The sequence below is a fragment of the Pseudomonas sp. NPDC087336 genome (assembly GCF_044744285.1).
In the GTDB taxonomy this organism is placed as follows: Bacteria; Pseudomonadota; Gammaproteobacteria; order Pseudomonadales; family Pseudomonadaceae; genus Aquipseudomonas.
Window position 1 is genome coordinate 57672 of record NZ_JBIUYA010000002.1, and the last position, 115343, is coordinate 173014.

98 protein-coding genes and 8 pseudogenes (1 of these 106 only partly in view) are annotated in these 115343 nt (G+C 54.7%); 55 read left to right on the top strand and 51 right to left on the bottom strand.

The window, feature by feature from the left end; all coding sequences use genetic code 11:
- Together ACIO0C_RS02755 and ACIO0C_RS02760 are read left to right on the top strand one after the other, a co-directional pair.
- A protein-coding gene (locus tag ACIO0C_RS02755) for a TorF family putative porin (RefSeq protein WP_401307477.1) crosses the window boundary here: on the top strand, positions 1–593 show its 3' portion. Its footprint begins 139 nt before the window's first position; 593 of the gene's 732 nt are visible here — the last part of the coding sequence; the start codon falls outside the window, past its left edge; its stop codon occupies positions 591–593.
- 47 nt (positions 594–640) lie between these two features.
- On the top strand, positions 641–1615 hold the full coding sequence (locus ACIO0C_RS02760) for a methyl-accepting chemotaxis protein (protein WP_401307480.1): 975 nt from the start codon (positions 641–643) through the stop codon (positions 1613–1615).
- Positions 1616–1773: 158 nt separating this feature from the next.
- Here ACIO0C_RS02760 and ACIO0C_RS02765 read toward each other — a convergent pair whose 3' ends face one another.
- The 7 genes from ACIO0C_RS02765 to ACIO0C_RS02795 form a co-directional block, all read right to left on the bottom strand.
- Positions 1774–3138 carry an OprD family porin gene (locus ACIO0C_RS02765; protein WP_401307483.1) on the bottom strand — a complete coding sequence of 455 codons (1365 nt, stop codon included), beginning with the start codon at positions 3136–3138 and terminating at the stop codon, positions 1774–1776.
- A gap of 321 nt (positions 3139–3459) precedes the next feature.
- Positions 3460–4614: an acyl-CoA dehydrogenase family protein gene (locus tag ACIO0C_RS02770; RefSeq protein ID WP_401307486.1), complete on the bottom strand. Its 1155-nt coding sequence runs from the start codon at positions 4612–4614 to the stop codon at positions 3460–3462.
- 82 nt (positions 4615–4696) lie between these two features.
- The gene (locus tag ACIO0C_RS02775) at positions 4697–6046 is read right to left on the bottom strand and encodes an MFS transporter (RefSeq protein ID WP_401307489.1); all 1350 of its coding nucleotides are present in this window, start codon (positions 6044–6046) and stop codon (positions 4697–4699) included.
- Positions 6047–6117: 71 nt separating this feature from the next.
- Positions 6118–6963, bottom strand: coding sequence for a fumarylacetoacetate hydrolase family protein (locus tag ACIO0C_RS02780; protein ID WP_401307492.1), 846 nt, complete (start codon positions 6961–6963; stop codon positions 6118–6120).
- Between the two features lie 16 nt (positions 6964–6979).
- Entirely contained in the window at positions 6980–7192 is a 213-nt protein-coding gene (locus tag ACIO0C_RS02785; protein WP_122854836.1) for an acetyl-CoA carboxylase biotin carboxyl carrier protein subunit, read from the bottom strand.
- Between the two features lie 27 nt (positions 7193–7219).
- Positions 7220–8752, bottom strand: coding sequence for an acyl-CoA carboxylase subunit beta (locus ACIO0C_RS02790; protein ID WP_401307494.1), 1533 nt, complete (start codon positions 8750–8752; stop codon positions 7220–7222).
- Positions 8749–9525 (bottom strand): enoyl-CoA hydratase/isomerase family protein, encoded by a 777-nt coding sequence (locus ACIO0C_RS02795; protein WP_401307497.1) that lies wholly within the window; start codon positions 9523–9525, stop codon positions 8749–8751. Before ACIO0C_RS02795 ends, ACIO0C_RS02790 begins: the two co-directional genes overlap by 4 nt.
- A gap of 185 nt (positions 9526–9710) precedes the next feature.
- Between ACIO0C_RS02795 and ACIO0C_RS02800 the strand changes: the two genes are divergently transcribed.
- From ACIO0C_RS02800 to ACIO0C_RS02810, 3 genes are read left to right on the top strand one after another with little or no spacing between them, the layout of a single operon-like run.
- A complete protein-coding gene (locus ACIO0C_RS02800) occupies positions 9711–11093 on the top strand; it encodes an acetyl/propionyl/methylcrotonyl-CoA carboxylase subunit alpha (RefSeq protein WP_401307499.1) in 1383 nt (460 codons plus the stop codon).
- 13 nt (positions 11094–11106) lie between these two features.
- Complete coding sequence (locus ACIO0C_RS02805) at positions 11107–11508, top strand: cupin domain-containing protein (protein WP_401307502.1); 402 nt, start codon at positions 11107–11109, stop codon at positions 11506–11508.
- Between the two features lie 4 nt (positions 11509–11512).
- Positions 11513–12460: a hydroxymethylglutaryl-CoA lyase gene (locus tag ACIO0C_RS02810; RefSeq protein ID WP_401307505.1), complete on the top strand. Its 948-nt coding sequence runs from the start codon at positions 11513–11515 to the stop codon at positions 12458–12460.
- 50 nt (positions 12461–12510) lie between these two features.
- Here the strand turns inward: ACIO0C_RS02810 and ACIO0C_RS02815 are convergent, their stop codons facing one another.
- Entirely contained in the window at positions 12511–13107 is a 597-nt protein-coding gene (locus tag ACIO0C_RS02815; protein WP_401307508.1) for a TetR/AcrR family transcriptional regulator, read from the bottom strand.
- A 34-nt stretch (positions 13108–13141) separates the two neighbouring features.
- Complete coding sequence (locus ACIO0C_RS02820) at positions 13142–13909, bottom strand: SDR family NAD(P)-dependent oxidoreductase (protein ID WP_401307511.1); 768 nt, start codon at positions 13907–13909, stop codon at positions 13142–13144.
- A gap of 273 nt (positions 13910–14182) precedes the next feature.
- Here ACIO0C_RS02820 and ACIO0C_RS02825 point away from each other — a divergent pair, with 273 nt between their 5' ends.
- The 3 genes from ACIO0C_RS02825 (at position 14183) to ACIO0C_RS02835 (ending at position 17518) form a co-directional block, all read left to right on the top strand.
- On the top strand, positions 14183–15703 hold the full coding sequence (locus ACIO0C_RS02825) for a class I adenylate-forming enzyme family protein (RefSeq protein ID WP_401307514.1): 1521 nt from the start codon (positions 14183–14185) through the stop codon (positions 15701–15703).
- Between the two features lie 8 nt (positions 15704–15711).
- Positions 15712–16488: an enoyl-CoA hydratase/isomerase family protein gene (locus ACIO0C_RS02830; RefSeq protein ID WP_401307516.1), complete on the top strand. Its 777-nt coding sequence runs from the start codon at positions 15712–15714 to the stop codon at positions 16486–16488.
- A gap of 172 nt (positions 16489–16660) precedes the next feature.
- Positions 16661–17518 (top strand): acyl-CoA thioesterase, encoded by an 858-nt coding sequence (locus tag ACIO0C_RS02835; protein ID WP_401307519.1) that lies wholly within the window; start codon positions 16661–16663, stop codon positions 17516–17518.
- Positions 17519–17577: 59 nt separating this feature from the next.
- On the opposite strand, the gene ACIO0C_RS02840 is transcribed toward ACIO0C_RS02835, so the two are convergent.
- A complete protein-coding gene (locus ACIO0C_RS02840; protein WP_401307521.1) occupies positions 17578–18537 on the bottom strand; it encodes a LysR substrate-binding domain-containing protein in 960 nt (319 codons plus the stop codon).
- Positions 18538–18734: 197 nt separating this feature from the next.
- Between ACIO0C_RS02840 and ACIO0C_RS02845 the strand changes: the two genes are divergently transcribed.
- From ACIO0C_RS02845 to ACIO0C_RS02880, 8 genes are all read left to right on the top strand, one after another.
- Positions 18735–19241, top strand: a complete 507-nt coding sequence (locus ACIO0C_RS02845; protein ID WP_401307523.1) for a nuclear transport factor 2 family protein — start codon at positions 18735–18737, stop codon at positions 19239–19241.
- A 44-nt stretch (positions 19242–19285) separates the two neighbouring features.
- A complete protein-coding gene (locus ACIO0C_RS02850) occupies positions 19286–20377 on the top strand; it encodes an alkene reductase (RefSeq protein ID WP_401307526.1) in 1092 nt (363 codons plus the stop codon).
- A 264-nt stretch (positions 20378–20641) separates the two neighbouring features.
- Positions 20642–22156 carry an aldehyde dehydrogenase family protein gene (locus tag ACIO0C_RS02855; protein ID WP_401307528.1) on the top strand — a complete coding sequence of 505 codons (1515 nt, stop codon included), beginning with the start codon at positions 20642–20644 and terminating at the stop codon, positions 22154–22156.
- 149 nt (positions 22157–22305) lie between these two features.
- Positions 22306–24693: a membrane-bound PQQ-dependent dehydrogenase, glucose/quinate/shikimate family gene (locus ACIO0C_RS02860; RefSeq protein WP_401307531.1), complete on the top strand. Its 2388-nt coding sequence runs from the start codon at positions 22306–22308 to the stop codon at positions 24691–24693.
- 859 nt (positions 24694–25552) lie between these two features.
- Complete coding sequence (locus tag ACIO0C_RS02865; RefSeq protein WP_401307534.1) at positions 25553–26677, top strand: efflux RND transporter periplasmic adaptor subunit; 1125 nt, start codon at positions 25553–25555, stop codon at positions 26675–26677.
- 10 nt (positions 26678–26687) lie between these two features.
- Positions 26688–29843: an efflux RND transporter permease subunit gene (locus tag ACIO0C_RS02870; RefSeq protein WP_401307537.1), complete on the top strand. Its 3156-nt coding sequence runs from the start codon at positions 26688–26690 to the stop codon at positions 29841–29843.
- Entirely contained in the window at positions 29833–31236 is a 1404-nt protein-coding gene (locus ACIO0C_RS02875) for an efflux transporter outer membrane subunit (protein WP_401307538.1), read from the top strand. The genes ACIO0C_RS02870 and ACIO0C_RS02875 overlap by 11 nt, the downstream gene beginning before the upstream one ends.
- Positions 31237–31426: 190 nt before the next feature.
- Positions 31427–32530 carry an alkene reductase gene (locus tag ACIO0C_RS02880; RefSeq protein ID WP_401307541.1) on the top strand — a complete coding sequence of 368 codons (1104 nt, stop codon included), beginning with the start codon at positions 31427–31429 and terminating at the stop codon, positions 32528–32530.
- 62 nt (positions 32531–32592) lie between these two features.
- Here the strand turns inward: ACIO0C_RS02880 and ACIO0C_RS02885 are convergent, their stop codons facing one another.
- Positions 32593–33513 carry a LysR family transcriptional regulator gene (locus ACIO0C_RS02885; RefSeq protein ID WP_401307544.1) on the bottom strand — a complete coding sequence of 307 codons (921 nt, stop codon included), beginning with the start codon at positions 33511–33513 and terminating at the stop codon, positions 32593–32595.
- A gap of 98 nt (positions 33514–33611) precedes the next feature.
- Here ACIO0C_RS02885 and ACIO0C_RS02890 point away from each other — a divergent pair, with 98 nt between their 5' ends.
- The 6 genes from ACIO0C_RS02890 to ACIO0C_RS02915 all read left to right on the top strand — a co-directional run bounded on the left by ACIO0C_RS02890 (position 33612) and on the right by ACIO0C_RS02915 (position 38725).
- Entirely contained in the window at positions 33612–34613 is a 1002-nt protein-coding gene (locus ACIO0C_RS02890) for an LLM class oxidoreductase (protein ID WP_401307546.1), read from the top strand.
- Positions 34614–34797: 184 nt separating this feature from the next.
- Complete coding sequence (locus ACIO0C_RS02895) at positions 34798–35097, top strand: LysR family transcriptional regulator (RefSeq protein ID WP_401307549.1); 300 nt, start codon at positions 34798–34800, stop codon at positions 35095–35097.
- 561 nt (positions 35098–35658) lie between these two features.
- A complete protein-coding gene (locus ACIO0C_RS02900; RefSeq protein ID WP_401307552.1) occupies positions 35659–36636 on the top strand; it encodes a nuclear transport factor 2 family protein in 978 nt (325 codons plus the stop codon).
- A 116-nt stretch (positions 36637–36752) separates the two neighbouring features.
- Positions 36753–37232: a nuclear transport factor 2 family protein gene (locus tag ACIO0C_RS02905; protein ID WP_401307555.1), complete on the top strand. Its 480-nt coding sequence runs from the start codon at positions 36753–36755 to the stop codon at positions 37230–37232.
- Between the two features lie 3 nt (positions 37233–37235).
- A complete protein-coding gene (locus ACIO0C_RS02910; RefSeq protein WP_401307558.1) occupies positions 37236–38300 on the top strand; it encodes an LLM class flavin-dependent oxidoreductase in 1065 nt (354 codons plus the stop codon).
- Entirely contained in the window at positions 38297–38725 is a 429-nt protein-coding gene (locus tag ACIO0C_RS02915) for a hypothetical protein (RefSeq protein WP_401307561.1), read from the top strand. Before ACIO0C_RS02910 ends, ACIO0C_RS02915 begins: the two co-directional genes overlap by 4 nt.
- A 429-nt stretch (positions 38726–39154) precedes the next feature.
- Here the strand turns inward: ACIO0C_RS02915 and ACIO0C_RS02920 are convergent, their stop codons facing one another.
- Positions 39155–39361: an HAD family hydrolase gene (locus ACIO0C_RS02920; RefSeq protein ID WP_401307564.1), complete on the bottom strand. Its 207-nt coding sequence runs from the start codon at positions 39359–39361 to the stop codon at positions 39155–39157.
- On the opposite strand from ACIO0C_RS02920, the gene ACIO0C_RS02925 reads away from it, so the two are divergent.
- On the top strand, positions 39344–39964 hold the full coding sequence (locus tag ACIO0C_RS02925; RefSeq protein ID WP_401307567.1) for a CerR family C-terminal domain-containing protein: 621 nt from the start codon (positions 39344–39346) through the stop codon (positions 39962–39964). The genes ACIO0C_RS02920 and ACIO0C_RS02925 overlap by 18 nt on opposite strands.
- 9 nt (positions 39965–39973) lie before the next feature.
- Here the strand turns inward: ACIO0C_RS02925 and ACIO0C_RS02930 are convergent, their stop codons facing one another.
- Genes ACIO0C_RS02930 through tauA form a run of 3 tightly spaced genes read right to left on the bottom strand, consistent with a single transcriptional unit; the run spans position 39974 to position 42742 of the window.
- On the bottom strand, positions 39974–40843 hold the full coding sequence (locus tag ACIO0C_RS02930; RefSeq protein WP_401307570.1) for an ABC transporter permease subunit: 870 nt from the start codon (positions 40841–40843) through the stop codon (positions 39974–39976).
- Positions 40840–41679, bottom strand: a complete 840-nt coding sequence (locus tag ACIO0C_RS02935; RefSeq protein ID WP_401307573.1) for a taurine ABC transporter ATP-binding protein — start codon at positions 41677–41679, stop codon at positions 40840–40842. The genes ACIO0C_RS02930 and ACIO0C_RS02935 overlap by 4 nt, the downstream gene beginning before the upstream one ends.
- Before the next feature lie 46 nt (positions 41680–41725).
- Complete coding sequence (gene tauA, locus ACIO0C_RS02940; protein ID WP_401307576.1) at positions 41726–42742, bottom strand: taurine ABC transporter substrate-binding protein; 1017 nt, start codon at positions 42740–42742, stop codon at positions 41726–41728.
- 183 nt (positions 42743–42925) lie between these two features.
- On the opposite strand from tauA, the gene ACIO0C_RS02945 reads away from it, so the two are divergent.
- Positions 42926–44419, top strand: coding sequence for a PLP-dependent aminotransferase family protein (locus ACIO0C_RS02945; RefSeq protein ID WP_401307579.1), 1494 nt, complete (start codon positions 42926–42928; stop codon positions 44417–44419).
- Here ACIO0C_RS02945 and ACIO0C_RS02950 read toward each other — a convergent pair.
- Positions 44416–45726 (bottom strand): aminotransferase class III-fold pyridoxal phosphate-dependent enzyme, encoded by a 1311-nt coding sequence (locus ACIO0C_RS02950; protein WP_401307582.1) that lies wholly within the window; start codon positions 45724–45726, stop codon positions 44416–44418. The two genes, ACIO0C_RS02945 and ACIO0C_RS02950, sit on opposite strands and share 4 nt — an antisense overlap.
- Positions 45727–45922: 196 nt before the next feature.
- Here ACIO0C_RS02950 and ACIO0C_RS02955 point away from each other — a divergent pair, with 196 nt between their 5' ends.
- The gene (locus ACIO0C_RS02955; protein ID WP_401307585.1) at positions 45923–46660 is read left to right on the top strand and encodes a sulfite exporter TauE/SafE family protein; all 738 of its coding nucleotides are present in this window, start codon (positions 45923–45925) and stop codon (positions 46658–46660) included.
- Between the two features lie 16 nt (positions 46661–46676).
- Positions 46677–47444 carry an SDR family oxidoreductase gene (locus ACIO0C_RS02960; protein ID WP_401307588.1) on the top strand — a complete coding sequence of 256 codons (768 nt, stop codon included), beginning with the start codon at positions 46677–46679 and terminating at the stop codon, positions 47442–47444.
- 77 nt (positions 47445–47521) lie between these two features.
- Here the strand turns inward: ACIO0C_RS02960 and ACIO0C_RS02965 are convergent, their stop codons facing one another.
- Positions 47522–48415: a polysaccharide deacetylase family protein gene (locus ACIO0C_RS02965; protein ID WP_401307591.1), complete on the bottom strand. Its 894-nt coding sequence runs from the start codon at positions 48413–48415 to the stop codon at positions 47522–47524.
- Complete coding sequence (locus ACIO0C_RS02970) at positions 48415–49287, bottom strand: GNAT family N-acetyltransferase (protein WP_401307594.1); 873 nt, start codon at positions 49285–49287, stop codon at positions 48415–48417. Before ACIO0C_RS02970 ends, ACIO0C_RS02965 begins: the two co-directional genes overlap by 1 nt.
- Positions 49288–50506: 1219 nt before the next feature.
- Here ACIO0C_RS02970 and ACIO0C_RS02975 point away from each other — a divergent pair.
- Complete coding sequence (locus tag ACIO0C_RS02975; protein WP_401307597.1) at positions 50507–51553, top strand: hypothetical protein; 1047 nt, start codon at positions 50507–50509, stop codon at positions 51551–51553.
- A 155-nt stretch (positions 51554–51708) separates the two neighbouring features.
- Here ACIO0C_RS02975 and ACIO0C_RS02980 read toward each other — a convergent pair whose 3' ends face one another.
- Together ACIO0C_RS02980 and ACIO0C_RS02985 are read right to left on the bottom strand one after the other, a co-directional pair.
- Positions 51709–52776 (bottom strand): UvrD-helicase domain-containing protein, encoded by a 1068-nt coding sequence (locus tag ACIO0C_RS02980; RefSeq protein WP_401307600.1) that lies wholly within the window; start codon positions 52774–52776, stop codon positions 51709–51711.
- On the bottom strand, positions 52769–54373 hold the full coding sequence (locus ACIO0C_RS02985; protein WP_401307602.1) for an ATP-dependent nuclease: 1605 nt from the start codon (positions 54371–54373) through the stop codon (positions 52769–52771). Before ACIO0C_RS02985 ends, ACIO0C_RS02980 begins: the two co-directional genes overlap by 8 nt.
- A 190-nt stretch (positions 54374–54563) precedes the next feature.
- On the opposite strand from ACIO0C_RS02985, the gene ACIO0C_RS02990 reads away from it, so the two are divergent.
- Positions 54564–55334, top strand: coding sequence for an HNH endonuclease (locus ACIO0C_RS02990; protein ID WP_401307605.1), 771 nt, complete (start codon positions 54564–54566; stop codon positions 55332–55334).
- A 135-nt stretch (positions 55335–55469) separates the two neighbouring features.
- A complete protein-coding gene (locus ACIO0C_RS02995; RefSeq protein ID WP_401307608.1) occupies positions 55470–56501 on the top strand; it encodes a hypothetical protein in 1032 nt (343 codons plus the stop codon).
- Between the two features lie 655 nt (positions 56502–57156).
- On the opposite strand, the gene ACIO0C_RS03000 is transcribed toward ACIO0C_RS02995, so the two are convergent.
- Entirely contained in the window at positions 57157–58191 is a 1035-nt protein-coding gene (locus tag ACIO0C_RS03000; protein ID WP_401307611.1) for a DNA-binding protein, read from the bottom strand.
- A 179-nt stretch (positions 58192–58370) separates the two neighbouring features.
- On the opposite strand from ACIO0C_RS03000, the gene ACIO0C_RS03005 reads away from it, so the two are divergent.
- From ACIO0C_RS03005 to ACIO0C_RS03015, 3 genes are all read left to right on the top strand, one after another.
- A complete protein-coding gene (locus ACIO0C_RS03005; RefSeq protein ID WP_401307614.1) occupies positions 58371–59318 on the top strand; it encodes a site-specific integrase in 948 nt (315 codons plus the stop codon).
- A 58-nt stretch (positions 59319–59376) separates the two neighbouring features.
- The gene (locus ACIO0C_RS03010; protein ID WP_401307617.1) at positions 59377–59559 is read left to right on the top strand and encodes a hypothetical protein; all 183 of its coding nucleotides are present in this window, start codon (positions 59377–59379) and stop codon (positions 59557–59559) included.
- Between the two features lie 147 nt (positions 59560–59706).
- Positions 59707–60003 carry a hypothetical protein gene (locus ACIO0C_RS03015; protein WP_401308045.1) on the top strand — a complete coding sequence of 99 codons (297 nt, stop codon included), beginning with the start codon at positions 59707–59709 and terminating at the stop codon, positions 60001–60003.
- 92 nt (positions 60004–60095) lie between these two features.
- Here the strand turns inward: ACIO0C_RS03015 and ACIO0C_RS03020 are convergent, their stop codons facing one another.
- Entirely contained in the window at positions 60096–60683 is a 588-nt protein-coding gene (locus ACIO0C_RS03020; protein ID WP_401307619.1) for a hypothetical protein, read from the bottom strand.
- A gap of 591 nt (positions 60684–61274) precedes the next feature.
- On the opposite strand from ACIO0C_RS03020, the gene ACIO0C_RS03025 reads away from it, so the two are divergent.
- Together ACIO0C_RS03025 and ACIO0C_RS03030 are read left to right on the top strand one after the other, a co-directional pair.
- Positions 61275–62087: a hypothetical protein gene (locus ACIO0C_RS03025; protein WP_401307622.1), complete on the top strand. Its 813-nt coding sequence runs from the start codon at positions 61275–61277 to the stop codon at positions 62085–62087.
- Positions 62088–62640: 553 nt separating this feature from the next.
- On the top strand, positions 62641–63243 hold the full coding sequence (locus ACIO0C_RS03030; RefSeq protein WP_401307625.1) for a DUF262 domain-containing protein: 603 nt from the start codon (positions 62641–62643) through the stop codon (positions 63241–63243).
- Between the two features lie 195 nt (positions 63244–63438).
- Here ACIO0C_RS03030 and ACIO0C_RS03035 read toward each other — a convergent pair whose 3' ends face one another.
- The 7 genes from ACIO0C_RS03035 to ACIO0C_RS03065 form a co-directional block, all read right to left on the bottom strand.
- Positions 63439–63819 carry a hypothetical protein gene (locus ACIO0C_RS03035; RefSeq protein ID WP_401307628.1) on the bottom strand — a complete coding sequence of 127 codons (381 nt, stop codon included), beginning with the start codon at positions 63817–63819 and terminating at the stop codon, positions 63439–63441.
- Between the two features lie 7 nt (positions 63820–63826).
- A complete protein-coding gene (locus ACIO0C_RS03040) occupies positions 63827–66244 on the bottom strand; it encodes a helicase-related protein (protein WP_401308047.1) in 2418 nt (805 codons plus the stop codon).
- A gap of 406 nt (positions 66245–66650) precedes the next feature.
- Positions 66651–68876 (bottom strand): hypothetical protein, encoded by a 2226-nt coding sequence (locus ACIO0C_RS03045; RefSeq protein ID WP_401307631.1) that lies wholly within the window; start codon positions 68874–68876, stop codon positions 66651–66653.
- Between the two features lie 416 nt (positions 68877–69292).
- Entirely contained in the window at positions 69293–69721 is a 429-nt protein-coding gene (locus tag ACIO0C_RS03050; protein WP_401307634.1) for a hypothetical protein, read from the bottom strand.
- Between the two features lie 177 nt (positions 69722–69898).
- Positions 69899–70342: a DUF4238 domain-containing protein gene (locus ACIO0C_RS03055; RefSeq protein ID WP_401307637.1), complete on the bottom strand. Its 444-nt coding sequence runs from the start codon at positions 70340–70342 to the stop codon at positions 69899–69901.
- 126 nt (positions 70343–70468) lie between these two features.
- A complete protein-coding gene (locus tag ACIO0C_RS03060) occupies positions 70469–71635 on the bottom strand; it encodes a restriction endonuclease (protein ID WP_401307640.1) in 1167 nt (388 codons plus the stop codon).
- 258 nt (positions 71636–71893) lie between these two features.
- On the bottom strand, positions 71894–72058 hold the full coding sequence (locus ACIO0C_RS03065) for a hypothetical protein (RefSeq protein ID WP_401308058.1): 165 nt from the start codon (positions 72056–72058) through the stop codon (positions 71894–71896).
- Positions 72059–72346: 288 nt separating this feature from the next.
- On the opposite strand from ACIO0C_RS03065, the gene ACIO0C_RS03070 reads away from it, so the two are divergent.
- The 5 genes from ACIO0C_RS03070 to ACIO0C_RS03090 all read left to right on the top strand — a co-directional run bounded on the left by ACIO0C_RS03070 (position 72347) and on the right by ACIO0C_RS03090 (position 74881).
- Positions 72347–72724, top strand: a complete 378-nt coding sequence (locus ACIO0C_RS03070; protein ID WP_401307643.1) for a DUF1413 domain-containing protein — start codon at positions 72347–72349, stop codon at positions 72722–72724.
- A 3-nt stretch (positions 72725–72727) separates the two neighbouring features.
- Complete coding sequence (locus tag ACIO0C_RS03075) at positions 72728–73006, top strand: hypothetical protein (RefSeq protein WP_401307646.1); 279 nt, start codon at positions 72728–72730, stop codon at positions 73004–73006.
- Between the two features lie 132 nt (positions 73007–73138).
- On the top strand, positions 73139–73582 hold the full coding sequence (locus tag ACIO0C_RS03080; protein WP_401307649.1) for a hypothetical protein: 444 nt from the start codon (positions 73139–73141) through the stop codon (positions 73580–73582).
- 433 nt (positions 73583–74015) lie between these two features.
- Positions 74016–74315 (top strand): hypothetical protein, encoded by a 300-nt coding sequence (locus tag ACIO0C_RS03085; RefSeq protein ID WP_401307652.1) that lies wholly within the window; start codon positions 74016–74018, stop codon positions 74313–74315.
- Positions 74316–74530: 215 nt separating this feature from the next.
- A complete protein-coding gene (locus ACIO0C_RS03090; RefSeq protein WP_401307655.1) occupies positions 74531–74881 on the top strand; it encodes a trimeric intracellular cation channel family protein in 351 nt (116 codons plus the stop codon).
- 97 nt (positions 74882–74978) lie between these two features.
- On the opposite strand, the gene ACIO0C_RS03095 is transcribed toward ACIO0C_RS03090, so the two are convergent.
- Positions 74979–76679: a hypothetical protein gene (locus ACIO0C_RS03095; protein WP_401307657.1), complete on the bottom strand. Its 1701-nt coding sequence runs from the start codon at positions 76677–76679 to the stop codon at positions 74979–74981.
- Between the two features lie 240 nt (positions 76680–76919).
- On the opposite strand from ACIO0C_RS03095, the pseudogene ACIO0C_RS03100 reads away from it, so the two are divergent.
- The 3 genes and pseudogenes from ACIO0C_RS03100 to ACIO0C_RS03110 form a co-directional block, all read left to right on the top strand.
- Positions 76920–77095, top strand: a pseudogene (locus ACIO0C_RS03100) (transposase); the annotation flags it as partial.
- 1179 nt (positions 77096–78274) lie between these two features.
- Positions 78275–78502: an AbrB/MazE/SpoVT family DNA-binding domain-containing protein gene (locus ACIO0C_RS03105; protein ID WP_401307659.1), complete on the top strand. Its 228-nt coding sequence runs from the start codon at positions 78275–78277 to the stop codon at positions 78500–78502.
- A 33-nt stretch (positions 78503–78535) separates the two neighbouring features.
- Entirely contained in the window at positions 78536–79198 is a 663-nt protein-coding gene (locus ACIO0C_RS03110; RefSeq protein WP_401307662.1) for a histidine phosphatase family protein, read from the top strand.
- A gap of 183 nt (positions 79199–79381) precedes the next feature.
- Here the strand turns inward: ACIO0C_RS03110 and ACIO0C_RS03115 are convergent, their stop codons facing one another.
- The 6 genes and pseudogenes from ACIO0C_RS03115 to ACIO0C_RS03140 form a co-directional block, all read right to left on the bottom strand.
- On the bottom strand, positions 79382–79822 hold the full coding sequence (locus ACIO0C_RS03115; RefSeq protein ID WP_401307665.1) for a CopD family copper resistance protein: 441 nt from the start codon (positions 79820–79822) through the stop codon (positions 79382–79384).
- Between the two features lie 725 nt (positions 79823–80547).
- Positions 80548–80775: pseudogene (locus ACIO0C_RS03120) on the bottom strand (hypothetical protein); the annotation flags it as partial.
- A gap of 313 nt (positions 80776–81088) precedes the next feature.
- Complete coding sequence (locus ACIO0C_RS03125) at positions 81089–82363, bottom strand: methyl-accepting chemotaxis protein (RefSeq protein ID WP_401308050.1); 1275 nt, start codon at positions 82361–82363, stop codon at positions 81089–81091.
- Positions 82337–82666, bottom strand: a pseudogene (locus ACIO0C_RS03130) (PAS domain-containing protein); the annotation flags it as partial. The pseudogene ACIO0C_RS03130 and the gene ACIO0C_RS03125, both read right to left, overlap by 27 nt.
- A 46-nt stretch (positions 82667–82712) precedes the next feature.
- The gene (locus ACIO0C_RS03135; RefSeq protein ID WP_401307668.1) at positions 82713–84932 is read right to left on the bottom strand and encodes an EAL domain-containing protein; all 2220 of its coding nucleotides are present in this window, start codon (positions 84930–84932) and stop codon (positions 82713–82715) included.
- Between the two features lie 170 nt (positions 84933–85102).
- Positions 85103–85414, bottom strand: a complete 312-nt coding sequence (locus tag ACIO0C_RS03140) for a hypothetical protein (RefSeq protein WP_401307671.1) — start codon at positions 85412–85414, stop codon at positions 85103–85105.
- Positions 85415–85536: 122 nt separating this feature from the next.
- On the opposite strand from ACIO0C_RS03140, the pseudogene ACIO0C_RS03145 reads away from it, so the two are divergent.
- From ACIO0C_RS03145 to ACIO0C_RS03165, 5 genes and pseudogenes are all read left to right on the top strand, one after another.
- Positions 85537–85964 (top strand): annotated as a pseudogene (locus tag ACIO0C_RS03145) (transposase); the annotation flags it as partial.
- 536 nt (positions 85965–86500) lie between these two features.
- Positions 86501–87460, top strand: coding sequence for a methyl-accepting chemotaxis protein (locus ACIO0C_RS03150; RefSeq protein ID WP_401308052.1), 960 nt, complete (start codon positions 86501–86503; stop codon positions 87458–87460).
- 5 nt (positions 87461–87465) lie between these two features.
- Positions 87466–88320 (top strand): nitrate- and nitrite sensing domain-containing protein, encoded by an 855-nt coding sequence (locus tag ACIO0C_RS03155; RefSeq protein WP_401307673.1) that lies wholly within the window; start codon positions 87466–87468, stop codon positions 88318–88320.
- A 114-nt stretch (positions 88321–88434) separates the two neighbouring features.
- A complete protein-coding gene (locus ACIO0C_RS03160; protein WP_401307676.1) occupies positions 88435–88773 on the top strand; it encodes a hypothetical protein in 339 nt (112 codons plus the stop codon).
- Positions 88774–88886: 113 nt separating this feature from the next.
- The gene (locus tag ACIO0C_RS03165) at positions 88887–89684 is read left to right on the top strand and encodes a substrate-binding periplasmic protein (RefSeq protein WP_401307679.1); all 798 of its coding nucleotides are present in this window, start codon (positions 88887–88889) and stop codon (positions 89682–89684) included.
- Between the two features lie 68 nt (positions 89685–89752).
- On the opposite strand, the gene ACIO0C_RS03170 is transcribed toward ACIO0C_RS03165, so the two are convergent.
- The 5 genes from ACIO0C_RS03170 to ACIO0C_RS03190 all read right to left on the bottom strand — a co-directional run bounded on the left by ACIO0C_RS03170 (position 89753) and on the right by ACIO0C_RS03190 (position 95593).
- Positions 89753–90355 carry a diguanylate cyclase domain-containing protein gene (locus tag ACIO0C_RS03170; RefSeq protein WP_401307682.1) on the bottom strand — a complete coding sequence of 201 codons (603 nt, stop codon included), beginning with the start codon at positions 90353–90355 and terminating at the stop codon, positions 89753–89755.
- 231 nt (positions 90356–90586) lie between these two features.
- Positions 90587–91189: a GGDEF domain-containing protein gene (locus ACIO0C_RS03175; RefSeq protein ID WP_401307685.1), complete on the bottom strand. Its 603-nt coding sequence runs from the start codon at positions 91187–91189 to the stop codon at positions 90587–90589.
- Between the two features lie 33 nt (positions 91190–91222).
- Entirely contained in the window at positions 91223–92155 is a 933-nt protein-coding gene (locus ACIO0C_RS03180; protein ID WP_401307687.1) for a hypothetical protein, read from the bottom strand.
- A gap of 353 nt (positions 92156–92508) precedes the next feature.
- Positions 92509–94761: a putative bifunctional diguanylate cyclase/phosphodiesterase gene (locus ACIO0C_RS03185; RefSeq protein ID WP_401307690.1), complete on the bottom strand. Its 2253-nt coding sequence runs from the start codon at positions 94759–94761 to the stop codon at positions 92509–92511.
- A 682-nt stretch (positions 94762–95443) separates the two neighbouring features.
- Positions 95444–95593, bottom strand: a complete 150-nt coding sequence (locus tag ACIO0C_RS03190; protein ID WP_401307693.1) for a hypothetical protein — start codon at positions 95591–95593, stop codon at positions 95444–95446.
- Between the two features lie 509 nt (positions 95594–96102).
- Here ACIO0C_RS03190 and ACIO0C_RS03195 point away from each other — a divergent pair.
- Both ACIO0C_RS03195 and ACIO0C_RS03200 read left to right on the top strand, forming a co-directional pair.
- Positions 96103–97668, top strand: coding sequence for a methyl-accepting chemotaxis protein (locus ACIO0C_RS03195; protein ID WP_401307696.1), 1566 nt, complete (start codon positions 96103–96105; stop codon positions 97666–97668).
- A gap of 24 nt (positions 97669–97692) precedes the next feature.
- Positions 97693–100425, top strand: coding sequence for an EAL domain-containing protein (locus tag ACIO0C_RS03200; RefSeq protein WP_401307699.1), 2733 nt, complete (start codon positions 97693–97695; stop codon positions 100423–100425).
- Between the two features lie 252 nt (positions 100426–100677).
- On the opposite strand, the pseudogene ACIO0C_RS03205 reads toward ACIO0C_RS03200, so the two are convergent.
- Positions 100678–100917, bottom strand: a pseudogene (locus ACIO0C_RS03205) (hypothetical protein); the annotation flags it as partial.
- A gap of 567 nt (positions 100918–101484) precedes the next feature.
- Positions 101485–102714, bottom strand: a complete 1230-nt coding sequence (gene alr / locus ACIO0C_RS03210) for an alanine racemase (RefSeq protein WP_401307702.1) — start codon at positions 102712–102714, stop codon at positions 101485–101487.
- A 216-nt stretch (positions 102715–102930) separates the two neighbouring features.
- Here alr and ACIO0C_RS03215 point away from each other — a divergent pair.
- Positions 102931–103054: pseudogene (locus ACIO0C_RS03215) on the top strand (AbrB/MazE/SpoVT family DNA-binding domain-containing protein); the annotation flags it as partial.
- A gap of 64 nt (positions 103055–103118) precedes the next feature.
- Here ACIO0C_RS03215 and ACIO0C_RS03220 read toward each other — a convergent pair.
- A pseudogene (locus ACIO0C_RS03220) lies at positions 103119–103352 on the bottom strand (hypothetical protein); the annotation flags it as partial.
- Between the two features lie 446 nt (positions 103353–103798).
- On the opposite strand from ACIO0C_RS03220, the gene ACIO0C_RS03225 reads away from it, so the two are divergent.
- The gene (locus tag ACIO0C_RS03225; protein ID WP_401307704.1) at positions 103799–104179 is read left to right on the top strand and encodes a hypothetical protein; all 381 of its coding nucleotides are present in this window, start codon (positions 103799–103801) and stop codon (positions 104177–104179) included.
- A gap of 604 nt (positions 104180–104783) precedes the next feature.
- Here the strand turns inward: ACIO0C_RS03225 and argE are convergent.
- The 7 genes and pseudogenes from argE to ACIO0C_RS03260 all read right to left on the bottom strand — a co-directional run.
- Positions 104784–105935 carry an acetylornithine deacetylase gene (argE, locus tag ACIO0C_RS03230; protein ID WP_401307707.1) on the bottom strand — a complete coding sequence of 384 codons (1152 nt, stop codon included), beginning with the start codon at positions 105933–105935 and terminating at the stop codon, positions 104784–104786.
- Complete coding sequence (locus tag ACIO0C_RS03235; RefSeq protein WP_401307710.1) at positions 105932–106609, bottom strand: DUF1028 domain-containing protein; 678 nt, start codon at positions 106607–106609, stop codon at positions 105932–105934. The genes argE and ACIO0C_RS03235 overlap by 4 nt, the downstream gene beginning before the upstream one ends.
- A gap of 22 nt (positions 106610–106631) precedes the next feature.
- A complete protein-coding gene (locus ACIO0C_RS03240; protein WP_401307713.1) occupies positions 106632–107363 on the bottom strand; it encodes a class II aldolase and adducin N-terminal domain-containing protein in 732 nt (243 codons plus the stop codon).
- A gap of 52 nt (positions 107364–107415) precedes the next feature.
- Positions 107416–108246, bottom strand: a complete 831-nt coding sequence (locus ACIO0C_RS03245; RefSeq protein ID WP_401307715.1) for an ABC transporter substrate-binding protein — start codon at positions 108244–108246, stop codon at positions 107416–107418.
- A 28-nt stretch (positions 108247–108274) separates the two neighbouring features.
- Complete coding sequence (locus ACIO0C_RS03250; RefSeq protein ID WP_401307718.1) at positions 108275–109147, bottom strand: phytanoyl-CoA dioxygenase family protein; 873 nt, start codon at positions 109145–109147, stop codon at positions 108275–108277.
- 35 nt (positions 109148–109182) lie between these two features.
- Positions 109183–110706: an amino acid ABC transporter permease/ATP-binding protein gene (locus ACIO0C_RS03255; protein WP_401307721.1), complete on the bottom strand. Its 1524-nt coding sequence runs from the start codon at positions 110704–110706 to the stop codon at positions 109183–109185.
- 392 nt (positions 110707–111098) lie between these two features.
- A pseudogene (locus ACIO0C_RS03260) lies at positions 111099–112052 on the bottom strand (LysR family transcriptional regulator); the annotation flags it as partial.
- A gap of 194 nt (positions 112053–112246) precedes the next feature.
- On the opposite strand from ACIO0C_RS03260, the gene ACIO0C_RS03265 reads away from it, so the two are divergent.
- From ACIO0C_RS03265 to ACIO0C_RS03280, 4 genes are all read left to right on the top strand, one after another.
- Complete coding sequence (locus tag ACIO0C_RS03265; RefSeq protein ID WP_401307724.1) at positions 112247–112675, top strand: RidA family protein; 429 nt, start codon at positions 112247–112249, stop codon at positions 112673–112675.
- Positions 112676–112771: 96 nt separating this feature from the next.
- Complete coding sequence (locus tag ACIO0C_RS03270; RefSeq protein ID WP_401307727.1) at positions 112772–113107, top strand: zinc-binding dehydrogenase; 336 nt, start codon at positions 112772–112774, stop codon at positions 113105–113107.
- 13 nt (positions 113108–113120) lie between these two features.
- Positions 113121–113567, top strand: a complete 447-nt coding sequence (locus tag ACIO0C_RS03275; protein WP_401307730.1) for a type II 3-dehydroquinate dehydratase — start codon at positions 113121–113123, stop codon at positions 113565–113567.
- A 20-nt stretch (positions 113568–113587) separates the two neighbouring features.
- Positions 113588–114850, top strand: coding sequence for a flavin-containing monooxygenase (locus tag ACIO0C_RS03280; RefSeq protein ID WP_401307733.1), 1263 nt, complete (start codon positions 113588–113590; stop codon positions 114848–114850).
- Positions 114851–115343: the final 493 nt, after the last annotated feature.

A 115343-nucleotide genomic window follows, 5' to 3' on the forward strand; every position in this document is an offset into this window, starting at 1 on the left:
CGCAGACCCAGGGCGACCCGGCCGTCCAAGGCTCTGCCACTCTCTCGCACTCCAGTGGGTTGTATGTTGGCGCGTGGAGTTCCAACGTCGATTTCGGCAACGGCAGCAAGACCCATCAGGAGCTGGACTATTACGCCGGATACTTCTGGCAGGTCACTGATAACATCGCCCTGGACGTGGGGTACTTCGACTACAACTACCCGAAGCAGAGCGGCCTCAACTACAGCGAGTACTTCGCCAAACTAAACCTCTATGACCTCCGCCTGGGCGCCTACTACTCCGACGATATCGCGGGCGACCAGAGCATGCTCTACAGCTACCTCGGTTACGCCAAAGTGTTGCCCTACGAGATAGGCCTAGACCTACGCTATGGTCTGGCCGACTACAAGGATCCGGTGTGGGTTTCCAGCAACGGCAGCGCCCGCGACAGCTATCGAGAGTGGGAGGCCAAGCTGAGCAAGAAGGCCTTCGCCCTGAACTGGTCGCTGAGCTATATCGACACCGACTTGTCCAAGGCCGAATGCGCCAGTTACATGGGCTTCGATGATGTCTGCTCGGCCACCCTGGTGGCAGCTGTCAGCAAATCTTTCTAAGTACATTGGTGCGCTGCCGTTGGGCAGCGCGCTCGGGAGCGAGTGCCATGTGGTTTTCCAATGCAGACACGAAACTGGCGACTGAACTGTCGGCGTTGATTGGCGCGCTGCTGGGAGGGCAGCCCGTGGATCTGGGCGCCATCACCGTCCTGTCCAAGCAGCCGCAATTGCGCCAGGCTTTCGAACAACTGAGGCAGTATTTAACGCGATGCAAGTCAACGCAGGCCGCCCAAATCGAACGCGGTAGCGCCGAGCAAGTGACTGTCTTAGGCTTTCAGTTGGAGCAAAGCAACGGTGAGCAGTTTCGCCTGCAGCAATTACTGACGGATGCTGAGCAGCGGTTGGCAAGCCAACAGGCACGTTTGGTTGAGTGGGAGCAGGAGCATCAAGTCTGGGAGCTGACCCGACAGAACCTCACCGAAGGTTGCTGGGAGCTGCTGGTCATCAACGGCGACCCGGAGCATCCGCAAAGTCAGATGCGCTGGACTGACCAGTTCCTCGCTCTTCTAGGCTACAGCCGCCAGGAGCTTCCGGATGGTTGGGACAGCTACAACCGCATTGCCCATCCCGATGATATCAAGCATGTCATGCGTAATTTTGATGAGCTGATGCGTAGCCGCGACAGCCACTTGGCGTACGTGGTCGAGTACCGTATGCGCCACAAGATTCGTGGCGACATTTGGTTTCGCGAACGCGGCCGTTGCCTGCGTAACGAGCAGGGAGTGCTCCAAAGGGTAATCGGAGCAGTGCGTGATATCAGTGATGAAAAGCAGGCAGAAGCGGCGCGTGATCGGGAGCTAGCAGCCATTCAAGCCACCTACGAGCAGATCGCTCAAGTGGTTGGCGTAATCAAGGCAATCGCTGAGCAAACAAACCTGCTGGCCCTCAATGCGGCAATCGAAGCGGCCCGGGCCGGCGACGTGGGTCGGGGCTTCTCAGTGGTTGCTGACGAGGTGAAGAACCTGGCTCGGCGTACCCGCGATGCCACTCATGAGATCCAGGAGATGCTCAAGAGGCATTGATGGGCGGATACTATTGCGCCCAAGGAGCCTGCGTTCGACATTGTGATTCCGACGCTATTGAGTCTTGGCTGACCAAGTGATTTTGGTTTGAGTGCAAGAAAGGGCCCGGTAGGGCCCTTTCTTGCACGTGTTAATGGGGCGCAATGCGCCTCACACAATTAGAAAATATCAATAGGAAGCTCAGTAATCAGCCGTATCTCGTCAATATCGACGTACCTGTAACCAGTCGTTGCACGATGGGTCGCCTGCCTAAGTCGGAAAGATAATCCGTTAGCGGGGCCAGACTGGATTACGTACCGTATGTCAAAATCCCTTTCCCAGTGCTTGTTGTCTTTGTCAGGGTCGTACACATAGCGCGCGGTGTAAAAAGGGTTATTACTGTGAGAGTTATCCATATTGTCGCCCCTTACATACCGAGCCATCATTGTTAGGCCAGGAATACCGAAGGCGGCGAAATTCAAATCGTAACGTAGTTGCCAGGATCGCTCGTTAGCTTCACTGAACGTAGCATACTGCACCGCGTTTCCGATCGTGACCGTTCCACCCATAGTGCCGAAGCCGATCCAATCCAAGGGCTCGTCGCCGTTGATCTGCTGATGAATTAGGGAAACGGTATGAGCACCGGAAGTGTAGGCGCTGGAGAGTGACCAAGATGTATTGTTTATGGGGCCGGCTAGACTCTTACCATAATTCAGAGTTCTGTACACGTTAATGTCGAAGTTCAGTCTCCTTCCTTGGTCGATAGGATAGGTATATTTAGCGCTTCCGTAATATTGATGCCAGGCATCTTCAAGTTGCCCCGCGTATAGGCTTAAAGATATGCCGTTGTTTTGATATCTTCCACCTATGAAGCTTGCAGAGTCGTATGTAATAGCTTTTCCGTTTCGTTTTAGTGCGTAGTCGGTAGTGAACCGATCATTTTCATTGCTGGAATCAACTCCAGTTTGCCGAGTGAAATGGCCAGATTCTAACGAAAAATTATCAAATTCGTTGACGTTGAGTTGAAGGCCTGTCGCTAAGCTAGGAAATAGTCGAACGGTGTTTACGGCTAGCACTGGCGTCATAGGCATCTGCTGGCCGTATTTCAACGTGCTTTTGGATAATCGTGCCTTTAAAGCTCCACCAGTTCGAGAGTAGGAGTCATCAGGTTTTCCGTCGCTACCATATGGCAGTAGACGCAAACCTGTTGTTCCACCTCCGCTATTCAGCTTAAGACCTAGAGCGCCTTGCGCATCTATGCCGAACCCCAGTAAGCCGGGTGTGAAACCGGACTGATAGTCCAACATGAAACCTTGGGCCCATTCTTCGGCATACCCGTTCCTGTCAGCAGGCGGTTTCGTTGCATTTGTGCCCGCTGAGTTCGAATTGCCGTGGCGGAAATCCCTATAAAAGAAGAAGTTTTTATTTGTGAGTGTGAGCTTTCCGCTATCAATGAGGTGGTTGCTGAGCTGTTGATCCGCCTCAGAAGTTTCTGCAGCGGTCAGGCAAAATGCACCCGTCAAGAATAGAGCGTGACGATACATATTGTGTACCTTCCTTAATTGTTTTTGTGTGGAAAGGTAATGCTGAGATGGTGTTTTTTATTGAGTGCCGTGGATTGTTATAGTTTTGTCCTGTGCTACCTCAAGATGTATTTTCTTCGTGATAGCTCTGATGGAGCAGATCTAAAGTGAGTTGAGCTGGTGTTCAAATTAACTCCTGCATACTAGGTGTGCAGTTAATATATTTAATGAGGGCAGGGTGGCCAAGCGAGTGGTTTTTACACGCAGCCATCGATTAATTTATATTAAAATCATCCTTGTCCTTGGCAGGGCTACCACCAAGGACAGTAAGTAAGGAGCTGATTAAAATGATCGAGGTAGGCCGAGCCAACGCTCTCCGAGCAAGTTCGCGAGCATATCGTCGGTCAACGGGGCGAACGAATACAGGCGAATGTCGCGATAGTAACGTTGCATTGGATACTCGAGGTCGAACCCAGCTCCTCCCATGGTTTCCATTCCTGTTCGCACAGCCTCATTTGCCGCCTTACTCGCAGCGAGCTTGGCGATAGCGCTCGACACTTCAATATTGGCCTGGCCCTGTTCCTCTGCGATCGCCGCCATCTGGGTGGTGAGCCAAGCTTGTTCCAGCGCCACTCCAGCATGCACCAAGCGATGTTGAACGGATTGGAACTGACCGATGGGACGGCCAAACGCCTGTCGGTCTCGAGCATACTCAACTGCGAGCTGTTGAGCGCCGCGGCCGATGCCCGTTGCTACCGCTGCGGCGTTCAGACGCTCTGAATTAAGGGTGCTCAAGACTTGAATGAAGCCTTGGTCGACCTCTCCCAGCACCGCGTCATCGGAGAGAGCCACGTCGTCGAATGCAACGGAACAGGTGTCATAACTATTAATCGCGAAGGTGTTGATTTCAGAGGCCGATACACCAGGAGTAGGCTTGTCGACGAGGAACATCGTCACTCCCCGCGAACGATGCTCACTGGTGCGAGCGAGCACTATCAATAGATCGGCGTGCATTGCACCGCTGATCCAGTATTTGCTGCCGGTCAATCGCCAGCCATTATCGGCACGACGAGCTTTGGTGCGCATCGCTTGAAGAATGTCTGTGCCACCACTTTCCTCTGTCAGGCAAAACGAGGCCTTGATGGCACCTGCGCACAGTTTTGAAAGGTATTTGTCCTGTTGGGCGGGAGTGCCGTACTGACGAAGTAGCCTTGTCGCCATGAACTGAACGACACCAAAAACGGCCATCGATGTGGCCATCCGGCCCAAGGCCTCGAGTGTTAGTACCTGGAGTTTTGGGGTTCCACCAGCGCCCCCAAACTCCTCCTCAATCCCGACTCCCCATACCCCCAGTTCTGCCAAGGCCTTATGTAAACCGAAATCAAACTGCTTCTGGTTATCCATTTTTTGTACATGGTCTACCGGAGAAACACGTTTAACGGTTCCTTCGACAGCTTCGCAATAAAGTCGCTCTTCATCGGACATGGGTAACAGCATTATTCATCTCCTGACTTTTCTTTTTGTAGGTTTTGTAGCCCCAAGTGGCGATGACACCTGGGATGGCAGGTAAGGTGGTGGCTTATTCGGGCTTGCCGACGGTCAGCGCATGTTTCGGCATCATCGTTAGCATGGCGACAGCTGCAACAACCATGATCAAACTGATCGCGTACATACCTGCGTGATCTTTGCCGGTTACCTCGCGAGCCAAGCCGATGATTGATGGCGCAGCAAATCCGCAAAGAGAGCCTAAGGAGCTCACCAATGCGATCCCTGCTGGTGCGCTTTTTCCTTTTAGGTAGGTGGCCGGGATTGCCCAACAAACAATTATCGCCCCGCTGAAGCCAAATGCTGCCCCGCTGAGTAGCGCTATTGACAAGCCCAGAGAGTCGGAGAGTGTCGACAGTGAAAGCATGGCAGCGCCAAAGAGGACACTGATGCAGTAATGAAGGCGTCTTTCCCGACGTAGGTCAGAGCTACGTCCAACGAGAATCATGCCAAGTGCAGCACAACTGAACGGAATCATGGCGTAGAGGGAGATGTGCGTGATGCTGGCTACACCGAGTTTTTGGATCATCGACGGTAGCCAAAAATTGAACGCATAGGTACCGAGGGCGGAGCTGAAATAGAGAAATGCGAGCACGTAGACACGGGGATCTACGAGGGCACTGAAGATTGCTTCACCACTGTGCGCATTGCCAGCTTCGGGATTTTGGGTAGCCTTATCACGAGTCATGAGGTCATGATGCAGTGCTTTTTCCTCTTCACTCAGCCAGGCTGCTTGCTCGGGCCGATCACACAAGAGTACGAAGCAGGCCACACCGATGAAAATGATCGGTAGTGCTTCCAGAAGAAATAGCCAGCGCCAACCAGCCATGCCAGCGACACCGTTCATTCCTTCCATGATCAGGCCTGAAATCGGGCCGCCCAGGATAGGCGCAACGAGAGTCGCAAGAAGCAGGGTGCCGGTTACCCGACCGCGTAGATAGCTGGGAAACCAAAAACTGAGATAGAGGATGACTCCAGGGAAGAAGCCAGCCTCGAAGATCCCAAGAAGCAGTCGTATCAGGTAGAGCTGTTGGGCCGTTGAAACCAACATCGTGGCAGCAGAAGCAAGACCCCAAAGAACCATGATTCGGGTCATGGTCTTGCGAGCGCCAATCTTGTCCAGCAGCAAATTACTGGGGATCTCAAACAGGGCATAACCAATAAAAAACACACCGGCGGCAAGCCCGTATTGGCTTTCCGTGATACCAAGATCCGGTAGCATTTGAAGCTTCGCATAACCGATGTTGACCCGATCGAGGAAGGCGAATACATACGCCACAAATATCAAGGGTAGAACGCGCAATGCTATTTTCTTGAACAGGATTCTGTTAGTGCTGGATGCGTCTGCGAGGCTCCAGTTGGAAGCATCTATCGTCGATTTCATGGTGAGTCCAGTTTTGTTATTGTGCGGACTTCGAATGAAAGGCGCGCGTGGACGCCTTTCACCATTTAGGGTTACTCAGCTTTAATGGAGTTTCTCAGTATTCCAATTCCCTCGACTTCTACTTCAATGACATCTCCAGATTGCATCCACAATGGAGGGGTTCTGAATGCGCCTACGCCGCCCGGTGTTCCAGTAGCAATTACGTCTCCTGGGAGCAGTTCTGTGAATGTAGAGATGTACTCAATCAGATCCGGGATTTTGAAGAGCAGGTCGTCAATCCCTTCACGTTGAACGACCTCCCCGTTCAGTCGCGTTTCGAGCACGAGAGCATCGACGTTGGCGATTTCATCCTGTGTGACTATCCACGGCCCAAAACTACCGCTGCCTACAAAATTCTTGCCGGCAGTGAATTGCAGAGTGTGGCGTTGCCAGTCACGAATCGACCCGTCGTTGAATAGGCTGTAGCCTGCAACATGGGACATGGCATTGTGTTTTGAGATATGCCTTCCAGGTTTGCCTATCACCACAGCCAACTCGCCTTCGAAGTCGAAGTTAGTAGACGTTCTCGGCAAGATCATTGGTCGTTCATGACCGACCTGAGCACTTGCGAAACGGGTGAACAGCGTTGGATGCTTCGGCGTTTCCCGACCTGTCTCAATAATGTGCTTCAGGTAGTTGAGACCCACGCACAGCACTTTGTCTGGATTGGGTATCACCGGCAGCCATTCGACTTCTTGAGTGCTCAGCCGCGGCGCGATGGTGAGCTTGGCGAGATCTGCCAAGCCGTCATCGGACGCTAGAACGGAGCGTAAATCGACATATTTGTGATCCAACACGGCGCCGGCGTCCAATACAGTATCGCCATCAACGACACCATATGACCGGCGTCCATCGTGGATGAAGGATGCAATCTTCATGTGTAGTCTCTCTGGCTCACTCGAGGATGATCAGGACATGGCCATCGTCGACATTGTCGTTCTCGGCCACTTTGATTTCTTTGACTATGCCAGCGTCGTCCGCTTCAACTGGAATCTCCATTTTCATGGACTCCATGATGATTACCTCGTCACCGAAATTGATCTCCTGGCCGACCTGGACGTTGATCTTCCAAATGTTGCCGGCCATAGGCGCTTTGATTTCGCTCATCAGTCTCTCCTTTCTTGTTTTATGGCGTTAAACCGGGTAGATCCCGTTGCGGCGATCGATGCGGGGAATCACGCGACGGCTGTAAAGCGTGAAGCGTTGAATCAGCTCCTCGCGAAGTTCGTCGGGGTCTACCACAGCCTCGAAGGAGAACTGGTCTGCTGGGTCGAAAGCGTTGATGTCCTTGGAGTACTCTTTTTGTTTCTCGTCGATAAAGGCGGCACGGGCCTCACCCTCGAGGGTTTGGATTTCATTGAAGTGGATAGCGTTGATCGCGGCGTCTGGGCCCATCAGGGCGGGCATTGCACCTGGAAGGGCAAGTTGCGCATCTGGCTGTGTTGGAGCACCCGACATACCCAGGTAACCGCCGCCATAGCCTTTGCGTACCATCACGGAGATACGTGGAACCTTCGCTTCGCAGACTGCATGCAGGAGCTTGGCGCCATGACGAATAATCCCTGCTTTCTCTACAGCGCTGCCGATCATGTAGCCGCTGATATCCTGAAGGAACAGCAATGGAATATTGAAGGCGTTGCAGGCCCAGATAAAGCGGGTTGCCTTGTCGGCACTGTCGTTGAACAGCACACCGCCTTTGTTCTTTGAGTTGTTTGCTACGATCCCGACTGGACGGCCACCGAGATAGGCGAAAGCGGTGTAAGCCTCTTTGGCGAAAAGTGCCTTCACTTCAAAGATAGAACCCTCATCGACAAGAGCTTCGACGAGCTCTTTTACATCGAACGGACGGTTTTGGTCGGCCGGAACAATCTCAGTGAGGGAGCGCTTGGAGCCGGGCATCTTCGACTCCCGAAGAGGAGGCAACTGACTGTTGTGGCTCGGGAAGAATCGTAGGTAGTCGGCGGCAGCTTTCAGCGCTTCCTCTTCAGTTTGTGCCAAGTAGTCGCCCAGACCGCTCACGGCGCAATGCATGCGGGCACCGCCCATTTGCTCTTCCGTGACTTTCTCACCGATCGCCATTTCGGCGAGTCTAGGTGAGCCGAGATAGGCAGTCGCTTTCTTGTCTACCATGATGACCAAGTCACACAGGGCAGGGACATAGGCTGAGCCTGCAGGAGACGGGCCGAACATGACGCAGACCTGCGGGACAACTCCAGAAATCTGCACTTGGGTATAGAAGATATTCCCCCAGGCGATGCGTCCCAAATAGCAGTCGAACTGGCTATCGATTCGAGCACCCGCACTGTCGACCAGATAGATGATCGGCATCTTGGCTTCGACGGCAATCTCTTGCATTCGCACTATTTTGCGGAAAGTGTGGTAACCCCAGGTGCCTGCTTTGATAGTCATGTCGTTGGCGATGACGGCGACTTCCTGGCCGTTGATCTTGCCTATTGCGGTGACCACTGCGTCACCTGGCATCCCGCGGGATGCGCCTACCAGAAGTCCGTCTTCGAGATACTTGCCGTCGTCAAAGAGGATAGCGAGGCGATCACGTACCAGGAGTTTGCCTTGAGCCTGGTGCTTTTCTTTTGCTTTCTCTGAGCCACCAGCACGTGCAATTTCTGCACGACGTTGCAGTTCTTTCACGTTCTCGTAACCGCTCATGCTTTCACCTCTTTCTTAGCAAAAAATTTCTCGATACCGCGACGAAGTTCATCCGAGCACATGAAGGCAGGGCGTAAGCCTCGCGCTAGCTCCAGTCCTTCGGTGACTCCCACGGATGAGATTTTGTGGAATGCGTGTTTACCGCGACGGACGGTGGCTGGTTCCAACGCTGTGAAACTCTTAACCATCTGCTCTACGAAGCCGTCTATCTCGTCGATCGAAGTGACCCTGTTTACCAGGCCCATGCGCGAGGCCTCCTGGGCGTCGATGGTGCGACCCGTCAAGGCCAGGTCTAGGGCGTGGCGCTCGCCCAAGCGATTCACTAGGGCGGGCAGGATGAAGAGTGGGAAAAGGCCGATTTTTATCTCGGGGGATCCGAATGTGGCGTCATCGCTGCAATAGGCGAAATCGCAAGCTGCAACAAGGCCACAAGCGCCGGCCATTGCAGGCCCAACCACTCGTGCAATCACAGGTTTGCTCAGTGTGGGAATTACGCTGAAGAGGCGCTGCCACGATTCGCCGGTTTCCCACAATTGAGTACCACCGGCATCTACCGTGGAAAGGAACTCATCAAGGTCGCCTCCAGAAGAGAAGCAGTTCCCGTCGCCGGTAATCACGATCGCGCGAATTTCTTCTTCACGATCCAGCATCAGCAGGGTTTCGACGAGTTCGCCAGCAGTCACGGTGGCAATGGCGTTGCGCTTGGCAGAGTTGCTGATAGTGATCGTTGCGCAAGGGCCTCGGCGCTGGACAAGAAGCTGCGTGGTACTCAAGGGGATCTCCTTTTTTGTTTTACTAACCGTTGTTAGTTTACGAGAATATAGCTAGGCTTTGTTTGCAGCACAAGCCTGGTCGATATTTTTCGTTGTTCGCTAGGGTGGCCCCACAACAATTGGGTTGCAGCCGGCGAATGGTGGCGGGACTTATGACTTACAACTGTTAGTTTTAGGAGAAGATCGTGACAGAACAAAAACTACTAATCGCGAATCGCGGCGAGATCGCGTGCCGGGTTATTCGCTCGGCCAAGGCGCTCGGCATTCCCACCGTTGCTGTCTATTCCGAGGCGGATGCCGAGGCACAACATGTCAAAGCCGCTGATGAGGCATTCTTGATTGGCCCGGCCAAGGCGGCTGAAAGCTATCTGGATGCCGAGAAAGTGCTGAATGTGGCCAAGGAGAATGGCGTAACACTGGTGCATCCAGGCTATGGATTCCTTTCGGAAAATACCGATTTTTCCGATGCATGTGCGGCTGCCGGTATTACCTTTATTGGCCCTACAGCCGAAGTAATCAAGGCGATGGGTGACAAGCAGCGCTCGCGCCACTTGGCTATCAAAGCAGGTGTTCCGGTTCAGCCTGCCGCTGAAAACGTATCCGCCGAAGATCCTGAGGCGCTACTGAAGGCTGCCGAGGCTGTCGGCTATCCGTTGCTGGTGAAGGCTTCTGCGGGAGGGGGAGGGATCGGTCTGAAACCTGTTCATTCGCCAGGCGAGTTGGTAGAAGCAGTGGCTGGTACTCAGCGTATGGCTGAGCGTGCATTCGGCGATGGCACTGTGTTTCTGGAGAAGCTGATCGAAAGCGCTCGGCACATCGAAGTGCAGGTTTTTGGCTTTGGCAATGGCGAGGCCGTGCATCTATTTGAGCGTGACTGCTCCATTCAGCGTCGCTACCAAAAGGTTCTGGAGGAGTCGCCCGCTCCCAATGTTCCTCAGGAAGTATTGGCTCATATGGCTAGCGCGGCGGTTAACCTTGCCAGGCTCTGCCGTTATGACGGCGCTGGCACCGTCGAATTCTTGTATGACGAAAAGTCCCAGTCTTATTTTTTCCTCGAGATGAACACTCGCATTCAGGTCGAACACCCTGTGACAGAGGCCATAACGGGCGTCGACCTGGTCAAAGCGCAAATTCGTCATGCCCTTGGTGAGAACGTCGAGGGCGAGCTAACTCAACAGTCAATTCAGCGTAATGGGCACGCTATCGAAGCGCGTCTTTATGCCGAATCACCTGAAAAGAAATTCATGCCTGCTCCCGGCCTGATCGAAGAGCTCGAGCTGCCGCGGGTCAAGGGCGTTCGGATCGACACTGGTTTCATCGCTGGCGATCGAATCACACCGTTCTATGACCCGATGATCATGAAAATCATCGCTCACGGTAAGGATCGTGCCGAAGCAGTCGTTCGCCTTGAAAAAGCCCTGACCGAATTGAAAATCTCCGGTCTCAAGACGAATCGACAGTTTTTGCTTCGCGTCTTGGCAGAGCCTGCTTATTTGGATGCCAGCGTAAATACGCGCTTCATCGACCAGCACAGCGAAAGTCTTTTTGCTCTCGCTCAGCCTGTTTAAGGGAGACTGAACCATGGCTGTCACTACTCCGAACGTACCGGGAATCGACGCTCTTGCAGAGCTTGCTTCGCGCTATATCAGTGTTGAGTCTCTTCCGTGGAAGGCCACTCCAACCCCCGGTATCGACATGAAGATACTCATGCAAGACAAGGAGAGTGGGTTGCTAACGGCGCTGTTTCGCTGGGCGCCGGGTACCCGTTTGCCGCTGCATGAGCATGTAGAAGTCGAGCAGACCTATGTGCTCGAAGGCAGCATCGTGGATGACGAAGGTGAAGTGGCGGCGGGGGATTTTGTGTGGCGCCCCCGTGGCAACCAGCACCTGGCTCGATCCCCTAATGGCGCACTGGTGCTTTCTTTCTTCCTTCGCCCGAACAAGTTCCTGGAAGGCGAACACGCAGGCCAGAATCTGGAGTAATGAAATGAGTGATCTTCCAAAGCAAATCTGGATCAACGAAGAGGGGCCGCGAGAGGGCTTCCAGATCGAGCCGACCCCTATTGCTCTTTCGCGCAAGACTCAATTGATCGAGGCCTTGGCTGAGACAGGCCTGAAGCAAATCGACTGCGTGTCTTTCGTAAATCCCAAACGTGTTCCAGGTATGGCGGATGCTGACGAGTTGGCCGCCGCGATCAAGAAGAAGGATGGTGTGCGTTACACCGGCTTGTGGCTGAATCAACAAGGGCTTGAGCGAGCCTACAAGTCGCAGTTGGACATCATTGGGGCTATTCGCGTGACGGCTTCAGAAGCCTTCTCGGTCAACAACACCAACAAGGATATCGAGCAGACGCTCGATGAACAAAGGGCTTGGCTCAAGTCGTATGCGGAGCACAACATACCCGTTGAATGGGGTTATGTGATGACGGCATTCGGGTGCAACTACGAGGGATACATGCCTATTCCTCAAGTGGTCAGAATGGTCGGGGAGGTTCTGAAGCTCGCGGCTGAGGCCGATGTTCAGTTGAAAGGCGTCTACCTCGCGGATACGGTTGGTTGGGCCAATCCGCTCATGATGGAGAGAACAATTGGGGCTGTGCGCGAGCGTTGGCCTGACCTGCCGCTCGGTTTGCATTTGCACGACACACGGGGTACGGGCTTGGCGAATGTCTATGCGGCACTCAAGCTTGGCGTGGCTAAATTTGATAGCTCGTGCGCTGGTCTGGGAGGCTGCCCATTCGCGGGGCATCGCGGTGCGGCCGGCAACATCTGTACCGAGGATCTCGTCTTCATGAGTCATGAGATGGGGATTGAGACCGGAGTAGACCTCGATAAGCTTATTGAGGTCGCCTATCTGGCGGAGGATGTCTTCGGGCGCCAATTGCCGGGTAAAGTGATGCATGGCGGAAGCCTCGCCAGATACAAGAAGTCGTAATGCACGAACTGTAACGAAAAACCCCACCTGATCAGGTGGGGTTTTTGTTTTCAGGTGTGCTGGAATCCCACCATACGTAACGAAAGCTCTATGTGCTGCTTTTCCAGCTCCTCAAGCCCCAGTCTGCCCATGGGCTGATACCAAGTACAGATACCGGTCAACATCGAGATCAAGGCCTTTGTTGTGAGATTACAGTCAGACACATTGAAAATACCCTCCTTCACCCCGTCTTCGACTATCTGGCGAACCCGTCGCTCATATTCTGAACGGAGCCGGGCCACCATGCGGTAGTTTTCCTCGTCGAGACTGCGAAGCTCCATGTTGCCGATAAAAACCTCCTTGCGGCGCTCGGTGTGGAAATGCAGATGAACACCGATCATGGCTTCAAAGCGCCGATAGGTGGTGGGCTGGAAATCCACCTTTTCAGTGAATTCCATCAGCAGGTCGCGCATAACGGTCTTGAGAACGGTCGCCAGGAACTCCTGCTTGTTGCTGAAGTAGTTGTAGAGAGAGGCAGCTTTAATGCCCACTTTCTCTGCAAGATCTCTCAGTGTCATCGCTTCATAGCCATATTTGGCAATGAGCTCCACCCCGGCGGTATGAATGGCTTGTTCGGTGACTTCTCGTTTCGCGCCTACGGGTCGCATCAGTTAAGTGTCTCAATATGGAGGAGGGGATGGCTCAACGGGTCAGGTAGCCGCCATCCACAGGAATCATCGCGCCAGTAATATAGCTTGCTAGCGGTGAGGTCAGGAATACTGCTGGCCCGATCAGTTCGTGCGGCTCACCTGTGCGGCCCATTGGAACGTGGCTTAGAAAAGCTTCAAGCTTGCTGGAGTCCTGGCGAGTAGCCTCCGACATTGCCGTGGGGAACGATCCAGGTGCGAGCCCGTTTACTCGAATGCCATCTACGGCCAGCTCAGAAGCTAATGCTTTGGTAAACTGCAATACGGCACCTTTTGAGGTGACGTAGCTCGACAGCGATGCCAGGCCCGAGGTGAAGCTGTGAATCGATCCAATATTGAGAATCGAGCCTTTCGTTTCTTTCAAATGAGGTAAAAAGGCGTGCGTGGTGTTGAACATACCGGTCACGTTCACCGCAAGGGTGCGACGCCATTGCTCCGGGCTTTTCTCGCTGGAAAATGGCTCACGGAACAACAAGCCGGCATTGTTGACCAGAGCTGTGATATTCCCTACTTCGTTTCTGACGACATCCGCGAGTGTGCGGCATGCCTCTTCGTCACAAATGTCCAGAGAGTAGGCAAGCGCTTTTCCGCCTCCGGCAATGATGCTTTCTGCGGTTGCGCAGGCCGTTTGCTGGTCAATGTCAGTGACAACCACTGTCGCGCCGGCAGCCGCAAAACCCTGTGCAAGGGAGGCACCGTTTCCTCGTCCACCGCCGGTAATCAGCACGATTGCATTGTCGAGGCGCAGAGATAGGTTAATCATGAAGGATCCTCTTATTTTTACTATTGGAAACTAACGTCTGTTATTTTTAGCTTCTTTAGCGATTATTACAAGCGAGGTCGTGCATTTATAGGCGATCTGCTGGGTTTGATCGTGAACTTTCGATCTATTTTTGGATCGGTTAGGCGTAAAAAATCATCAATCAACCCTCTTGCAAACTAACGAATGTTAGTTATTCTGATCAGCCAGAGAGCTCGAATGGTTCGTGGAGAGCTGCGTGCCTGGGGCTTCAAAATAATTACAAGAGGAGTTTTCATGTCTAGCCGAATGCTGCTGGGTGGTCATATCACCCACAACGCCAAACGCTTTCCTGACAAGGTGGCCTTGATCGATAACGCTGGTCGCACGACCTACGCCGAATTCGAAGCTGGAGCGAATCAGATAGGCCATGCACTTATTGCTGCAGGTGTCGGGCACGGCGACAAGGTGGCTTTTCTGGCCTGTTCGAGTCGCCAGTGGGTGGAGGCGTTCTATGGTGTCGTGAAAATCGGTGCCATCGCCGTTCCACTCAACTACCGGGAGACCCCCGAACAGATCGCGATGATGCTCGAGGACTGCGGAGCGAAGGTGCTGTTTGTGTCGAGCCATCATGTAGAGGCTTTTGGCGCTCTCTTCGATGGCTTGAGCTTCCCTGTGGTAATGCTCGAATCCTTGCATTCGTTCAAAGACGCCAGTAGCGCACTGGTGCACTGCGACGCTGCACTGAGTGAGCACGATCCTGCAGTCATCCTTTACACCGGCGGTACCACGGGGCGTTCTAAGGGGGTGTTACTGACACACTCGAATCTGTTCTGGAATAGCCTGAACGAAATCATCGATACCGACATGTGCGAGGGCGATAACACGCTCATTGCCACGCCCTTGCATCACTCCGCTGCACTGAACTGCTGGTTGCTTCCACACCTGTATCTCGGTGCAACAGCAACTCTGCTTGAAAAGTACGCGACTGAAGATGTGCTCCGAGTGATCGCGAAGGAGAGGGTGACCAACACCTTTATGCCGCCGTCGCTCGCGCGCGAATTCGTGCTTCATCCGCTGGCAAATGAGCTCGATGTCAGCTCCATGACTCGATGGTATGTAGGCAGCGGGATTCTGACTGCAAACGATCGAAGCGCGATGAAAGCCTGCATTCCTGGCGTGAAGATTTTCTACCAGTACGGGCTAACCGAAGCCGGCCCGATTGCTACGGTTCTCAAGGAAGAAGATTACGAGCGCGCCCGTGATTCGATTGGTCGTGCATTCCAGAACATCGAAGTGGCCATTATGGATGATCAAGGCAACATGGCGCCTGCGGGTGAGATAGGTGAAATCGTCCTGCGTGGGCCGACCATCATGCTCGGTTACCACAATCGTCCAGATGCGACCAGTGATGCCATTGACGAAAAAGGTTGGCTGCACACTGGAGACCTGGCTCACATGGACTCGAACGGTTTTGTGTATTTCTACGACCGTCTCAAAGACATGATCAAGACTGGTGGGTTAAACGTCTACTCCCAAGAAGTGGAAGCCGTACTTTCCAAGCACAAGCATGTGCGCGAGGTCGCGGTCATTGGATTGAGCAATGAGCGTTGGGGGGAGGAGGTTACTGCCATCGTCGTTTTGCATGATGGCGTCGAAAGCAGCAGTGAAGTCCTTGTAGGACATGCGCGTGAGCATCTGGCCAGCTATCAACTGCCTAAACGGGTGGAATTCATCGCTTATGAAGAAATGCCGTTCAACCACAACGGGAAGATTCTTAAGCGCGAACTTCGTAAACGTTTCGAGCCCCAGAACTGAGGATCATCATGTCTGTTGAATTTGAGAAGCAAGGCCGAGTTGCGGTTGTCACCATCAACCGCCCGCAATCCATGAACGCTATCGATCTGAATACGCATCTCGCTTTCCAGGAAATCTGGCCGCGGATCAATCAAGATGACGAGATTCATGTCGTCGTCCTCACCGGCGCCGGCAGCAAGGCATTTTGCTCGGGTGCCGATATTGGTACTTTCCTCCCCTATCTTCGTGAGCGTGCTCTGAAAGAAGTGGATGATGGCGACTTCTGCGGTATCAACCGTGGGTCACCCACCACTAAGCCCATAATCGCGGCAATCAACGGTCTGGCTTATGCCGGCGGGCTGGAGATTGCACTTGCCTGCGACCTGCGTATCTCTGTCGACTACGCAAAATTTGCACTCCCTGAACCCCGCTGGGGAGTGATAGCAGGGGCGGGAGGGGTGACCAGATTGTCTCGCGTGATCCCGACCGCCCTGGCGACGCAGATGGTGCTGACTGGCGAGCCTATCTCCGCCCAGAGAGCGCTTGCCGAAGGCCTGGTAAGCGAATTAACCACCTCCGAAAATCTCTTGCCCAGGGCAATGGAGATCGCAGACAGCATTACGAAAAACGGCCCTTTGGCGGTTCGGGCATCACTACAGGTGATCCGCCGCGGTGCCGACTGTGGGCTGGATGCGGCACTGGAGCTTGAGCGCACAGCTTTCCGTCGAATACTTCTGAGCGAAGATTTCAAGGAAGGTATTGCGGCTTTCACGGAAAAGAGAGAACCCGCCTATAAAGGGCAGTAAGGCCTCTCGTAACAATATCCGCGCTGCAGGGACTTGCTTTCGTGAGGTTGGCTAAAAGGTCGACCTCGTGAGGGTACTCACATCAGATTGCACTGTTCGGCGAAGACTGCCGTCGAGTGCGACTTTATTTACCTCTGATGCATGTTCTTGCAGGCGCTTGCGAGGCAGCTTAATGAGCACCCCAGCAGAACAATTAGTCTCCATTTTTGCGTTGGAGGAGGTCGAGGCCAATGTGTTCATAGGCCAGAGCCAGGATTTGAGGCTGCCACAACTCTTCGGAGGCCAGGTTCTCGGCCAGGCAGCGATGGCCATGACACGCACCGTTTCGACAGAGAAGAGGCTTCATTCCCTTCACGGATACTTCGTTCGGCCAGGACGCGCGAACGCTCCTGTGATGTACGAAGTGGATCAGGTTCAGGATGGCCGAGGGTTCAGCCGGCGCCGTCTTACCGCCTGGCAGGACTCGAAAGTTATATTTATCGGGGATGCTTCGTTTCAGATAGCGGAAATTGGGCTGCATCATCAACTTCCGTCCCCGGTCGTTCCTTTTCCTGAAACATTGCCGACAGAACTGGAGCTTCTTCAAGGTGATGAAAGTTTAGTGGCGGCAATCCGATCGCGCTACGAAGTGGCAGAGGCTATTGAGATTCGCCCCGTTGATCTCATAGATCCCAGCAATCCACTCAAACGCAAACCCTACAAGCGTTTCTGGTTCAGGGTGGGGGATTTGCCTACGAGGGATACCGACGTCCATCGCAGCATGCTCGCCTACGCGAGCGATATTGCCTTGCTGATCACTTCGCTACTGCCACATGGCGTGTCCGACATGCAGCCAGATATGAGAGTCGCGAGCCTGGATCATGCGTTGTGGTTTCACGCAGACTGCTTTGTTGACGAGTGGCTGCTGTACTCCATGGACAGTCCTTGGAGCGGGGCAGGTAGAGGGCTTTCCCGAGGATCCATCCATGACCGCAGCGGTAAGCTGATCGCATCGGTAATGCAGGAAGGCCTGATTCGGAAAACAACATGATATTTGGGTAGCGGCCGTAGCGAAAACGGCCGCTTTTTTATTTGCCGGGCAAAACAAGTTTAATCATTCGTAGCCAAGGAACCTCGCAGATGGTTCAGAAACTGCTGCAACTCTTTGCTCCGCGGCTCTCCTTTGCGCAGGATAATGCCATAGGAAGGAAGCCCTTCGATTGTATGGTCATCCAGCACCGTAATCAGACCTGTCTTTACATGGTCATTGATGACCACTTCGCTCAGTGCCATGACGGCATCTGTACGTTGAATCAACTGAAGCATTGCCCATATCGACGAGCACTCGATTGTTTTGCTCGGTGGTAAAAGATCTCTATCGGCCCACCATCGTTCCAAAGCCTTTCGACCTGGGCTTGCAAGGGGCTGCAGTAACCATGGCCACTGATGAACCATCTCCTCCACGGCAACCGATCCCTGCGTTGTTAGCGGATGTCCGGTACGCACTGCGAAAGCCAGGCGGTCATTGCCCAGAGGCTCGAATTCAAATCTTGAGCGGTCGCTGGGTGTGCCCAAGCGGGCGATGGCCACATCAAGACGCTCCTGCTCGAGCATATCGATCAGTACATCGCTTGTTTCGCTCATCATTCGAATACCCAGGTGCGGTGATGAGTTTTTCAGGGTGGCGATTGTTGAGACAACTTGGTCAAGAGCGCCTCCCATGACGACCCCAACCGCTAAGTGCCCATAGCCTCCTTCCGCCCGCGCTGTTAAATCCTCGACGCAGCGATCAAGGCTGTTTAATGCGGAATGAGCGAACTTCAGTAATTCCTCGCCCACTGGTGTTGGCGCCATGCCGCGCGGCTGGCGATCGAAGAGGCTACAGCCGAAAGCGCTTTCTACATCCTGCAACATCCTGGTCAATGTGGGTTGAGACATATTCAGCGCCTCGGCTGCACGGTGGACATTCTGGTAGCTGCCCAGAATCACCAGCATATGCAGGTGGCGGTAACGTAAGCGCTGGAAAATGGCTTGGGTTTTGGGACTGAAGCAGGCAGGAATAATGGTCATAGGCGGTTTGGGATTTCTTATAGTGATTCGTTTTCCGTATCAATAATGGAAGAATCTCCATTAGTCAAACATCGTTTGGCTGTCTAGGGTTGGTCGGGTGGATTGTCGATTTCTGGCGCTTGATCGGCCTAGCTCCGATGGGAGGCCAAGGCATTCACACAGTTGGACGTTCAATAAAAATAAAAGGAAAACCGTCTATGTCACAGAACAACCCAAGCCAAGATCAACGTTTGGAAAGATTGGAGGATGTTGAAAAAATCAAGGAAATAAAATATCGATATGCCCGACATCTTGATGATGGTTTTGATGCGGAGTCGATAGCAAATCTGTTTACCGAGGAGGGCGAGTGGATCATCAAAGGCGTTGGGGGCGAGGTGCGCGGTCGTGCCGCGATCAAGCTTCATTGCGAGAATTTGAAGAGCAATATTTCCTGGAGTCAGCACAACATTTTTGCACCACGCATTGAGCTCAACGTCGAAGGTGATAAGGCCGTGGCGCGGTTCAATTTGGTGTGTCTACTGACAATGAATAACGAGGCCGATGGTTCATCCGGCGAGGCTTATATTCTTGCCGGTCACTACGAAGATCATCTGGTCAAGATTAGGGGGGAATGGTTTTTCAAGGCTATGACCGGGGACATCGAACAGTCCTCGCCATGGACTCAAGGGTGGGTCAATTCGCCGTTCAGGAAAGAGTCTTGGTGAGGCAATTCTTCTCCTGAAATTCTTGGAAAATCAGAGGTGCAAAAATGAAATTACTGGCTCCCTACAACTTGGCAGGACTCTCGCTGAATTCCCGCGTCGTGATGGCGCCAATGACCCGTTCGCGTGCGAAAGACACTGTTCCCGACCGCAGCACTGCCCAATATTATCGTCAGCGGGCTGGTGCAGGGCTGATCATTACTGAGGGATCCCAGATATCGCAGGAAGCCCAAGGCTATCTCTTTACGCCAGGGATCTTCTCGCCGGAACAAATTGAAGGTTGGAAGCAGGTTACCGAAGAAGTTCACAAGGACAACGGTAAGATTTTTATCCAGCTTTGGCATGTCGGTCGGATTTCTCATCACTCAATTCAACCAGAAGGCAAGGCTCCGGTGTCGTCGGTGGATACTCTGGCGGAAAACACCACCTGCTATGGGTTTGCGCCCGACGGTCAACCGGGGCAAGTGCAGGTCACTCGCCCACGCGCCGTATCACCGGCGGAAGTATCGCGACTCTCCCAAGACTTTGTTTCAGCTGCAAGGAACGCAATCTCGGCGGGGTTTGACGGTGTCGAAATCCATGGTGCAAATGGTTACATTTTTGAGCAGTTCATCAACGGTGGGTTGAATACTCGTACCGACCACTACGGTGGCAGTATTGAAAACCGCTTGAGATTTCTCCTGGAAACAGTCGACCTGATGGCAGAGGCCATTGGTAGCCAGCGAATTGGTTTGCGGATTGCCCCCTTTGGGCGGTTGTCGGCCATGCCACCCTTCGCGGATGAGAAAGAAACCTGGCTGGCCGTGGCGAGGGCACTCAGCTCGCGAAAGCTGGCCTACGTTCATTTGAGTGATCAAGACTCATTGTGCGGCAACCTGCTGAACCGAGAGTTCTTGAGGGAGTTCAGAGACGCGTACCAGGGCACTTTGATTTTCGCGGGTTCGCTGACGAAGGAGGTTGCCGAAGTCATGCTATCGGAAGGCCTGATCGATTTGGCTGCCTTCGGACGGCCGTTTATATCAAACCCAGATCTGGTCGAGCGATTCGCGCAGGGGCTCCCATTGGCCGCGTTTGATCGTGCCACCTTCTACGGAGGCGATGATCGCGGTTACATCGATTATCCGCACTATCACGCTTAACGTCAGAAGCAATGTTTGACCCTTCGGCTGGCCGATTTGGCCAGCCAGTCTAGGCCGCGGCTCACATCGAGTTGCGGTCTTTTAATTGCCCATGATTAACGTTCCATTGGCATTAAACAGGCTGAGTGCGTTGTGATGCGTATTCTGAATCGATTTCTACAAATATTCCATTAGTCATGCATCGCAGGATTGATTACGGTCGAGGGAGGCTCATCAAATACAACATGAGGTCTTGTTGGTACCTCTAGCCGGAGCAAGAACGCTATGCCTGCGCAAAAAATTATCGATCTCTCTCATTCATCGATCACTGCCGAAACCCAAGAGTTTCTGAATAACCCTCATCAACTTTATATCGGTGGCAAATGGGTGGATTCGCAGAGTGGCGAAAGAAGACAAGTTTTCGATCCAGCCACTGGTTTGGTGATTTCCGAGGTCGCTGACGCAAGCCAGGCAGATGTCGAGAAAGCAGTTATCGCCGCTCGAAAGTCTTTCGACTCTGGAGCCTGGCGCAAGCTCTCCGGATCGGAGAAAAGTAAAGTGTTGTGGCGTGTAGGAGAGCTGATCGACAAGTACTCTCACGAGCTCGCAGAGCTTGAAGTGCTTGACGAGGGCTCACCCTATGGCGTTGTCAAAAATGCGTATGTCCGCAATTCCGCAGAGCATTTTCGCTACTATGCCGGATGGTGTACGAAGCTAAATGGGCTTTCAGTGCCAGTCGGATTACCGGGTGAATGGCACGCCTACACGACCCATGAGCCAGTCGGTGTTGTTGGTCAGATTATCCCATGGAATGTACCGCTGCTAATGGCCGCCTGGAAGCTGGCTCCAGCTTTGGCTGCGGGGTGCTCCATTGTGCTCAAGCCTGCAGAGGATACCCCCCTCACCGCGCTGCGCCTTGCCGCAATCTGCGAAGAAGCAGGTTTACCACTTGGAACGTTGAATGTCATTACGGGTGACGGGCGCTGTGGCGCAGCGCTTGTTCAAAGCCCATTAGTGGACAAGATCTCGTTCACTGGCAGTACTGCCACTGGCAAGGCGATCGCCGCTGCGGCGGCCTCTAGCCTCAAGCGGGTCACGCTTGAACTTGGTGGTAAGAGTCCGGTAATTGTATTTCCTGATGCCGATCTAGAGACTGCGATCCCTGGCGTTGCCCAGGCCGTCATGTTGAATAGTGGCCAAGCGTGCACCGCAGGTTCTCGGCTCTATATCCATGAAGATGTCTATGAGGATGTCATTCATGGGGTCGCCGAATTCATCTCAACGTTGAAGCTTGGTCACGGGCTCAACAGCGCTACCGACTTGGGCCCACTGATCTCGCAGCGGCAGCTCACACGAGTCGGTGATCTGGTTCGTGCAGGGGTAAGTGAAGGCGCCAAAGTCGTATGCGGAGCAACAAAGGCAGGAGGGGAAGGTTTCTTTTACCGTCCAACTCTCTTATCGGACGTCAAGCCAGGTATGACCATCTACCGTGAGGAAATTTTCGGGCCGGTGATCTCGGCAATGAAAATTTCCAATCAGAGCCTGGATGATCTGGCACGGGAGGCAAACAACACCGAGTACGGCCTGGCCGCGAGTATTTGGACTCAAAACGTCAGCCGTGCGCACGCACTTGCTGCGCGCATCCGCGCCGGCATTATTTGGGTGAACAGCCATAACCAGATTGATCCATCTTTGCCCTTCGGCGGGTTCAAGCAATCCGGTATCGGTCGTGAGATGGGATTGTGCGGGCTGGAGCACTACACAGAAACTAAGTCCATCGCGGTGTTGCTGAAGAGCTGAGTTGATAAATCCTTGGTCGACACCGTCGGCCGAGGGTTTTTTACTGCCATTACTAAGTTGTCGGCTTGTAGCATTGATTTGAATGTTGCGTTGTTGGGCCTGTAACTATGTACAAATAAACAGCGCGTAAAAAAATAAAAGGTGCGCAAATGCAATTTCAACACGACGTCAATGATGAAGTGCAATCCTTAACATCGTCTAATCTTCCACGCTGGTTCGGCGGGCTGCTTATATTGTTAGCGGCGCCATTGCTGGTTGGCGGTTTTTACCTGACATGGCTGGATGGATCTAGTTTTTATTTGATCACCGGTTTACTGTTGGTGGTATCGGCATACGGTTTTTTTCAACGAAAAAAACTAGGGGTCTGGACTTATCTTGTTCTTACTGGCATGACTGTTCTCTGGTCGATCCAAGAAGTTGGCTTTCAATTTTGGCCGCTGGTTCCAAGATTGACCGGCGTCATTGCGCTACTTATTCCTGTTTGCCTGTTGGCTCAAAAGGTTGGTTTCGCTAAAGGCAGGAGAGTGTGGCAAGGGATTCTGAGTATTTGCGCGGTAACGCTGGTAGCGGGCTTTGCCGCGATGTTCGTTCCCCACGGTGTTATCAAAGGTGTGTCCCGCCCTACTGCATCTGGTGGAGTTCCTGATAAGGCTGTGAACGGAAACTGGCAGCACTACGGGCGCACGCCGACGGGTACCCGCTTTGCGCCATTGGAACAGATAACCCCGAGCAATGTTTCTGAATTGGAAGTCGCGTGGACGTTCAGAACAGGTGAAATTGCCGATGTCGGCTCCGAAAACCAGAATACGCCGGTGCAGGTCGGAGATACCTTGTACGTCTGTACGCCGCTGAACAAAGTTTTCGCGGTGAATGCTAACACCGGTGAGGAAATCTGGCGGTTTGATGCCAAGGTGGAAAATCACAAGGTATGGAACCGCTGCCGTGGTGTCAGTTACTTTGATGCCACGCAAGAGTCTGACTCAGTCAAGAAAACGTCGGCGCTAATCAAGGACTGCCCTCAGCGAGTGATTTTGTCGACGCTCGACTCTCGGCTGATTGCCCTTGATGCAAAAACCGGCAAGCAATGTCGCAGCTTTGGTGAAAATGGTCAGGTGAATCTTCAACAAGGGATGGGGGAGGTTAAACCCACCTATTACATGGGGACATCGCCCGTCACGGTGGCAGGCAATCTGCTGATAGTAGGCGGTTGGGTATATGACAATCTTGAAACCAATGAGCCATCCGGTGTGATTCGTGCATTTAACGCCACTTCTGGAGAACTCGTTTGGGCTTGGGATCTTGGCAATCCTGCCATTACGCGATCCCCCCCGGAAGGCCAGACTTACACGCGTGGAACCCCCAACATGTGGTCGACTGCTGCTTACGATAAGGAGCGCGGTCTGATCTATATCCCGTTGGGTAACGCCACGCCGGATTATTGGGGAGGTCATCGCACAGCAGCGGCTAATCACTACGCTTCATCCATCGTCGCGCTGGACTATAAAACCGGGCGCGAACGCTGGGCCTATCAGACCGTCCATCACGATGTTTGGGACTATGACATCCCCGCCCAACCAGCGCTGTATGACGTTCCGGATGGTAAAGGGGGGACGTTGCCTGCCCTGATCCAGGTTACCAAAACCGGAAACATCTTCATGCTAAACCGGGAAACCGGCGAGCCGATCGCCGATGTAGTAGAACGGCCGGTTCCGCAGCAAGAGCTTGCAGGTGACAAAACAGCACCTACCCAGCCATTTTCTGTTGGCATGCCCTACATCGGGCAAGAAAAACTGACTGAAGCCGACATGTGGGGCGCAACCATTTACGATCAGATGCTATGCCGCATCCAGTTCAAATCATTGCGCTATGACGGGCCTTTTACTCCACCAGGGGTTACAGCAAGCCTGCAGCATCCGGGAAATTTCGGTGGGATGAATTGGGGTAGCGTTTCGATCAATGAAGACACAGGGATGATGATCGTTAATGACATTCGGATTCCGTTGAAAATACAGCTGATCCCAAGTGAGCACCTCCAGATCAAGGGCGATGGTAAACCGCACTCTGAGTTTGCACCTCAGCGTGGCACGCCGTTCGCCGTGAAGAATTCGTCGTTTATCTCTGCTGTCGACGTCCCATGTCAGGCACCGCCTTATGGCACCATTACCGGAATTGATCTGAATTCCCGCAAGGTCGCTTGGCAAGTACCAGCGGGTACTTTGAGAGATACAGCAGTGGGCGGGATGAGGGTAGGGGCACCATTCCCAATCGGCATGCCTACGCTCGGTGGCCCATTGACCACGCGATCAGGGCTTGTATTTTTTGCCGGCACACAGGATTTCTACCTCCGGGCATTCGATCAAAACACCGGCGAGGAAATTTGGAAGGGGCGACTCCCTGTGGGGGCTCAAGCAACGCCTATGACGTTCATCTCACCATCGTCCAAGCGCCAGTTTGTGGTGGTAAGTGCGGGGGGAGCGCGAAGCTCGTCTGAGCGGGGAGACTACCTGATTGCCTATGCGTTACCGCAAAAGAAGTAGCGAGTCGTAGAAGGATTTTCGCAGTTTAGGCAATCCTGGCAGTGCCAGGGTTGCCAAAAACACGGGTCATCTCCCTTAATGGTGACCCGCTTATGCTCCATCCTGGATGTGTAGTGCAATCCCTCATTGTCCCTCCAACCTGTCATGTCCGCTCGCCTACTAGGGTGACTTCAATATAATCTTTAGGTCATACCGCATATTCGATTCTACTTCGAGATGCGTGGATCTAACGACTCATCACAGCAGTAAGAAATGCTTACACCGTGCAAATCGATGACACGGCTGTCCTCAAGATATCAATGTGGACTCCACGAGCTCGCCACTATGAAATCGATTCCGTGATTAGGGCTGGCCCCCAAGTCAGGGGGAGTTGCGTTAGAAAAGGACATCTGATTGTGGAATCTAAGGATGAAATGATTGGAATATTTGCCGCTTAATTATCGCTAGATCACCTAATATAATGCGCCTCAGCGAGCTCAATTCCATTCTGACTCTTGCGCTCTCAGAGCGGTGGTTAGTTAGGGGGAGCGGCGAATTCGATGGGTTTACTTAACTCTAGAAAGGCAATGAATCGGGTTCTAATCGGATCGAGTATAATATTACATATCGCTTAGTTTATATAGCGTCGGTTGGAAATTTTGAATTTCGAAACTGTGTTGAGATGTTCATGTTGTTGAACCCATGCTTGATTCATCGTGATTTCTAGACAATACAATCCCATCCTCAATTTGAGATAAGCGTTATAGCTGCTGGATGAAACGCGTTCGCGTGCCCGAGTCAGAGCAATAAAAGCCTTAGTCTTGTCATGATCTTAGCGCCTGGTGTTGTTGCTTAATGCCGGAGTGTTTTTGGAGTTCATATGCTTAAACCATCACGCCTTATTGTTGGATTGCTTCCGTTGTCGGCGTTGTTTCTAGCAGCGTGTAAACCGACCGAGCAAGTGGCAGACCCAGTTGCAGCAGTGAAGGTTGGTTATTACTTAGTTAGTGAAGCACCTCTTTCACTCACTACCGATCTGCCAGGACGCACTTCAGCATATCGCGTCGCTGAGGTGCGGCCACAGGTTGCCGGTATTTTAGAACGTCGTCTATTCACCGAAGGCAGTGAGGTTAAACAGGGGCAACCGTTATACCAGATTGACGCGCGTACCTATATCGCCCAGCAGTCCCGGGCTGAGGCCAATGTTCGCAGTGCACACAATCTTGCCGACCGGTATGAGCGACTGCTGAAGAGCCGCGCTGTTAGCCAGCAGCAATACGACGATGCGGTTGCCGCTTGGAAGCAGGCGGCAGCCGACAAACAGGTTGCTGACATCAACGTTCAGTACACGAAGGTACTGTCGCCTATTTCGGGACGCATTGGTCGCTCGGCGATCACTGAGGGGGCGCTGGTTACCGATGGTCAGAGCGCGGCGATGGCCACTGTTAACCAGCTCGATCCGATCTATGTCGATGTCACGCAGCCCATCACCCGCATTTTGGAACTGAAACGTGCTTTGAAGTCGGGAGACTTGAAAAACACCGGATCTGATCAAGCGGAGGTAAGCCTGACTCTCGATGACGGTAGCGCTTACCCCCTGACCGGCACCTTGAAGTTTTCTGAGGTCAGCGTCGACCAAGGTACCGGATCAGTGACCTTGAGAGCGGTCTTCCCGAATCCCGACCGGGCGTTGCTACCAGGCATGTTCGTTCACGCTCAAGTGAAAGAAGGGGTAAGGGAGCGGGCCTTGTTGGTGCCCCAGCAAGCAATTGTTCGTGATAGCCGCGGGGTTGCCACCGTATGGGTAGTGACTGACGACAATCACGTAGAACAACGTGACTTGGAAACGGTGCGCACCGTTGGCAATTCCTGGCTAGTTGATAGTGGCGTTAGTCCGGGCGAGAGGATCATCACGGAAGGTCTGCAGCACGTGCAGGCTGACTCCTTGGTGGACGCTCAGCCAGCAACCAATGTTGAGCTAAAAACAGCTTTCACTGCGAATTGAGAGGTTGGTTATGTCACGCTTTTTTATTGATAGACCTATCTTCGCGTGGGTGATTGCACTGGCAATCATGCTAGCAGGAGCGTTAGCCATTCGTAGTTTGCCGGTTAATCAGTATCCGAATATCGCAGCACCTGCGGTTATGATAACAGTCACCTACCCAGGGGCGTCAGCCCAGACTGTCCAAGACACAGTCCTGCAAGTCATCGAGCAGCAGCTCAATGGTTTGGACGGGTTGCGTTACATCAGCTCCGCTGCCAATAGCGATGGCAGTGTCGAAATTATCGTTACCTTTGACCAAGGCACGAACCCGGATATTGCCCAGGTTCAAGTTCAGAACAAGCTCCAGTTGGCGACACCGAACCTTCCGCAGGAAGTACAGCGCCAAGGTATTCGGGTCGTTAAGTACCAGGCCAATTTCATGCTCTTGGTCGGCCTTGTTTCGACTGACGGGAAACTGAACTATGGCGACTTGGGGAATATCGTTGTCTCAAACTTTCAGGATCCGTTGTCTCGTACCCAAGGTGTGGGTGACTACTTTGTGTTCGGCTTCCAGAACGCCATGCGTATCTGGTTGGATCCGGCCAAGCTGCATAGCTACCAGTTGATGCCCAAGGACGTTGTCGCGGCAATTTCTGCGCAAAACGTCCAGGTTTCGTCAGGTTCCGTAGGCGGATTGCCGACGCGCAAAGGGGTTGAACTCAGCGCAACGGTGATCGGCAAGACGCGCTTGAATTCGGCTGATGAGTTCAAGGAAATCCTGGTCAAGGTTCAACCTGACGGATCTCAAATCCGCTTGAAGGATGTGGGCGATGTCATTCTGGGCAACGAAACCTACTCGTACGATGTGAATTACAACGGCAAACCTGCTGCAGGTATCGCTTTGCGACTAGCCACGGGAGCCAATATGCTCGAAGCCGTCGAGCGCGTGAAGGATACCGTCGATAGCCTCAAGCCGTTCCTGCCGCCAGGCGTTGAGGTCGTCTACCCGTATGACACCAGCCCCTCGGTAAAAGCCTCGATCGATTCGGTTGTTCACACCCTGTTCGAAGCGATCGTCCTCGTATTTCTGGTGATGCTGCTGTTCTTGCAGAACATACGCGCCACCCTTATTCCAACGCTCGCGGTTCCGGTCGTGCTACTGGGCACCTTCGGTGTGCTGTATGCCTGTGGTTTCACCATCAACGTCATGACGATGTTCGCCATGGTGCTGGCGATCGGATTACTGGTGGATGACGCCATCGTTGTTGTCGAAAACGTCGAACGCTTGATGGCGGAGGAACATCTGACACCACGCGAAGCGACTTACAAGTCGATGAAGCAGATCTCCGGAGCTCTGGTGGGTATCGGTCTGGTGATCTGCGCTGTGTTCATGCCAATGGCCTTCTTTGGCGGTTCGGCGGGCATCATCTACCGTCAGTTCTCGATCACAATCATCACCGCGATGGGCCTCTCGGTACTGGTGGCTTTGATCTTCACCCCGGCACTGTGTGCGACGATGCTCAAAGCTCATGTTGGGCATGGTGAGAAAAGGAGGAAAGGTTTCTTTACCTGGTTCAACCGAGTTTTTGACAACGGTACGGTTCGTTACGAGAACTCCGTCTCCAAGATTATTCGCAATCCCAAACGAACCTTTGTTGTCTACGTCCTCCTGTTGATCGGTGTGGCAATGATGTTCCGTAATCTGCCGACGGCTTTCCTGCCTGACGAAGATCAGGGGCTGCTGATTGTGCAGATTCAGACGCCGCCCAACAGCAGTGCCGAGCGCACGGAAGCTGTGCTTAACCAAGTCCGAAGCTATTTGCGTGACAACGAAAATGACGGGGTCGTTTCTGCGTTCTCAATCAGTGGTTATAACTTTGCCGGACGGGGCCAAAACTCCGCTGTAGTGTGGGTGCGGCTGAAGCCTTTTGAAGAGCGTAAAACCGCCGAAAACAGTGCCTTCTCGATCGCCAAAAGGATCACCGGTTTTGCAGCAACCATCAAGGACGCCAACGTCGTTTCGATCGTTCCGCCAGCAATCATGGAGATGGGTAACGCGACGGGCTTTGATCTGTTTTTGCAGGACAACGGCGCGCACGGGCATACCGCGTTAATGGAAGCTCGGGATCAACTGATGGAGCTCGCCGCGAAAGAGCCTGCGCTGGCCATCATCAGGGCGAATGGTCTGGATGATGAAGCTCAGTATCAAGTCACGATCGATGACGAAAAAGCACGGGCGCTGCAGGTTTCCATTGAGTCTGTCGACGACACGATGTCGGTGGCCTGGGGATCGACCTATGTCAACGACTTCATCGATAAAGGGCGCGTGAAAAAGGTCTACGTGCAGGGCGAGATGGATGCTCGTATTTCGCCAGAAGACTTTGACAAATGGTACGTGCGCAACGATGCGGGGCAAATGGTGCCGTTCTCTGCCTTTGCTACCGGTAAGTGGGTCTACGGTTCTCCGAAGCTGGAGCGTTACGGCGGCATCCCCTCTGTTGAACTGCTGGGCCAGCCTGCAGAGGGTTACAGCACCGGTGATGCCATGGCTGCCATTGAGCGTATTGCCGCGCAGTTGCCGAACGGCTTTGGTGTTTCCTGGACAGGTTTGTCCTATGAGGAGCGTGCCGCGGGTTCGCAGGCAACACTGCTCTACGTGCTGTCGCTGGTCATCGTGTTCCTGTGTTTGGCGGCACTCTACGAGAGTTGGTCGGTGCCGGTTTCCGTGATGCTGGTCGTTCCACTCGGCGTTCTCGGCGCCGTCGCTGCGACGCTTGGCCGAGGCTTATCCAATGACGTGTTCTTTCAGGTCGGCATGCTAACCACTATGGGGCTGGCGGCGAAGAACGCTATCCTGATTGTCGAGTTCGCGAAAGATCTGAATGAAAACCATGGTCGCAGTCTCGTGCAGGCGGCAACCGAGGCGGCGCGCCTTCGTTTACGCCCTATCATCATGACGTCGATCGCTTTTGTAATGGGGACGCTGCCACTGGCTCGTGCTTATGGCCCGGGTAGCGGTAGTCAGCATTCCATCGGTACAGCGGTAGTCGGCGGTACTTTGGCAGCGACGTTCTTGGCGATCTTCTTTGTGCCGCTCTTCTACGTGGCAGTCATGAAATTTTTCAAATCCAGGAAGCGCGAAGTGACTGTGCAAAGCACTCGCGAAGGAGTCACCCATGAGGCATAAGCCGTTACTGCTCGTGCTGGCCATGACATTGTCCGGCTGCAACCTGATTCCGGAATATCAGCAACCGGACGCTCCGATACCGCAAGCATTCCCACGAGGTGCAGCATACGAGGCTCCGATGGCCGGCAATGCTGCGCAAATTGATTGGCAGGCATTCTTCAAAGATCCAGCACTACACCGACTGGTGGATCTGGCACTTGAGAATAACCGCGACCTCCGCAAAGCGGCATTGAATGTTGCCGCCTACCGCGCTCAATACCGTATTCAAGGCTCTGCTTTGGTGCCACAGTTAGCTGTTGATGGCAGCGGGGGGCGCTCGCGCACTCCGGCCGATCTGTCTTCGACGGGCCAGCAAGTCACCAGCGCAGACAACAGCTTGCAGGTTGGGTTGACCAGTTATGAGTTGGACGTCTGGGGTCGAATCCGCAGCCTTGATCGTAATGCTCTGGAAACTTACCTGGCGAGCGAGGAGGCTCAACGTAGTATGCGAATCGGTTTGGTGGCAGATGTCGCCGTCGCTTACCTCACTTGGCAAACCGATAGGCAACTGTTGGCAGTAACCCGTTCCACGCTGGAGAACTACCGGCACAACCTGGAACTGATTCAAGCCAGCAGTGAGGCCGGTACTGCCTCAGATTTGGACGTTCGCCAAGCCCGCACTTTGGTTGATAGCGCTCGCGGGCAGGTTCAGGCCTATACCCGTCAGGAGGCTCAGGACGTCAATGCCTTACGCTTGCTTCTGGGGACGACTATTCCGAGTGATTTACCGGAATCAAATCTGGAAGGCCAGTTGATGACGGAGATTCCTGCTGGACTTCCGGCAAACCTGTTGCAGCAGCGTCCAGACATCCGCGCTGCGGAGCACCAACTACTCGCTGCCAACGCAAACATCGGCGCTGCTCGCGCAGCTTTCTTCCCCAGCATTACGCTGACTGCCAGTGCTGGTACGGCTAGTAGCCAACTCAGTGGGCTGTTTAGTGGCGGGTCAGAAACCTGGAGCTTCATTCCGCAGATCCATTTGCCGATCTTCACCGGAGGCAGGCTCAAGGCCAGTTTGGACTACGCCAAAATCCAGAAGGACATTGGCGTTGCTAACTACGAACAGACCATTCAAGTCTCGTTCCGTGAAGTGTCCGACGGCCTGGCAGCAATGGGAACCTGGGGTGAGCAGCTCAAAAGTCAGCAAGACCTTGTGCGTGCCACCGATGAATACACAGAGATGGCTCTGCAACGCTACGAAGAAGGGGTCGACAACTATATGACGCTGCTTGACGCGCAGCGTCAGTTGCTCTCGGCCCGTCAGCAACTGCTTAGTGGCCATCTCGCTAAGCTCACCGCTCAAATCCAGCTGTACAAGGCTCTGGGCGGCGGCTGGACAATAACAAAAACCTGAGTGGATCAGGCCTCTCGACTTGATGGTTCTATTTAACGTGCGCCTCCATGTGAGGCGCACGCATGCTCTATGTCCATATTATGGATCTAAATTCCATAATGTTTGGAATTCAATGGCGATTATCTAACAGGAAAGACTGAGTATATTGGCCCTTTTCGGCGCTACGAAGCGCTCCACTTCAGAGGCCTCTATGAGTAATCTTTTTTCTCCCTATACGCTTTCCGGTCTTTCGTTGAGAAATCGTGTCGTCATGGCCCCAATGACACGCGCTCGAGCTTTAAATGACATCCCCGACGACTTGACGGTGCTTTACTACCACCAGCGGGCTAGCGCTGGTCTTATCGTCAGTGAAGGTGTTCCTGTTTCTATTCAGGGTCGTGGCTACCTCTTCAATCCCGGGCTCTACAACCAAGAACAGGTTGAGGGATGGAAGCGCGTAACACAGGCCGTCCACGAAGAGGGCGGGAAAATTTTCGCCCAGCTCTGGCATGTGGGGCGTGTATCTCACACGACGTTGCAGCCTGATGGCGGGGCGCCTGTTTCATCGAGTAGTAAACCCGCGGCCAACTCCATGGCATATGCCTACAACGAAAAACATGAGCCCAGTCCGATTCAGGCTAGTCCCCCGCGGGCGCTTTCTACAGAGGAAATCGGAGGCGTAAAGAATGACTTTATCCAAGCGGCTCGCAGAGCTATCGAAGCAGGCTTTGATGGCGTCGAAATTCATGGCGCAAACGGATACTTGTTCGAACAGTTCATAAATCCAACGGTTAACTACCGCACAGACCAATACGGTGGTTCGATTCAGAACAGAATTCGTTTGCTGCTGGAAACAATCGATGCCGTTGCCGAGGAGATTGGCCGCGCCAAGGTTGGCGTTCGCATTTCACCATTTGGCCGTCTCTTCGACATGGCTCCCTTCGACGACGAGGCCGAAACCTGGGTTGAAGTAGCGCGCGAGATTCAAAAGCGGGATATCGCCTATGTTCACTTGAGCGATCAATTGACCATTGGTGCTGAGGGCATGCCCGAAGGATTTGCAACGAGTTTCCGTGAAACTTACCGAGGCACGTTGATTGCAGCTGGTGGCTTTGATCGAGAATCAGCAGAGGGTGCGCTTTTATCTGGGGAGCTGGATCTAATCGCTTTTGGTCGACCTTTCATTGCGAATCCCGACCTGGTTGAGCGAATGAAGAATGGTTGGCCTCTTGCGATCCCCGACCGAGCCACCTTTTACGGGAACAGCGGTCAAAAAGGCTATGTCGATTATCCCGTCTATGCTCCCGCCGAATAGTTCCTGCCCAACCTAATCGAAGGGGCCAGGATGTGAAGCTGGCCACCTTTCATTAGGTACCTTTACTCAGGCCTGAAAATTTTCGAATCGCGCTGGGCGAGTGCTAACAGCTCGTCCACTATCATTCTGATCTTGGGTTGAATGTATCTCGTTCGGGGCCAGATGACGTGAATGGGCATCTCGGCCCCGGCGTAGCATTCAAGTACGGGAACCAACTCGCCCTGTTCGATATAGTCCTGAACCAGCCAGGTGGGCAATTGTGCGAGTCCTCCCCCCGCGAGCGTCATTTTCAGCAACATCTCACCATCCCCCATCTCGTGTTTGACGCGCACCTCTTGTTCAAAGGTTTGGCCGTTCTCATCAATCAGCATCCAGGTTTTCCGGGTGCCATTGCGCCAGCCTACGATGCAGTCATGGTGTAAGAGGTCGTCTCGAGTTTGGGGTGGGGTGTGTCTAGCCAAGTAGTCTGGTGTTGCACAGATCAACAAGCTCTGGCTGCCCAGCTTTCGGGCCACTATGTCCGCATCATCTTTCAAAGTTCCGATCCTGACGACGAGATCGATACCATCGTTGACTATATCTACCAGACGCTCACTGAAGCTGACTGACAGATCGAGCTTTTGGTATCGGACAGACATATCGATCAGGGTAGGCAGGATGTGACGGCGGCCAAAAGTAGCTGGCAGATCAACTCGGAGTCGGCCGATTGGTTCTTGCTGTCCCGTTGTAAGGAGTCCTTGCGTTTCGGCCAACTCGTCTAACACCCGCAAACAGCTCGCCAAGTAAGTTTCCCCTTCTTGAGTGAGGATCAAGCGGCGGGTTGTACGATGTAGAAGCTTGACGCCTAATCGCGCTTCCAGACGGGTCACACTTTTCCCCACGGCGGAGCTGGTCAGCCCAAGCTCAAGCCCTGCGGCTGTAAAACTGAGTGACTGTGCGGCGGCAACGAATTCCCGAATGCCGTCAAAGGTGTTTTCAGTCATTTTAGAATCCAGGGCTGCAATGTATGGAATTTAATCGGCTTAATCACAAAATCATACAGGAATAGAATGTCTTCGTTCCCTAAAGTAGGAGTGGACGAATGAGTTCTGCACTATTGCCTGATGAGATCCAGAAGCCCATCTACCGTCTGAATCAACACCCCGGTTACCGTCGGTTGTTCGCGCCCCAGGAGTTGACCATCGGTCTGATCATGCCTTTGGAAACCCATCCAGACAGGCCGGCGCCGACCATGGCAGATCATACGTCAATGGCAATTAGAGCTGACAAACTCGGCTTTGCAGCGCTCTGGTTACGAGATGTTCCTTTCTACGACCCCACGTACGGTGATGTCGCTCAAGTCTTCGATCCAATCGCTTACATTGGTTACCTTGCGGCCGTAACGCATAACATCACTCTCGGTACAGCGGGCATTGTATTGCCGTTGCGGGAGCCACTGATACTTGCCAAACAAATTGCTTCGCTCGACCATCTTTCGGCCGGACGAATGATGCTGGGAGTTTCATCGGGTGATCGACCTGCTGAATATCCATTATTCGGTGTGGATTATGACACCCGCGGAGATCGATTTCGTGAGGCCTACACAGTATTCCGAACAGTTACGGAAGAACGCTTTCCGGTTTACGACTCGCCTCGCTTCGGTCGCTTGAATGGGCAGTTCGAGCTTATCCCCAAACCTGTTGTCGACCGCGCTCCCACAATCGCCATCGGTCAAGCACAACAAAGTCTTGAGTGGATTGCGGAGAACCTCGACGGACTCCTTCGTGCGGCGCCTGATCCAGACTACTTATCGACGGTCGCGGAGCAGTGGCGAATCGCCGTTGAGCGAAGCCTAGGTAAAGGTCATTGCAAACCGCTAGGTGTCGGGGCATTCCTGGACTTGGCCGAGGATGCCGATGCGCCTTTACGTCGTATGCCTGGAGGCTTCCGTGCTGGTCGGCGTTCGTTGATTGGATTTCTTGAAGCGGTTAAGTCGGAGGGTATCAATCACGTTGCCCTCAACCCAAAAGTCAGCCGACGCCCCTATATCGAAGTGATGGATGAGTTAGCTGCCGATGTCCTGCCACTCTTCCCGACACATTGAAACATTAAGAAATTGTGCAAAGTCAGTCGATGCCGCTTCTAGCAGGGCAAAGGTGGGGTGGCATTGTTCGAAAATTGAACTGCAAGCTATTGCTGCCTAAATAGGATTGTTGGGACAAATAGTAACTTTTTTCATTGCAAATGATTCGGTCAATATCGAAAGCCGAAGTATGGTTGGAGTATTTATGCTGCTTGATTTGGCAGGGCTTCGGGCAATTGATGTAAACAAACTTATTATATTCATGACAGTTTATCGTGCGGCTAGCGTCAGCACTGCCGCTAGCATCTTGGGAGTAACGCAGCCAGCAATTAGCAATGCGTTGAGTGAAATGCGGATCTGTTTTTGCGATCAGCTGTTTGTTCGTCGTGATGGGGGCATGCGACCCACTACGAAGGCAGACTCAATTGCTGAGAGCCTGTTACCGATTCTGACTTCGTTGAGTGCCCTTGCGGGGCAATTTACGCCAGGTAAGTATCGGCGTTGAATGGCGCAATAAACCCGATGCTCAACCCACCGACTACGTGATACCGACATTGCAGGGCTGTGCGTTGAACCCGACCGTTTCGCAGACCTAGCGCAGCCACCGGTCGTGGTGCCGGGCAAAGTTTCGGCGGACAACGTGCTTGAAGCCTAGAAGGCCGAGAACGACGGCAAGGTGTTCCTCGACGAGTTGTACTTGCTGGCCGCGAACCTCCTGCTTTCGAGTTTTAAACGCGCCATACAGAAATGCATCTGAACTTGGCCCGTAGACGCTTTTTATAGAGCTCCATTGGTTGGCCGCAACCAGCCAATTTTTTACCCCGCACCGCATTCCGGTTGCGGGTTTTTTTTGAGAGTGAGCAAAGGTTTGACTGCTGACGACCTTAACTCAGCTACAGGCGGCGAGGGGGGAGATCCTTCACCACCGACGGTATCGGTCGACACATCCACACTTGAGCACGGCAGCGATATTTCATCCCGTGAAGCTAAAATGTTTGGAATTTATCCTAGATTATCTTTTGTTTGAACATCATTAAAGTGACGGCTCTACTGATTTGGAGCTGTCATGTCCTTTCCCCTCATTGAAGCTGAAGCACGTTCGGCGTTGACCTCTGTGATGGATGATTTTTTCGCTGCTTGGTCGGATGGAGAGTGGCAGATGCTAACCCCATCGCTGGCGAAGACCGCCAAGCTCAAAAGTAGTCAGCATGGAGAAGGGCGGGGCGTCGCCGAATGGCGCAGTTTACTGGCCGCCGACGCCTCTGCCCTCTTATGGATGCGTACCAGCAATCACGCGATTGTGGTTGGTAGGAATGGGCAGGCAGTTACCAGCGCCTATGTCTACGGCTTATTCGGCCGTGGTGAACAACGTTTGTTGTTTGGGGCCAGTGTGGTCCTTCGGTTCCAGTTCGATGGGACTGACGGCCTCTGGATGATGGCCGACGCCCGCATCAATGTGAACTGGTGCAAAGGTGACCTGCCATTAGCCGCACATTGGCGCATGCTGCCGGGCGACGCGGGCTGGGAGTTAGGCGATGCCCCGCCGGTGATCGTAAGTGAGCTGGATTCACCTTGGGCATTGATCGGCAATGCTCTGCCGCAAGCCGATGTGGAAGTCGCCGTGCGCGAGCTCTATAGCAAATATTCCTGGGCTATCGACCAAGGCGACATTGCGCTGCTAAGTGATTGCTATACCGACGACGCCGCAGGTGGCTTCGCGCCCATCGGGCCTTTGCAGGGGCGACATGCCATCGTCGGTCAGCTGAAAAGTTTCCGACGGCATTGGCCATGGATGCAGCACTTCGCCGATGTTGTGCGACTGGAACTTGAGCCCGATGGCCAACATGCGCAAATGATCGTCGCACGGATCATCCCAGAACGACCGGCCGATTCGCAGGGGCGTTCGCTCTATGGCGCCCACTACCAGATCCGCGCACGACGCGAAGACGATGGCCGGTGGCGTATCTGCTGGAGTGATTACCGGCCAGGTTGGTTTACCACCGCAGAGGCCCCGGCATTCGAAATTGGCGTCACCCATGCCTAATGCCCCGCAACTTCATGAGCGTCCGTCATCGGGTGGCGGCTCACCACAAGCGCTAAAGCAAAGGGGAGTATCTGATTTCCCCGCTAACCATTAATTAAATACAGAGGTTACTTACCATGGACATCAATCTCAAAGGGCTGCTTGATCGTGAAGAAATTCGCAACCTCAGAACGATCTACGCGCACCACCTGGACAGCAACAACATCGCCGCACTCGACCAGGTCTTCTCCGCGGATGCGGTAGTGGAGGTCACCGTAGGCAAGATGGAAGGCATCGACGCCATACGGGCCGGTTTGAATGATGCGTTCAAGCTGTACGATCGGGATCATCGGGGAAGCTATCCCTTCATGCATGCGATCACTAACCACTGGGTCAAGCTCACCGGGCCGGATACCGCACTAGGCCGCTGCTATTTGATCGATTTCGAAACCGCCTCAAAGCCTGACCCTAATCCGTTGCTGCTGCTTGGCATATACGCCGATGAGTACCAACGTATTGACGGCGAATGGCGCATCACCCACACCCGTCTGGAAGTCGTCTGGCCAGCATGCAACACCAGTGATGAGCAGGCAGTTGAACAGGCTAAAGGGGCGTGATCAGTGTCGAAATCGATGAAGCTTAGCATTCTGGATTATTCCCCCGTCGATGAAGGTCTTCTTCCAGTCGACGCACTTGCGGCCAGCGTACGCCTGGCACACTGTGTGGAAGCGAAAGGATTCAAACGGTTTTGGGTATCGGAGCACCATGGTGCTCCGGCCACCGCCAGCAATTCGCCGGAAATACTTATGTCGCGCATCGCTTCGGCGACGAAGGCGATCCGGGTGGGCTCCGGTGGCGTGCTACTGCCCAACTACAGCAGCCTGAAGATTGCCGAGAACTATCAGCTCCTCGAGGCGCTGTTCCCGGGCCGGATCGATCTCGGCTTCGGCCGTGCTCCGGGCGCTGACCGTCGTACGAGCATGGCGCTCAACGATGAGAAGAGCGAGTCGATTCCATATTCCCGCAAGGTTTCAGATCTGCTGGGGTTTGTCACTGGGCGTCACATGCCAGGTTCGCCGTATGCGGGTATGCGTGCACATCCCGAGACCCGCGATAGACCTCAACCTTTTGTGCTTGGCGCGTCTGGTGCGACTGCGGAGATCGCTGCGCAGGCAGGTCTCGGCTTCACCTTCGCTCACTTCATCAACCCGCGCGGCGACGGCCCTCTAGCGGCCAAAGCGTACCGTGCTGCGTTCCAACCAAGCGACTTTTCCCCGGATCCATCGGTTATCGCGGCGGTCTTTGTGGCGGTCGGTGATAGCGAGGCTCAGGCCAGGGAATTCGCCGACGCGTTCCACCTCTGGCTTACCTATGCGGAGAGCGCGAGCCCGTTCGAGCGCATACCTTCGCTCGCCACCACTCGTGACCATCGCTGGACGTCTGATGAGCTGGCTGTTCGCGAGCGAAACAAGGGCAGGCTCATTTCCGGAACGGCCTCCCAGGTCGTTACCCAGCTTCGTGCTCTAGTGGACGCCTACGGCACCGACGAGGTAATGATCAACCTGATGATGCCAGGTGAGTCGGCGCGGCTGAACGCCATCAATGCCATTAGCGACGCGATGGAGGAGATCGGATCGGATCCGGCCGCGGCCGCCGAAGAGGAGCAAGCAGGAGCGCGCCCATGACTGGAGCACACGTAGTCACTCTGCCGTCGATGACAGGCCGGCATCATGTTGCACTTCATCTTGCCCATCGATGGTTCGCTTTTCTGGAAGCGCCAGGAGGGGAGCTCGACGCACATCTGACAATGTTTCACCCGCAGGTGCGGCTAACCGGCCACCGATGGAGTCACCTTTTCGCGCGCGACCATAAGAGCCTCGTGACCTGGTTCGCCGCCGTGCCTGATATGATCAGTTCTCATCACATCGTTCACTCCAATTATTCGACCGCCGAAAACGGAGACGGCTTGCTGAGCATGGTTGTGGCGTATCAGGCGCCCGGCGAACTGGATATGCATGGACCAATCATCAGCTACGAGACGCGAATTGAATTTGCAATGGATGCCCCACGTTTCAGTGCGCCCGACAAGACCCCCGAGCCTTCCCAATAGGAGACTTGAGTAAGAGAGCGCTCTTGGTCGACGAACCGCGTGCTGGCATGGGGGCATGCCGAGCTTGGTGGCATCACCGATTCAGACGGCCAGTTACGGGTCGCACTGGGGAGTGATGTGCGGCAGGTACGAACTGCTCGCATGCTGTTTGATGGAGTATTTGTTTCGATTAATGTGTGGCGTGCCCCAGAGCCATCTCGGCGATAAAACGCAGCGAAAATGAAAGACCTGGTGCCGATGAGCAGCGTCTTGGGCAGCTAATGTCGGTATCAAGTGGCTAATGTTGTCGATGGTGCTGCCGCAATAGCGGCTTAAAGCTCCAAAAGCAAACTACAAAATATGGGCGACATCGACTACCGGCATTCCAGCTCTTCTTGCCGCCTGGACACCTTGTGGACTGTCTTCGAACACCAGGCAGTCCCCTGGTTCCTACGACAGTCGGCGTGCAGCCTCAATGAAGATGTCGGGCTGAGGCTTGGCGACGCCAACGTCATCGAATGTGACTACCGCGTCAAAAAGCCCTTTGAGATCTAACGCCTCAAGGGACTTGGTGACGATCTCCCGCGACCCTCCAGAGGCGACGGCAATCGGAATCTTCCCTTTGAATCGCTTTGCGATTTGGGAGATGGCACGCAACTCGGCGAAAAGGGCTTCGAAGGCGCGTCCACCCGCGACATCGCCGAGCGCGCGGGGGTCAACGCACCGGCGCTCAATTACTATTTCAAGAACAAGGAAGGGGTGTACCTGGCGTGTACCGAGCATATGGTGGCCTGCATCTGGGCACACCTGGCCGAAACGGTGGAAGGCGCCCAGGCGGTGCTCGATGGCGAGCCCGATGCGCCAGCGCTGATGGAAGCGTTCTGGTCGATCCAGCTGCGCACCGCCGAGTACATGCTGATGTCCACCGAGGCCCACCCGTGGCGCCAGCTGTATGCCCGCGAGCAGGCGGGGCTTGGGCCCACTTCCGGCATGGAGCAGGTCAAGGAACGCATCGACAAACCGATCATGGCTGTCAACAGCGCGATCATCGCCCGTCTGCTGGGCCGGGCTGTCGTCGACGACGAATGCGCGATCCGCGCCATCACCCTGCATGGCCAAGTGCTGCCGTTCCATCAAACCCGCAGCAGCACGATGGACGCGCAGGGCTGGAAGAGCCTCGATCGCGAACGCTTCGACCGCCTGATGAACATCGTGCGTGAGCAGACGTTCAATCAGCTCAAGGCGTTGCGTACCGTCTGATTACGCGTCTCAGGCCTTACCTTTCCACGGCACCAGGCGTCGCTCCAGCCAGCGCATGCCCAGGTCGAACAGCAGGGCCATGGCGCCGATCACCAGGATGCCCATGATCACCACGTCCGTGGCCATGAATTTGGAAGCGGTCAGCACCATGAAGCCCAGGCCTGCGGTGGCGGCGACCATTTCAGCGGCCACCAGGGTGGTCCAGCCGAAACCGATGGCGATGCGCATGCCGGTCAGTACCTCGGGCAATGCCGCCGGCATGATCACGTGTCGCAGCACCTGGGCGCGACTGGCGCCCATGGAGTAGGCGGCATGGATCTGCTCGATGGCCACCGACTTGACCCCGGCGCGGGCACTCAATGCCAACGGCGCGAACATCGCCAGGTAAATCAGCAGCACCTTGGAACCCTCGCCGATGCCCATCCAGATCACCACCAGCGGCAAATACGCCAGCGGCGGCAGTGGCCGGTAGAACTCCACCAATGGGTCGAATATCCCCCGGGCCACACGATTGACGCCCATCATGATGCCCACCGGGATCGCCGTGAGCACCGCCAGGACGAACGCACCGAAGACACGCAAGGCACTCCAGCCGATGTGGTTGAGCAGGGTCGCGTCGGCGAAACCGTCACGGGCCACCTCCAGCAATTGCGCCCAGACCGCCTGGGGCGAGGGCAGGAACAGCGGCTTGACCCAGCCGGTGTTGGTCGCGATGTACCAGGCGGTAAACGCCAGCACCACAGTGACCAGACTCAAGACCAGGCTCGAACCATTGCCCGGCGCCCCGTACTGCTCGCCCGGGCGGGCCGGGGCGGCACGGCGCAGTTCATTGAGGGCGCGCAGCACGGCGTTGCGTTGTTTCTCGTCGAACAGGCTCATGCGGCCTCCTCATCACCATGGATAATGCTCAGCACCTGCTCGCGCAAGGCAATGAAATCGGCACTGGATTTGACCGTGCGCGCGTCCTGGCCGGCCAGAAAGCGCCGGCCGAAATCGATCGGGAATTCGTGGGTGATGCGGCCAGGGCGCGGTGACATGATGATCAGCCGCGTGGCCATGAACAGGGCTTCCTCGACGTCGTGGGTGATGAAAAACATCATCTTTGCGGTACGCATCCAGATCTGCAGGATCAGTTCCTGCAAACGTTCGCGGGTCAGCGCATCCAGTGCGCCCAGCGGTTCATCGAGCAACAGCATTTGCGGATCATTGGTCAGTGCCCGCGCGATCCCCACCCGTTGCTGCATGCCGCCGGAAAGCTGGTACACCGCGTGGCCGGCAAAATCCGTCAGCCCCGTGAGCTCGAGGAAGTGCCTTGCGCGCTCCTCGCGCTCAGACCTGGCCACGCCACGCAATTTCAGGCCGAAGGCGACGTTGTCGAGCACATTCAACCAGGGCAGCAACGCATGTTTCTGGAACACCACGCCGCGTTCGGAGCCGGGCCCGGTGACCTGGTCGCGCAGTTGCGCCACCGCCGAGGTCTGTTGTGGCACCTGGCCGTGGAAATCGCCCAGGGTGATCAAGCCGCTGCTGGGCTGGATGAAGCCGGCCATCAGGTTGAGCAGGGTGGTCTTGCCGCAACCCGATGCCCCCAGGGCGACAACGAAATCGCCGCTGGCGATGTCCAGGTTGACCCCGGCCAGCGCCGTGACCTGCTGGCCTTTTTGCTGAGCAGGGTAGTGCACCGACACGTCATGGATTTTCAGGCTCAGGCCCATGGCTATTTCCTCGTGGTGGGGCGGCCTGCACCGCCCGTGGCTGGGGTTACTGGGCGGCCTGGACGAAGCCCGGGTTGATGGCGACGCTGTAGTCGGGCAGCAACGCCGGGATCTTTTTTTGTTCTTTCAAGAAGGCAGCGGTGGCCGCCAATGCCTTGGCCGCGCCACCGTCCTTGCCGGCGCCCAGCCAGTTGGCACCGGCCTGTTCGGTGGCCAGCGGGAACTGGTACAGGGCCAGCACGGGCGGCACTTCGTCAGGCTTGGCCCCGGACTGGCGCGCCACGTTGATCACTTGCGGCGAGTCGGCGGTCCAGCGTCCGGGTGCTTTCACGTAGTCGGCGGTGCTGGCCTGCAACACCTTGGTCAGGGCGAGCATGCCGGCGCTGTGCTCGGCGGCGAACTTGCGATCGACCACGATGCCGTCGAAGGTTGCCTTGCCCCATTGGGTCAATTGCCCGGAGGTCAGCAGCACCTGGCCGCTTTGCTTGAGGCGACCCAATGCCGGGTCCCAGATGAAGGCCGCGTCGATGTCGCCACGTTCCCAGGCGGCCGGAATGTCCGACGGCTGCAGGTTGATGACCTTGACCTTGCCGCTCAGGCCAAATTGCTCCAGGGCAAACAGGGCATGAAAGTGTGTGGTGGAGACGAAAGGCACGGCCAGGGTTTTACCCGCCAGGTCCTGGGGCGCGACGATGCCGCTGCCATTGCGCACCACCAACGCTTCGGCGTCATTGATGTTGTCGAGAATCCAGAACAACTGCGCGTCTACGCCACGGCTCACGGCAGCGGCAATCGGGCTGCTGCCCGCCACGCCGATTTGCACGTCGCCGGATGCCATCGCCAGCATCACATCGCCGCCGCTGTCGAAGTTGCGCCACTGGATGTCCCAGCCAGTGGCCTTCTCGAACTGCTTCTCGGCGATGGCGTTCTTCCACGGTGCGAACATGCTTTGCACGCCGATGGTCACCGTTTGCGCCTGGGCCGCGGTGGCAAGGCCCAGGGTCAGCGCGGCGGCGGGTAACAGCAGGGAGCGTCGAATCCATTGGTGCAGGGGCTTGAACATGGTGTGGCTCCTAAGGTGGAAGGCATTGTTTTTGGCTCCCCTCGATCTTAGGGCCGGCCCGTTGCTTGCTTTAGATCCAGTTGCGCCGGGCTTTGGTACCAGCCATCGCGCCAGGCCTTTGCGGCTAAGGCGTGCAGCGCATCGGGTGCGCCATCGGGGTGCGTCATCGAGGGAGTGGGAACCATGTTGGAGCGTTATTTTCGCCCGTTCGAAGCAGGGCGCGGTTTGCAGGAGCAACTGCGCGAGAACCTGCTCAACGCCATCCTCGATGGCGCGCTGGCGCCCAGCGATGCCATGCCGTCGTCGCGCAAGCTGTGCCGATTGCTCAAGGTGTCGCGCAATACCGTGGTGCTGGTCTACGAGCAACTGGTGCAGGACGGCTACCTCACGCCCTCGGACCGACGCGGTTATTTCATCAATGAAAAATTCCTGCGCCAACAGCTCAACGTCAGCCTGCGCCCCAAATCCCCGGCCCTGTTCGAGCGGCCCGATCATGCGCCCGACTGGGAGCGGCGGCTGCAAACCGAATCGGCGCACATGCGTGCCATCGTCAAGCCGCGCAACTGGCGCGAGTACCGCTACCCGTTTATCTATGGTCAGATCGAGGAAGACGAGCAGACCGCCGCGCGCTGGCGCGATTGCGCCCGGATTGCCGCCAGTGGGGCGCACATGCGCAGTTGGGTCGATGACCAGGTGATGCTCGATGATCCCCTGTTGGTAGAACAGATCATCCAGCGGGTGTTGCCCAAACGCGGTATCCAGGCTCGGCCCGAGCAATTGCTGGTGACCATCGGCACGCAGAATTCGCTGTACATGCTCGCGCGCCTGCTGGGCCGACCTGGCCTTGTAATGGGCCTTGAAGAGCCCGGTTATGTCGATGCCCGGAACATTTTCAGCCTCACCGGTTGCGCCCTGCGACCGCTGCGCATCGACCGCCAGGGCCTGGTGGTGGACGCGCAATTGCAGGGGTGCGAAATGCTCTTCTGCACGCCCAGCCACCAATCGCCGACCGGCGTGACGATGCCGCTGTACCGGCGTCTGGAGTTGTTGGCCAGCGCCCGCGAGCATGACTTTCTGATCATCGAGGACGACTACGAAAGCGAGCAGAACTTCCTGGGCAGCAACCATCCTGCGCTCAAAAGCTATGACGACAGTGGCCGGGTGATTTACCTGGGCAGCCTGACCAAGAGCCTGTTGCCAGGTGTACGGTTGGGGTTCATTGCTGCCGATGCCGAGCTGATTCACGAGCTACGCGCGCTGCGCCGCTATATGTATCGCCACCCACCGTCGAACAACCAGCGCATCCTGGCGCTGTTCCTGGCCATGGGGCATTACGACGCCCATGCCCGTCGCCTGCGTGACCGCCTGGCGCGTAAGTGGCGAGTGATCAGCCGCGCCCTGGCCGAGCATTTGCCCGAGTGCAACGCCAGTGGCATGGCCGGTGGTTCATCGATCTGGGTCAGCGGCCCGCCGGCGATAGACGCCTGGGCCTTGCAGCGCAGGGTTGCACGGCATGGCGTGTTGATCGAACCGGGGGATATTCATTTTCTGGGGGAGGGACGTACGGGCTGTTACTTCCGCCTGGGCTTCGGCGCGATTGCCGAAGCGTTGATCGAGCCGGGCATCGAGACGTTGGGCAAGGCCTGGCGCGAGCTGCACCAGGCCGAACCGGCTTAGAAGCTTTCCTGGGCGAACGTGTGCTTGAGGACTTCGAACATCTCGTCCACGTCCTTGCGACTGGCCACCAGCGCCGGGGCGAAGATGATCGCATCGCCCGTGGTCTTCACGTGCAGGCCGGCGTCGTACAGCGCCCGCTGCACCTGCGCGCCCTTGGCGCCGGGCGCGGTTCCCGGGGTCAGCTGGATGCCGCTGAGCAGGCCGTAGCCGCGCAAGTCACTGACCTGGGGCAGTCCGCGCAGGCCGCTCAGTGACTCCATGAAGTAGGGCGCCAATTGCCGACCGCGACCGAACAGATCCTCATCACGGTAGATGTCCAGTGAAGCCAGGGCCGCGGCGCACGCGGCCGGGTGCCCCGAGTAGGTATAGCCGTGGAACAGCTCCGGCCCCTGGCCCTGGCTGGCCCCGATCACGGCGTCGTAGATCGACTCGTCGACGGCCACCGCACCCATGGGGATCGCGCCGTTGGTCAAGGCCTTGGCCATGGTGATGATGTCCGGCTTTACCGAAAAACTCTGTGCGGCAAAGGCCTCGCCGGTGCGACCGAAGCCGGTGATCACTTCGTCGAACACCAGCAGGATGCCGTGGCGGTCGCAAATGTCGCGCAGGCGCTTGAGGTAGCCCGCCGGCGGTACATAGACGCCAATGGAGCCGGCGATGGGCTCGACAAAACACGCCGCGATGCTGTCCGCACCGTGGGTGCTGATGATGCGCTCAAGGTCACTGGCCAGGTCCGCGCCCTGGGTCGGTTCGCCCAATTGATAACGCTGGTCTTCCTGCCAGGTGTGGCGCATGTGACTGACGTGGGGCAGGCCGCCGGTGGCGAAGGCCTGACGGTTACGCATCATGCCGCAAAGGGCCACGCCGCCGAAATTGACCCCATGGTAGGCCCATTCACGGGACACGAAACGGGTGCGCTGGGCCTGGCCACGGGCGCGGTGATAAGCCAGGGCGATCTTCATGGCGCTGTCGACCGACTCGGAGCCCGAGTTGGTGAAGAACAGCTTGTTCAACCCCGTCGGCAACAGCTCGCTCAGGCGTTCGGCCAATTCGAAGGACAAGGGCGAGGCGCGCTGAAAGTGCGGGGTGAAATCCAGGGTCAGCAGTTGCTTGCACACCGCCTCCGCGATCTCGGTACGGCCATGCCCGGCGGCGCAGCAGAACAGCCCAGAGCTGCCATCGAGCAGCTCGCGGCCTTCGTTGGTCCAGTAGCGCACACCCTCGGCGCGAACGAACAGTTGCGGGGCACGCTGGAACTCACGGTTGTCGGTGAAGGGCATCCATTGGTGGTTGAGGTTCGTTGCCATGGGGTTACTCCTGAGGGCAGGCACGGATCGGCCGGTTGCCCCGCAGACTAGCCATGCAGTTGCGGCGCGCTTAGATCCAGTTGGCCTTTTCGATGGAGCCAGGGCATCCGGCACTGGCCCTATTGAAATGCCCATCTGGCTCTAAAGCGTGGATCGATGCCTGACTAGAGTGGCGCCACTGTCAAAGGAGCGCGCCGTGAGCCCGGAATTGAATTGGACCTTGAGTGCCTTGTGTGTGCTGGTCGCCGCCGTTGTGCGTGGCCTCACCGGGTTCGGCTTCGCGGCCATCGCGGTCGTCGGCCTGGCAATGCTCGGTTCCTTGCGTGATGCCGTGCCCCTGGTGTTGTGCCTGGAGGTGGCATCCAGCCTGATGCTGCTGCGCGACGCCTGGGCCCATGCCGATTACCCGTTACTGCGGCGCATCCTGATCGCGGCAGCGATTGGCGTGCCCTGCGGCATCTGGCTGCTGACCGGGCTAGACAGCGACTGGCTGAGCCTGGGGGTGTACGTGCTGGTCGCCACGCTGGCATTGCTGGGACTGGCGCGAGTGGCGTTGCCCATGGGGCGCGGGCCTTGGGCGGCCTGGCTGGTGGGCGGCAGCAGCGGGGCGTTGATCGCCGCGTTTTCCATCGGCGGGCCACTGGTGGTTGCCTGGCTCAGCCACTGCGGGCTGCGCGCCCGCACGCTGCGAGCCACCTTGATCATGTTCTTTTTTGCCGTGGACCTGGCGGCCCTGGCCGGGCTGGCATTGGCCCAGGCCATCGGCCCCCAGATCCCGCGCCAGGCCCTGACCCTGCTGTTGCCCCTGATGCCTGGGCTTTGGATGGGACAGCGGTTGTTCGTGCACATTCGCGCCGAACACGCGGCGCGACTCACCCAATGGCTATTGCTGGCGTTGGCGGGCTTCGGCCTGCTGGGCCGGTCGTGGTCCTGACCCCTGGAGCTTGATCATGCAACCTACTGTATTTATCACCGGCGCCACCTCCGGATTCGGCGAAGCCTGCGCCCGGCGTTTCGCCCAGGCCGGCTGGTCGGTGGTGCTCACCGGCCGGCGCGAAGAACGCTTGCTGAGCCTGGCCAACGAACTGGGCGATCGGTGCGATGTGTTGCCCCTGGTCCTGGACGTGCGCGACCGCGAGGCCATGCAAACAGCGATCGGCCAGTTGCCTGAGCGCTTTTCGACATTGCGCGGCTTGATCAACAACGCCGGCCTCGCACTGGGCACCGAAGCTGCCCAGGCCTGCTCGCTGGATGACTGGGAGACCATGGTGGACACCAACATCAAGGGCCTGCTCTACAGCACCCGACTGTTGCTGCCTCGATTGATCGCTCACGGCGCCGGGGCAAGCATCGTCAACCTCGGCTCCATCGCCGGCAACTGGCCGTACCCCGGCAGCCACGTATACGGCGCGACCAAGGCCTTCGTGCGCCAGTTTTCGTTGAACCTGCGCTGCGACCTGCAAGGCACGGGCGTGCGGGTCACCAACCTTGAACCGGGCTTGTGCGAAAGCGAATTTTCGCTGGTGCGCTTTGCCGGCGACACCCAGAAGTACAACGCGGTGTACGCTAACGCCCAGCCGCTGCAACCTGCGGACATCGCCGAGACGATCTTCTGGCTGATGAACCAGCCGGCGCATATCAACGTCAACAGCCTGGAGGTGATGCCGGTGACCCAGGCCTGGAACAACTTTGCGATTGAGCGTGGGGCGGCGGGCTGAACCACCGCCCCCTGTAGGAGCGATGCTTGCTCGCGATGGTCGTCGACGATGACGCTGGGCACCTGACACCGAACCCCTCAAGCGGGAAATTGAGCCATCCAGTGCCTGGCAATCTCTTCACGCCGGCAGATCCACACCGCGTCGTGGCCTTGCACGTAATCGAGAAAGCGCGCCAGCGCCAGCGCACGACCAGGATGGCCACTGATCCGTCCATGCAGGCCGACGCTCATCATCTTCGGATGTTGAGCGCCTTCCTGCCACAGCTGGTCGAAAGCGTCCTTGAGCAACTGGAAAAAGTCTGCACCGCAGGCGAAACCGTTCGGCAGCAGATAGCGGGCGTCGTTGTTGACCAGTGTGTAAGGGATCACCAAGTGAGCGGGCGAGCCTGGGAGCCAATAGGGCAGGTCATCGTTGTAGGCGTCGGAGCTGTAGAGAAACCCGCCTTCCTCGCGCAACAGGCGGCGGGTGTTCTGGCTGACCCTTCCTGTGTACCAACCCACGGGGCGTTTACCGCAGATTTGCTCAATCACGTCGAGCGTGAGGCGGATATGGAGCCGCTCCTGGTCTTCAGACATGTCGCGGTAGTCCAGCCAACGGTAGCCATGCCCGGCAATCTCATGCCCGGCAGCGCAGAGCGCATGGCCAATCGCCGGTGTGAGTTCCAGGGCCCGGCCGACGGCGAAGGCGGTCAGCGGCAGGCCTCGGGCGCTGAACAGCTCGAGAATGCGCCACACACCGGCGCGCGATCCGTATTCGTACATGCCCTCGACGCTCAAGTCCGCTTCCCCCACACGCGGCGGGCGGCCCGGTAGCTCGTGCAGCCAGGCCTCCGACTGCGCATCACCGTTGAGGATGCATGACTCCGCGCCTTCTTCGATGTTGAGGACGAACTGGACCGCGACGCGCGCCTCACCGGGCCATCGCGGGTGAGGCGGGCAGCCACCATAACCGATGAGGTCGCGGGCGGACATCAGCCCAGCTCGAAGGTCGTGACGCCGAACACACGTTCGTGCGCGATCGCCGGAGGAGGGCCGAGGTACATGCGTGCACAGCCGAAAACCTCGACCATGCCCTGTTGGCGCACGAGCGCCATCGCGGCGGGGTTATTCTCCGGGGCATCGAGAAAGAACGGGGCACCCTGCGCAAATTCCGCCAGGCGCGCATAGAGGGCATTGGCTGCCAGGGCATCATCGGCAAACAAGGGGCCGATCTTGTAGCCTTCAAGGCAGCGCCTTGCTACGCCGTAGCCGCTTAGCCTGCCGTCGCGCCGACAACCCACGGCAAGTGCATCGGCCTGGGCAATCCACCCCCTCAAAAAGGTGGCGCGCCTGACCGGGAAGCAGGTGCGGTCGTAATCGACAACCTGATCGAACGGGAAGGTGGCCAACGGGACGATGTCCTGGTTGTCAACCGGCGAGATTGCCGGGCGCTTGGCGGTATCGGCACGAAAACGCATGTTGCGATGGGAGAAGACGAAACCACCCTTGGCGTAGTAGTCCTGCATCGCGAAGACGCCGTCCATGCCGATGCTCGCGCCCGGTAGCAGCCGGGCGAGAAGTCGCTCGCGGCGTGCGTGCCAAAGGGTATTGCCCAAGCCTTGGCCGCGATACTCAGGCCGGACGATGAAAAAACCCATGAAACCGAATTCGCCGTTGTAGGAAGTGATGGCACCGCCGCCGATCAATTCGCCGTCCAGGGACGCGGCGATGAAGGCGGCAGGGTCCGCAGCCCAGAAAAGCTCGGCATCGTGAACGCCGGGATTCCATCCCTCATGGGCAGCCCAATTGACGAGCTCGTCCAGCTCGGGGCGGGTCATGTTGTGTATGACCAGCGGGTTCGACACTGCGAAGTTCTCCTCAGAAGTTAATCGAGCGAGTGGTGCAGCTCCACTTTGAACCCTTTCGGTATAGCTTCAACCCGGGTATTGATCCAGGCCGTTACCTCAGCTGCAGAACATGTTCGTCGTCTGAGGCTGGCGTGGTGCAGTTGACCTAAGGAGGATCCTGAACGCAGAGAAGAGGGTGCCCAGGAATGAGCGTACGCGCCGGCACCTGCGTGCGAAGAACCTGATGGGATTTAACTATGCTAAATAGCCGTTTAGTTGAGTTAGCTAATGATCTGCCCCTAGATGTGCTGAAGGGGCGATTATTGTAATGGGCTGGCGGTGCGAAGATCTCAAGAGCACGTAGATCTCATCAACTGACAATGTCTGCCGAAACCGTTGATTACGTTCACCACTGACGGGGCCACAGAGTGATATTAAATGTAAACACTACCATCGGTAAATCCCGCAGTTCGAACACCGATACCGAGCCTTGAAACCCTGGGCGGGCCCATAAAAATGTGGTTAACAACGGTACCGAAGTGGCATTTAACTAAACGTTCATCCCGTCAAATCTGGTGAGCCAAGCCAAGCCTCATGTGCATGCGAATCCGCCGGCGCTTGTCGGTTTCAGGCCAACAGCCCTTGAAATCTACGCACCAACTCCAAGCTCAACGCTACGGATTTTACACAGCGACGTGTTTGCAGATAGACCAGAGACGCTAGTAATGCCGTGAAGGAACAAGCCGTTTCCAAATCAAACGAATAAGCGGACTCGCATGCGGTTCGAATTCTCTGTGCATGGAACAAAATCAGGCGCTACGGCGATACCAGGAAGCGGCAGCGATCTGTAGCGCTAAAAGGTTTACCAAACAAGTGATCTGTGAGCAAACCGATGAACCTGAGGTGAAAGGCCAGATATACACGATGACTCCTGAGAGCCATGCGGCCAAGCTTTGAAATGTGCCTCAGAGGCACCCTGTGTGGAATATCTATGAGTGCGCATAATGTATATTATGTTAAATGAGATGCTATGTTAATAATGTTCATGTTGTTGTTCATTTTCATCAACCTGTGAGCTTTTTTCCACGAACCTGTGTCGTCAGAAAATCATAGACTTACGCAGCTCTCCTAGCTCCTAGCCTATATTTGTCTTTCGCCAACCTGTGTTACGTGGTGCACACCCCATAAACGTCTACAATTTCTGGTAACAACCTAATTTTACGATGCTGGTGTCCGCATGGCGTCGCCGTTTGTCCCTTTTCCAATGTTCTGCCCGTACGCTCAGTGGCGTCCGTCAGGCCTCGGTCAATTTCCAGAAAATGTCGATGTGCTTACCAGGCTCGAAGCTGTGGATGCGGTTTGCCGTCCATTTATCAGCATCTGGTACTGCCACCGATACCTTGCCTGGTTGGCGCACAGCTGGAGGCCTGAACAAGCTAATGAGGCTTATTACTTCGAAACCATTCACCTCGAACGACTGTTGAACTGGAGCTTTTCTCAAGGCTTGTCTTTGTTGGATTTGGCGTCCATTCATCTCCATCGATACGCTGTTTTTTTTTGCAATCCTCAGATTGACTGGTGCGCACCTGCAGCATGCTCAAAATTCAATGCAAATCCATTGCAACCCTACGAGAACTGGCAAATCAATGCTGAATGGCGTCCATTTTTGTCATCACCACGAGATGCGTCATGCCAGCTTGGATTCGCACAGGTAGTTATCAATAAGTTCTTTGACTTCTACTATCGAGACGTGTCCATAACGCAGGCAGATTCAGTTCTTAAAGGATTCTGGGCTCAACCATCTCAGAGTTTTGATAAATTGACTGCATATGAAATGGACTGGTATCTCAGTCATCTTGAGAAACTTCCATATGGTGAGAAACACAAGCTGATCACGCTAGTATATTTTTCCCTTGCTAGGAGCTCACGGCAGTCGCGACGACGATTAATTGGTAGCTCAAGTAGCCCAGCATTGCTCAACCAATACTCCAAAAATTCAGACGGCGAATGGGTGGAGATGCTATCGAGCGGTGAATCTAGAGTTTTAGGCGGACAATTCGCCCATTTTTTTGGACGTTATCTTAAGCATATTGACCTTGATCCTGAGAAGCCGCTTCCACCACATATGCTCTTCACAACGTCTCCAGAAGGTAAATTTGCCAGAAAATGCAGGAGCGAATTGGTAAAAATTGCCCATGATTCCGAGGATCCTGAGATAAGAGAAGCCGTCAGTAAATTTCAAATCCTAACATTTTCGACACTCCGCAAATCCTCATTTCCCTAACATAGTCCGTGCATAATATGCGTAAGATTTAGCCAAAATGTGTACATGCTTCCTACTCTCCAACCGGAGGCTTCATGGTTTCTGACCGGAAATTTCGTGTTAGCTATTCACAAATGCCCTGCTCTATTGCAGCCAAGCAAATAAGGCCATCTGGGTCACGGCACCCACACCGGTAGTTTTGAGTTCCCAGGCTTGTCGATGATGATCGCCAGGCTTTGCTTGGCCCGCGTAGCTGCAACATAAAAGGCGGCCGCTGGCGTGGATTCGAGATAAGTCTGCTTCTGGATGAAAGCCTCGATCGGCGCGGTAGGCATGATCAGCACCCGCTCAAATGTCGCACCTTTCGACACCTTGAAATTCATGAAGTCCAACTCGAACTCCTTGCCAGAAGCTATGGTGCTGCGCAAACACTGAGGTCGGTACCGCTCGACGTATTGGTCGACATGCTTCGAATGCACCAGGTAAACGCCATCATGTTCAGACACCACGTGGTTCTCAGATGTGGTTCCTGGGAAACCCCATGACTCATCAAAAATGGTGTCAGAGAACGTCGCAATCTCGGTTCGGCAGCGGTAAGTCGTGGTCGCATAGTCAATGCTAAGCAGCCCTCCCTTTTCGCGTACAAGGAACCATTCAAGTGCACCTGCATACCCATACTGTTTATTTTTCTGTCCCCGTGGGTTTGTTGAGAGCACCGCTTGGCGCACGTCACCAACCATGCGGACGTCGATCCGCGACTCAAGCAATTCATGGACGATTTCCCAATCGTAGCCACTGAGATCTTGTATCTCGTCGATCAGAATTTCGTCGTAGAGACACTCAAGTCTGCGTATCAACACTGGAGTGGCCGCCATAAGCTCCCGCGCGAGGCGTCCGAGCTCGCATGCGTAGATCTGGTTGTTGCCATCCATAAATCTCTGCTTGCCGTTCGCGTACATGCTGGGGCGACCTTCGAAGTTGAAGCCCCCTACCCGCTCACCCGGGAATTTGAATGGCAGGAACGGCTTTGCAAAATGGCGAAGCAAGAATGTGTACCAACCCAGAACCTCGAGGTTAAAGCGATCACCCGCTTGGGCGCCGAGACGATGGATCAGCTCCTGCTGATTGGTCTGGGTGAACGTGACAATCAGCACACGCCGATCGGTTGGTAGTACTCTGCAGTGATCAACCAGCCCTTGAGTTTTTCTACCGCCAGCGACAGCCAAGGTAAGAAAGTTAGGCATTGTGGATGAACTCCGCCGCGGCCTTCATGTAGGCTGGTGGGCTGAGCACCTCATCCGACTCAGCCAGTCGAATTGCCCCTTCTGTTTTCTCACGCGCCATCCAGGTCAATAGAGTTGCTGCCGCAGTGATGCCGAGCATCTTGCGCAACCGAGGCTCGCCGTTCGCTGTAATAAGCTGGGGTTCGAGTGTGGTGCCGTCAGCCACGGTGCCGATGAACAGCTCTCTGCGCGTCACGTCCAGCCACTTTAGAACCGGTGCACGTAGATCTATTGGTTCAATGCCATCGTTGTCACGCATCACGGCTACGGGCTTGTTGATGGCCGCGCAAAGCTCAAGGCATCGCGCTATTGCCAGACCACGCATACTGATTACATCTATCCCGTGGGCCATCGGGCGTGAGCCGAAGCAATCTTTGTAGACGCGTTCGAAGATTATTTCGTCGGATGGCCCCTCGACCAAAACGACTTTTTTCGCTAGCACCAAGCGGAGGGTGTCGTAGCCAGGCAGCTTCTGAAAGTAGCTCACTGTATCTGGATCGAGTTCTGTGATCTTGGAGGCGCTGTTGCGATGAAGGAGCAGCAATGCGTCGAGGCCGAGCCGGTTCAACACGTAGGTGCTGTGAGTCGAAATGAATAGCTGCTGTTTTTCCGTCGCCAGTTCTTCGATGCGATTGAGTAGGGTCGTCAGGCTGGTGTGAGATAGATGGTTTTCAGGCTCCTCGATCATCACGATATTCGCCTTCGTAGAATGACGCTTCATCGCGAGAGAGATCTTGATGGCGGCCTGTTGGCCCTGGCCTGCCATCGCAAACGGGAGCCCGTCAACATGTGGTGTAACCACGCTTTCCCAAGACGTACGAGACGTCTGATCCATTGCTAGCGCCATTGGTTCTGATTGCAGCGCAGCGCCCAGTCCGGAAAGTCGCTTGTTCACCGGCGCTAGTGCTCCATCAGTCATGGATGCTTTGATACCGCGGTAGTCCAGCGAGATCTGTGCTTTCTCGGATGTTTCCAAGTGGTCGCTCAGGATCTGGCGGAGATGGTAGTCAACTCCGGCGGCGGATTTGACCGTACGAGAATCAATGGTGGCCACCGAGAGTGCCCGTGGCCGTCGTGTGAGTTCACTATCAGCGAAAGAGCGCCATTCGTAGGTGTAATACTCGACGGGGAGCAGTGCAGATGGGGCTTTCAGCCATTCATCCAGTTCGTCCTGGTACTCCTCACTGGGGGCAATAGACAGAACGATTCCAGGGCAAGCGTTCGTGGGGACGTCCGCGTTAACGGCGCCGAGCAACACCTGGAGTTCCAGTGTGTCCTGCAAATAGAGCTCAATCAGGATTTCCGGCAGTTTAGGCTTCTTCCCCGCATTCCTGAGGGCAAGAAATTCAGCCACCATCTCGGTGTTGAACCAGTGAGGGTTGAGCTCCTCCAAGATCCCCCGCCCACCGATCCGTCCGTTGAGCGCGAGCGAGATGGCCTCCATTAAGGTGGATTTCCCGGCGTCGTTGTCTCCGACCAGGATGTTCACGCTAGGGTTTGGCTTCAGTAAGAAATCCTTGTAAATGCGGTAACCACGGATTCGAATTTTGGTGATCACTGTCGGCATTCCTTTGACGAATTGTTGTTAGATGGCGCTTTGATGGCGCTGTGAGCTGATGCTATAAGCGAAGTGGTTAATTTGTCGACTGCTTCACGATTCTCTCTGTTGGGGGACATAGCCTTAACCGGGAAGTCGATTCAAGATTTTTTATCACCTCCTTCCTTCCGTTACCGCACAGGATTTGCACATGACTACAACGCCCTTCTCCACCAGAAAAGCTTTTATTGAGTCATTGGGGGCGACGTGTAGAAACTGGACGTGGAGCTGGTCTTTTATTAACGAGCAAGAGCGTAAAATCATCTTCGGCGCTTGGGACATCAATACCAACGCTGGTCGAGCGCTTATCCTCAGCGATGATTGGGAAATCGAGAACGGGCGGCGAAACAGCGGCTATTGCCAGAGCGTGGAGCACCTTAGGTTGGTCGCCGAAGAGGGATATGAACTCCACACTTTCAAGATCATGCATTCGGACGAACTCCAGGATGAGGATGGGCGCGGCCCCGCGAAGATCAAGCGTTTCGAGCGCTCTATCGAACGGAAATGGCTATCTTATGAAGATGGAGATTGGTATGCGTGCGATGAGCCGCCGGTAGCAATGATTCCCGAAGAAGTGATCGAGGCTGAGCTCTTTTCGGAAGGTGCCGTAAGGGAAATTAAGGTCAATGCTTACGAGCGCAACCCTCAAGCCCGTGAGGCATGTATTCGTCATCATGGTGTTGTATGTGCTGCCTGCAGTTTCGATTTTGGCGCTGTCTACGGCGAGGTTGCACAGGGGCTGATCCATGTGCACCACATTATCCCGCTGAGTCAGATTGGCACGGAATACCAACTGAACCCGTTGACCGATTTGATCCCGCTTTGCCCGAACTGTCACGCAGTAGTTCACCGGAGATCTGAGGTCATGAGTATCGAGCAGCTTAAAAAGTGCTTGGCTTCGACTGGTACTACCCGTGACTGACCTGCATCAGTGACGAGGCCATAAGTCTGAGCCTTCAACGATCCACATGTTACGCATCAGCATCGCTATCAAGAATCGCAGCGAGTAGATAGCTTGACGTGTCATTTAAAGTGACGAATCAAAAGGAAGGGATAGATGTCGCTGCAGTACCGTAAGCGGGTCAAAGTTGTGAATGGGCTGTGGCTGCATGTATCCAGCGACAGTCTCTGTCCGACGTTCGAGATTGCCGGGGCGGGGGTCAGAAAACTCAATAGACGAGGCATGGAGGCGGATGAAATCAGCATCAAGGATTTACAGGACATCTTCAGTCACATTGACAAGATGCGGGTAGCGCTGTCGAGTGAGCTCACCCAGCGTCAGGAAACCCTGAATTCACAACGCAAGCGCTCCAAGTGGCTACAACCGATCCTGAGCTTGTTTTTCCAGCGTAAGGCAACGACGCGACTCGATCAGATGGAGTCTCAGGAGGTACTTCAGTTTGAGGAGGTGCAGGCAAAACTTGACGCTCTTGGGCTGCGTTTTGAATGGATTATGAGTAGCGACATCGCGCAGAAATATGACACGGTGCTTCATACCTTTTCGGATGTCAGGCTCAGCGAAGTGATCTGGAATATCACGGGCTCCAGCCCCGTCGATCAGTTTACTGAGCGCTCCAATGCCCGCCGCGCTGTAGATCGCTGCCCTGTGCGTTTTTACAAAGGCAAGCCGCGTTGCCTATTAATCTCTGATGGGGATCCCTATGCAAGTGTGCCTCAACTTCCCAACGGGAATGGAGAGGTGCTGTACGTTTTCCCTGGTGTCGTGGTGCTCGAAGGCCCTACAAGCCTGAAGGTTCTGTCGATTAAAGATCTCACCATTACGGCGGGTACCACCCGATTCATTGAAACGGATGCGTTACCCAGTGACGCAAGCATTGCTGGATATAGCTGGCTGCGTGAAAACAAGGATGGCTCTCCGGATCGTCGCTTTATCGATAACTACCAGATACCGAAAGCTCGTTATGGAGAGGTGCGATTCAAAGGATGGGGGCTCGATGAGGAATACCAATTTTCGAGCAAAGGCTATGGCCTCTCGTTTGGACGCTCACTTGAAGCCTTGAAGCGCTCGATAGTGTGGGCAGATCAGAATCCCTCCCAGAGCATTTCGGAGAGTGATTACCAACACTGACCTTTTACATTGAACGTCTATGCCATCGCCGAGCTTCCCCCTTGCGGCTACGCAGAGACTGGGCTATGTTGTGTTGTAGATCGCTACAAACCACAACATGATGTGTTTCTCGTGGTGATCGATGAGTGCACTAACTTTTGTGAAATGACCACATGACGTAGGAGATTTTGCGATGACTGATCGACGCCCTATCAACAAAAACGTGAACGTTCCGAAGCCTGGTGGCGGTGAGCAGCCGCGTTCGCGAAACCAGGATGGCCAGATTCGTGACAAGCGCAGTGATGCAGGTAAGACACGTAGTAAGTAGTAACTAAGCTGCGCCGCTTGGCGACCCCTCTCCTGATGCCAAGCGGTGCGCTTTCAACTGCACAATCTATCCGGCGGGCCCACGCACAGTTTCTGCCTATAGACCCGTCTCGAATGTGCATCAAACACTCTCCACCAGATTCACCGCCTCGGTACACCCCCACTCATCACGCACGATGATTGATTGTCGGGTTATCTCGCGCACAGGTTCGTCACAGCCCTACCCTTTGAATAATTCAATCCAGGGCGCCGCTCCACCTGTAGTTGGAGATGTCCAGCAACCGCATGCTCCCGTAGTCGCTGGAGGGCCTCCCGAAATCCGGATGCGCGTGGTTCATCTAGATGTGCATCACTCTTGGCGCTGATCATCTGCTCGCTCACTCTGTGATGGATTCTTTTCATTTGGAAGTTGGTTCAGCTTTTGCCGCAGTTGGTCGACCTCATGCTGAGTCGTTTCCAGTAGCAGCTGCGCATTCTTAGCTCGCGTCTCGGCCTGGGTGACGGATTCGCGCAGGGAGGCTGACTCTTCGCGGGAATGAGTAAGCTGATCGATAAGCTGCTCCTTAGCGCCCTCCTCTCTAGCTGACGCGATGGCCAATGCGTTGAGATCACCAGTGAGTCGCGTGATGGTCTCGCCTTGGGTGGTCACAAGCTTGGTTTGCTGGCGGGAGTCGCTAAGGAGGCGCTCGTTGTCTCGATTCAAGCGGCTAAGCTCGTCCTGTTTCACCGAAAGTGTCTGTTGCAACTGACGGTGCTCAACCTGGATTTGTTGGAGCTGGCCTTCATGACGGCGCTGTTCTTGCTCGCGCTGATCTTTCACGGCCGTGCGGTAGTGCTCGAGTGCGTCACGAGCATGCAGGTGCTTTTCTTCCAGCGAGCGAATCTGCTCATCTTTCTCGTGTACCCGCACTTCCAGGTCAGCACAACTTTGACTTAGGCGAGCGTTACGCGTGAGCTCGGATTGCAAGCTGCTTTGGCACGTACTCAATTCGCCAGCCTGGACGTCGAGCGCTGCTTGAAGGCTATCGTGCTGGCGCTGCATGTCCGCTAAAGCAACTTGAGTTTGCGCAAGCTGTTCATCTACTGAAGCTCGGTGCTTATCGAGCTCAGCTCGAGCCTCGGCTACTTCTTCGGCGCCTTCCTCGAGCAAGCGATCCAACAACCGGCCAACCAGCCCGCTGAGCTCATCACTCAAGCGCTCTCGACGCTCCTTCGGCAGTGGCTCCCCTTTTCCGAGTTCGCCCAGATACCGGGCGATGGTCGTCATCGAGCCTGTATTTCCAAGCTCGACCCGCACTGCGTTGATGCTGGGATTTACACCCCGTGCAATCAGCGCATCTCGCGCTATTTGGACGACTGCCCTGTTTATACCGCCGCGTGCCATACCCTCTCCTACGATTTCGTAGTGTAAAACGTATTACGTAAATACATCTTACATTAGGCAAAAAATACAGTCACAAAAATCGCATTTCTATGATCAAATAATGGAGGCTTATCGCATCATAAAGCCGATTTTTGTATTTTCATCGCTGGAAAACTTACGTTTCGCGTAGAAGGGTCGAGATGAACAAGGCTGATAGGTACCTGCAGGCCGGTACCCGGGAAAACACCCGGCGCAGTTACCGCGCCGCGGTAGAGCACTTCGAAGTGACCTGGGGAGGGTTTCTGCCGGCGACTGGCGACGGCATCGTCCGCTACCTGGCCGAATACGCGGACAAGCACACCATCAGCACACTAAAGCAGCGCTTAGCTGCCCTGGCCCAGTGGCACATCACTCAGGGATTTCCTGATCCAACGAAATCGCCGAACGTACGGCAGGTGCTTAAGGGCATCCGGACATTGCATCCGGCCCAGGCGAAACAAGCGGCCCCTCTCCTCCTGAACCACCTGGAGATGGCAGTGAGTTGGCTTGAGCGCGAGGCGAATCTAGCCGCTGAGCGGAATGACTACCGAAGCGTGATGAAATGTCGACGTGACATTGCATTGGTGTTGATTGGGTTTTGGCGAGGGTTTCGCGGGGACGAATTGGCGCGACTACAAGTCGAGCATACTCAAGCGGAGGCCGGTGTCGGCATCACGTTCTATTTGCCTTACACCAAAGGCGATCGACAGCACCAGGGGACGACGTTCCATACCCCTGCCCTCAAGAAACTATGTCCTGTGCAGGCTTACATGAACTGGATCACCGTGGCCGGCATTGCTCACGGCCCCGTGTTCAGGAAGATCGATCGCTGGGGCAATCTAGCTGACGATGGTATCAACCCCCATAGCTTGATTCCGATGCTCCGTCGGTGCTTCAGGCGAGCCGGAGTGCCTTCCGACATTTACAGCAGCCACTCAATGCGGCGAGGCTTTGCAACCTGGGCCTCAGCAAATGGCTGGGATATCAAGTCGCTGATGAGCTATGTAGGTTGGAAGGATGTGAAATCGGCGTTGCGGTATGTCGACGCCGGCGGCTCATTCGGTGGGCTGGCTTTACGAGCCCCGGTGACGCAGCTGGATTCACCTTGAGCTTCATAGCAACTTGCTGGGAAATTTGAGCGCTGGTCTGAAAGGAAGGAGTAACGCTATGGGATGGTTTACCGATAACCGCTCAGAGCTTGAGAAAAATAGAGAGAAGGCGTTCGTCAACGCCATCAACAACCTCAAGACCCTTGCTGTCACCAGCGATGGCGGGATGTCTATTGACCCTATCGAAATTCAAGGCAAGATCATCAAGGCTCGCCTTGAGCTGAAGCGTTTCGTGAAGTGAGCGGTTCTCTCCACCCGAGCTACAAGGCTCGGTTTTCTTTGTTTCTTTACATCCATTACTGAAAAGCGCCAGTAACGGCCCAAGGTTGCTGCTCATCGCACAGTGTCAGCTTCACACATCAGAGAGAATGCCGTGTCCGATACAAAAATGCTGACAGCCCGAGAGGTTTACCAAGTGCTGCGTGACTCGGCTATGGCCTCACGAACAATGCGCCGAGTCACCGAGGCTAGCTGGAACGACATCTACTGTGGGTTAATGACCGTGGAAGTGGATGGCTGGGTTATTACATTCTTCAATGATGCTGGCGACCTCGACTACTGTGATAGCTGTTACTCCCCGGACGGTAGAAAGTATGACTTCAGTTCAAACGACGCTCTTGATCCAGTCGAGCTGCTCACCACTGACGAGCACCGGCAGCTCGAGGATCTACTGCGTAACATCTGATCCTCTTACAGACCTTGAGTGATCACAGTTCACGCTTGGTATCGGGCGACCTAAACGCAAGGTCGCCCAGCAAGAGATTCTGATTCTAAAATTCAGATCATGAGAAATCCGCCGCCAGGACTGCTGTTCATAACGGTAGTCTCCAATACGTCCAAGGGTTTACATTCCAGCGCTTCCATCAAAGTGTTCGCGAGCCACACAGCGTCGTGCATGCTGAAGGAATAGCACATAAACTCGAACACAATCTCCACACCACCATCTTCCATCGAATAAATGCGAACCTTCTCATGTGCATCATCCGTACCGGCTGGCATGTCAACAAAGTAAACCTCCTTATCGGATACTTTGCAGGTGAATTCCCCCTCAGCGATGTATCTCCATCGGCCTGATATTCCTCCTCGGTAGTTGCGCTCAAAAATACTTTCCCTAGCGTTCGGCGTTAATACATATCCAGCTAGATTTCCTACGAGAATGAACACCGCATCATAAAGGCAGCGAGCAAGCTCCTCGGCTACAGCACTGGCGAAACTGGTTTCGATAATATCCAGCTGAAGTTTGATCCTGCCTTCACCATCCTTGGAGACATTGCATCGATAGCGATCGTCATATTCCCGATCTCGCCAGCATGTGAGCTTGCGCTCCGCAAAAAATGGAGTTCGTTTCACTTCAACTTTGGACATCATTTTCTCCGTTATTAGGCTCTTTGAAGTAACAACGGATGCTTGCCTCGCAAACTTTAGCGAGATGAGAAAATTTAATTCTTGATCATGTAAACCCGGAGTGGCTTCACTCGGCCAGTCAAACAGGCGCGCGACAATGATTGGCGCGTGCCCCTGCCAGGGCCGGCTGTCGTGAACCAAGCCTGGCGCAAGTACCAGTCTTGGCCCTGCGGGCTCCATCCTCACGCCTCCCGGCCATTGGCCTGCGCGCTCCGCTTACCGTTGGCTTAACCCGTAATCTGCATACCGACCACAGCGCTGCTAGCACTCACAATCGATGCCTCGCTTTGCAGGAATCATCAGACAGGTCAGGTGCAGCGCAATACGGACATTCGTTAATGACCCCAAAAAGGGTCATTAGGTGAAAAAAGCGAGGTTAGTGACCCATTTAGGGGTCATTAAAGTGACCTTGCAGCCGCGGCGTAGCTTAAGGGTATGCTCGTAGGTTACTGATAACGCTAAAGAAACATTTTTTTAGTTTGCAGGTTTCGCCTTGACTCCCCGTCGGCAGTGGTCTTACCTTCAATCATCAACGACGGTAGGAGAAGAGAAATGCGCCACCTTTCCTCGCTCAAGCTAGCTCGTGCCATACCTGACCCTGACAACGATCCCGGTGTCTTCATCGTCTACAGGATCTTCGGCTGTATTCAATCAAAAGATGTGAACCTTAAGGATTTGCCCCACCCTGCTATGCAGCGCTTCGCAGTGATCAATCCGCAGCGTGTGGATGATGAAGTGTTTGAGATTCTGGAGGCTGCACGTGATATTGGTGCTTTAGCGCCAGTCAAGCTTATGGACGTGGGCGTTAAATCTCTCTATCTCCTCCTTGATACAAAAGTAGACAGCACCATCTTTACTGCTATTGAGTCGCTGTGGATGGCCGTAACGGTGGCGAACTCCCATCGTAATATTACCGTGCATTTCGCGTGTGAAAGCGAAGTCTTCTCTGGTCACTCCGATTACCCCTACTGGTGTGGAGCCAAGGAAATTCTTGAGACGGAGGAGCTTGGGCTAACACGAGATGTTCTACCGGTGATATCCGCCCCAGTACATGAAATTGACCGGTCAGAGAAGTTTCGTTTGCGTACAGGGCATGACGCCTACTTGTTGTATTCCAAGATGCTTATGTCCGATATCCAGCCTCTGCCAGGAGGCCGGGACAAAAACAAGAAAAAGCCGGGCCCTATGTCTCTGACGGGCAAAGAGCTTGAAAGGTATTTTGCCTTGATTAATGAGCGCATGCTTAGCGAATCGCCTCGTTCACGTACAAAGGACTACTGTGTAAAACGCGCGCTTTCGGGTAATTCGACCTGGGAGATGTTGGAACCGAAAAAAAGAGGCGCGCGAAAGAATCGCCCACAGTAAGGCCTGGCGCCGAGGAAAGGGTTGCAGCTCACGCAAAAAACGAGCTGCGTTACTTAGTTGAAAGCGGTTGCCGGTTCGGGCACTCACTGCTGGCGATGTCGGTGATGTGCCCCCACCCTGCCCCGATCTGTATCGCGATCTAAGCAGCGCGACGTCCATCCCGCCAATGCAAAAAAATCTTCGATCGCGCTCAAGGTTTTTCAAAACCATCCGTTTTTCATCTGTATGAGCGTGACAAGAAACCAGCTTGATAGCATTCACGTTCGTCCAGCGCTTGAGCGCCGCTTTGTTGTTCACCAACGAAACCAGGTAAACCCAAGCGCAGAGACTGTGAACGTTCGAGCGGCTACACGGGGTCATTCTTCCCTAGCTGGGTTTGTCTGCGACGGAGCTAGGGCGGCATGTAAGCTGTTGCACTATAGACAGCTAGCAGATCGAACCCATATCCGCAGAGCGTGACTTACTAATGTCGCGACAGCGGATGGGGCAACTGCATCGCTTTCACGTAAACACTATGACCAGCCTGTAGCAGTACCCTTCTCTAAGGACATCCATGACCACCGTATTCCAGCGCAACGCCGCCGACGAAATTTCAGACCCAAGTATCCAGATGCCCCACCGAATACTGGAGACATCGACACATCAGTTTCCGATCGATGTTCTCGCCCAGCGCCTTGAGCAGTATCTGGCTGACCCATCGTCTGTCCAAGAAAAATACCCATGGGCAGCGCGGATTGTTATGGGTTTTCCTGTTTCATCCTGGCAGCGGCATCTGGTGTGGCACGTGGGACAAAAAGCTCGATTCATCAGTGCTGTTTGGTCAGGGGCGGGTCTTGGCAGCTACCTCACTAACGAGTGGCTCGGATCTTCTGCTGGGAGCAAAGCACTGGCCGAAAACAGTGAGATCCTGATTGATGGTCAGCAACGGCTGCACAGTCTTGAAGAATATTTTATGGATCGATTGGCGGTTCCGGATGCTCAAGGTCAGCCGAGGACTTGGTCTGAGGTGGGGAATAGCGAGCGCAAGCGGTTCTTGTCGACGATCTTTGCACATTCAACCGTCTGCTCAGACGACGAACTGGCGTTGCGCAAAACGTATGATCTTTACGCTCAGGGTTTAGTGCCTCGCGCGCACGATCAGCGTGCAGTTCAATAGCTTTTAGATAATCTTTTTGCGGCATGCCCCAAGGGGCCGGCTGTCGTGAACCAAGCCCGCGGGTCTTGGCCCGTTGGGCTTCCAACCTCATGCCCTTCGACCATTCTGGCCTGCGCGCTACGCTTGTACGATTGTCTGAGATAGTCGGCGGATGAGCCTACTGGATCTGATATTGACATGCTGACGTTCCCCTCATCACGTGTAGAAGGCCAACTGATCCAAGGTCAAGATCACCTGGAGCGCCTTGATCATCGTGTAGCTCTCACTGTTTGCGGCGCCATGCCCTACCGCGTGCCGAGAACCCGCATCGCCCGCGTGATTGTCTGGGTCGTAATTGGCGAAGGTGTAGTTCAGAAGGTAGCGGTTGAATTCGGTAGTGAGGAACAAAGTTCGAGGGCCACCAGTGCGCTTTTCCGCGCTCGTGATGGCGAAATCCAATAGCACCTTGGTCTTGGCTGCCTTACCGTTAGGCGTCCTGTAAGCAGCGTTTAAAATTCCTTCAATTTCGGTGACCAAGATCTTGATGGCCGTGATGGGTCTGCCCAGATGGAAAGCCTCGACGCCTTCTCGTAGCAAAGCCTCCTCAGGAAAGCTGCGTCCAGCCTGCTGCAGCCCAATCCAAATTCTCAGGTATTAGGTAGCGATTACTGGCATCTGCAAGTCTCTGGTTAGCCATTTCCGCTGCGACCCCGAACAGTAATTTAGAGGAATCTTCACCTGCACTCTGGGTACTGTGTTCAGCTGGTGTCAGCAGCCATTGAGTCGCTTTTGTAGGGTTCATCGTGGCTTTACCATCGTTTACCTGAATGGCTACAAACTCCTGTCGCATGCGCTTGCCCTGCGGGCCTTGCCACAGCAACATTGCGCCGATTAGCGCGCCCTCGCCGAGCTCAGGAGCTTTAAGCATCGCGGCCAAACCACCAAAGTCATACTCGCAGGCTTTACCCAGCAGGTACTGCATCAACTTGGAGTTGAGGTCGAGCATGTGGGTGCCGGGACGGTTGGCGGCCAGCATGCGATCTAAGGTGACGTCCATGCGTTGTGGAGCTTTGCGCGAAAGCCCCATCTCCCGCATCACCTGGTCAGAAAGGCGTATACGCAGTAGCCGCTCTTTATGGCTCCGCTCTGCGATTTCGATGCCGAGCTGATCGAACATTCCCAAGACAAAGCTATAGAGGTGATCAGTGGTGATTTCTAGCTCGTCACGCAGTTCACTTGGGTCGCTGGTAGCGGCGTGGACGAACAACTCTCGCTGTTTGGCGGCAGCGGTACGTGCCTGATTCAAGGCTTCGTCGATACGCTCTCGGGTTCGGTCGATGCCGAGCTTTGTGGCTTCTTGGAGGATGCTTTCAACATCAATAAGCTCCGCGAGCTGACCAAGTATCTCGTCTTTCAGACCATCATTGAACTCATGCTTTTGAACCCCGGCTAAGTCGGTCACCACACTGTCGATACGCTCGTACATCAAGTCGACGATGCTCTGATCCAAGCTATCGGATTGCTGAATGTTGAACACAACAACCTTCTTTTTTTGCCCATATCGGTACAAGCGACCGATGCGTTGTACCAAGCGCATGGGGTTCCAAGGTAGATCATAATTGACCATGACGTGGCACTTGCTTTGAAGGTTGATGCCTTCCCCACCTGCTTCAGTCGAGATCAGGAAACGCCCTTGCTCCTCAAAACGCTTGATGGCTTCGCGCCTGTCAGCATGCTGCATAGAGCCGTTGATAAGATCGACCCGATCACTACCATAGAGGTCGGCCAATGCGTCCCTGAGATAGCTTTGAGTCGTGCGGTATTCGGTAAATATCAGTACCTTCTCGTCAGAATTGGCAGCGTTGATTTTGCCGATAATATCTTCGATGAACAGCTTCAGTTTTAGGTCGTTTGCCTTCAGCGCTGCGGCCTCAGCGATAAGATCCTTAAGCAGTTGCACCTCGCCGGCAAAGAACTCACGAGCATCACTTGTGAATTGCTCCTCCCACTCACCTAGATAGCGCTCATCGCTTGCCTCATCTTCAGCAATAACGTTTTCTTGATCGTCTAGGAGACGCTGAAGCCGATTACATAGGGCCCGGTGAATGGCTGCCGCGCTGGACGCCGCCAGTTTGCGATATACCGTCATTACGAACCCGATGGCGTTGCCCGTACGCCCGAGCGACTCGCCAGCGTCATATCCTTTGCGCAAATAAGCCTGAAGCGTTTTATCGAAGTCTATCGATTCACGGCTGCTTGGCACTTGCAACGCGCTAGTGATCTTGCCTTGGAAAATAAAGTTTCCTTCCGCATCGGTCACATCCGCCTTGTGGTTGCGAAACACCATGTCGTGGAGGATTTCAGGCTTCAGATTGAGCGCTAGGAGCTCGGTACGCCGCTCCGGTCGCAGGAGCTCAAGCAGCGCCACAAATTTGTCCTGCATACCCTGGTGTGGGGTGGCGCTCAGCAACAACATGTGTTTGGTATGGTTGCGCAGGTTTTTCGCCAAATCATACCGTTCAGAGCTATCCAGCTTTAGCCCATATTGGCGGCGACTAAGTCGATGACCTTCGTCAAATATCACCAAATCCCAAGGTTCGGCCTGAAGCAGGCTTTCCAAGTGATCTGCTTGCTTGAGCCGATCCATCGACCCGATGACGCAATCGTGCATCTTCCATTGGCGGGACTCATTGATGAAAAAGTCCTCGCCATAGATCTCGAAGTCTTCGATCTTGAACTTGTGATACAACTCTTCTTGCCACTGCTTGGTCAGGCCAGCGGGTGTGATCAGAAGGATGCGTTTAGCAAGATCTCGTTGCCGCAGTGCATGCAGTAGCATCCCGGTCTCGATAGTTTTCCCCAACCCCACATCGTCGGCTATCAACCAGTTGAAGTTGCCGGAAGCTAGAATGTGATGCACCAAGTGAATCTGGTGGGGCAGCGGCTCAATCTCAAGGTGGGAAAGGGCCCCAGTATTTTCATTCCATACCTTGATGGCGTAGGCCAACATCCGCAGACGCATGCGTTCTGCATCGCGCACTTCGCCTTTCTGGGCGGTGCAAAAGCGATGCTTAACGCCTTTCACTTGCCTCAAATATTGATAGGGCAGCCAATGGCGTTCACCACGCTCAGGGAAATCAACCAACACCTGCTCGCTGCCTGCGAGGATGCGTTGTTGCATGACAACGCCCTGCCCCAGTGAGCGAACTCCGCTGGATGGGTTTTGATCGACCACGTCCATGCCGTTCCTAAAACCCGAGCGCACAGCTGATGCATCTACATAGGCCAGCTTCCTCTCGGGGCTAAACCAGTGAACCTGAAGCTGGTCACCAGACTCCTTAGCAATGGCCATTTTGACGATGCCCCGGCGTTCGCTCTCGCCACCGGGTAAGGTTTGGCTGACCCAGCAGCCTGGAACGTGGGTAAGTCTAAGGGGCTTCATGCGCGGATCCTTCTCCTAACAGCTCAATGCCTAGCGTAGATTGGTCGATAGTCAGTGCGTAAACAGTCGCTAGTGAAGCGCTTATGGATTTACCTGCAGTGCAATCGTCATCTTCGTCCGTGATCTGATCATCCGACTCAACGTCTTCGAGGCATTCAGTTTCTTCAATCTTCTTTTTGCTCTTCTTAGCATTGATCGGTGGCGGCTCTTCCGCGGGGGGCGGCTTGTCACTGAAATAGCAACTCGGCTCTTGCGGGTGCTTGGTAACGAACACGCCGTAGCTGCGCAGAATGTCGGTCTTCTCGATTTCGAGTAGATCGCACATCCCCAAGTCGCTGTACTCTTCAGCAGGCAGACTTCGAGGGTCGCAGAAGTCAAAATGCTGGTTGGCGGGTAAACAACCGTGCAAATTTGCGAACCTGAACCACAGGTATCGCGCGAAGGCCCTAAATGCCCGGCGTAAGGTGTTGTTCTCATACCAGGCAGCGAAAAGGCTTTCCAAGAAAACCTCAAGCTCTTCCACCTGTGGCAATAATTCGAATGAGCGTACGATCAGCAAGGCCATAGGCCAGGAAAGCACTTGGTGAGATAGACGGCTACTGCCCGTTTTGTCAAAAGCGATCCAGTAGATATCGTTCTCGGCCCAAATAACCTTGATATGTGATGCGAGGATCAACTCCTGGGGAGAGAGCCCTTTGTCGATCTCTCTCTCCAGTGCAAGTCGAGTTGCGCCCCAGCCGCTCATAACAAATATCTGCTGAACCAATGGAAGAGTGCTGAGCGGCCAATTGGCGTTCCCGATCAACTCGGCAGCTTTTTGGAGCGCCCGGTCTTCGCGTGAGAGCCGGTCAGCGAAACCGTCTTTTTCTTCGTAAGCTTCGTCGTCTTCGCCGTCAAAAACTTCATCCGGGTCAAATGCATAAGCTGCATAGTCATCGTCAACGTCGCGGAAATCATCAACGACGCTAAGCGCTTCTGGTTCGTACTCTGTCTCAAGCTCGATGATCGACAGGCCGTGCAAACCATGATCAACGTCATAGTCATCTTCCGGCTCCCCTAGCTCGAAGCTCTCCGGGGCGGTCGAAGTGGTCAGATCTAGGCCAGACGATTCATGGCAATCGTCTTCGTCATCCTCAAGGTCGTCTGGAATCTGAAATGTCGAAGGGCTAACGCGGGGCGCTATCGTACGAATCGATTCTAATGAGGATGCGTCAGCTGGTTCAGAGGATGTCGATTCCGGTGACTGGATGACGCGCACTAAATGCGTAGATCTGCTAACCATCTTGACGGTCGTGAGTCCGCTACTCGGCTTCGCAGTGTTCCTAGGGTGGGCGAGTTTGAGGACGTTTTTGGGAGTGGCAGGCGTAGTTAACTCGTTCTTTTCAGCAACAACTCCGGGCATCCCTTCGACAATATCTGTGGTGGTGTTCGGCCCAACGTCGAAAATACTGTTATCGACGCACTCACCATGCTCGGGTGATGTTGATTGAGACGGTTTTTCCCAAGAGAGTTGGTCTGGCTGTGGCAAATACTGAGAGGACGCCTTTTCAATAAAATTGAACGAATCTTTGACTGCCCCCGTCAACGTGTTTCCGGTAGAAGCTGCAGACCCGTCTAATGCGGCCAGAAGACTGGCTGAATCATCGAGAAACGCCAAGTCACTCAGGGTAGGAAGGTCGTCGTATATCGACTCCGCAGAGATTGTTTCAACGAACGCCTGCTTTTGGCGCTTCAGCATCAGGCCACGCTGTTCGGCCTTGGCGCTTTCCGTGGCGCGCCCTTGGAGCTTGTAAACGCGGCCGAGTAGAACTAGATCTTCAGGCTCCTCAAACCTATCTATTGACTCCTGAAGAAGTGACTCGGCCGCGTCCAACTGGCCAGAAGCAACTAGGCTGTTGACGTCTTTAAGCAAGGCCTCATTACCACCCTGCTTACTCTTGGTCGACAGCCCGCCTGTTGTCTGACGCGTTCGGAGACTCAGGATCTGCCCAAGCTTACGCTGGATATCATCTGCAGCCTGATGGTTTCGCAAAAATTCGCTGAGGAGTCGCCTGGCCGCTTCATTCTGACCTTGAGTGACCAATAGGGAGATCGCTTCGAGTAGCCCCTCCGAAGAGTGGCCCTCAAGGCAGGAGCGGATCTCCGTACCCAGAACATGTGGATCGGGCGAGGCATACGCCCAAAGGTGGTCTAGAAGCAGATCCCAATCCATTTTCATTGAACTCCATGATGATACTGGCTCAGCCTCGTAAAATCTGAAGCACAGAAGCGAGAACTGCCTCATAGCTCATATCGTCTTTATAGCATTTACAGTATCCAGATCGAGCCGTTGAGTAAAGGCAAAAAGCCATCAGAGCGTCGGCTTTTTTGTTCGAAGGTCAGTCTCGAGCGTGCACCGCCGGGCACGGCTGTCGTGAACCGAGCCTCGTCTTTGTCGTGACTTGACCCTTAGGACACTTCCATACTTTCGTCTGTGCGCTCTGCTTACCTCTGAACGCAGTTCACGGTGCCATGGACGTCGTGGTCTTTCTGGTCTCCCCAGTGATTGAGTCGCGGTGTTTGGAAGGTGATGAAGCGAATCTCGTTAGCTTCATCACCCCCGCGCAGAACGGCCTTTGCAAACTTCGATCAAGCTAGCTTCTTGCTCATAAACTCTGAAAGCACTTCATTAAGTATCGAGTTCATTTCTCGTGCCGAAAGCCAGCTGGCATTACTTCCTATCTGTGCCTGAAGATCGGCAGCACGATCATTCTGGTGCGCGCATATGAAATACCTTATAGAGCACCTGGCGATTTCAAGCGGCAAATTCTGGGGAGGCGAGGTCTGAGAGACATCTATCGCACCAAGGAGGTATTTGTCTGACGCCAGCGGCAGAATCACGTGAACAAGCTCATCATCCTTATCCATAAACGGCTTGAAGGCTCGCTCGCCTCTCACATGGAACAGTACAACGGAATCTCCCAGAGGCAGGTCGCCAGGCTCAAATTTTTGAACGGAGTAATGGAGCGCGGTGAAGCGTTGAGCACGGGCAGCTGGCGACACGGATTCGTTGAGCACGCCAACGTGACTGCGTCTGACCAAATCCGGTATTGAAGACTTGAAACGATCCAACTGGGCAGGCATCTGAGCGGCAAATATCGCAACGAGGGGCTTAAAGATCTGGTCGAGGATTGACTCGTCCAGGGCGAGCAGAGCTTGAACCTGCTGATGACTGAGGCCTTGCTCGGCTAGGGCCTAGTTAAACACCGGAGAGCCTGGCCTGAAATGATCTTTAGCCAACGCACTGAGGTTCGCAGGGTCTGATAGATGCTCAAGAATGCCACTGGCACATTTATCGACCATTGAATGCATATTCTGGCGCACGTGCCGGCTTTTGATTTCCAGGTGACCTAACAACCCGGGGATCTTCTCGACCACCGCCTCACTAAGATTGCCGGCACGTAGGTTGTCTACCAACGGTGCGTAAACGTCCTGCTCTTCTTCGGTAATTTTATCGTCCAAATCCGGCTCACTGTCGATGGCATAGAAATGCCTTTCGAGTCCTACGTCTTGGATATTTGCGGATCTGGGAGATTTGCTCTGTTCGTACACCCAGCAACGGACGGTTTTTCCGTTACCTGGAATTTTGAACCCTTTTTGCAAAAACCTTGGAATGAAGTGCTGTCGTACCCCTGACATATCGCCCCCTCCTTTTAGTCTCTATGCAATGTTCTCAGACTTAAGCGCCGTGTCATGCCGCCCCGGCGCTTTCAATACGACCAAGGCGTCCACTACGCAACATCATGACCACCAAACGGCAAAAGATTAGGCACTTTCTTCCTCGGCCTGGAAAACCTCGATGAGCTTCTGGTTGTAGTCATCCAGATAGCTCTGAAGCCCGTCCCGGTCGATCAGCCGCACGCCTGCTGTGCCGGCCAACTCTTTTGCAGACTTTGTATAGTAGGAGTTCGTGACTACCATAGCCTCGTCGCACCCGTAAAAAGCTTTAGCCGAAATGGCTTGCTGCACAGCCGCGTTGCCTACAGAGCCAGAGTAGTTCTTAGCCTGGATGACCATGTTTTTGCCGAACCGGGTAACGAAAAGATCTGCGCCTTGGTCAGCCGTCTTCTTGGTCTCTTTGACGTCATAGCCAATGGTCTGGAAGATCTCAACAAGGAAGGCTTCGAATTGGAATCCGTCCATGGCATCCACCAGGTACATGGTGATGAACTGGTTCGGATTGAAATGCTCGAGCTGTGATCCCAGCCGCTCGACGAGAATGTCGAAATAAATCTCCTCGCATAGACTCAAGCCATTCCGAAAAGCCTGCAGCGGAAGGAGTGGTACGCCGGATGTGGTGGCTGATTGGGGATTGAATTGAACATTGGGAAATGGAACGTCATTTTCCCAAAGGTAGTAGTAAAACAAGGCCAAGTCAGACCTGAATGTCGTCCCGGCCTCTTCAATCCAGGAACGTAAGGTGTCGGCAAGATCAGCTCGGATGTGGCGGGTCAACTCTCTCGAGAAGCCTAGGTAGGCAGAGTTGAATGCTGTGGTTTGCAGCAGCTTGTCCAAAAGAGATGGAAGCCCTTCAAGCTCGTCAAAGCCTTTGCGAATCAAGACCTCCCTGAACAGCTCTCTCTCGCTGTACACACCATCCAAACGTGGGCCGGGCACGCCTGCGTCATCGCTGCTACCTGCGCTTTCGCGAGTCGTGTGAATGAAGTTCGTAAAGTATGGCTGCTTCAGCTCCGCGTATTTTCTCAATACGTTGTTCAGAAGATCGTTCAGTTGGGCTTGCTCCTTCTTCTTACCGAAGAAGTCTTGAATCAAACCTTTGGATCTGTATTGAAAGTCGGGATAAAACGAAGGATCCAGTGGAGTGAGGTGCCGCAACGTGAGCTCTGATGATGGTGAAACCTGAGAGCCCATGCACCATGGGCACGCAGTCTCAAAAGTAGTCCTGTTGCATCCATTGCATTGGTAAATCATCGTGCCTGCCCCTTCACGAAGTCATCACGCGGCTTCGCGCGTATCGTGCCAGCGACCATAGCGCAGTGCCATCAACACGTCCATGAACCTATTTTTTTGGTACTAAGCATTAACACTGCGTTTTCCACTACGCGGCTTTACCTCCTGTATGTACTGGGCCGCTCGCTCTCATTAGTAAAGTTCGACTGGGCTCCATGCGAGCGGGAGGCACTCATCCGAGCAGAGGGCCCAATCAGTCTGCACGGCCTCCTCTCCAACCTACCGTCGTGCGCGCAAGACTGTGTTGTGGTTCATCGCCATACCGCTGTCGGGCATGGTCGGTGGCCCGTTCTCCGGCTGGATCATGAACCACTTCACCGGTATCTGGTGCAGCGACAGCTTGTCGCGAAAGTACATCCTCCGGATTTTCCCCAACATTTTCATGCCGATCACCCTGTATTCTCTTGCTCGGAAAGTGAGCAGAAGTAGTTGAACACTTGGATCAGTTTTCGGTCAGCGGCAACACTCCGTCAATCTAGGCATCACAGCCTGATAACTGACCTAGGTCTGCACGGCTAGTCCATGACTGTTGAAAGGGTACAAATGTACTCTTTGGTAGTTCGCCCCCCCCCACACACACAAAACCTTTTATCTCCTTAGCAAAGGTTTTACTTCTCCCAATCCATATGCCATGCTGACCACAAGCAAAATGCATTGAAAAGGAGATTACTCATGAAGGTGACCGTGGAAATCCGAGATGATCTGTTGGCGGCCCTGCTAGATCGCAGCAGCAGCACGAACAGCACCGCTGATGAGGTATTGAATGGCCTGCTCGCAACCGCTTTGGATCAACCAGAAGCCGAATCTGTCGATCTGGTTCAAGCTATCCAGCTCACACTCCAGGCAGTGGAAAAGGTACCGCATGGGGAGACCTTCTTGGTTGAAGAAGTGATACCGACGGAGACCTGGCAATTGATGACGACGGGTGACCGCAAATCCTTTGGTAAGACGTTCCGCAAACAAGTGGTTCAAGCTGGCCTTGCCGAATGGGTTACTCGCAATAGTGGCAACAAAGCTATCTACCGCCGTTCAACCATTTCAGGAGAGTAAGAGATGACTACATTGACCGACCGTTCGCTTGGTGATCGTTTCCTTGATGCTTCAATTGACGGCCTGCTTGGCAAAGGACTTGTCGTGACTCGCCAAGAATTCATCGATTATTTTTCAGAGGAGCCTAAAACCACCACCGGTTGCTTTCTGTCCAATTCTGAGATCAACAGCGGTACTCATAGCCCGACTTATCGGAAGATGACACTCCGGCTTAGCGATGGCGTTTATCGAATTCATCCTGACGTACTGCTTGAGCGGATGAAGCAGCGGGGCATAATCTAAGGCTTCGGTGAAGGGTTCACCGACAGAATCTTCTTCACCGCTTACTACGGAAACAAGGGCCCGATTGGGCCCTTGTTGATCACCTAGATATTAGGGCAGCCACGACACACTGATTTCACGGAGCGAATGTTCATGCCAAGAAAAAGTAGACCACTTGCATTTGAGTCAGAAGATTTCAAGAACATACCCATAGAGGTTCGCAGTTTTGCGAAGGCTTTTCACGATTTTTCGGCTGCAACACAACAGGTGCGGCGTTGGCTAGGAACCTCACCACTAACTCAAGATATCCACAGCTTTATGGACAAAGTTGAACACACGGTAGCAGGTGCAAAGCAACAGCTCCAACGCGCAATTGATCGGGAAGCCTTCGAAGGCATCGATGAAAGAATGCAAATTGAAGGGATTTCACTTGAGAACTTCCTGCAGTCAGGCCCTACATTCTCGACTCCGGCGTATGAGAGCGAAGAGCACGAACAATTCTTCAGCGCGGTCGATGAGCTCCACGAACACCTGATTGGACTCGCCAAGGAGCCCGCACTCAGTCTCGCAAGCTACCTCCTCAAGGCCAAGTTTTGAGGCGAGCCCTAGCCCAACCATACCAGCCACGGCGTGAGGCCTTTCCTGTATGGCGCTGTGGGTAAAAATCATATTGCATAGTAAGCCTAACAAGTCAGCCAGCCAGACTGTTGAAATGCTACGATTTTTTCCCTCTGGTTACGCCCAACGCTAGGTTCTAATTCCAAATCGCAAACTTAGCTCAACCCAAAACCAAGGATACTATCTAAAAAGACCTGAACGGCTATATACATCTCATCCAGGAACGACCTGAAAAGATTTTTTTCTGAAAATTACAAACCAGTAACTATGCAGCGTACAGTACATGTAATATTATGAAAGTGGGGCTTTTTTAGAGCCTCTCTAGAGGCAGCATTATTACTAGCTCTCGCCATCCACTGGCACTAGCTGAGAGAAAGCATTATTTTTAGACTTTCCATAAAAGGAGATGTAAATGGAATTCGATAAGCTGGTAGAAATTATAAAGCAGGTCGCTACTGAGCAAGGCTATGAAATAACTGACGGAGAACGGAAGTTTCAAGTTTATATTGACAACTATAACGCTGTTGCATTTGAGATCTTGGCAAATTCCTCCTCTGGATACATTCAGGTTCACCAGTGGGAAAGCGGCGAAATAGAAGGTGACGGAAAATACGGGCGCGGCGTATATTCTCTACGTAACTACAGCGACGTCGTTCACTTTTGTAATATTATGATGGCTAGCGCAGTAATTCGCGCCCGTCGTCGCACTTAATATTCGGTCAAGTCGCTCGCCGGGCCCGCCTCTTAACCTGAGCGTGGGCAAATGGCTGCTTGGGGTCGACTGCGGCCCATCGCCACCGGCGGCACTTGCCCCATACCGGCCCGTCATAACCGCTGATATTGATCCAGTGGACAGCTAAAGGAATTATGTTCCGTAGATTCAATCTCGCAGCCGGCGCTGTCCAGCTACGAAGGCGAGTCAGGGTATTGCTGTATCTCGATGGTTTTGCGGCCGCACTGTTCGGATTAGTCACTACCGAGAAAGTGATGGCATTACAACTTGGTGCGCATTCGGCAGTGATGATGGGCGTGCTGACATGTTTCGGGGGTGGCATAGCGCGTGATGTGCTAGCCGGCAGGGCCTCGTTATTGATGTCACGTGAGATCTACGCCACGCCAATCCTGCAGGGTTGCATCCTGTATGTCTTGCTGCGCGATATATTCCCGTCAATCCGGATCGCCGGTTGGATCGCATTGATATTCACCTCTGGATTCAGGTTTCTCGCCATTTATAAGGAACTCCAAATGCCAGCTATTTTCTCTACCAAGCAGGGGTAAGCTACAACGCTGATTTTAGTTAGCTCTCTTCCAAAGGGGCCAAATGATTGATGAACTGCCGGTAAGACTGCTCATCAATCCTACTGCCATCATCAACCTACACAGGAACGCCGTCGTCATCGTTCATTGTCGGCTTTCTTGTTTTGAAAGGTACAGCCATGAACGCCAGCTTGTTTTTGTTTTGTTCGAAGGTATAAATCGCAGTCAAAGGAACAGCTGTCACAACCACTCCGGTGAGTACGCCAGTAATCTCCGAATTGAATTTGTTGAGAAGTGGCACACTGCTTATGGCGGTCGACACAGCACGACCGACGTAGAGGCCGGCGATTGCCGAGGCAGCTCCCGCCAACAAAACTGTCATGCTGTCGAGCTTGTTAGGGTCATCGCTCAGCATGACACGAACACAGCGAACCACACTCAGAGTGCACTCCCGAATGAGTCCCAGGACGAAAGAGGGAACCTTGAGTATCAGCGCAATCAATATCTGGGGAATAATGCTTAACGCACCAGCTACGCCCGCCTCCAAGCCTGTTTTTTTCGCTCTAGTCCAGATATCACGCTCCTCGAAACGCTCGGCCAAACGCCTCTGAATTCGATCCGCTGCGTCCTTGGAGTTCTTAATCCAGCCGTCTTCGTTAATCACCCGACCCTTCGTTGCCAACAACTTGATTTCGTCCACGAATACATCGATCGTTTCCAGAACGATTAACCCTACGATCTGCTGCGCCGCCATTGCTGCGCCCGTCAATGCTATCGTCTGCCCGACCTCCTGCAACGCGGCCATACGATGCTCATTACGCTTATCACCCGCGCGCGTGTAGGCCTCGACCATTTCCGCCTCATTGACTTCTACGGTTTTTATAGTGCCGTCCTGCTGTTTGATATCGATTGCCAGCACACCAGGCTTATCCTCGACCGGCCGCCCCCTCTGTTCGAGATATTTGAGGACGTCCTGCGACCCCATTGACCGATTCAACGAATGATCCGCAAAAACCAGGTTTTCTTGCGAGTTGATCAGATCGAAATATTGATCATTCGTGGTGCCTATTCGAATGAGCGGATCTACATACAACTCCTTTTTGGATATGACATGCTCGATGTCTGTACCTGCAGGGTCGAGCGGAGTTGAAGAGTTGTAGCCGTTCTGAAGGAATTGCGCCGCAACACTGGCATCATTTCGCTCATTCACCATGTTTGCAAAGGGCTTAGACGCCTTTATTTGATAGGCATTCTCCTTAGCAAAGGTCGAGTATCGATCAGACAGGTTTTCATATTTAGCGGCGCTGTGGTTGTCGATATCTTGCAGAACCCCACCTAGAGCAAAAGCAGCAATGGCGCGCTTCATAGCCTCACGCTTGCACTGCTCGAAAATATCATCAACTGTTTGCGCCGGGACAGGCAATCGCCCCCTGATATCATCCACCATTTCCATGGTTGTTTTGTCAACTTCAAGCGTCGAACGATATAGCTCCGTGACCTTCGTTGTTGAAAGCTCTTTGTAATGATTGAAATTGCGCGAGTAAAATTCTGCTTTTTTGAGCTCGCTGTAGTTGAAACTGGAAATGGCTTCCGTAGCAGCGTCCTGTGCGACGACCATCTTTTCCTTTGTAGCGGCGTAAGCATCGACGCTTAATTCTTTAGTTTTTTCCGCTGCGGCTGATGCCGCAGCGGATGCTGCATCAGCCAAGCTGGAAGCGCTTCCCTTGAGATCAATGCCTGCGACCGATTCTGATGCTTTTGAAATAGTCTCGGATACCGAATTTTTGACTGCCGATAGCTTCCCGTCTAACCACCCCATACCCACTCCTCTCCTTATTTGGTTTTTTCGTGTCAAGTGCAGCGTCAAAACCAACGTAGCCGGTGTAATCCCGTCGTAGTACTGCGTTATCAGGAATATCGGCGCAGCTCGAGATTTCTTGATAGCGATTGGCCTCCATCCAGCCATCGAGGCGGCACTGAGCCCAGAGCAAATGTGTTGGGCCTTTTGCAGTTGACGTCCCGTAGTTCTAACCTGGTGGGTTCTGCAATGAGTGCGCCCCTGATCCAGTCACAGGTTCCGGCGCAGCTCATTGACAAGGCATCCCGACCACCGGGTTTCTGGCCCAGGTCATGATCGCGAAATTCGCCAACAATTTGCCGCTCTATCGCCAGGAATCGATTTTTGCTCGAACAGGTTTCAACATCGCCCGCTCAAACCTGAAGCGTTGGGTCGGCATCATGGAGTTGACACTTGGGTTGAGCGGGGTGGATCGGTGAAGGTTGACGGCCGAGTCAGGACACTTGAATCCTGGCAGAGCTCCTTGTGGGATGAATGCAGGCATGGTGCTAGGCCTGCTCAACGTTTCAAGCAAATCAGCTTTCCACGTAGGCGACCAAGCACTTGGAGCCCACCGCGGAAGTCAGACACAGATTTGAGCGGAAAAACATGCCTCGCGAAAGCAAGGCCGCCTCCAAGCAGAAAGCTTAGGGCGATGGTGTTCACCTAATTAAGTGGCCGGCTCACGTGCTGATAAAAAGGCGATGGTGGAGCGGCCGGATAGCAACATCACGGCTACTGATCAGGGCTATGACAAGCTTCACTTGCAGCTGACTATGGCCACTAAACGAATAGCATTAAGGGCCTGATCGCCCCATTTGTTCGGTGGCCTAATTCTCATTGGTTGCGTATTTCTCGCGGACATCCCGCAACCCCTCGGCCAGCTGCTGATCGTTGATGCGCTTAGCTGCCACGAGGATCCAGTACATCGCGTAATACCTGGATTCATCTCGATGTCAGACGTGTGCAGCCGCAGGAGAGATCGAGGTCGAGTGTTTTCTCATAAGGGCTTGGTTTAGCAGAATACTTATCACCGAGGCATCGACGATGCCAGGAACGTTGCATCCATCATCAAGGAGATGCTCGGGTGATTAGGTGAGCCGGGGCCATTGGCCCGAATGAGCGATCCCTACAGTTACGTCAAATCACAGCTTAGCTATGGGCAAGCGATGACTCGCACACAGAATGATTTGAACATAACCTCTCCTCTTACCGCCCGCGAGGTCTACCACGTGCTGACGGACGCCGCGCTGGGCAAACGCATCATGATGCGACGCTCCATCCAATCATGGAGTGGGATTTGTCACGGCCTCATGCCCGTGGAGATTGATGGATGGCTCCTCACACTCTTCAATGACTGTGACACCCTGGATTAATGCGAGTACTGCAGGTCGCCTGATGGCCGAGTCGGGACACTTGAAATCTGGCAGTGCGACGGAGCCGAGCCTGTCGCGCTACTGAGTGCGTGGGAGCGTGAACAGCTCGAACGATTGCTCGTTGCGCTCTGAGCCTGTACGCAAAAGCACGTTACGATTGCCGACTCAAAGCAACGGAGACCACACGTGAGAAAGCCACCTATGAAAATCACCATCGAAGAATGGGATGGCGACGGTGCGATTCGAATTCCGGACGAAGCGCTACAGGAGCTCGAACTGGATGTCGGCGACGCTGTGTATCTGATAGAGGAATTTGTTGGCAACACGCGCTGCCTAGTCCTATCAAAGACGTCTCAAATTGCGGATCGGATAGACGAGCTCACTGATGCCTGGAATAACAAACAACGCGGCACGGCCTTGGACAAGTGAGGTAGTTCCTCCACATCAAACCGAGAGCCCTCGATGAAACGCGTAAGGTTGATCCGCCACGCGGAGAGCGCTGCTAACGTTGGTCTCGCCACTGCAGCACCAGACTCAATACAACTGACTGAAAATGGCCTGCATCAAGCTCGTGCGCTTGCTGAATCCATAGCGTGCACTCCCAACCTGATCATCTCCTCACCCTTCGAACGCGCCGCAGCTACCGCGAAGCCAACGGCAGAGCGTTACCCTTTCGTTCCCTTCGAATTATGGCCCGTCGAAGAATTCACATATTTGAGCCCAAATTGTTTCGCCAGCACTACACAGGTCGACAGAAAGCCACACGCGGAAAGCTATTGGGAACACGGTGATGCGAGGTTTACTGATGACCCTGGTGCCGAGTCGTTCGGTCATCTACTCGAGCGCGCAGATGCGATGCTGGCCAAGCTTGCGGATCACGACGCTCAGAACATCCTGGTCTTTAGCCATGGGCAATTCATCAGAGCTGCCGCTTGGCTGATCAAGTATGGAAGCCACGCTCATTCGTACGACCTGATGCGTGAGTTTCGGGCGCTCGATGTGAGGGCGCCGCTTAGGAATTGCTGGAGGTACCAACTGATGTTTGCTGACGGCGGATGGACAGTCGAATGCCAAATCGACTCATCAGGACAAGAGAGATTTGTAGACGATTTCTGCACAAATTAGCGGTCTCGGTGACAAGGGTTCAGTCACGCTCCGCTGTAACGTAATTTTATGCATCGTAACATTCGCAACGTTACGCATAAAAAAGTGCGTTACGAGCCAATAGGCTCGGCGTCAGAAGCTCAAAACCGTCAGTCAATTCTCGCACTCAATCTCCTGATGCGTAGTAGCCAGCATCGCTACGCATTACCAGGAAAGCAAGACCATCGCCTTGGCCAGAAAAAGGATGCAGAGCACGTGCACCAACACACTGATGTGAATCCGCCGTGATCGCAGCGCTGTCATGCGCCCCGTTCGCATCAGGTAAACCACATAGCTGAATTGGCCGAGAATACTCAGGGCCAGGCCGATTTTCAGGGCCAGCAAGGTGCCAAAGCTGCTGGCCAAAGGATCGTGAAGTGCCGTTCGATACTGCCATGCTAATCCCAGGCCTGCGCCGTATAGGGCTAGCACGACTAAGTGCATGACGCGTCGCGCCCGTAAGCCCAAAGCCTTCGACAGCTGCTCGCGAGGCGCCTGATCCAGCTGGTGAGCTGCGGGGCTGAGGATCATCACCTCAAAGAACACACCACCAATGAAAAAAGCCGCCGCTGTCAAATGGATGAACTTCAACAACAGATAACTCATACCTTCTCCATCAGCCTTGATGCCTCACTGGATCACTCGCCGGCAAGGGCAGCCACCGGCTCGATCGCGCGGTTGCGGTTGCGGTTGCGGTTGCGCACGGCATTGGCAATGCGCGCTAATGGGACTTGCAATATCGCCTTGACTTCAGCGCTGGTGCCGATGCACTCCAGGGCAACAGCTATGTACAGTAGTCATTGATCCTGCTCGCGCGAACGGATGGTATAGCGCTGGCGCTGTTTGGTCATGTACACCGTACGTGATTTAGCTGATACAAGGACGGCCCCCATACAGCCGGATAGTTATTCGTACAGTTTTTCTTTGATGGGCCCGAGATCGCTGCCGTGCGTGCGACGGATATGACGGCCTCTAGCTGCATGTCCATGAATGCGTAAAACGCCTCGCATAGCGCGGACGCCGACCTCGCCACCAAGCAGTTAATCGGGATTGACCATGTTGCGCGCCTTGGAATGGGTCACGCACGGATAGTAACTTGGCGATAGGGGCGCCTTTTGATATAGGTCATGTTCTTGAATCAATCGTGGCGGGCCAACTGTGGAGTGACTCGCCCAGGGCATGTGAAGACTTGGAGTCGAGCCGGGCTTAAGCCCGAAAGAGCGATAGGCAAAGTAGCTTTAGCTCGGCTGCCCAACAAGTGGCCTATCGAATCTCACACAACCCTCTCGCGCAATGTAAAACGCACGCATCAATCATGGAGCGAGAGGTGCCTTGATCAAGCGTGCATAAGGTACGGCTCGACGCACGTCTTCTATGGCGCCCGCAATTGCGTCATCTGCAGTAGGTGCTTCACGCATGAATTCAAGAGCTAGGCGCCCTGGCTGCCCTACTCCGACTAATGCATCATCGCAGCCTACTTCTGCCAAGCGCTCCAGAAGCGCGTCCATATCGCTCTCGTCAGACGTCAGTTGGTGAATACGGGTGAAGGTAAACACCATCTCTAGCTCTCCGCTTCAGCAAGACTCTACTCGAAGATTCGGTAGCCGGGCCCTGCTGGCCCGAAGCATCGACTATAAGAAAAATGGCTCAACACGGCACCTACTACTGACCGAACTACATGCGATGAGTACGCATGGTGCACCGTCATAAATTGTCTCAGCTTAAGCCAGTCCCGTTCTTGAAGTCGTCCCCTTTTGCCAGTACTTATTTGACAGATGCCAGTGGCGGGAAAACATCAACACTTGGCTATCCAGTCCTAGTTGTCTTTGCGATGTATGCTTATCAGCCAACCGGAACCCGTCATGCATTACGTTACCGTCCCCAGAATTGCGCCGCCAGCAGTTGAAGGCGCTCGGCCAGTTTGGCGACATGGGCAGCAGCCGTGCGGCTCTGGCTACTGGCAAGCACGTTACTTTGGGTGGCTTGGCTGATACCTTTCAGGTTGCACTGGATACTGTCACCCACCGCGCTCTGCTCTTCCACGGCGGCGGCTATTTGCACACTCATGTCGCTGATTTCACCGACTCGTTGAGTGATTCCATCCAGCGCCCGGGCGGCAAACAGTGCCTGCTCAACACTGGATTCGGCCTTGCTGTGGCTGCGTTGCATCGCGACTACGGCGTCACCAGTCGAGCGCCGTAAAGTATCGATGGTTCCCTGAATTTCTGCAGTGGATTGCTGGGTGCGCGAAGCCAGCCCGCGCACCTCGTCGGCGACCACGGCGAAACCGCGCCCAGCCTCGCCGGCGCGAGCGGCCTCAATAGCGGCGTTGAGGGCGAGTAGGTTTGTCTGTTCAGCGATGCTTTGGATTACCTCGAGTACGCGGTTGATTTCTTGGCTATGTTGTTCCAATTGGTAAATCGCCGCGCCGGTCTGTTGCACCTCGATGGCGAGGCTGTCGATGTGCTGGCGGGTTTGCTCGACCAGTTGTCGACCTCGGTCGGTTTCTTGATTGGCCAAGCTCGCGGCGCTGGCGGTGAGCTGAGCGTTGCGCGCCACTTCCTGCACACTGCTGGCCATCTGGGTTATGGCGCTGGCCACCTGGGCAGTTTCCCCTTGCTGTTGTAGGGTCGCGCAGTTGTTGTTGTCCACTGCGGCGACGAGCTCTTCGGCTTCTTTGTTCAACTGACGGGCCGAGTCGGCAATACGGCCGACGACTGCCCGCGTCTCAGCTTCGAGCATTTGCAGGGTGAAATCGATCTGTCCAAATTGGTCGCGGCGGCCGCTGTATAGCATTTGGCTAAGCGGGTTATCGGCGATATTTTTAGCCTTACGGGCAAGGGCGTCGAGGGGGCGCAGGCTGAAGCACAGCAAGCCGCCGAGCAACAGGCTGAATAGCGGCGCAGCGATGGCCGCATGGTTCCAAGAGAGGGCGCCCACCAAGCCTAAGGTGGTAAAGCCAAGCAGGCTCAGCCCGGTGCTAGCAAGTGCTAAGCGCATGCCGACGGACAGTCGTGACGGACGCAGGCAGTGTGTTTTTTTACCGCTTCGCAGCTGTGCATAGAGAAGTTCGGCGGCGTCTACCAGTGCTTTCGGTGGGCGCGTGCGAACCGATTGGTACTCCATTATTTCACCATTGCGCTGCATCGGCGTGGCATAGGCGCTAACCCAGTAGTGGTCACCATTCTTACAGCGATTTTTTACAAGGCCCATCCACGAGCGTCCGGCTTTGAGGGTCTGCCACAGGTGTGCGAAGGCTTCTGGCGGCATATCCGGGTGACGCACGATGTTGTGATTGACCCCGAGCAACTCGGCCTCACTGAAACCGCTGATGTTGATGAAATCCGGATTGACATATGTGATAGCGCCCTTGGGGTTGGTTGTTGAAAGAATGTTCGCATTGACGCTGAACTCGACAGCACGACCACTGACCGGAAGATTGATTTTCATTGTTTGCCTCCTGAGCTGATGGATAACTGCTGGGTGCCTACCGTGCTTACAGCAATGGACACCCAAGCCCCTCGAAACAGTCTTCTCCGCTGAACAACCGTTGCATCTGCGCAGCAGGTCGTGGTCGGCTAAACCAGTAGCCTTGGGCGTAGTGGCAGCCTTCACTGACCACAAAGTCGAGTTGTGCTGGGCTCTCGATGCCCTCGGCCACGACTTCTAGGCTAAGACTACGGCCCAGGCCGATGATCGCCTGGCTGATCGCGCTCTGTTTGTTGTCGCACGGAACGCCGCCGATGAAACTTTTATCCAGCTTGAGGATGTGCAGTGGAAAGCGTGTGAGATAACCAAGCGAGGAGTAACCGGTACCAAAATCGTCCAGCGCCAACAACACGCCAAGGTTGGCCAGTTCGTTCAGACAGGCCAATGTGTCCAGGTCGTCATGCATCAGTTGGCTTTCAGTAATTTCCAGGATCAGGCTGGCAGGTGGTAGGCCGCTTTCTTGCAGGATGTCGATCAGCCGGAGGGTGAAGTCGGCTTGTTGCAACTGGAGGCTGGAGATGTTCACCGAACAACGCAGATGGTCATGTCCAGCCAGTTGCCAGAGGCGGGTCTGCCGGCAGGCTTGGCGCAAGACCCATTCGCCGACGCGGATGATTTCCCCCGACTCTTCCAGCGCCGGGATGAACTCCAGTGGTGAGATCAAGCGTTCGCCATGGCGCCACCGTAACAGCGCTTCGACCCCAGACATGAGGGGCGCCCCCTGGTCAAGACGATAGATCGGTTGGTAATGCAGGTCGAATTCATTGTGTTGCAGCGCCTGGCCCAGAGCGGACTCCAGTTCCAGATGGTGCTGTGCGGTATCTTGCAACGCTTCGCTGTAGTGTGCGAACCGCGCCTTGCCGGCAGACTTGGCTCTGTAGAGGGCAAGGTCGGCGGCCTGCAAGACATCCAGCGCTTTACCGTTATCATGCAATGGGGCGATGCCGATGCTCGCACTGACCACCAGGGTACGACCGTCCATGTGCAGCGGTTGATGCAGGTTGTCGAGAATGCGTTGGGATATTTGCTCGGCGTCGCGGTCGCAGGTGAGATCATGAAGCAATACGATGAATTCATCTCCACCGAAGCGGAATAACTGATCGCTGGGGCGTAGCGCGCCTCTCAAGCGCTGTGCCACTTCTACCAGCACGCGATCACCGACGTTGTGACCGAGGCTATCGTTGATCAACTTGAAGCGGTCGAGGTCGATGAACAACAGCGCTTCGTGGGCACCGCCCTTGCGCTGTTTCATAAAGGTTTTCTGCATTTGCTCATCAAGGCGCATACGGTTGGCCAGGCCGGTCAGCGGGTCATGGTGGGCGGCATGTTTGAGGCGCTGCTCGGCGTCCTTGCGTGCACTGATATCGGACTGTGAGCCAGCCATGCGTAGCTGGCCTGGTGTCGTGACTTCCGCTACCCCTCGCACCAGCACCCAAATATAGCCACCGTTATTTTGGCGAATGCGATACTCGTGGTGGACAGAAGATGTCTGCCCTTGTATGTGGGCATCTATGGCCTGGCGAAAATCCGGTAGGTCGTCCGGATGCACGCGACCGAACCAACTGGCACTGCTATCGCCGATACTATCGCGGCTGAGGCAGAGCATGCTGGCCCAGCGCTCTGAAACGTACAGTCGATCCTGATCCACATGCCAATCCCAGATTCCGTCGTTGGCACCGCGCAGCGCACGGGCGAAGCGAGCCTCACTATCCTCCAGAGCCTTGTGCTGGGCCGCACTGTAGGTATCGATGGCCAAGGTCATGTCGAAGAACACCGCCTTCAACAGACTTGAATAGAGAGTGGCGTTTTGGCTTTCGCCGAACACGCTTTTAAGCATGTCATCGAGGTATAGACGGTAGCTGCCGAGATACCACTTCAACTCCAGGCCGACTTTTTGGTGAATCACACCGATGCGCAGGCGGCCGTTGACGTAGGTGTCATTGTAGGGGCCGCCCCACAAACACTGGTAATACTCGGCCTGGCTGTGCTTCAAACGCGCGGTGACCTCCGGCGCACGAAGTAAGGCAGACGGCGTGGAGAATTTCGCCAAGTGACGGTACAAATGATCGACAAAAGCCTGCTGAGCTGGGGCCATGTGCTGAGCTGCTGCACCAAGTCGCTTGGCATCTTCGGCGCTCCAGTCGAGAAAGCGATAGCGCTCGACAATCTCCTCCTCATCGAGACGAATACGCCTGAGCAACTCCTCCAGATCTTTTTTCACCTTCATTCGCACACCTCGGTGTTAGTAAAGATTCCTTTCTGCTGACAAAAAAAAACGCCGTGACAACGAGTTCTGGTGAAGAACTGATGTCACGACGCTTCGTCTTTCAGGCCAATTATCCTGCTCGGCAAAGCCGGTTCCCGCGTTGGGCGGAACCTACTGATGGCATTTTTACATCATTTCGGATTGTCTGACAATCTATCCAGCAACGTAACTAATCGCCGCCGTAGCAGCCCCAGTTCGCGAGATTTGAAGGCGTGTCGAGTCTGCTCCAAAACCTCGGTAGCATCCAACAACGCAGCATGTACCAGCCCAGCCGCCCCCAATTGTGCTTCACCGTGCCAGCGGCAAATCGGCACGGCACTACAATTACTCGGAGCGCTCAGCACCTCGCAATCTGGTGCTATATGAACCAACAATTGGCGCAATTGATCGGCTAGTTCTAGGTCGTTGCAAATAATTCGGGTTGTCTGGTTGGACTTGTTCATCAAACTGCATCCCCACAAGGTTGATGCGCTGTTTACAACACCGTCCGTGGCGTTTTATTGATGCAAATCAATGTTGAAACCGATCCTATGGATACGTGTTGTTGATCGCTCGTTATCATGCCCCAGCGCCGAGTCGCCTTGGTCGACTGATACCCCGAAGCCTTGGCGGCCAGGGGTTGTTTGTCTATGTGCTGGTCTCCAAATTGTCGATCACTTGCCGTTGTATCGGCAGTCCGAGATTTACGCCCGTGAGGGCGCGGATCTGGAGCGCTAAACCCTGGCCGATTGGTTTCGCCAGAGCAGTCAATTGCTCAGACCGCTGATCAGCGCCCTTGATCGCCATGTCATGAGCGGCCATAAAATTTATGCTGACTACACGCCAATTGGCGTGCTCACATCGGGCCACGATAAAACCAAAACCGCTCGCTTGTGGACGTATGTGCTTGATGACCGACCAGCGAGTTATTCAACACCGGCGGCGGTTTGGTTCGCTTACTCGCCGGATCGCAAGAAGCAACAAGCACGGCGAGTGATCTGTTGCTTTCATGGTGCGCCAACAGCCATTTTGAAAAGACCATGTCCCAGTTATGGGTTGAAACGTGCAGGTCAACCAAGTGATGCCTGGGACGCGATAATGCGCAGGGTGGATAGGGCCGCGCAGGTTAGTGGTGCAAAGCAAGGTCTGAAAATCAACTGCGTAATTGCTGCGCCGCGTAACCCAACAATATAAAAGCTGCGCGCAACACGACGGTGGGTCAAATCCTTTGAAAGTTGCCGAGAACCTATGGCATCACTCTTGCTAACTAAAAAATCACATCAGCAGGATTCGCTCCTGCAAGGCAAAGGCGCCTGAACCCGCTGCGGATATTTTGCAGAGGCTTCAGGCGTTTTTTTTGGCTTCCGCATTGGAGATTCAAACACATGAAGTGGCTCACCTACCCTGCGTTCTTGTTGCTGCGTGAACTGGGCATTATCGGCATGATCCGTACGCTGTTAGCGATTAGCCTAGCAGGCGGAGTCCTGGCCGCTGCGACGCTGCCAACCGGGCCACTGTGGGCGGTGCTGGCCTACCTAGCCATTGCCAGCATGTGGCTGCTGTTGCAGGAGATCGGACAGTTGCAACGCTACTGTGAAAACTCCGCCGTATATGGCTCCCAGGAGCCAGTCAGCGCTGCCCAGTGGCTGTTGCAGCCGATCAGACGAAGCATTCAGCAGTGGGTGAACCGTGAACAACGCCAGCAACAACTGTTACAGCAGCGTCTGGATGAAATATCCCACTCCTCACACGAACTCGAACAAAGCGCGGCGCTGGTGACCAGTAATGTTGAAGGACAAAGCGAATCGGCCACTGTCGCCGCAGCGGCGGTAGAACAACTGAATGTGAGCATTTTGCAGGTGGCGGCGCTGGCCGATGAATCGCGTCAAACCAGCGTCGTGGCCAGCGAACAGTTGGCCGACGGGATCGACCAACTCACCAACTTGGTGCGGCAGGTGTCCGAGATGGCGCAGCAAGCCATCACCACCAACGAGCTGATCCTGCAGCTGAACACCAACTCGCGCACCATTAATGAAATGTCCGGCACCATCCGTGGTATTGCTTCGCAAACTAACCTGCTCGCCCTCAATGCCGCCATCGAAGCTGCCCGCGCAGGTGAGAGCGGCCGTGGCTTCGCCGTGGTGGCCGATGAAGTTCGCCGTTTGGCCTTACACAGCCAGGAGTCGGCGGCAGAAATCAGTCGCAACATCGAATCGGTGCAACAGCACATCAAGGATGCCACGGTACAGGTGTCCGATTTGACCAATCTGGCGCATCGCAGCGCCGCCAGTTCCGAGGCGGTGTGCGCGCTACTCAATCAGGTGCAACAGCGCACCCTGCAATTGACCGGACAGGTCGAGCAAGTGGCAGTCAGTACCGAACAACAGGGCAAGGCCGTTGCGGAAATCGCCGAACTGGCCGACCGCGTCCGCCAAGGCAATGCCAACAACCTGCAGGCCGCCGATCAGGCGCGATCCATCGCCCACCATCTGGCTCATCTGACGGGGTAATCAACATGAATGGATTGCATGGACTACCGCTCTTGCTCGCCGCTGCCGCCTCCCTGCCTCCCCTGATCCTGCTGTTCTACGGCCTGCACCGGCGCCTGCAGCGGCAAAAGCGCCAACATATCCAGTTGAACATTCGCCAGTTGGCCTTGTTGCGTGCACTTATATCCGGGTTTCAGCGCCATCGCGGCCTGAGCAATGGGGTGCTCTGTGGCGATGCCAGCCTGAGTCACGATCTTGCCACCGCTCGCCAAGGGCTCGACCAGCATATCCGTGCAGCCCAGGAATTCGACAGCACGCACCGGGACTCCTGGAACAGCTTGATCGATCACTGGTCGCTCATGCGCGAAGGGCGCAGTAGCGACCGGGCAAACAATCTGGTGCAGCATCACCTGATCATTCGCAACAGCATCTTTCTGATGGAGGATGTGGCAAGCGAAATCGATCTAACCGAAGGTCGTGCCGAGCTGGGCTACCTGCCCTGTATCTGGCGCGAGGTAGTCCAGGCGGCAGAATGGGCGGGCCAGGCGCGCGCCCTGGGCACCGGCATCGCGGCGGCCGGTCAGAGCAGCGCCGAGCAGCGCGTGAGGATGCGTTTTCTCTACCAGAAGATCGAGCTGTTGGCCGGCACGGCCTTCGCCACTCTGCAACGCCACGCAACCGATCACCCGCAGGCTGACGTGTTCCACCTGCAGCATCGCGAGCAGGTGGTGGAGGATTTTCTACGCTGCACAAAAGAGGAGCTGCTCGACCAGGAACAACCCGTGATTGCCGCCAAGACCTACTTCCAACGCGCCACCCAAGGCATTGACGAACTGCTGGCCCTAGTGGATGCGGCGCTGGCTCAGCTACAGCCACGCTAAGGAACTACAGATGCTAAATCCCATCCAACCGCAGCCGCTGCGCTACGACCATCAGATGCCCTGCCCGCCAGTACAAGGCCGGCCGAGCGACCGCATGCACAAGAAATCGAACGAATGATTTCTGCCATCCAGAGTGTGACGCAAGAGTGTGTTCGTGACATGCAGCAGAGCAACGAGTTTGCTGCACACCGCCAGACAGTGGCTCGTGAAGCTGATCAGGCCCTGACTCTAATCGCCGAGCGGATCACCGATATCAACGGGATGAACTTAGTGATTGCCAGCACGGCAGAAGAGCAAGGGCAAGTGGCGCGCGAGGTCGATCGTAACGTAGTGGCAATCAGCGACCAATCCAGGCAGAGTACAGATGGAGTGCAGCAGACCTCCGTGGCCAGTGAAGAGCTGGTGCGCCTGGCCACAAACCTTAACCATCTGGTCAATCGGTTTCGTATGTAGTCCCTTGCCCTGCCTGTACAGTCTGCCACTATCCGGTAGACAGTCGCTCTGTTCGATAAAAAACAAAGACCCATTTCACCTGCGGTGGATTCACCGATTCAATAAAGCCTCCCATGTATAAAAAAGAGAGTCGTCACAGAATGTGGCCAAATGTAGCTCCGACCCTTCTGACTTGCACACTACAGCTGCTGACAGGGAGCGCCTGCATCGCACAAGAGGTGCGCGAGACGCTGACAATCATGGTCGAAGATGCTGCCGCTCCATGGTCAAAGAGCGATGGCACAGGTTACGCCAATGACGTAGTCATCGCCGCCTTCAAAGAAATGGCGGTAGCGGTACAGCTAAAAGTCGTGCCGTATTCACGCTGTAAGTACATGGTTCTCAATGGCCAAGTCGCCGCCTGCTTCAACATGAGCTGGCAGCCTGAATTCGAGGGCAAGATCAAGCTGGCGGCGCAGCCGATCTTCAAAGTAAGTAACGACGTCTTCGAACATATCAGTGCGCCCTTGCCGAAGCCTCCAGATGGAAAATGTGTTTTGCCGCCCGGCACAGTCGTTGGCATCACCAGAGACTATGAATACTCAGCCCAGGTGACGGCGCTCCAGACCTCAGGGGTGGTGTTCGAGAATTCACTTTCCGATTTAACAAGCTTGCAAAAACTCGCTGCTCGGCGTTTTCAGGCGGTATTGGTGATGAGCAATGACCTTGAGGCCAGAAATCAAAGAGCCATACAGTCGGGCACCGAGGATTTAGTGCGCTTCGCCTTCAATTGCGGAATGCTGGACTCCACGATTGGCTTTAGCTTGGCCCATCCAGACGGATTGCGAGCACTAGAGATTTATGACGAGGGCTATCGCCGCATCGAGGCCAACGGCGCCCTCAAGGATATTCACACGCGCTGGTTTCCTTAGCTTCATGTCGCCTTGACTATGCGACTGCGGTTTAGGGAACAACGTAGTATGGGTAACCATCTCAAGCTTCAGAGGACTCTGTCATCGCAACTCCTTTGCGCCCCAGTTGTTTTACACCGTACATTGCCTGATCCCCCCCCTTTCAGCAACGAGCCCAGATTTTGGCCATGATTGGGGCACAGAGCGACTCCGATACTGCACGACAGTGAAAGCTCGCCTGCGCTTGTCGCTACTGTCTGCGCCATCGCCTCCAGCACCCTCTCAGCGTTCAGCTCAGCACTCTCTGGGTTGATAAGATCCGTGATCAGAATCACGAATTCATCTCCACCGTAGCGTGCGACGGTGTCACAAAAACGAGTAACCTGAAGCATGCGATTGGTGACTGCCGTGAGAACCAGGTCACCGACCTCATGGCCATGCTTATCGTTAATTTCCTTGAAATGATCCAGATCGATTAACAGAACGGCAAACGCAGTTCCGCTCGATGTCCAGTTTGAGAGGGCCTGATCGAAACGATCGGCGAAGAGGTAGCGATTCGGCAATTGGGTTAGAACATCATGGGTCGCGAGATAAGCCGAGCGTTCGAGTTCAACCTCTGCTCTTTCGATCGATTTGAAATGCCGAATCAACACCACCGGCATCAATACGAATGGACGAACCCACTTTTTCAACAGAATCGATCGACTGCTGCCCTTCCCCCTATGGCAGGAGTCGGCCGATGCTGTGTGAAATTGTTTTTCAACGCCACAGTGACTCAAAACCAGGCTGGAAATCGCGCTTCTACGCAAAATCCATGTCTACTGGCATGCCGACAAATTACCCATTTTACGTAACCGCGCGCACTCCAATTTTCACGAAGCGCTTTTACACACTTTGGGCCATAAGCAGCCACGCGAAAGCTTCTACGAGACCGAGGACGATTCAAGTGGGCGCCCTGCTTGCCTGGGCGGTACATTTATTACGCACCCATCACAATGAAGAGCTTGCTGACGACGACGCTGCTTATTGGCGTACATCGCGGCATCAGCAGAAGCAAGCAGCTCACCCAGAGGCTTCAGCTCCTTTGGCGAACAATGAACAGCGCCGATGCTTAGGCCGATAGGATAACGACAGCGTTCACTACCATTGAATTCATCGACCAGCGCTTGCACACGAGCATAGAGGGCATCCGACGACTCCCCCGCGTCGGCAGCCAGGATTACAAACTCATCACCGCCGATCCTGGCGACAATGTCACTCCCTCTAAACGCTGCTTTTAGCACCTGCGCAGCTGCAATGATCGCCAAGTCGCCCGCCTCATGGCCATGGATATCATTAAGTTTTTTCAGGCCGTCGAGATCAACAAAAAACAGCAAGCAGGATTGATCATTACGGCGAGCAGATCGCATTAGCTGGTCAGCCAAAAGAAAAAAACTGCGGCGATTGTGCAAGCCGGTCAGTTCATCTGTCAGTGACAGTCGGCGCACATCATCTTCGACCTTTTGTCGCTGCGATATTTCGTCCATTAGTTTGCTGTTCACCGCTTCGAGTGCGCGGGTTCACTCGTACACCCGCAACTCAAGGGATGCATTCAGAGCAGCCAGTTCCGCTTGAGCACGCTCTCTCGACTTATCGAGCTGACGAAGGTGCCTCGCCGTTCTCAGGATTACCGCGACGAGCGTGGCTATGCTGAGCGTCGCCATCAGGGCCAAGCTGAACCGCTTGTCGTAGTAGCCCAGCTTTTCTCCGACCAGCAGAGCACCTCCGATACTGAGAATGATTACCGGGATACTGGCAAGCAAGTTTCTGGCAACCTCGCCACCCGCTGTGTCGCTCATCAGCAACTCGACGAATTCCGACCGCTCCTGGATAACCAGCAGTCCAGTATTGAACAGGGTCAGCGCAATAGCCGTATGGATGGCCATAGAGCTATAGAGGCCCACCGAGTAGAGCGCGCTGACATCGAACAAATAGCCCACAAATGCCATCAGGCTAATAAATAGCGCTGATGAAGCGAATATTTGCGGCAGTAACGGCCGGCCCTCAAGCAACAGGAGGCCAAAGCCTGAGAGCAGAAAACACAGTGCTGTAGCCGGCGCCATCCGCCCCGGGAAAAGAGCAGGCTGGGTGTGCTGAAGCTCGAAAGGACGCAGCAGATCAATAGCCAGATCAACCGACATGACATATTCAACGAGGGTCAGCCCTCCCACCATTATCGCCAAGATAGCGCCAAGCCGCCTGATCAAACTTGCGGCCAGGGAGGCTCTGAATGTAGCGCACCACAGCCCCATACCGAGGACAGTGAACGTACAGGCGGTATTGACCATCATCGCAGTCCAGCTAGGAAGCCCCGCCTTTAGCGAAGGCACGTCAAGCAGCCAGCCAACCAGCACAACCAAGCCGATCGTCGTCACAGTGACGGCCGCCAGCCGGGCATAGGTATTGAACTGACGCAGCCTTTTTACCTGGCTGAGTTCGGACTCCGCCCTCATCGCCGTCTCCAATAATGTGTAGTGGGTTCTGCACTGTGGCGGACAGAGTGATCTCATCGGTCGTGCCACTTATGCCACGTAGTCGCAAGCGATCCAGTTTCAGGATGCGCTTGAGGTGGGCAAAAAACATTTCAACTTTCTAACGCTCGTGGACAGGGTGCACTTACGCCGGCGTCGCTGCGATGCATCAAGGGCCGCAAGATCCATTGCTGGAACGCTTACACTGATACCGTCCTTGACGTGATTGATCTGAAACAATCCTTTCCAAATTGGAAGATATGACTCGCGAAAAGTGGGGCAGGACACTTCCTACCCCGCCCTCAGTCAAATTTGGTGACTGCCTACCGGCACAATTAACAGGTAGGTACGGTCTGAGTCCCGTACAGCAAGGCTTCCAATTGTTCTACGGGTTGTGGGCGGGCGTAGAGGAATCCCTGCAGTAAGTCGACGTCTAGCTGACGCAATATTTGCGCTTGTTCCGCTGTTTCGACGCCTTCGGCGACAACCATCAGATCCATGCTATGACCCAAGTCCGTGACTGCGCGGACGATCGCTTGATCAACTCGGTCGTTGTCGATGTTCATCACAAAGGAGCGATCAACCTTGAGCGTATCAACTGGAAACCGCTTGAGATACGCCAACGACGAATAACCGGTACCGAAGTCATCAATCGATATGCGGGCACCGAGATCGCGCAGCGCCTGCAATGTCTCGGCGGCGGCGTCAGGATCGCTCATCACGGCTGTTTCCGTGACTTCGAAGCCAAACTCGATTCGTGTCGGATCGAAGGCAGTGAGACTGAAAATACGCGTGACCTTCTCGATCAAATCGGACTGAATCAGCTGCCGCGCCGACAGGTTGACCGAGACGCCAAGTGGCAGACAGGTATCGCGCAGAAGGCCCCAGGCTTGAGCCAGTCGACAAGTTTCCTCGATGACCCAGGTGCCTATGGGGACAATCAAACCCGTTTCCTCGGCAATCGGAATAAACTCTAAGGGTGACAGCAGCCCTCTTTCCGGATGTTGCCAACGCAACAACGCTTCGACTGAAACCACTGCACCACTGGCGGCGGCAATTACGGGCTGGAAATATAGACGAAACTCGCCATTGGCGATGGCACGGTGCAGATCGCGCTCAATGCGCAGTCGGGCCGCGACCTGCATCTGCATCTGCCCGTCAAACAATTGGTAGCGGGCTCGGCCACTTGTCTTGGCTTGGTACATGGCAATATCAGCCGAGCCAATCAACTTTTCAGCATCATGACCCGACTCCGCCATTGCAATCCCGATACTGGCCGCGACGAAGACTTCATCGTTTTTTAATTGAACAGCCGGTACCAGCGCCTTCAACAGACGCTCGGCGATGACCGCCGCATCGCGGTAGGCGGTGACCTCAGGGCAAACCACCACGAACTCATCGCCAGCCAGACGTGCGACTGTGTCGGAAGGCCGCATGGTGCTTTGCAACCGTTGAGCCACAGTGATGAGAACTTGATCGCCTGCATCATGGCCAAAGCTGTCGTTAATTCGTTTGAAATGATCCAGATCGATAAACAACACGGCAAGGCCGGTATTGGATGCATCTCTACGGGATAAGCATTGGCGCAACCGATCCAGTACTAACGTCCGGTTAGGAAGTCCGGTCAACGAATCATGCAGCGCCCGGTGCTCAAGGTCTTCTTCGACCTCAATGCGCGTAGTAATGTCGTGGGCGAAGGCGAAGAAGCTCCATTCATGATTCTCTTTGAACGACCAGAGCTTAATTTCTACAGGAAATTCCCCTCCGTCGCGGTGCATGACTGCCAGCTCAAGTCGTTGTCCGTTGATAAGGGCCTTGCCATGGGCGACGAATCGCTCCAGTCCTTTTCGATGCGCTTCGCGGTGCTGAACCGGCGCTAAGATGTCAGAGACCATGTGCCCAATTACCTCTGCCCGAGGCCAACCAAAGATTTTTTCTGACGCTTTGTTCCAGGCAGTAACAACTCCCTGGGCATTGATGGCGATAAAGGCGTAACCGGCACTATCGATGATCTGACGACTGCGCTGCTCACTGGATTGCAGCGCACTTTGAGCTGCTTCGCGCTCGAATACTTGCCCCACTTGGACACCGACTTGCGTCATGATCTCCAGCAGTTCAGGTGTTAGCTGCTGCGAGGTCGGGGCATAAAACTCTAGCACCGCAGTGATGCGGTAACCGGAATACACCGGAAAGGCAAATCCAGCGGTGAGACCTGCTTGCATAGCAGAGGACTGACGACGAAAGGTGGCTTCTGTCCTCGCATCGCTCATGCCCACAGGGCGACCTTCAGCCAAGACCCTGCCCGGCAGTCCTATCCCCGAGGCAAAACATTGCTCTTCAGTAGCTTGACGGAAAGCTCCGAGGGCGCCGTCAGAAAAGTGTTCATCGACATGCCAAATGCCACTGGAATGCAGGCTACCCTCCCGAAGTTTGAACGCGTGCCCAACGGGCCAACCGGTGATCTGACAAATGCTTTGCAAAACCAGGAGCAGCGCCGCATCAACACTAATGGCTTCATTCGCCGCGACGGCGACCTCTTTTAGCAGTTGAATATACGTTATGGCGAGGTTTTCAGAGCTACGCTGCATTACGACACCTATCTGTAATATTCTTTACTCAGCTACCCGGCACGCATTCAACGCGATTTCCGGCTCATATTTAGCAGCAACTCAACGTCCGCTAGCTTTCGTGAGCTGAATCTAACGGGAGTATCATTAGGAGCGGCTCTACATTCATGAATAGTTTTTACTGGAATAACGATCATTTTTTTTCAAAACTCCTGGGCACAGATCAGCGATAGCACTATGCCATCACTCATGGCTATTCCGCTACGTAAGATGCATCGTAAACCTAGGTTTTTTAGGGGTATCGATTCAGCCACGGAAACTTGAGTTTGGTGGCCGGTCGTTTGAGCAACTGGGCATTGGCCAATTTTAAGCAATAGATTGGGCTACAGCTTCACCCGCAGAATCTATCCCATCCTAACCTCATCCGCATACACCTTGAGTCGATCCACGTCAGTGTGGAGCTTGTCAATCCGATCCGTCAGCTCCACCGCATCAGCATCACTGAGTTGACTTGCGAGACGCCCAAGGTCTACGCAGATATCTTCAAGACTGAAGGCAATCCCTTTAAGTTTACGCTTTAGATCTTGCTCTGCTTTGTTGATCCCCTCAAATCTCCCATAACCTTAAACGGGCCAATTAAGCAGTTACGGACATTTCAGTTTATGCCCCCCACATAACTTACCCTCATAAATCTTCACGTTGCCTAGTGAATCATCAAGACTTCCCCGTCATCGCAAACTTTGATACAGCTCATTAACTTTTTCAGCTCCTGAAGGGCACCCAGAAGGATATTTGCTTCCTCAACCATGCCGGCTTCGCAAAGCATTGTTATTGCACCTAGCAAATCATCCATGGAGTGCTTTATATCCTCCACTCGTGATTTATTTACTGACTCTAAGTCTTGCAAGTCGTTTACCTCTTTGCTCGAATTATTTACGCAGCCCCGATCTGATCGGTGCATGCCGTCAATCGATTTTCATCAGCATGGAACACGGAGCACATCCTCAAAACGACCTGAGCGCCTGCTTCAAGTCCTGCGAAACTTAAGCGCTCGGCTATTCGTATCAACTCGACGACTGACCACTTCAGATCAGAGGCGACACCCTGGAGGTCGCATTTAGATCTTGCTCTAGATTATTGAGGCCCATTACCCCCCTCGACTTCCCTGCCATGCCAAATACCCCAACCCTCATGCAAGCTGCAGCAGATGTGCACTCCAGATTAAACGCATCCTTGACGGAAAACCACGCGATGAAAATCGGCAATCCTCAACTCAACTCAATAACCGCACAAAAATTACGACAATAGGAGCGGTGATGGCATAATGGCCATAACGTATGCCTTTTTTGTAGAGAATTAACCTTGCTTGCAACTCAAACGATTACGTCTGTTGAGCAATTTTTTCCAGCCCAGCAGCGCTTGATCTCAGCTACAAATTCCAGCGGTAAAATCACCTACTGCAATGATGAGTTCACGAAAATAAGCGGCTACTCCCGTGAGGAGTTGGTCGGTAGCCCACACAATCTGGTTCGCCACCCCGACATGCCACCTGCTGTTTTTGGGATGATGTGGAGCTACCTGAAGGCAGGCAAAAGCTGGATGGGAGTCGTTAAAAATCGTTGTAAAAATGGCGACTATTACTGGGTCAATGCGTACGTGACTCCCATTCTCGAAAATGGCCATCTAGTAGGCTACGAGTCCGTAAGGGTCAAGCCGACTCGCGAACAGATTGAGCGTGCACAAACACTGAATCAGCGACTTCGTGCCGGCAAAAAGGCCGTACCGAAAAGGCGCCACTATGCCGCTTTTATGGGTAGGCTGATTTTCCCGGTAATTGCCGCGCTGACAGCTATCGGAGTGGTTAACACGCTGCCGAATCTGATGGCGCAAACAATAATCGCCTTGCTCTTTCTAGCCATTGGATTGTGGACTTATATGCGCGAGGTTAACCAACTCAATCGAATCATTAAAAGCGCTCCTGATGCTTTCAGTGATCCGATCAGCGCCCTCACCTACAGCGATACATACGGCCCTTCAGCGCAGTTGGAAATGGTACTAATCAGCGAAGATGCGCGCCTTAAGACCGCCTTGACTCGACTGAGCGATCTGGCTAGCCAGGTGGCTGAAGCCGCAGCACATTCCTCCCTGCTCTCTAACCAAACTGAACATGCCTTGCTCGAGCAGCGGGCCGAAACGGACATGACCGCAGCCGCCATGACTGAAATGGCGGCTTCAATCAGTGAGGTGGCGGGGCATGTTCAACAAACCGCCACTCAGGCGCAAACAGCGAATGAACTGGCCGAACAAGGCAACAAAGTCGCCGGTACCACTAGAGAGGCGATTCAGCTTCTGGCCAGCACGGTAACAAACATCAGCACTGCAGTGGATAACCTCACCAATGAAACGCAGCAAATCATGACGGCTGCCGGGGTGATCCAATCTATTGCGGATCAAACCAACTTGCTGGCCCTCAATGCGGCAATTGAAGCAGCCAGGGCTGGTGAACAGGGCCGAGGTTTCGCTGTGGTCGCTGATGAAGTTCGCGCTTTGGCCAGTAAAACCCGCGTGTCTACCCAACAAATTCAGAGTGTTATTGAAACCCTTAAAAAGGGTGCTGATGAAGCGGTGAGCATTGCCAGACTCGGTATCCGCGAGGCAGATCACGGCGTGCAACAGGTCATAGAGGCGCAGGGTGCCCTTCAAGGTATTCGTGAGGCGGTCGAACGCATCAGTGGCATGAGTCAGCAAATGGCCGCCGCTTCAGAAGAACAGGCGCATGTCGCCGAAGATATTGCTCGGCAGATCAACAACGTCGCTGGAACCGTTGATCGAACAGCTAAAAATGCTAACGCAGCAGTCGCTCGTGGCAGTGAGCTTGAAACTACCTCCCGTGGTTTACGGGCTCTGGTTGAACGCTTCAACAGGTAACCAGACCTAAGGGAGAGGGTCGTCTTGATTATCAGCCTAATTAATGGAGCGGCATTGCTTTTGGCTTTGTGCTGGCTGCACGCATTCATTACGCGCCGCTGGGACAAGCACAGCACAGCCATACAATTGGTTTTAGGACTGCTATTCGGCGCTATTTGCGTGATTGGTATGCTAAATCCCATCTCGCCAGAGCCCGGAATATTCTTCGATGGCCGCAGCGTGGTTCTGAGCATGGCCGCACTATTTAACGGGCCACTCGTAGCCGGCGTTGCCGGCCTGATCGCGGGTATCTACCGGATATGGATGGGTGGCAGCGGTATGGCGTTTGGTCTGGCGGAGATTTGCCTATCCATTGTGTTTGGCCTCTTGTACCGGCACTGCTCCTTAAGCGGCAAGCTCACTATCGGCCCTTGGCAGCTTTGGTTTTTAGGCCTGTTAATGCAGGTTTTGGATATGCTGTTGTTGCCCACAGCACAAGCAGCATCCAGCCTGGAACAGACAGCTGTTCCCTTGCTGCTGGTCATGCCTGTTGCGACGGTCGTACTAGGTCTGATGCTCAAAGAGATCGAGCAACGCAAACGGACAGAGCTCGCCCTGCAACTGAGGGAGTCGCGCCTACGCGCAATCACCGAGGCGATCCCTGACACCCTATTGGTGCTGGATGAAGATGGACTCTATCTTGAGGTGACCCCTTCCAGGAAAGAGGCGCACAGTGGTGCCCTGACTGCACGTATTGGCCAAAGCGTGCACGATGTATTGCCTCAAAACGAGGCCGAGCGTTTTATGGACTTCATACGGCAGACCTTGGCCAGCGATAGACCCCAACTCATCGAATACACTCGGCAGAGCGCAGATGGCATAAAAATACTTGAGGGTCATGCCCAGCGTCTGGATATTCGACTCAATGGTAAGCAAGCGGTGGTAGTACTCGCCCGCGATGTAACCCAGCGGGTCGAAGACGAACATGAATTGCGCATCGCAGCCGCCGCGTTTGAAACGCAACAAGGCATGATTATCACCGACGAGTTCAACCGCATCCTGCGAGTCAATCAGGCCTTCAGCACCATCACCGGGTACAGCCGCGAGGAAGCTGTTGGACAGCGAACCAGCCTGCTTAGCTCTGGACGCCAGAGTCTGTCGTTTTATCAAAACATGTGGCAACAGCTCAAGGCGGCAGATCGCTGGCAAGGTGAAATCTGGAATCGGCGTAAAAATGGAGAAATTTTCCCCGAATGGCTGTCGATCAGCGCGGTACGAAACACCCAGGGCCAGGTTATCAATTACGTCGCATCGATTGACGATACCTCCGAGCGCAAGGCAGCCGAGGAGCGTATCCAGCGCCTTGCCTTTTTTGATGGACTAACAGACCTGCCCAATCGGAGCCTTCTCCTAGATCGCCTGCAGCACGTGCTGGATGGTTGCGTGCGTAGCGGCGAATGCGCAGCGCTGATGTTTCTTGACCTCGACGGATTTAAAAACATCAACGATCTGCATGGGCATCATATTGGTGACAAAGTCTTGTGTCTGGCTGCTGCACGACTCAACGGCGCAGTGCGGGTGAGTGACACAGTGGCGCGCCTTGGCGGCGATGAGTTCGTGGTGCTGCTGGAGCACCTCAACAAGCAACCAGAACAGGCCGCCATTCAGGTCGAGCATGTCACCACATTACTGCTAGCGACACTGGCCGAACCTTACCAAACTGACGGACTGGAGCTGCGCAGCAGTGCGAGTATCGGCGTAACCCTGTTCAACGACAGTTCTTGTTCGATAGATGAGCTCATGCAACGTGCGGACTTGTCGATGTATGAGGCTAAAGCGGCGGGCAAGCATACGGCGCGGTTCTTCGATCCACGCATGCAAGAGGCCATCAGCGAGCGCCTGAACCTCGAACAGGATATCCGCCGGGGGCTGTTGTCTGAAGAGTTCATCCCCTACCTGCAACCACAGCTGGATGAAACAGGTTCGCTGGTTGGCGCTGAAGTCTTAGCACGCTGGCAACACCCTCAGCGTGGCCTACTGAGTCCAGCGGCCTTTGTTGAGGTGGCTGAGCTCGCCGGCTTGATTGAGACGCTGGATATGCAAATGCTGCAGAAGGCTTGCCATCAACTAGCGTTGTGGCAATACCAAACGACCACAGCATCGCTCAGCTTGTCCGTCAATGTAAGCGCACGGCTCCTCTATCAGCCAAACTTTGTCGAGCGAGTGCTTCATATTTTGGAGCAAAGTGGTGCAGATCCGCACAGGCTGAAACTTGAGCTTACCGAAACGCTACTCCTTGACGACTTGCCATGTGCCGTTGCTCGCATTTGCGAACTCAAAGCCCATGGCATCCGCTTCTCGATTGACGACTTTGGCACCGGTTACTCGTCGCTGGCCTACCTGCAACAACTATCACTGGATCAATTGAAGATCGACCAGTCGTTTGTTCGCGAGCTGCCGGGGGATTCAAACAGTCTTGCAATTGTCCGAGCCATCTGTGCCTTGGCCAGTAGTCTGCAGCTCGAGGTGATTGCCGAAGGGGTGGAGAGTCACGAGCAACACATCGCTCTGCTGGAGCTCGGCTGCCGGAGCTTCCAGGGCTACTTGTTTGGGCGGCCAATGCCGCTGATCGAGTTTGAGCGTCTAATGCTGACGAACTCGGTGAAGGTCGAGAGTGAGGGCTCTATGTTGCTAACCACGCCAAGCGCACCGGGGGCAAGCGAGCACATCGTCAACACGACTACTACAAATAGGTGTCAGATCATGTTCACAGATTAAGACCGCCTCTATTGCTCCACCCTGTCCGAGCGGTGAGCGATGCGTCATTTGCTCTGGTAAAGCCCCCTGCTCGCCCTGGCCCTCCCTTCTTTTAATCGAAGCCCACTTTTTTGGCGAGCGATCAATGTTCAATGGGATTAGTCGAGTTACCGATGCACTTGATTGCGTCCACTACGCTTCGCCTGATACCGGGCATCATCGGCACGAGTCTACTAGACGAACTCACGCAAGGCCGGCTGCAGACAGTGATGGATCGAAAGCTACCTCGGTCAGACGTGCGTTAGGTACAGCTCGGCGCACGTCTTCTAAAGCGCCCTCCATTGCGTCACTTGCAGAGGGTGCTTCACGGACAAACTCCAACGCCAGGCGGCCTGACAGCCCGACTCCGACCAACGCATCATCACAGCCTTCTTCCGCCAAGCGTTCCACTAGCGCGTCCATGTCGCTCTCGTCAGACGTCAGTTCGTAATTAAGGGTGAAGGTAGATACCATTTCTGACACTCCGCTTCAGCTAGACCCTACGTGTTTTTTATTTTCTCACGACGGAAAAACAGTGAACCCGGGAACTGCGAATACCTGCTTGGCACAACCGCTCGACAGGAAAAACAAAGCCCCGGAGGTTCGCGGCTCCAGGGCTTCTATTTTCGCCTCCATCCCTTAATGGTTTGACGAACGTAGCCAAGACATTACCAGCGTCGTTTTGATATTTCACTACGACTTTGGATAAAAGTGTTCGATCAGCGAAGCATCAGGGAAAACGTTGAAAAACGTGCTTTCTTTAGTGCTTCGCGAACTGGTCATGAAGCTAGGTACCGCGTGAAGACAGCCCGAGGGCATCCAACGTTCTTCAAAGCCCAGGCCGTTCAAGAATGCCAGCAACCAGGGGTATCCATTACCGGTGTCGCATTGAGTCAGCGCGGAAAAAGGCAAGATGCTCACCTTCCGACAAGAGAAAGCGAGCTCTCTCCTGTCAGTCCCAGTCATACTTGGAGCTTGTCAGCGCTCGGCAAAGCTGTGTCCGTATGAGCGCGTCCTGTGATTTTTACGATAATTGTGGGACTACTTATCGACCAGTATTTTCGGGTTTGCACTGCCCCAGACGGTGTAGAGGTCGGCCAGTAGCGCACCGTTGATCTCTTCGACTTCAGCCTGGCTGACTTCGCTTGCGCCTTGCTTGCCAAACAGCACCACTTCATCACCCGCCTTGACGTCGGGTGCATCCGAGACATCGACCATCACAGTGTTCATCGAAACCTTGCCCACCACCGGCACGCGATGACCATTGATCAACACCACACCTTTATTGGTGAACACGCGGCGATAGCCATCGGAGTAGCCGACCGTGATGTTGGCCAGTTTGGAATCACGTGTCAGGGTGAACGTGCGGTCGTACCCCACTGTGTTTCCAGCGGGATAGCTATTGACCGAGGCCACATGCGATTTGAACTGCATCACGCGCCGATACTCAGTGCGCGAAATGACGGTATCGCCAAACAACGCGCCGCCCGTACGCACCATGTCCAGGCGCGATTCGGGTACTTCCAGGGTGGCGAAAGAGTTGGCCGTGTGCAAAGTGATTTTCTTGCGATCGAGCTGGGCCACGTCCATCAGCCAGGCCGCTTGTTCGTTGAAGGTTGCTAGCCCCTTGCGTACGTCGTCCTTATCCTCCACCGCAAAGTGGGTCATGATTGCGACCACTTCAAGATTCGGTACCTTTGTGATTGCCACGGCGTCTTTCTTGCCCTGTTCGGTGGCCATTTCCATGCCGTTACGGCTCATACCGCTTGAGTTGAGGCCGATGTGCACCTGCAGTTTGCGACCGTGTTGATGTGCAAGATCGGCCGCCTGACGAGCGAAATCGAGGTTTCCAACCAGTTCCTCGACGTTGTACTGCAGAGCATTTTCCAGCTCCCCTAGGGAGGCGGTGCGAACCCGGATTAACTGGCCTTTGAAGCCGCTTTCGCGAACCACTCGCGCTTCTTCGTTACTGGCGACCGCCACACACGGTACACCCAGCGCGATCACCGAAGGCATCACCAACCCGATACCATGACCATAAGCGTCGGCCTTCAGTACCGCACAGAGTTTTGACTTGCCGGCCAGTTCGGCTTGCAAGGCACGAATATTGTGTTCTAACGCGGTCTTGTTGATTTCAATCCACGCATTACTGATTTGTGCAGTGAGCTCGGAGTTGCCATTAGTCAGCGACAGCGGCGGTGCCGCCTGTGCTTGGCTCTGCCAAAAAATCAGACCAAGGGACAACGCTAGAAAAGTACGGGTAAAGGGCATTTGAAACTCTCCATGTAATCGGTATTTTTATTATTCGTGTGCCGATTATTGGAAGGCGATGTAAGTTGCCGTTGTACGCCGGGTTCGAAGATGTAAAAACATGTAAGAAATTTGTTCGCACTCACCTAGGCCCAAGCGATGGCATCAGGAAGGTGTGTTGGCCGGATGGTTACAATAAAACGACGGGAGCTTGATGTTGGCGACTCGCTGTAGTAGATCGAGGAATTTGTCGGCAATACGCGCTGCCTACCTATCAAAAAAGCCTCAGATTGCGGATCGAATAGGCGAGCTCACTGAAGCCTGGGACAGCGGACAGCTTGGTAACGCCCAGGAGAAATGAGAAATCCGCAATGCGTTTCCTTGACGCACTCAAGGAAAGCCGCCTGCAATTATTGATGGGCGAGAGCTGCCTCGATCAAGCGTGCGTTAGGCAAGGCTCGGCGTACGTCTTCAATGGCACTCTCAACTGCGTCATCTGCAGAGGGTGCTTCTCGGACAAACTCGAGAGCCCGACGGCCAGGCTGCCCTACTCCAACCAAAGCATCATCGCAGCCTTCTTCCGCTAAGCGTTCCACTAGCGCGTCCATGTTGCTCTCGTCAGACGCCAGTTCGTAATTGAGGGTGAAGGTAAAGACCATCTCTAACACTCCGCTTCAGCAAGGCCCTATCTGAAGATGCGATAGCCGAGCCCTGCTGGCCCGAAGCGTCGACTATAGGAGAAATGGGTCAATACGGCACTTACGTAACCGCTCCACAAACTACACCTTCAAATGAACCGATAGCCCGTCGATGCTGTGCTCCCAATTTTTCTGGTGCCAGCCCATGAGGCGTCCCCATAAAAGGACGGGGATTTATGGTGCGTTTACGGATAAACGTCCGTCACCGTAGGTGCAACACTTTGCCAAGGCTGCCTGAATTCGACTCCAAAGTGCCTATGGGCGCATCATTCGAGGGTTCTGATGACGATCAGACGCTTGATGCCAAAAAGAGGCGGAGAGTTGATTCTGGCAAGCGATGAGCAGACATTTTTTTTGCGATTTACTCTGATACGCTGCCAAAACACTCGGTTACAGGAGTTGTTCGCATGATTGGCAAGCTAATTTCGACGGGTTTCAGTTTGGCCACCTTGCCCGCCCGCCTGACTTTTCGCAGCGTCCGCGCCTTGGCCATGACGCCTGCGGAAGCCAGCCGTCTGCTGGCGGACATACGTCAGGCATCGGATCAGGCGGTGCAGGAACTCCAGGGCCTGTTGGCCAACGTCGATGCGGACATGGCCCAAAAAACGGCGCACCTCAGTGCTGCCGACAAGCGCCTGGCAGCCGAGCTGGCCCTGCACGCTGCCGAACAACACCTGAACATGGCCGCGATCAACATTCTGCGGGCTGTCTGGCTGACGCTTCACTCGACGCCGAACTTGCCGCCAAGCAAGCATGATAAGCGGCTTGAACAGACACGTAACGACTGACATCCCGTCCGGCGGATCGGTTGATCCAAGCGAGAAATGGGAGCTCAGCATCCTTGAATCGGCACTTCATGTGCAGGTGGAGTTTATGGAGCGTTTACGCACCTACTGCCAAACCGCGTTTCATGCGATAAAAAAGTATGGTGTACCGTCATAAATTGTCTCAGCTTAAGCACGCCCTGTTCTTGAATCCGATCTGGGTTTAGGGTGGCTCAAAGCAAAATCTAGCCGCGACATACGTCGCAAAGTAGCGATTTCTTCTTTCCTGCGCGTGAGTCTGTCCGTCCTCCTCCGCCATATTGAACTTCTTAAAGCTCTTGAAGGCAGTAGATAGGGACAAAAGCAATGGCAAAGCAACGAGTCGATAGCCCAAAAATCTGTAGCCGCCTCGAAAGCGCGCAGGCATCGGGATATTTGCTTTTGTTTGGTATCAAATAATAGAGCTCCGTTTCCTTTTTTCTGTTTCAAGGGTGGCGAAATAATATTTTTTGGAGAACCGGGCCCCTCGGCCCGAAGGATCGAACTCCTCGTTGACGCCACTTCATACCGCAGCTTAGCTATGGGTATGCGATGACTCTCACACAATGATTCAAACGCCAACACGCGCTTACTGACTCACAAACGCCAACACCCTCCCCAACATACGATCACACGCTTTTAACTGCTCAAGGCTGATGAACTCATCGGGTTTGTGCCCCTGCTCCATGCTGCCCGGCCCGCACACCACGGTGGGAATACCTGCCTCATCAAACAACCCGCCCTCACTGCCAAAGGCAACAGTGCCATAATCCTGCGAGCCACAAAACTGAGAGACCCATTCAACAGCTTGGCTTTCCAAGGAGGTAGACAGGCCGGGGTAACTGGACAATTCGCTGAAATTGATTGCGCACTCCTTGCTGACTGCCTGCATTGCAGGCAGCAGAGTGAGTTCAGCGTAGCAACGTAGCTGGTTCGCAACGAGCCAAGGATCCTGGGTTGGCAATGAGCGCACTTCGAAATCAAAAGTACAGTTCTGCGGGACGATATTCAGTGCCTTGCCACCGGAAATCACACCCGTTTGCACGGTAGAAAAAGGTGGATCGAAACTTGGATTCAGATGTTGCTCCGTCTTGAGTACTTCACCGATCCGACCCAATTCACCGATCAGGCGCGCGGCATATTCAATGGCGTTGACGCCTGACGGCGCATAGGCCGAATGACAGGCTGCTCCATGCACTTCACAACGCATGGCCAATTTACCCTTGTGGCCTAGAACGGGTTTGAGTTCGGTCGGTTCACCGACTACGCACAACAGCGGCTTGACCGGCTGTTGGTGAAACCTTTCGATTAGAGAACGCACGCCCAGGCAGCCCACTTCTTCATCATAGGAAAGCGCGATATGCACCGGCATGCGCAACGGCGCCAGCATCAGTGCCGGGACGCTGGCCAGCACGCAAGCGATATAACCCTTCATGTCGGCGGTGCCACGGCCGTACAACTTGCCGTCTTTTTCAGTGAGTTCGAACGGCGCTACGCTCCACCGTTGCCCGTCCACGGGCACCACATCGGTATGGCCAGACAGTACAATGCCAGGCACATCGGCTGGGCCGATGGTCGCCAGCAAATTAGCCTTGCTTTTATGCTCGTTGTACACCAGCTCACAGGCGACTCCGCAATCCTGCAAATAGGTGCGAACGAAGTCGATCAACGCCAGGTTTGATTCGCGGCTGGTGGTGTCGAAGCGCACCAACTGTGCCAGCAGGTCAAGGCTGTGGCTCATCGGTCATCTCCCGGCACCGCATATCCCGGTGCCAGATGCGGGTTGATGGCACGGTCGATGTAATCCTGCATTTGTCCACGATAAGCTTGCCAAAGTTGGTGGAGTGCGCCGATTGGGTCGTGGTCGGCCCAATCTACCCGGAGATTGACGATGGGCCACATGAGGTCGTCGACCACCACCAACGCCGCTGAATGGACAGGCCCTGCCTCCCCGCCTTTGGCCTTGCCTGCGTGTATCGCAGCAAGCAGTCGATCGGCGAGATGCCCTGGCGTGTTCTCGAAAGCACGAACCATGGCCACGATCACATCGGGATTGGCAAGCATATTGCCGGCCGCCACGCACTGCTCTCCACTGACGGCATGGTGGATGCCCAAGGTCTGCGCGCCACTGAAATGTGCGGTTCTGCCCTTGTGATCAATAACCGTTACCTGGCGAAACTCGCTGTGCTCCTGTTGGGCGAGTGTGGCGATCAACGCCTCACTCGACGTCATGCCCTGATCCAGAAAGTCGAGGGTCTGGGGGCCTAAGGCTGGCATGGTGATATTCTGCGAAGCCACCGCGCCCACGCCGGGGCGTACCCAAGGGCAGCGAGCACCCACGGCAATACTTGATGAGCTGATAGCGATACCCAATTGGCCTGTATCGGCACAGCGGGCAACAACGGAAAAAGTCATGACAGCTCCTGTTTACAAGTAGTCAATCGAGCACCGAGGCATCGGCATCGATCATCAGTTGCTTCATTTCTTCAAAATGCTGACGCGAAAAATCCGCGATGCCTTCCCAACTCCGCGCAGTCTTCTCCGCCACTTCGTCAGATAACACCCGCAGCGACTGCCCCGTTGACCAGGCCGTAACCAGGATCTGGCAGGAGCGCTCCAGAGTCCAGATATCGTCAAACGCTTCACCAATGGACGACGCGGTCACCATCACACCGTGGTTGCCCATCAATAAACGACTCTTGCCGCCCAGCAATCCGGCAAGGCGCGCCCCTTCGGCCTCGGTATCAGCCATACCTCCGTACAGCTCATCCACCGCCACGCGGTTGAAATAACGTGCGGTGTTCTGGTCTATCGGTGGGATATGCGGTTTGGCCAGGCACGCCACCGCCGTGGTATAGACAGGGTGCAAGTGAAGCACCGCGCGGGTTTGCGGCAACAACCGGTGAATTTGCCCATGGATTGACCAGGCAGTGGCGTCCACATTTGGGTTGTCGGCACAGGACGCATCGTCGGCATTCAACAGCAACAGATCGCTGGCGCGGATACGCGAGAAATGTTTCCACTTCGGATTGAGCAAAAACTGTTTTCCATCGGCCGACACCGCAGCACTGAAATGATTAGCCACCGCTTCATGCATGCCCAAGTGCGCAATGATGCGAAAGGTCGCCGCCAGATCGATGCGTGTCTTTTCTTCCAGGGATAACGCCATGAATCTTTCTCCACAGGGCGCGGCCGCACCGGAGTGCGGCGCAGGCAATAGGTCACTTCGGCATCAGGGCCGCGATGTCGGCGTCGGTGGGTGCCTGGAAGTTGTACTTCTTGAGCAAGGTGGCGTATTCAGGCGTTGTACGGTACTTCTCCAGCCCTTCGAGTAAGGCTTTCTTGACCACTTCATTGCCCTTCTTCACACCGAACCCGTTCAACACCGGGTAAATCAACGTGTCAGAAGAAATCACCACGCGGCTGCCTAATTTCTCGATCACGCCTCGGGCCACAGCCGCGTCGGTGATCTGCGCTTCGACCGCATGGGCCAACAGGGCCTGGGTCGTTTGCGGGTCAGTGCTGTACTCACTGATCTCGATCGGTTTCAACCCTTTCGCTACGCAATAGTCTTCCGACAGCTTGTGCATCTGCGCCAACCAGGACGTGGCGCCCATGGATCCGATCTTGTGACCGCAGAACTCTTCTGGCTGCTTGGGCTGAAACGCGCTGTCCTTGAGGGTGAGGATCGACTCGCCGCTTTTCAGGTATGGAATCATGTCAATGACTTTGACCCGCTCTGCAGTGATGTACATAGATGAGTTGGTCACATCGAAACGACCGGCCTGCAGACCGGTAATCAGGTTGGGGAAACGCGTGTCGAGGGTCTCTACCTTGCGGCCCATGACCTTGCCCAGACCGTCCATGAACTCGATATCAAAGCCAGCAGGCTTGTTGTTCTCCATGTATTCATAGGGGAAGAAGGTCGCATCGGAACCGGCGATGATTCTGCCCTCCTGCTGGAAAGCCGAAGCCGCTAACGAAGTCATCGCAACCGCGGCGCCCAACAGGCTCACGGCAATAGGGCGAACACTCTTAACAAACGCTGTCATGGTCAATACCTGCAAGGATTTTAGGAGGTTAGGCGGTGGCGCAATCTTGTCCGGCTTGTTGCACAAAGAAAGACGCGCCATGGGGTTTCTGCGGTAAACGCAGCTGGTTGTCCGTTGAACGCACCAAGCCACTTTCTTCACCTGCCACCAACAGGCCGGCGTGTGCACTGGGCAACGGGTTTTCGCCGAATGGCAGCGCGTCTTCAGCGGCGTATACGCTGATGAAGAGGGTGCGCGGGAGTTCGGTCTCGTTAGGGCTGGAAGCATGCAGAAGACGGGTGTGCATGAAGCAAACGGAACCGGCCGGGCCGTAACAGGCCACCGGTTGCTGGCAGCGTTCCTCGACTACCGCATCGTCCACCGAGCCGGTGAAGCGCTGGTTCTGCCAGTGCGACCACAACGGGCCTTTATGGCTGCCGGGGATCACGTTCAACGGGCCGTTTTCTGGGGTCACTTCGCTGACCATCAGCAAGGCTGTGACGATGTCGTCGTTGCTGTGGGGCGTGAACAGAAAGTCCTGGTGCCACTTCACCTGAGTCGCAGTGTGCGGCAGCTTCGAGTTGATCTTGCTGTGATGGAAGCGCGCGCCATGGCCGCCGATCAACTGCGCGGAAATAGCCGCCATACGCGAATGCAACGCCACGCGCTGATACGCCGGGGAGATTTCGGTGGGCGAACTCACCCGGCGCAATGACGGATGATCAGGGCGGTGGTCGCCTTCCAGATCGAAACGCGCGCGGCCATCCACGGTTGCGCCCCAGCCTTGGTCATGACCACGGCTCTCTTCTACCCACTGGTCGAAGTCGTGCTGAAGTGCAGCCACTTCGTCCATGGAAAGCACGTCTTGCACTACCAAAAACCCGTCGCGCTGGAACTGCTCTAATTGCGATTGCTCGATCATGCTGTTTTCCTTCTTGTACCTCGAACGTTAAGGGGTCACGCCAGTGAGACATCCTTGAGGAATGCCTCGACGCGTGGGTTCTGGCCGCTGCGCAAAAATTCAGGCGTGTCATCACAGACCACACGCCCCTTCTCCATAAATACGATTCGATCGGAGACCTTGAACGCGAAATTCATTTCGTGGGTGACGATCACCATCGTGATGCCTTCCTGGGCCAGAGCTTCAATGACCTGTAGCACTTCGTTGACTTTTTCCGGATCAAGGGCCGAGGTGGGCTCGTCGAACAGCATGATTTGCGGACGCATCATCAGCGCACGGGCGATGGCCACGCGTTGCTGTTGGCCGCCGGAAAGCTGATGCGGATATTTCCAGGCATGGTCGAGCATGCCCACCTTGTGTAGCAGCGCATAGGCCTGTTGCTTGAGCTCATCAGTACGACCGAGGCGGTGGTAACGCGGAGCCATCAGCAGGTTGTCGAGCACGCTCAGGTGCGGAAACAGATTGAAACTCTGAAACACCATGCCGATTTTCAGACGATGCTCTGAGTGCTCAATGTATTGAGGTTTTTGCACACCAACTTTATTCAAGTGAATGAACGGCTGGTCGTTAATCTTGATCTCACCGTTGTCCAGCTCTTCAAGGCCGTTGAGCAAGCGGATCAGTGTGGTTTTACCGGATCCGGAAGGCCCTATCACCGACACCACTTCACCCGGCTGGATCTGCAGGTTGACCGCCCCCAGCACTTCAATGTCGTTGTAGGCTTTGTGAAGCCGGGTGGCGTTCAGCGCCGGGGCCTCTGCCTCGATGTTCGACGAGCGTTGCAACGCAGTACGCTGTTGCGTTGCAAGGGCTAGCACCTGCGCATCGGGAATCCGAGACACATTGCGCTGATTGACGTCGAGAAAGCGCTCCAGGCGTTTTAACAGGAAGTCGAACACGGTGACGATAAGTACGTAGTAGAACGCCACCGCCGCCATGGTCTCGATGACCAGGAAATTTTGCGAATACAGCCGCTGACCAACCATCAGAATCTCGGTGAGTGAGATCACCGACACCAGTGAAGTGAGCTTGACGATGGAGATGTATTCGTTGGCCAGCGACGGCAGCGCCACCCGCAGCGCTTGGGGAATCACCACGCGCCACTGGGTACCGAAAAACTTTAACCCCAGCGCCCTCGCCGCTTCGCCCTGTCCTTTCGGGATCGAAAGCAAACCACCGCGATGAATCTCGGCGACATACGCGGTTTCGCAGATAACCAGAGCCAACAGGCCTGACCAGAACGGATCCGCCAGAAACGTCGAGGTGGAGGGAAACGCCTGGGGCAAGTTGTAGATAAAGATCAGCAACACCAGCAGCGGAAGACTACGGAACAACCATATGTAACCGCGGGCCGGCTTGCTGAGCAGCCCGTGCTTGGATTGCTTGGCGAGTGCTAGCAGAAAGCCCAAGGCAATGCTCAAGACCCAAGTCAAGGTACTCAGCTTGATCACTGTCCATGTCGCACGCCAAAACTCGGCATCGCCGAGCAAACCAAACATGTAGTTCCAGTCGAATGTCATCGTCGCTGTGCCCTGCAAAAAAAAGGAATGGCCTATCAAACGTGGAACGTTGATCTGCATCGATGGGTTGAGAGTCGTGTGGAGAGGCACGTGTGGTCAATTCGTAAAAGCCGGCCTATTGAGTAGGGAGAACCTACGCAGCCTCAACTGCCCCTCGATAAACTGTGGACGTTGAAAACGGGCGCGCCTCGAAATGGGGCGCGACTGAATTCTCAGTGCTGCGTGCTACATTCCAGTGCAAAAACATCATGCCTCCGGTTTGTATTGGAGGACGTTTGTTGTGACGAGGGAACTTGCTACGTCAGGCTACGAAGCCGCCCCAGTTTTTTGGGAGCGCTTATCGCTGCAGCGGGGGCAAGTTCCATCGACTCATCAGGCTCGGGCCTTCCGTCGCGCACCGCATGAGGGTCGAAAAAACTTGGTGGGGCCATGCCGGGAATGTATTGGTCGGACACGAACATGCGGCAACGCTCGGCAAACACCGAAACCACACGGGACAGCTGGGTGTTACTCGCCGTGGCGTAACCTAACCTCATGGGCCGGTGAGAACCCGCCAGACGTAGTCGGATCACGCGTTTCCCATCCTGGGACACGTTGGATTTTGGTCGGGCATTCGCGAAGGAATAGCCAACGCCATTGCCCACCATGGCACGCACCGTCTCAAGGTTGGTGGAACGCATGATGATGTTGGGCGTGGTACCCGCATACATAAATAGACTGAGGAAATAGTCACGGCTCCAAGGCGTGTCGAGCAGCACCATTGGGTAGGCTTCAAGATCTTGCATACTGACCGCGGACAAGCCCGCCAACGGGTGATACTCGCCCACCATCACATACGGAGGAAGGTGCGCCAAGGGTTGAAAGTCGATATCTGGGCTGGTCACCAGGTCATAGGTCAGGGCGATATCCAGCTCGCCACTGCGCAGTTTTTCCAATAGTTCCTCGTGATTGCCTTCTGTCTGGGTAAGCCGAACCCCGGGAAACGCCCTCCCAAAACCAAACACCAGTTCGGGGGTGATCATCGCCGCCAGCGACTCCAGGCACCCGACCCGCAGCGGCCCGCGTACAGCGTTCAGCGATTCCGAGGCAATGGTGTAGAGATTGGTCATCTGCTCGAGAATCAGCTTGGCCTCTTGCATCACCTGGCGCCCGACGGCTGTCAGGGAAATGCCCTGGGCGTGATGCCGAATAAATAACTGAATTCCCAACTCCGCCTCCATGTGGGTAATCGCCGCCGAAATGGAGGGTGACGACACATGAATGCGTTCAGCGGCTGCACTGATGCTGCCGGCCTCCCCCGACGCGACAAAATATTCCAGTTGGCGCTGAGTAATACGACTGAGCATGATGCCTCCACCTCTACAATGACATACGAACACAGCACTGCATGGTTCGTGCCGGGTTAATGCGCGGACACACCCCCAGCCAATACAGTGGAAGGCTTCGGTTTTTCCTAAGCACTACCTGAGAAAATGCTGGTTTCGTCAGGCAAAGGGCGATGTGAAGCTGGTTGCATCCCGCTTCTGACGAGTCGCTCGCCATGCCCACTCACCACCGTATCCGCATGTTCAATACCAAGCAGACCTACCCTAACCAGGCTCTGGACAACGACCTGTGCCAAGCCGTACGCGCCGGCAACACCATTTATGTACGCGGCCAAATTGGCACTGATTTCGACGGTAACTTGGTCGGCCTCGGCGACCCACGCGCCCAAGCTGAACAGGCGATGAAAAACGTCAAGCAACTGCTTGAGGAGGCGGGCTCCGACCTGTCACATATCGTCAAGACAACCACCTACCTGATCGACCCACGTTACCGCGAGCCGGTGTACCAGGAGGTCGGGAAATGGCTTAAGGGCGTGTTCCCGATCTCCACCGGCCTGGTGATATCCGGGCTGGGTCAGCCGGAATGGTTGATGGAGATCGATGTAATCGCCGTTGTTCCTGATGACTGGAGAACTGCGCAATGATGAGTGAAGTGATTGCCCGTGAGCCTGGCGGGCCGGAGGTACTGCAGATGGTGCAGCGTCCGGTGCCGATACCGCAGGCGGGAGAAGTACTGATACGTGTCGCGGCCTGTGGTGCGCAACCTCGCCGTCATGGCAATAGGTGGGCGTCACGTCAGTTTGTCATTCCTGCAAGGGGCGAAGATTGAGTTGGACTTGCAGGTATTGATGCGCAAAAGCCAGAGCCTCACCTCGTCAACCTTGCGCCCCAAGAGTAACGCCGAAAAAGCCCGGCTCGCGGTGTGCATCCGCTCCCGCGTATTGCCCTGGTTAGCGTCCGGCCTGGTAACTCCACAGATTCATGCGCGGTTACCACTCAGTCAGGCGGCCGAGGCCCATCACCTCCTGGAAGCCAACGCTAACGTCGGCAAAGTCATGCTAACCGTCGCTGAATAATCTGGAGCGCCCCATGTCCCACACCGTGTTTTTCCTGAACGGGCCCAATGCCAACCTCTACGGGCTGGACAAGAGCGGTATCTACGGCTGCCAAGGCTTCGCCAGTATCGAAGCGAGATGCCAATGCCTCGCTCTTGAGCTCGGACTGACCCTCGACTTCCGCCAGAGCAATCATGAAGGCGCGCTTGTGGACTGGATTCAGGAGGCGCGACTGAGCGCCGACGCCATTGTGATCAACGCCGCAGGGCTGACATACACCTCGGTGCCGATCCTCGATGCGCTGCTGACCTTCGAAGGCCCGATCGTCGAAGTGCATATAAGCAACATCTGGAGGCGAGAAAGCTTTCGGCATCAATCCTATGTGTCCAAGGCCGCCACCGGTGTCATCGCTGGGTTGGGGGCGCTGGGCTATCAACTAGCACTGACGGCAGTGGCCGAATTGCTGGTTCAAAACGCGTAATTACTTTTCAGGAATCTCCTATGTCAGTGGAAAAAATCAACACCGTCGTAGTCGGCGCAGGCCAAGCGGGCGTCGCCATGAGTGAGCATCTTGCCCTTATGGGCGTACCGCACATTGTGCTGGAGCGAAACCGCATTGCTGAGCGCTGGCGTTCGGAGCGCTGGGATTCACTGGTCGCCAACGGCCCGGCTTGGCATGACCGGTTTCCCGGGTTGAAATTCGATGGCATTTCCCCCGAGAGCTTTCCACCGAAGGAGCGTATGGCTGACTACTTCGAAGCGTATGTCGACAAGTTAAAAGCACCTGTGCGCACGGGTGTAGAAGTGCAGCAAGTGGAGCGTCATGCAGGGCGCCCCGGGTTTAAGGTAACCACCTCCGCCGGCGTCATCGATGCTGCTAATGTGGTAGCTGCGACGGGCCCCTTCCAACGTCCTTCCATTCCGAACATCGTCCCTGCAACCGCCAAGGTTCAACAACTTCATTCCTCAGCCTACAAGAATCCTGCTCAATTAGCCGAAGGTGCTGTACTGGTCGTAGGCGCTGGCGCGTCCGGCTCGCAAATTGCTGAAGAACTGCGAAAGGCAGGCAAGACCGTATATCTCTCAGTCGGTGAGCACTATCGCCCTCCCCGAGCCTATCGCGGCCGCGACTACTGCTGGTGGCTCGGCGCGTTGGGCCTGTGGGATGAAGTCAAAATTCAGCCCAAGAAAAAGCATGTAGCCTTTGCAGTCAGTGGCTACGAGGGCGGTAAGACAGTCGACTTTCGCCGCCTAGCTCAAATGGGCATCACCCTAGTGGGCGTTACCAAGAACTGGCACGAAGGCGTGATGACCTTTGAACCAGGCTTGGCCGCCAACGTGGCTGAAGGTGACCGCGCCTACTTTGATGTGTTGCGTGAGGCGGATGCTTATATTGAACAGAACGGACTGCCGTTTCCTAGAGAACCTGAAGCCTGGAAACTCCTACCAGACCCGACATGTTTGACAAACCCGACCCTGACCCTAGATCTGGCTGAAGCTGGCGTCACCACTATCCTATGGGCCACCGGGTTTCTTTTTGATTTCAGTTGGTTGAAGGTGAATGCTTTTGATGACAAAGGCGAGCCGTTTCATAAACGCGGTATCTCGGCGCAGAGCGGGATTTACTTTTTAGGTTTGCCGAACCTAGTGAATCGTGCGTCGTCGTTTATCTATGGGGTTTGGCATGATGCGAAGTATTTAGCGGATCATATCGTGTTGCAGAATGAGTACATGGCGTATAGCAAGCCTTCAGACATTGAGTGAATGGCTGAAATCGCCTATTTTCCGCCCCTTTCTCCGCGGTATTTACACCATCAGAACCGGATGAAGCGGGCAGCTCTTGCTAGGATAACGACGGTCTGCATCGACCGTCGCTATAGATGGTCAGACGTCCGCCTGTTCCTCTATTTCCTGGCCATTAGAGATCTCCAGTAATCGAGCACCGCATGGTGATGGTAGGGAATCCGCCACGGGCCGGGATTAAGGTACGGCGTGTAGCTGCCCACAGGTGTTGCGCGTGAGCCTGGTTACCCGCGTCACTTTCACTAAATTACTTGAATCAATCATGGCAGGCTGTGGAGAACGGTATCGCAACACCAGTACCCGGACATTCATCTGTGCGACATCTACCCAGCGGTCGTGGATACCCCTGGATTTCGCGATGCCGGTAATTGCACCGGTCATGCACTTAAGCCACCGCCACTCCTCTATGATCCTCATTTCGTTGCCCAGGCAATGGTCGCCTGTGCGCTACGTC

What these genes read in the sequence shown, in the direction of transcription:
- ACIO0C_RS02785 (WP_122854836.1), bottom strand. Translation starts at nt 7,192, where the DNA reads ATGAGCGAAATCAAAGCGCCTATGGCCGGCAACATTTGGAAGATCAAC.
- argE (WP_401307707.1), bottom strand. Translation starts at nt 105,935, where the DNA reads ATGAGCCACAGCCTTGACCTGCTGGCACAGTTGGTGCGCTTCGACACC.
- ACIO0C_RS02820 (WP_401307511.1), bottom strand. Translation starts at nt 13,909, where the DNA reads ATGATTAACCTATCTCTGCGCCTCGACAATGCAATCGTGCTGATTACC.
- ACIO0C_RS02935 (WP_401307573.1), bottom strand. Translation starts at nt 41,679, where the DNA reads ATGGGCCTGAGCCTGAAAATCCATGACGTGTCGGTGCACTACCCTGCT.
- ACIO0C_RS02830 (WP_401307516.1), top strand. Translation starts at nt 15,712, where the DNA reads ATGTCTGTTGAATTTGAGAAGCAAGGCCGAGTTGCGGTTGTCACCATC.
- ACIO0C_RS03150 (WP_401308052.1), top strand. Translation starts at nt 86,501, where the DNA reads ATGTGGCTGCTGTTGCAGGAGATCGGACAGTTGCAACGCTACTGTGAA.
- ACIO0C_RS02760 (WP_401307480.1), top strand. Translation starts at nt 641, where the DNA reads ATGTGGTTTTCCAATGCAGACACGAAACTGGCGACTGAACTGTCGGCG.
- ACIO0C_RS03045 (WP_401307631.1), bottom strand. Translation starts at nt 68,876, where the DNA reads ATGGATTGGGATCTGCTTCTAGACCACCTTTGGGCGTATGCCTCGCCC.
- ACIO0C_RS02775 (WP_401307489.1), bottom strand. Translation starts at nt 6,046, where the DNA reads ATGAAATCGACGATAGATGCTTCCAACTGGAGCCTCGCAGACGCATCC.
- ACIO0C_RS02845 (WP_401307523.1), top strand. Translation starts at nt 18,735, where the DNA reads ATGTCACAGAACAACCCAAGCCAAGATCAACGTTTGGAAAGATTGGAG.
- ACIO0C_RS02835 (WP_401307519.1), top strand. Translation starts at nt 16,661, where the DNA reads ATGAGCACCCCAGCAGAACAATTAGTCTCCATTTTTGCGTTGGAGGAG.
- ACIO0C_RS03225 (WP_401307704.1), top strand. Translation starts at nt 103,799, where the DNA reads ATGATTGGCAAGCTAATTTCGACGGGTTTCAGTTTGGCCACCTTGCCC.
- ACIO0C_RS03250 (WP_401307718.1), bottom strand. Translation starts at nt 109,147, where the DNA reads ATGATCGAGCAATCGCAATTAGAGCAGTTCCAGCGCGACGGGTTTTTG.
- ACIO0C_RS03060 (WP_401307640.1), bottom strand. Translation starts at nt 71,635, where the DNA reads ATGATTTACCAATGCAATGGATGCAACAGGACTACTTTTGAGACTGCG.
- ACIO0C_RS03140 (WP_401307671.1), bottom strand. Translation starts at nt 85,414, where the DNA reads ATGAACAAGTCCAACCAGACAACCCGAATTATTTGCAACGACCTAGAA.
- ACIO0C_RS02885 (WP_401307544.1), bottom strand. Translation starts at nt 33,513, where the DNA reads ATGACTGAAAACACCTTTGACGGCATTCGGGAATTCGTTGCCGCCGCA.
- ACIO0C_RS02805 (WP_401307502.1), top strand. Translation starts at nt 11,107, where the DNA reads ATGGCTGTCACTACTCCGAACGTACCGGGAATCGACGCTCTTGCAGAG.
- ACIO0C_RS03155 (WP_401307673.1), top strand. Translation starts at nt 87,466, where the DNA reads ATGAATGGATTGCATGGACTACCGCTCTTGCTCGCCGCTGCCGCCTCC.
- ACIO0C_RS03280 (WP_401307733.1), top strand. Translation starts at nt 113,588, where the DNA reads ATGTCAGTGGAAAAAATCAACACCGTCGTAGTCGGCGCAGGCCAAGCG.
- ACIO0C_RS02870 (WP_401307537.1), top strand. Translation starts at nt 26,688, where the DNA reads ATGTCACGCTTTTTTATTGATAGACCTATCTTCGCGTGGGTGATTGCA.
- ACIO0C_RS03165 (WP_401307679.1), top strand. Translation starts at nt 88,887, where the DNA reads ATGTATAAAAAAGAGAGTCGTCACAGAATGTGGCCAAATGTAGCTCCG.
- ACIO0C_RS03125 (WP_401308050.1), bottom strand. Translation starts at nt 82,363, where the DNA reads ATGCAGCGCAATGGTGAAATAATGGAGTACCAATCGGTTCGCACGCGC.
- ACIO0C_RS03095 (WP_401307657.1), bottom strand. Translation starts at nt 76,679, where the DNA reads ATGGGGTGGTTAGACGGGAAGCTATCGGCAGTCAAAAATTCGGTATCC.
- ACIO0C_RS03020 (WP_401307619.1), bottom strand. Translation starts at nt 60,683, where the DNA reads ATGTCCAAAGTTGAAGTGAAACGAACTCCATTTTTTGCGGAGCGCAAG.
- tauA (WP_401307576.1), bottom strand. Translation starts at nt 42,742, where the DNA reads ATGTTCAAGCCCCTGCACCAATGGATTCGACGCTCCCTGCTGTTACCC.
- ACIO0C_RS03255 (WP_401307721.1), bottom strand. Translation starts at nt 110,706, where the DNA reads ATGACATTCGACTGGAACTACATGTTTGGTTTGCTCGGCGATGCCGAG.
- ACIO0C_RS02980 (WP_401307600.1), bottom strand. Translation starts at nt 52,776, where the DNA reads ATGCCTAACTTTCTTACCTTGGCTGTCGCTGGCGGTAGAAAAACTCAA.
- ACIO0C_RS02975 (WP_401307597.1), top strand. Translation starts at nt 50,507, where the DNA reads ATGGCGTCGCCGTTTGTCCCTTTTCCAATGTTCTGCCCGTACGCTCAG.
- ACIO0C_RS03275 (WP_401307730.1), top strand. Translation starts at nt 113,121, where the DNA reads ATGTCCCACACCGTGTTTTTCCTGAACGGGCCCAATGCCAACCTCTAC.
- ACIO0C_RS03030 (WP_401307625.1), top strand. Translation starts at nt 62,641, where the DNA reads ATGACCACCGTATTCCAGCGCAACGCCGCCGACGAAATTTCAGACCCA.
- ACIO0C_RS03190 (WP_401307693.1), bottom strand. Translation starts at nt 95,593, where the DNA reads ATGGATGATTTGCTAGGTGCAATAACAATGCTTTGCGAAGCCGGCATG.
- ACIO0C_RS02860 (WP_401307531.1), top strand. Translation starts at nt 22,306, where the DNA reads ATGCAATTTCAACACGACGTCAATGATGAAGTGCAATCCTTAACATCG.
- ACIO0C_RS02995 (WP_401307608.1), top strand. Translation starts at nt 55,470, where the DNA reads ATGTCGCTGCAGTACCGTAAGCGGGTCAAAGTTGTGAATGGGCTGTGG.
- ACIO0C_RS02915 (WP_401307561.1), top strand. Translation starts at nt 38,297, where the DNA reads ATGACTGGAGCACACGTAGTCACTCTGCCGTCGATGACAGGCCGGCAT.
- ACIO0C_RS03175 (WP_401307685.1), bottom strand. Translation starts at nt 91,189, where the DNA reads ATGGACGAAATATCGCAGCGACAAAAGGTCGAAGATGATGTGCGCCGA.
- ACIO0C_RS02865 (WP_401307534.1), top strand. Translation starts at nt 25,553, where the DNA reads ATGCTTAAACCATCACGCCTTATTGTTGGATTGCTTCCGTTGTCGGCG.
- ACIO0C_RS02790 (WP_401307494.1), bottom strand. Translation starts at nt 8,752, where the DNA reads ATGAGCGGTTACGAGAACGTGAAAGAACTGCAACGTCGTGCAGAAATT.
- ACIO0C_RS03115 (WP_401307665.1), bottom strand. Translation starts at nt 79,822, where the DNA reads ATGAGTTATCTGTTGTTGAAGTTCATCCATTTGACAGCGGCGGCTTTT.
- ACIO0C_RS03015 (WP_401308045.1), top strand. Translation starts at nt 59,707, where the DNA reads ATGCTGACAGCCCGAGAGGTTTACCAAGTGCTGCGTGACTCGGCTATG.
- ACIO0C_RS02900 (WP_401307552.1), top strand. Translation starts at nt 35,659, where the DNA reads ATGTCCTTTCCCCTCATTGAAGCTGAAGCACGTTCGGCGTTGACCTCT.
- ACIO0C_RS03240 (WP_401307713.1), bottom strand. Translation starts at nt 107,363, where the DNA reads ATGGCGTTATCCCTGGAAGAAAAGACACGCATCGATCTGGCGGCGACC.
- ACIO0C_RS02945 (WP_401307579.1), top strand. Translation starts at nt 42,926, where the DNA reads ATGTTGGAGCGTTATTTTCGCCCGTTCGAAGCAGGGCGCGGTTTGCAG.
- ACIO0C_RS03085 (WP_401307652.1), top strand. Translation starts at nt 74,016, where the DNA reads ATGGAATTCGATAAGCTGGTAGAAATTATAAAGCAGGTCGCTACTGAG.
- ACIO0C_RS02990 (WP_401307605.1), top strand. Translation starts at nt 54,564, where the DNA reads ATGACTACAACGCCCTTCTCCACCAGAAAAGCTTTTATTGAGTCATTG.
- ACIO0C_RS02930 (WP_401307570.1), bottom strand. Translation starts at nt 40,843, where the DNA reads ATGAGCCTGTTCGACGAGAAACAACGCAACGCCGTGCTGCGCGCCCTC.
- ACIO0C_RS03080 (WP_401307649.1), top strand. Translation starts at nt 73,139, where the DNA reads ATGCCAAGAAAAAGTAGACCACTTGCATTTGAGTCAGAAGATTTCAAG.
- ACIO0C_RS02815 (WP_401307508.1), bottom strand. Translation starts at nt 13,107, where the DNA reads ATGCGACCCGTAGGCGCGAAACGAGAAGTCACCGAACAAGCCATTCAT.
- ACIO0C_RS02855 (WP_401307528.1), top strand. Translation starts at nt 20,642, where the DNA reads ATGCCTGCGCAAAAAATTATCGATCTCTCTCATTCATCGATCACTGCC.
- ACIO0C_RS02810 (WP_401307505.1), top strand. Translation starts at nt 11,513, where the DNA reads ATGAGTGATCTTCCAAAGCAAATCTGGATCAACGAAGAGGGGCCGCGA.
- ACIO0C_RS02770 (WP_401307486.1), bottom strand. Translation starts at nt 4,614, where the DNA reads ATGCTGTTACCCATGTCCGATGAAGAGCGACTTTATTGCGAAGCTGTC.
- ACIO0C_RS03000 (WP_401307611.1), bottom strand. Translation starts at nt 58,191, where the DNA reads ATGGCACGCGGCGGTATAAACAGGGCAGTCGTCCAAATAGCGCGAGAT.
- ACIO0C_RS02895 (WP_401307549.1), top strand. Translation starts at nt 34,798, where the DNA reads ATGCTGCTTGATTTGGCAGGGCTTCGGGCAATTGATGTAAACAAACTT.
- ACIO0C_RS02950 (WP_401307582.1), bottom strand. Translation starts at nt 45,726, where the DNA reads ATGGCAACGAACCTCAACCACCAATGGATGCCCTTCACCGACAACCGT.
- ACIO0C_RS03160 (WP_401307676.1), top strand. Translation starts at nt 88,435, where the DNA reads ATGATTTCTGCCATCCAGAGTGTGACGCAAGAGTGTGTTCGTGACATG.
- ACIO0C_RS02875 (WP_401307538.1), top strand. Translation starts at nt 29,833, where the DNA reads ATGAGGCATAAGCCGTTACTGCTCGTGCTGGCCATGACATTGTCCGGC.
- ACIO0C_RS02890 (WP_401307546.1), top strand. Translation starts at nt 33,612, where the DNA reads ATGAGTTCTGCACTATTGCCTGATGAGATCCAGAAGCCCATCTACCGT.
- ACIO0C_RS02780 (WP_401307492.1), bottom strand. Translation starts at nt 6,963, where the DNA reads ATGAAGATTGCATCCTTCATCCACGATGGACGCCGGTCATATGGTGTC.
- alr (WP_401307702.1), bottom strand. Translation starts at nt 102,714, where the DNA reads ATGCCCTTTACCCGTACTTTTCTAGCGTTGTCCCTTGGTCTGATTTTT.
- ACIO0C_RS02850 (WP_401307526.1), top strand. Translation starts at nt 19,286, where the DNA reads ATGAAATTACTGGCTCCCTACAACTTGGCAGGACTCTCGCTGAATTCC.
- ACIO0C_RS03185 (WP_401307690.1), bottom strand. Translation starts at nt 94,761, where the DNA reads ATGCAGCGTAGCTCTGAAAACCTCGCCATAACGTATATTCAACTGCTA.
- ACIO0C_RS03075 (WP_401307646.1), top strand. Translation starts at nt 72,728, where the DNA reads ATGACTACATTGACCGACCGTTCGCTTGGTGATCGTTTCCTTGATGCT.
- ACIO0C_RS03180 (WP_401307687.1), bottom strand. Translation starts at nt 92,155, where the DNA reads ATGAGGGCGGAGTCCGAACTCAGCCAGGTAAAAAGGCTGCGTCAGTTC.
- ACIO0C_RS02960 (WP_401307588.1), top strand. Translation starts at nt 46,677, where the DNA reads ATGCAACCTACTGTATTTATCACCGGCGCCACCTCCGGATTCGGCGAA.
- ACIO0C_RS03265 (WP_401307724.1), top strand. Translation starts at nt 112,247, where the DNA reads ATGCCCACTCACCACCGTATCCGCATGTTCAATACCAAGCAGACCTAC.
- ACIO0C_RS03010 (WP_401307617.1), top strand. Translation starts at nt 59,377, where the DNA reads ATGGGATGGTTTACCGATAACCGCTCAGAGCTTGAGAAAAATAGAGAG.
- ACIO0C_RS02905 (WP_401307555.1), top strand. Translation starts at nt 36,753, where the DNA reads ATGGACATCAATCTCAAAGGGCTGCTTGATCGTGAAGAAATTCGCAAC.
- ACIO0C_RS03105 (WP_401307659.1), top strand. Translation starts at nt 78,275, where the DNA reads ATGAAAATCACCATCGAAGAATGGGATGGCGACGGTGCGATTCGAATT.
- ACIO0C_RS03235 (WP_401307710.1), bottom strand. Translation starts at nt 106,609, where the DNA reads ATGACTTTTTCCGTTGTTGCCCGCTGTGCCGATACAGGCCAATTGGGT.
- ACIO0C_RS02825 (WP_401307514.1), top strand. Translation starts at nt 14,183, where the DNA reads ATGTCTAGCCGAATGCTGCTGGGTGGTCATATCACCCACAACGCCAAA.
- ACIO0C_RS02840 (WP_401307521.1), bottom strand. Translation starts at nt 18,537, where the DNA reads ATGACCATTATTCCTGCCTGCTTCAGTCCCAAAACCCAAGCCATTTTC.
- ACIO0C_RS02765 (WP_401307483.1), bottom strand. Translation starts at nt 3,138, where the DNA reads ATGTATCGTCACGCTCTATTCTTGACGGGTGCATTTTGCCTGACCGCT.
- ACIO0C_RS03135 (WP_401307668.1), bottom strand. Translation starts at nt 84,932, where the DNA reads ATGAAGGTGAAAAAAGATCTGGAGGAGTTGCTCAGGCGTATTCGTCTC.
- ACIO0C_RS03025 (WP_401307622.1), top strand. Translation starts at nt 61,275, where the DNA reads ATGCGCCACCTTTCCTCGCTCAAGCTAGCTCGTGCCATACCTGACCCT.
- ACIO0C_RS03055 (WP_401307637.1), bottom strand. Translation starts at nt 70,342, where the DNA reads ATGTCAGGGGTACGACAGCACTTCATTCCAAGGTTTTTGCAAAAAGGG.
- ACIO0C_RS03005 (WP_401307614.1), top strand. Translation starts at nt 58,371, where the DNA reads ATGAACAAGGCTGATAGGTACCTGCAGGCCGGTACCCGGGAAAACACC.
- ACIO0C_RS02965 (WP_401307591.1), bottom strand. Translation starts at nt 48,415, where the DNA reads ATGTCCGCCCGCGACCTCATCGGTTATGGTGGCTGCCCGCCTCACCCG.
- ACIO0C_RS03110 (WP_401307662.1), top strand. Translation starts at nt 78,536, where the DNA reads ATGAAACGCGTAAGGTTGATCCGCCACGCGGAGAGCGCTGCTAACGTT.
- ACIO0C_RS03040 (WP_401308047.1), bottom strand. Translation starts at nt 66,244, where the DNA reads ATGCGTCTGCGGATGTTGGCCTACGCCATCAAGGTATGGAATGAAAAT.
- ACIO0C_RS03065 (WP_401308058.1), bottom strand. Translation starts at nt 72,058, where the DNA reads ATGAAAATGTTGGGGAAAATCCGGAGGATGTACTTTCGCGACAAGCTG.
- ACIO0C_RS03245 (WP_401307715.1), bottom strand. Translation starts at nt 108,246, where the DNA reads ATGACAGCGTTTGTTAAGAGTGTTCGCCCTATTGCCGTGAGCCTGTTG.
- ACIO0C_RS03070 (WP_401307643.1), top strand. Translation starts at nt 72,347, where the DNA reads ATGAAGGTGACCGTGGAAATCCGAGATGATCTGTTGGCGGCCCTGCTA.
- ACIO0C_RS02880 (WP_401307541.1), top strand. Translation starts at nt 31,427, where the DNA reads ATGAGTAATCTTTTTTCTCCCTATACGCTTTCCGGTCTTTCGTTGAGA.